Annotated in this window: 135 protein-coding genes, 2 tRNA genes, 1 pseudogene and 1 riboswitch (1 of these 139 only partly in view); of the genes and pseudogenes, 100 read left to right on the top strand and 38 right to left on the bottom strand. The window is 69.9% G+C overall.

Going from position 1 to position 106989, the window contains the following annotated elements:
- Nucleotides 1-203 precede the first annotated feature (203 nt).
- Nucleotides 204-313: riboswitch (TPP riboswitch) on the top strand.
- The 4 genes from J2X60_RS14695 (at nucleotide 310) to J2X60_RS14710 (ending at nucleotide 4019) form a co-directional block, all read left to right on the top strand.
- Entirely contained in the window at nucleotides 310-951 is a 642-nt protein-coding gene (locus J2X60_RS14695; RefSeq protein ID WP_070416623.1) for an ECF transporter S component, read from the top strand. It overlaps the preceding riboswitch by 4 nt.
- On the top strand, nucleotides 948-2633 hold the full coding sequence (locus tag J2X60_RS14700; protein WP_309888466.1) for an ABC transporter ATP-binding protein: 1686 nt from the start codon (nucleotides 948-950) through the stop codon (nucleotides 2631-2633). The genes J2X60_RS14695 and J2X60_RS14700 overlap by 4 nt, the downstream gene beginning before the upstream one ends.
- Nucleotides 2630-3451 carry an energy-coupling factor transporter transmembrane component T gene (locus J2X60_RS14705; protein ID WP_309888468.1) on the top strand — a complete coding sequence of 274 codons (822 nt, stop codon included), beginning with the start codon at nucleotides 2630-2632 and terminating at the stop codon, nucleotides 3449-3451. The genes J2X60_RS14700 and J2X60_RS14705 overlap by 4 nt, the downstream gene beginning before the upstream one ends.
- Entirely contained in the window at nucleotides 3444-4019 is a 576-nt protein-coding gene (locus tag J2X60_RS14710) for an ATP-binding protein (RefSeq protein WP_309888470.1), read from the top strand. Before J2X60_RS14705 ends, J2X60_RS14710 begins: the two co-directional genes overlap by 8 nt.
- Here J2X60_RS14710 and J2X60_RS14715 read toward each other — a convergent pair.
- A complete protein-coding gene (locus tag J2X60_RS14715) occupies nucleotides 3967-5391 on the bottom strand; it encodes an MFS transporter (protein WP_309888472.1) in 1425 nt (474 codons plus the stop codon). The genes J2X60_RS14710 and J2X60_RS14715 overlap by 53 nt on opposite strands.
- Before the next feature lie 101 nt (nucleotides 5392-5492).
- Here J2X60_RS14715 and J2X60_RS14720 point away from each other — a divergent pair, with 101 nt between their 5' ends.
- A complete protein-coding gene (locus J2X60_RS14720; RefSeq protein ID WP_309888474.1) occupies nucleotides 5493-6920 on the top strand; it encodes an LLM class flavin-dependent oxidoreductase in 1428 nt (475 codons plus the stop codon).
- Nucleotides 6917-8197: an acyl-CoA dehydrogenase family protein gene (locus J2X60_RS14725; protein WP_309888479.1), complete on the top strand. Its 1281-nt coding sequence runs from the start codon at nucleotides 6917-6919 to the stop codon at nucleotides 8195-8197. Before J2X60_RS14720 ends, J2X60_RS14725 begins: the two co-directional genes overlap by 4 nt.
- A gap of 114 nt (nucleotides 8198-8311) precedes the next feature.
- Here the strand turns inward: J2X60_RS14725 and J2X60_RS14730 are convergent, their stop codons facing one another.
- From J2X60_RS14730 to J2X60_RS14745, 4 genes are all read right to left on the bottom strand, one after another.
- Nucleotides 8312-8656, bottom strand: coding sequence for a metallopeptidase family protein (locus tag J2X60_RS14730; protein WP_071295921.1), 345 nt, complete (start codon nucleotides 8654-8656; stop codon nucleotides 8312-8314).
- Between the two features lie 392 nt (nucleotides 8657-9048).
- Nucleotides 9049-10410: a hypothetical protein gene (locus tag J2X60_RS14735; RefSeq protein ID WP_309888482.1), complete on the bottom strand. Its 1362-nt coding sequence runs from the start codon at nucleotides 10408-10410 to the stop codon at nucleotides 9049-9051.
- Between the two features lie 79 nt (nucleotides 10411-10489).
- Entirely contained in the window at nucleotides 10490-10927 is a 438-nt protein-coding gene (locus J2X60_RS14740) for an ImmA/IrrE family metallo-endopeptidase (protein ID WP_309888484.1), read from the bottom strand.
- A gap of 10 nt (nucleotides 10928-10937) precedes the next feature.
- On the bottom strand, nucleotides 10938-11384 hold the full coding sequence (locus J2X60_RS14745) for a hypothetical protein (protein WP_309888486.1): 447 nt from the start codon (nucleotides 11382-11384) through the stop codon (nucleotides 10938-10940).
- Between the two features lie 169 nt (nucleotides 11385-11553).
- Here J2X60_RS14745 and J2X60_RS14750 point away from each other — a divergent pair, with 169 nt between their 5' ends.
- The 9 genes from J2X60_RS14750 (at nucleotide 11554) to J2X60_RS14790 (ending at nucleotide 14439) form a co-directional block, all read left to right on the top strand.
- Nucleotides 11554-11793, top strand: a complete 240-nt coding sequence (locus J2X60_RS14750) for a hypothetical protein (protein ID WP_309888493.1) — start codon at nucleotides 11554-11556, stop codon at nucleotides 11791-11793.
- The gene (locus J2X60_RS14755) at nucleotides 11790-12029 is read left to right on the top strand and encodes a helix-turn-helix domain-containing protein (protein ID WP_309888495.1); all 240 of its coding nucleotides are present in this window, start codon (nucleotides 11790-11792) and stop codon (nucleotides 12027-12029) included. Before J2X60_RS14750 ends, J2X60_RS14755 begins: the two co-directional genes overlap by 4 nt.
- A 470-nt stretch (nucleotides 12030-12499) precedes the next feature.
- Entirely contained in the window at nucleotides 12500-12814 is a 315-nt protein-coding gene (locus tag J2X60_RS14760) for a hypothetical protein (protein ID WP_309888497.1), read from the top strand.
- Nucleotides 12811-12996: a hypothetical protein gene (locus J2X60_RS14765; RefSeq protein WP_309888499.1), complete on the top strand. Its 186-nt coding sequence runs from the start codon at nucleotides 12811-12813 to the stop codon at nucleotides 12994-12996. The genes J2X60_RS14760 and J2X60_RS14765 overlap by 4 nt, the downstream gene beginning before the upstream one ends.
- Entirely contained in the window at nucleotides 12993-13385 is a 393-nt protein-coding gene (locus J2X60_RS14770) for a hypothetical protein (protein ID WP_309888501.1), read from the top strand. Before J2X60_RS14765 ends, J2X60_RS14770 begins: the two co-directional genes overlap by 4 nt.
- 16 nt (nucleotides 13386-13401) lie before the next feature.
- The gene (locus J2X60_RS14775) at nucleotides 13402-13656 is read left to right on the top strand and encodes a hypothetical protein (protein ID WP_309888503.1); all 255 of its coding nucleotides are present in this window, start codon (nucleotides 13402-13404) and stop codon (nucleotides 13654-13656) included.
- Complete coding sequence (locus J2X60_RS14780; protein WP_309888505.1) at nucleotides 13653-13829, top strand: hypothetical protein; 177 nt, start codon at nucleotides 13653-13655, stop codon at nucleotides 13827-13829. The genes J2X60_RS14775 and J2X60_RS14780 overlap by 4 nt, the downstream gene beginning before the upstream one ends.
- On the top strand, nucleotides 13826-14260 hold the full coding sequence (locus J2X60_RS14785; protein WP_309888507.1) for a hypothetical protein: 435 nt from the start codon (nucleotides 13826-13828) through the stop codon (nucleotides 14258-14260). The genes J2X60_RS14780 and J2X60_RS14785 overlap by 4 nt, the downstream gene beginning before the upstream one ends.
- Complete coding sequence (locus J2X60_RS14790) at nucleotides 14257-14439, top strand: hypothetical protein (protein ID WP_309888509.1); 183 nt, start codon at nucleotides 14257-14259, stop codon at nucleotides 14437-14439. The genes J2X60_RS14785 and J2X60_RS14790 overlap by 4 nt, the downstream gene beginning before the upstream one ends.
- Before the next feature lie 10 nt (nucleotides 14440-14449).
- Here the strand turns inward: J2X60_RS14790 and J2X60_RS14795 are convergent, their stop codons facing one another.
- Nucleotides 14450-14980: a hypothetical protein gene (locus J2X60_RS14795; RefSeq protein ID WP_309888510.1), complete on the bottom strand. Its 531-nt coding sequence runs from the start codon at nucleotides 14978-14980 to the stop codon at nucleotides 14450-14452.
- A gap of 82 nt (nucleotides 14981-15062) precedes the next feature.
- On the opposite strand from J2X60_RS14795, the gene J2X60_RS14800 reads away from it, so the two are divergent.
- From J2X60_RS14800 to J2X60_RS14840, 9 genes and pseudogenes are all read left to right on the top strand, one after another.
- Nucleotides 15063-15377, top strand: coding sequence for a hypothetical protein (locus J2X60_RS14800; protein ID WP_309888511.1), 315 nt, complete (start codon nucleotides 15063-15065; stop codon nucleotides 15375-15377).
- Entirely contained in the window at nucleotides 15374-15877 is a 504-nt protein-coding gene (locus J2X60_RS14805; RefSeq protein ID WP_309888513.1) for a DNA N-6-adenine-methyltransferase, read from the top strand. Before J2X60_RS14800 ends, J2X60_RS14805 begins: the two co-directional genes overlap by 4 nt.
- Nucleotides 15878-15939: 62 nt before the next feature.
- A pseudogene (locus J2X60_RS14810) lies at nucleotides 15940-16380 on the top strand (DNA cytosine methyltransferase); the annotation flags it as partial.
- 660 nt (nucleotides 16381-17040) lie between these two features.
- Nucleotides 17041-17178, top strand: coding sequence for a hypothetical protein (locus J2X60_RS14815; RefSeq protein ID WP_309888718.1), 138 nt, complete (start codon nucleotides 17041-17043; stop codon nucleotides 17176-17178).
- The gene (locus tag J2X60_RS14820) at nucleotides 17175-17561 is read left to right on the top strand and encodes a hypothetical protein (protein WP_309888520.1); all 387 of its coding nucleotides are present in this window, start codon (nucleotides 17175-17177) and stop codon (nucleotides 17559-17561) included. Before J2X60_RS14815 ends, J2X60_RS14820 begins: the two co-directional genes overlap by 4 nt.
- Nucleotides 17562-17578: 17 nt before the next feature.
- Nucleotides 17579-18280: a hypothetical protein gene (locus J2X60_RS14825; RefSeq protein WP_309888522.1), complete on the top strand. Its 702-nt coding sequence runs from the start codon at nucleotides 17579-17581 to the stop codon at nucleotides 18278-18280.
- Between the two features lie 3 nt (nucleotides 18281-18283).
- Nucleotides 18284-18598 (top strand): hypothetical protein, encoded by a 315-nt coding sequence (locus tag J2X60_RS14830; protein WP_309888524.1) that lies wholly within the window; start codon nucleotides 18284-18286, stop codon nucleotides 18596-18598.
- The gene (locus J2X60_RS14835) at nucleotides 18598-19389 is read left to right on the top strand and encodes a hypothetical protein (protein WP_309888526.1); all 792 of its coding nucleotides are present in this window, start codon (nucleotides 18598-18600) and stop codon (nucleotides 19387-19389) included. Before J2X60_RS14830 ends, J2X60_RS14835 begins: the two co-directional genes overlap by 1 nt.
- A gap of 35 nt (nucleotides 19390-19424) precedes the next feature.
- Nucleotides 19425-20345, top strand: coding sequence for a hypothetical protein (locus J2X60_RS14840; protein ID WP_309888527.1), 921 nt, complete (start codon nucleotides 19425-19427; stop codon nucleotides 20343-20345).
- 6 nt (nucleotides 20346-20351) lie between these two features.
- Here the strand turns inward: J2X60_RS14840 and J2X60_RS14845 are convergent, their stop codons facing one another.
- A complete protein-coding gene (locus J2X60_RS14845; RefSeq protein WP_309888529.1) occupies nucleotides 20352-21050 on the bottom strand; it encodes a hypothetical protein in 699 nt (232 codons plus the stop codon).
- A 111-nt stretch (nucleotides 21051-21161) separates the two neighbouring features.
- Between J2X60_RS14845 and J2X60_RS14850 the strand changes: the two genes are divergently transcribed.
- From J2X60_RS14850 to J2X60_RS14865, 4 genes are read left to right on the top strand one after another with little or no spacing between them, the layout of a single operon-like run.
- On the top strand, nucleotides 21162-21662 hold the full coding sequence (locus J2X60_RS14850; RefSeq protein WP_309888531.1) for a hypothetical protein: 501 nt from the start codon (nucleotides 21162-21164) through the stop codon (nucleotides 21660-21662).
- Entirely contained in the window at nucleotides 21659-21982 is a 324-nt protein-coding gene (locus J2X60_RS14855) for a hypothetical protein (RefSeq protein ID WP_309888533.1), read from the top strand. The genes J2X60_RS14850 and J2X60_RS14855 overlap by 4 nt, the downstream gene beginning before the upstream one ends.
- The gene (locus tag J2X60_RS14860) at nucleotides 21946-22482 is read left to right on the top strand and encodes a DUF6378 domain-containing protein (protein WP_309888535.1); all 537 of its coding nucleotides are present in this window, start codon (nucleotides 21946-21948) and stop codon (nucleotides 22480-22482) included. The genes J2X60_RS14855 and J2X60_RS14860 overlap by 37 nt, the downstream gene beginning before the upstream one ends.
- Complete coding sequence (locus J2X60_RS14865) at nucleotides 22479-23051, top strand: hypothetical protein (RefSeq protein ID WP_309888536.1); 573 nt, start codon at nucleotides 22479-22481, stop codon at nucleotides 23049-23051. Before J2X60_RS14860 ends, J2X60_RS14865 begins: the two co-directional genes overlap by 4 nt.
- A 123-nt stretch (nucleotides 23052-23174) precedes the next feature.
- On the opposite strand, the gene J2X60_RS14870 is transcribed toward J2X60_RS14865, so the two are convergent.
- On the bottom strand, nucleotides 23175-23792 hold the full coding sequence (locus J2X60_RS14870) for a hypothetical protein (RefSeq protein ID WP_309888538.1): 618 nt from the start codon (nucleotides 23790-23792) through the stop codon (nucleotides 23175-23177).
- A 47-nt stretch (nucleotides 23793-23839) separates the two neighbouring features.
- Between J2X60_RS14870 and J2X60_RS14875 the strand changes: the two genes are divergently transcribed.
- The 4 genes from J2X60_RS14875 (at nucleotide 23840) to J2X60_RS14890 (ending at nucleotide 26545) form a co-directional block, all read left to right on the top strand.
- The gene (locus J2X60_RS14875; RefSeq protein WP_309888540.1) at nucleotides 23840-24199 is read left to right on the top strand and encodes a hypothetical protein; all 360 of its coding nucleotides are present in this window, start codon (nucleotides 23840-23842) and stop codon (nucleotides 24197-24199) included.
- A complete protein-coding gene (locus tag J2X60_RS14880) occupies nucleotides 24196-25920 on the top strand; it encodes a DEAD/DEAH box helicase (protein WP_309888541.1) in 1725 nt (574 codons plus the stop codon). The genes J2X60_RS14875 and J2X60_RS14880 overlap by 4 nt, the downstream gene beginning before the upstream one ends.
- Nucleotides 25917-26234, top strand: coding sequence for a hypothetical protein (locus tag J2X60_RS14885; RefSeq protein WP_309888543.1), 318 nt, complete (start codon nucleotides 25917-25919; stop codon nucleotides 26232-26234). The genes J2X60_RS14880 and J2X60_RS14885 overlap by 4 nt, the downstream gene beginning before the upstream one ends.
- A 113-nt stretch (nucleotides 26235-26347) precedes the next feature.
- Nucleotides 26348-26545, top strand: a complete 198-nt coding sequence (locus J2X60_RS14890; RefSeq protein ID WP_309888544.1) for a hypothetical protein — start codon at nucleotides 26348-26350, stop codon at nucleotides 26543-26545.
- Nucleotides 26546-26566: 21 nt separating this feature from the next.
- On the opposite strand, the gene J2X60_RS14895 is transcribed toward J2X60_RS14890, so the two are convergent.
- Nucleotides 26567-27130 carry a hypothetical protein gene (locus J2X60_RS14895; RefSeq protein WP_309888545.1) on the bottom strand — a complete coding sequence of 188 codons (564 nt, stop codon included), beginning with the start codon at nucleotides 27128-27130 and terminating at the stop codon, nucleotides 26567-26569.
- 89 nt (nucleotides 27131-27219) lie between these two features.
- Between J2X60_RS14895 and J2X60_RS14900 the strand changes: the two genes are divergently transcribed.
- The 6 genes from J2X60_RS14900 (at nucleotide 27220) to J2X60_RS14925 (ending at nucleotide 30023) form a co-directional block, all read left to right on the top strand.
- The gene (locus J2X60_RS14900; protein WP_309888546.1) at nucleotides 27220-27582 is read left to right on the top strand and encodes a hypothetical protein; all 363 of its coding nucleotides are present in this window, start codon (nucleotides 27220-27222) and stop codon (nucleotides 27580-27582) included.
- Nucleotides 27579-27956 carry a hypothetical protein gene (locus J2X60_RS14905; protein WP_309888547.1) on the top strand — a complete coding sequence of 126 codons (378 nt, stop codon included), beginning with the start codon at nucleotides 27579-27581 and terminating at the stop codon, nucleotides 27954-27956. The genes J2X60_RS14900 and J2X60_RS14905 overlap by 4 nt, the downstream gene beginning before the upstream one ends.
- Nucleotides 27953-28309, top strand: a complete 357-nt coding sequence (locus J2X60_RS14910) for a hypothetical protein (protein WP_309888548.1) — start codon at nucleotides 27953-27955, stop codon at nucleotides 28307-28309. Before J2X60_RS14905 ends, J2X60_RS14910 begins: the two co-directional genes overlap by 4 nt.
- Entirely contained in the window at nucleotides 28306-28551 is a 246-nt protein-coding gene (locus J2X60_RS14915) for a hypothetical protein (RefSeq protein WP_309888549.1), read from the top strand. The genes J2X60_RS14910 and J2X60_RS14915 overlap by 4 nt, the downstream gene beginning before the upstream one ends.
- A 151-nt stretch (nucleotides 28552-28702) precedes the next feature.
- A complete protein-coding gene (locus J2X60_RS14920) occupies nucleotides 28703-29029 on the top strand; it encodes a hypothetical protein (RefSeq protein ID WP_309888550.1) in 327 nt (108 codons plus the stop codon).
- A gap of 49 nt (nucleotides 29030-29078) precedes the next feature.
- Entirely contained in the window at nucleotides 29079-30023 is a 945-nt protein-coding gene (locus J2X60_RS14925) for a hypothetical protein (protein ID WP_309888552.1), read from the top strand.
- On the opposite strand, the gene J2X60_RS14930 is transcribed toward J2X60_RS14925, so the two are convergent.
- Complete coding sequence (locus J2X60_RS14930; protein WP_309888554.1) at nucleotides 30020-30253, bottom strand: DUF3263 domain-containing protein; 234 nt, start codon at nucleotides 30251-30253, stop codon at nucleotides 30020-30022. The genes J2X60_RS14925 and J2X60_RS14930 overlap by 4 nt on opposite strands.
- A gap of 452 nt (nucleotides 30254-30705) precedes the next feature.
- Here J2X60_RS14930 and J2X60_RS14935 point away from each other — a divergent pair, with 452 nt between their 5' ends.
- The 31 genes from J2X60_RS14935 (at nucleotide 30706) to J2X60_RS15085 (ending at nucleotide 52992) form a co-directional block, all read left to right on the top strand.
- Nucleotides 30706-30828, top strand: a complete 123-nt coding sequence (locus J2X60_RS14935; protein ID WP_309888556.1) for a hypothetical protein — start codon at nucleotides 30706-30708, stop codon at nucleotides 30826-30828.
- A 2-nt stretch (nucleotides 30829-30830) separates the two neighbouring features.
- On the top strand, nucleotides 30831-30983 hold the full coding sequence (locus J2X60_RS14940; RefSeq protein WP_309888558.1) for a hypothetical protein: 153 nt from the start codon (nucleotides 30831-30833) through the stop codon (nucleotides 30981-30983).
- A complete protein-coding gene (locus tag J2X60_RS14945; RefSeq protein ID WP_309888559.1) occupies nucleotides 30980-31231 on the top strand; it encodes a hypothetical protein in 252 nt (83 codons plus the stop codon). Before J2X60_RS14940 ends, J2X60_RS14945 begins: the two co-directional genes overlap by 4 nt.
- A 1-nt stretch (nucleotide 31232) precedes the next feature.
- Complete coding sequence (locus J2X60_RS14950; protein ID WP_309888561.1) at nucleotides 31233-31448, top strand: hypothetical protein; 216 nt, start codon at nucleotides 31233-31235, stop codon at nucleotides 31446-31448.
- A gap of 422 nt (nucleotides 31449-31870) precedes the next feature.
- Nucleotides 31871-32323 (top strand): hypothetical protein, encoded by a 453-nt coding sequence (locus J2X60_RS14955; protein WP_309888563.1) that lies wholly within the window; start codon nucleotides 31871-31873, stop codon nucleotides 32321-32323.
- Nucleotides 32323-33939, top strand: a complete 1617-nt coding sequence (locus tag J2X60_RS14960; protein ID WP_309888565.1) for a terminase large subunit domain-containing protein — start codon at nucleotides 32323-32325, stop codon at nucleotides 33937-33939. The genes J2X60_RS14955 and J2X60_RS14960 overlap by 1 nt, the downstream gene beginning before the upstream one ends.
- A gap of 16 nt (nucleotides 33940-33955) precedes the next feature.
- The gene (locus J2X60_RS14965) at nucleotides 33956-35368 is read left to right on the top strand and encodes a phage portal protein (RefSeq protein ID WP_309888567.1); all 1413 of its coding nucleotides are present in this window, start codon (nucleotides 33956-33958) and stop codon (nucleotides 35366-35368) included.
- A complete protein-coding gene (locus tag J2X60_RS14970) occupies nucleotides 35352-36395 on the top strand; it encodes a hypothetical protein (protein ID WP_309888569.1) in 1044 nt (347 codons plus the stop codon). Before J2X60_RS14965 ends, J2X60_RS14970 begins: the two co-directional genes overlap by 17 nt.
- An 87-nt stretch (nucleotides 36396-36482) precedes the next feature.
- Complete coding sequence (locus tag J2X60_RS14975) at nucleotides 36483-37091, top strand: hypothetical protein (protein WP_309888571.1); 609 nt, start codon at nucleotides 36483-36485, stop codon at nucleotides 37089-37091.
- Nucleotides 37092-37104: 13 nt separating this feature from the next.
- Nucleotides 37105-37503, top strand: a complete 399-nt coding sequence (locus J2X60_RS14980; protein WP_309888573.1) for a head decoration protein — start codon at nucleotides 37105-37107, stop codon at nucleotides 37501-37503.
- 12 nt (nucleotides 37504-37515) lie between these two features.
- On the top strand, nucleotides 37516-38547 hold the full coding sequence (locus J2X60_RS14985) for a major capsid protein (RefSeq protein WP_309888574.1): 1032 nt from the start codon (nucleotides 37516-37518) through the stop codon (nucleotides 38545-38547).
- Nucleotides 38547-38867 (top strand): hypothetical protein, encoded by a 321-nt coding sequence (locus J2X60_RS14990; RefSeq protein ID WP_309888576.1) that lies wholly within the window; start codon nucleotides 38547-38549, stop codon nucleotides 38865-38867. The genes J2X60_RS14985 and J2X60_RS14990 overlap by 1 nt, the downstream gene beginning before the upstream one ends.
- Before the next feature lie 73 nt (nucleotides 38868-38940).
- Complete coding sequence (locus J2X60_RS14995) at nucleotides 38941-39312, top strand: Gp19/Gp15/Gp42 family protein (RefSeq protein ID WP_309888579.1); 372 nt, start codon at nucleotides 38941-38943, stop codon at nucleotides 39310-39312.
- Nucleotides 39312-39704 carry a DUF6093 family protein gene (locus J2X60_RS15000; protein WP_309888581.1) on the top strand — a complete coding sequence of 131 codons (393 nt, stop codon included), beginning with the start codon at nucleotides 39312-39314 and terminating at the stop codon, nucleotides 39702-39704. Before J2X60_RS14995 ends, J2X60_RS15000 begins: the two co-directional genes overlap by 1 nt.
- Nucleotides 39705-39713: 9 nt before the next feature.
- Complete coding sequence (locus J2X60_RS15005; protein WP_309888583.1) at nucleotides 39714-40097, top strand: hypothetical protein; 384 nt, start codon at nucleotides 39714-39716, stop codon at nucleotides 40095-40097.
- Entirely contained in the window at nucleotides 40094-40510 is a 417-nt protein-coding gene (locus J2X60_RS15010; protein ID WP_309888585.1) for a hypothetical protein, read from the top strand. Before J2X60_RS15005 ends, J2X60_RS15010 begins: the two co-directional genes overlap by 4 nt.
- Before the next feature lie 30 nt (nucleotides 40511-40540).
- Nucleotides 40541-40816, top strand: a complete 276-nt coding sequence (locus J2X60_RS15015) for a hypothetical protein (RefSeq protein ID WP_309888587.1) — start codon at nucleotides 40541-40543, stop codon at nucleotides 40814-40816.
- 1 nt (nucleotide 40817) lies between these two features.
- Complete coding sequence (locus J2X60_RS15020) at nucleotides 40818-41348, top strand: hypothetical protein (RefSeq protein WP_309888589.1); 531 nt, start codon at nucleotides 40818-40820, stop codon at nucleotides 41346-41348.
- 88 nt (nucleotides 41349-41436) lie between these two features.
- On the top strand, nucleotides 41437-42030 hold the full coding sequence (locus J2X60_RS15025; RefSeq protein WP_309888591.1) for a hypothetical protein: 594 nt from the start codon (nucleotides 41437-41439) through the stop codon (nucleotides 42028-42030).
- A 152-nt stretch (nucleotides 42031-42182) separates the two neighbouring features.
- The gene (locus J2X60_RS15030) at nucleotides 42183-42467 is read left to right on the top strand and encodes a hypothetical protein (protein ID WP_309888594.1); all 285 of its coding nucleotides are present in this window, start codon (nucleotides 42183-42185) and stop codon (nucleotides 42465-42467) included.
- A gap of 43 nt (nucleotides 42468-42510) precedes the next feature.
- Nucleotides 42511-46446, top strand: coding sequence for a phage tail tape measure protein (locus J2X60_RS15035; RefSeq protein WP_309888595.1), 3936 nt, complete (start codon nucleotides 42511-42513; stop codon nucleotides 46444-46446).
- Nucleotides 46446-47297, top strand: coding sequence for a phage distal tail protein (locus J2X60_RS15040; RefSeq protein WP_309888597.1), 852 nt, complete (start codon nucleotides 46446-46448; stop codon nucleotides 47295-47297). Before J2X60_RS15035 ends, J2X60_RS15040 begins: the two co-directional genes overlap by 1 nt.
- A 16-nt stretch (nucleotides 47298-47313) precedes the next feature.
- A complete protein-coding gene (locus J2X60_RS15045) occupies nucleotides 47314-48342 on the top strand; it encodes a hypothetical protein (RefSeq protein ID WP_309888599.1) in 1029 nt (342 codons plus the stop codon).
- Between the two features lie 9 nt (nucleotides 48343-48351).
- Nucleotides 48352-49476, top strand: coding sequence for a hypothetical protein (locus tag J2X60_RS15050; RefSeq protein ID WP_309888600.1), 1125 nt, complete (start codon nucleotides 48352-48354; stop codon nucleotides 49474-49476).
- A complete protein-coding gene (locus J2X60_RS15055; protein ID WP_309888602.1) occupies nucleotides 49476-50552 on the top strand; it encodes a tail fiber domain-containing protein in 1077 nt (358 codons plus the stop codon). Before J2X60_RS15050 ends, J2X60_RS15055 begins: the two co-directional genes overlap by 1 nt.
- Nucleotides 50552-50791: a hypothetical protein gene (locus tag J2X60_RS15060; RefSeq protein WP_309888616.1), complete on the top strand. Its 240-nt coding sequence runs from the start codon at nucleotides 50552-50554 to the stop codon at nucleotides 50789-50791. Before J2X60_RS15055 ends, J2X60_RS15060 begins: the two co-directional genes overlap by 1 nt.
- 59 nt (nucleotides 50792-50850) lie before the next feature.
- Nucleotides 50851-51630: a hypothetical protein gene (locus J2X60_RS15065; RefSeq protein WP_309888617.1), complete on the top strand. Its 780-nt coding sequence runs from the start codon at nucleotides 50851-50853 to the stop codon at nucleotides 51628-51630.
- Complete coding sequence (locus tag J2X60_RS15070) at nucleotides 51630-52025, top strand: hypothetical protein (RefSeq protein ID WP_309888618.1); 396 nt, start codon at nucleotides 51630-51632, stop codon at nucleotides 52023-52025. The genes J2X60_RS15065 and J2X60_RS15070 overlap by 1 nt, the downstream gene beginning before the upstream one ends.
- A 21-nt stretch (nucleotides 52026-52046) precedes the next feature.
- Nucleotides 52047-52451: a hypothetical protein gene (locus J2X60_RS15075; protein WP_309888620.1), complete on the top strand. Its 405-nt coding sequence runs from the start codon at nucleotides 52047-52049 to the stop codon at nucleotides 52449-52451.
- Nucleotides 52448-52633, top strand: a complete 186-nt coding sequence (locus tag J2X60_RS15080) for a hypothetical protein (RefSeq protein ID WP_309888622.1) — start codon at nucleotides 52448-52450, stop codon at nucleotides 52631-52633. Before J2X60_RS15075 ends, J2X60_RS15080 begins: the two co-directional genes overlap by 4 nt.
- Nucleotides 52633-52992 (top strand): hypothetical protein, encoded by a 360-nt coding sequence (locus J2X60_RS15085; RefSeq protein WP_309888624.1) that lies wholly within the window; start codon nucleotides 52633-52635, stop codon nucleotides 52990-52992. Before J2X60_RS15080 ends, J2X60_RS15085 begins: the two co-directional genes overlap by 1 nt.
- A 53-nt stretch (nucleotides 52993-53045) precedes the next feature.
- Here the strand turns inward: J2X60_RS15085 and J2X60_RS15090 are convergent, their stop codons facing one another.
- From J2X60_RS15090 to J2X60_RS15135, 10 genes are all read right to left on the bottom strand, one after another.
- Complete coding sequence (locus J2X60_RS15090) at nucleotides 53046-53315, bottom strand: hypothetical protein (protein WP_309888626.1); 270 nt, start codon at nucleotides 53313-53315, stop codon at nucleotides 53046-53048.
- Between the two features lie 311 nt (nucleotides 53316-53626).
- On the bottom strand, nucleotides 53627-54244 hold the full coding sequence (locus J2X60_RS15095) for a hypothetical protein (protein ID WP_309888628.1): 618 nt from the start codon (nucleotides 54242-54244) through the stop codon (nucleotides 53627-53629).
- 383 nt (nucleotides 54245-54627) lie between these two features.
- Nucleotides 54628-54843 carry a hypothetical protein gene (locus J2X60_RS15100; protein WP_309888630.1) on the bottom strand — a complete coding sequence of 72 codons (216 nt, stop codon included), beginning with the start codon at nucleotides 54841-54843 and terminating at the stop codon, nucleotides 54628-54630.
- Nucleotides 54836-55009 (bottom strand): hypothetical protein, encoded by a 174-nt coding sequence (locus J2X60_RS15105; RefSeq protein ID WP_309888633.1) that lies wholly within the window; start codon nucleotides 55007-55009, stop codon nucleotides 54836-54838. Before J2X60_RS15105 ends, J2X60_RS15100 begins: the two co-directional genes overlap by 8 nt.
- 498 nt (nucleotides 55010-55507) lie before the next feature.
- On the bottom strand, nucleotides 55508-55801 hold the full coding sequence (locus tag J2X60_RS15110; RefSeq protein ID WP_309888635.1) for a hypothetical protein: 294 nt from the start codon (nucleotides 55799-55801) through the stop codon (nucleotides 55508-55510).
- Nucleotides 55802-55878: 77 nt separating this feature from the next.
- Nucleotides 55879-57063, bottom strand: a complete 1185-nt coding sequence (locus J2X60_RS15115) for a site-specific integrase (RefSeq protein WP_309888637.1) — start codon at nucleotides 57061-57063, stop codon at nucleotides 55879-55881.
- Between the two features lie 102 nt (nucleotides 57064-57165).
- Nucleotides 57166-57241, bottom strand: a tRNA-His gene (locus J2X60_RS15120).
- Between the two features lie 111 nt (nucleotides 57242-57352).
- Nucleotides 57353-57979: an oligoribonuclease gene (gene orn, locus J2X60_RS15125; RefSeq protein ID WP_092384091.1), complete on the bottom strand. Its 627-nt coding sequence runs from the start codon at nucleotides 57977-57979 to the stop codon at nucleotides 57353-57355.
- A gap of 505 nt (nucleotides 57980-58484) precedes the next feature.
- Nucleotides 58485-59726 carry an MFS transporter gene (locus J2X60_RS15130; RefSeq protein ID WP_309778982.1) on the bottom strand — a complete coding sequence of 414 codons (1242 nt, stop codon included), beginning with the start codon at nucleotides 59724-59726 and terminating at the stop codon, nucleotides 58485-58487.
- Nucleotides 59723-60169, bottom strand: a complete 447-nt coding sequence (locus tag J2X60_RS15135; RefSeq protein WP_309778983.1) for a MarR family transcriptional regulator — start codon at nucleotides 60167-60169, stop codon at nucleotides 59723-59725. Before J2X60_RS15135 ends, J2X60_RS15130 begins: the two co-directional genes overlap by 4 nt.
- 61 nt (nucleotides 60170-60230) lie before the next feature.
- Here J2X60_RS15135 and J2X60_RS15140 point away from each other — a divergent pair, with 61 nt between their 5' ends.
- Both J2X60_RS15140 and J2X60_RS15145 read left to right on the top strand, forming a co-directional pair.
- Entirely contained in the window at nucleotides 60231-60521 is a 291-nt protein-coding gene (locus J2X60_RS15140; RefSeq protein ID WP_071295918.1) for a hypothetical protein, read from the top strand.
- Nucleotides 60522-60599: 78 nt separating this feature from the next.
- A complete protein-coding gene (locus tag J2X60_RS15145; RefSeq protein WP_092384087.1) occupies nucleotides 60600-60860 on the top strand; it encodes a thioredoxin family protein in 261 nt (86 codons plus the stop codon).
- Here the strand turns inward: J2X60_RS15145 and J2X60_RS15150 are convergent.
- From J2X60_RS15150 to J2X60_RS15160, 3 genes are read right to left on the bottom strand one after another with little or no spacing between them, the layout of a single operon-like run.
- A complete protein-coding gene (locus tag J2X60_RS15150) occupies nucleotides 60804-62333 on the bottom strand; it encodes a DUF6716 putative glycosyltransferase (RefSeq protein ID WP_309888640.1) in 1530 nt (509 codons plus the stop codon). The two genes, J2X60_RS15145 and J2X60_RS15150, sit on opposite strands and share 57 nt — an antisense overlap.
- On the bottom strand, nucleotides 62330-63202 hold the full coding sequence (locus J2X60_RS15155) for an N-acetylneuraminate synthase family protein (RefSeq protein WP_309888642.1): 873 nt from the start codon (nucleotides 63200-63202) through the stop codon (nucleotides 62330-62332). The genes J2X60_RS15150 and J2X60_RS15155 overlap by 4 nt, the downstream gene beginning before the upstream one ends.
- On the bottom strand, nucleotides 63199-63972 hold the full coding sequence (locus tag J2X60_RS15160; protein ID WP_309888644.1) for an acylneuraminate cytidylyltransferase family protein: 774 nt from the start codon (nucleotides 63970-63972) through the stop codon (nucleotides 63199-63201). Before J2X60_RS15160 ends, J2X60_RS15155 begins: the two co-directional genes overlap by 4 nt.
- A gap of 160 nt (nucleotides 63973-64132) precedes the next feature.
- On the opposite strand from J2X60_RS15160, the gene J2X60_RS15165 reads away from it, so the two are divergent.
- From J2X60_RS15165 to J2X60_RS15175, 3 genes are all read left to right on the top strand, one after another.
- Nucleotides 64133-66214, top strand: coding sequence for a glycosyltransferase family 39 protein (locus J2X60_RS15165; RefSeq protein WP_309888646.1), 2082 nt, complete (start codon nucleotides 64133-64135; stop codon nucleotides 66212-66214).
- 9 nt (nucleotides 66215-66223) lie between these two features.
- Complete coding sequence (locus J2X60_RS15170) at nucleotides 66224-66784, top strand: AAA family ATPase (RefSeq protein ID WP_309888647.1); 561 nt, start codon at nucleotides 66224-66226, stop codon at nucleotides 66782-66784.
- A gap of 14 nt (nucleotides 66785-66798) precedes the next feature.
- Nucleotides 66799-66871 (top strand) — tRNA-Arg (locus tag J2X60_RS15175).
- 58 nt (nucleotides 66872-66929) lie between these two features.
- On the opposite strand, the gene J2X60_RS15180 is transcribed toward J2X60_RS15175, so the two are convergent.
- Nucleotides 66930-68228 carry a hypothetical protein gene (locus tag J2X60_RS15180; RefSeq protein ID WP_309888649.1) on the bottom strand — a complete coding sequence of 433 codons (1299 nt, stop codon included), beginning with the start codon at nucleotides 68226-68228 and terminating at the stop codon, nucleotides 66930-66932.
- Between the two features lie 112 nt (nucleotides 68229-68340).
- Complete coding sequence (locus tag J2X60_RS15185; protein WP_070416608.1) at nucleotides 68341-68607, bottom strand: hypothetical protein; 267 nt, start codon at nucleotides 68605-68607, stop codon at nucleotides 68341-68343.
- Nucleotides 68608-68771: 164 nt separating this feature from the next.
- Between J2X60_RS15185 and msrA the strand changes: the two genes are divergently transcribed.
- The 3 genes from msrA (at nucleotide 68772) to J2X60_RS15200 (ending at nucleotide 70296) form a co-directional block, all read left to right on the top strand.
- Nucleotides 68772-69299, top strand: a complete 528-nt coding sequence (gene msrA / locus J2X60_RS15190; protein ID WP_070416607.1) for a peptide-methionine (S)-S-oxide reductase MsrA — start codon at nucleotides 68772-68774, stop codon at nucleotides 69297-69299.
- Between the two features lie 38 nt (nucleotides 69300-69337).
- Nucleotides 69338-69541, top strand: a complete 204-nt coding sequence (locus J2X60_RS15195; RefSeq protein WP_070416606.1) for a hypothetical protein — start codon at nucleotides 69338-69340, stop codon at nucleotides 69539-69541.
- A gap of 131 nt (nucleotides 69542-69672) precedes the next feature.
- Nucleotides 69673-70296, top strand: a complete 624-nt coding sequence (locus J2X60_RS15200) for a single-stranded DNA-binding protein (RefSeq protein WP_309778989.1) — start codon at nucleotides 69673-69675, stop codon at nucleotides 70294-70296.
- A gap of 28 nt (nucleotides 70297-70324) precedes the next feature.
- Here J2X60_RS15200 and J2X60_RS15205 read toward each other — a convergent pair whose 3' ends face one another.
- Nucleotides 70325-71047, bottom strand: coding sequence for a hypothetical protein (locus tag J2X60_RS15205; protein WP_070416604.1), 723 nt, complete (start codon nucleotides 71045-71047; stop codon nucleotides 70325-70327).
- 157 nt (nucleotides 71048-71204) lie between these two features.
- Here J2X60_RS15205 and ettA point away from each other — a divergent pair, with 157 nt between their 5' ends.
- On the top strand, nucleotides 71205-72890 hold the full coding sequence (gene ettA / locus J2X60_RS15210; protein WP_070416603.1) for an energy-dependent translational throttle protein EttA: 1686 nt from the start codon (nucleotides 71205-71207) through the stop codon (nucleotides 72888-72890).
- 29 nt (nucleotides 72891-72919) lie between these two features.
- Nucleotides 72920-73375: a thioesterase family protein gene (locus J2X60_RS15215; RefSeq protein ID WP_070416602.1), complete on the top strand. Its 456-nt coding sequence runs from the start codon at nucleotides 72920-72922 to the stop codon at nucleotides 73373-73375.
- A gap of 26 nt (nucleotides 73376-73401) precedes the next feature.
- Here the strand turns inward: J2X60_RS15215 and J2X60_RS15220 are convergent, their stop codons facing one another.
- Nucleotides 73402-74259: an acyl-CoA thioesterase II gene (locus J2X60_RS15220; RefSeq protein ID WP_309888652.1), complete on the bottom strand. Its 858-nt coding sequence runs from the start codon at nucleotides 74257-74259 to the stop codon at nucleotides 73402-73404.
- Between the two features lie 58 nt (nucleotides 74260-74317).
- Between J2X60_RS15220 and J2X60_RS15225 the strand changes: the two genes are divergently transcribed.
- Nucleotides 74318-75019: a hypothetical protein gene (locus tag J2X60_RS15225; RefSeq protein WP_071295907.1), complete on the top strand. Its 702-nt coding sequence runs from the start codon at nucleotides 74318-74320 to the stop codon at nucleotides 75017-75019.
- Between the two features lie 38 nt (nucleotides 75020-75057).
- On the top strand, nucleotides 75058-75900 hold the full coding sequence (locus tag J2X60_RS15230; RefSeq protein WP_309888654.1) for an NAD(P)H-binding protein: 843 nt from the start codon (nucleotides 75058-75060) through the stop codon (nucleotides 75898-75900).
- 134 nt (nucleotides 75901-76034) lie between these two features.
- Here the strand turns inward: J2X60_RS15230 and J2X60_RS15235 are convergent, their stop codons facing one another.
- The 3 genes from J2X60_RS15235 to pepN form a co-directional block, all read right to left on the bottom strand.
- Nucleotides 76035-76475: a globin gene (locus J2X60_RS15235; RefSeq protein ID WP_309888656.1), complete on the bottom strand. Its 441-nt coding sequence runs from the start codon at nucleotides 76473-76475 to the stop codon at nucleotides 76035-76037.
- Nucleotides 76472-77548: a mechanosensitive ion channel domain-containing protein gene (locus J2X60_RS15240; RefSeq protein WP_309778994.1), complete on the bottom strand. Its 1077-nt coding sequence runs from the start codon at nucleotides 77546-77548 to the stop codon at nucleotides 76472-76474. Before J2X60_RS15240 ends, J2X60_RS15235 begins: the two co-directional genes overlap by 4 nt.
- 77 nt (nucleotides 77549-77625) lie before the next feature.
- Nucleotides 77626-80205 (bottom strand): aminopeptidase N, encoded by a 2580-nt coding sequence (gene pepN / locus J2X60_RS15245; protein WP_309888658.1) that lies wholly within the window; start codon nucleotides 80203-80205, stop codon nucleotides 77626-77628.
- Nucleotides 80206-80413: 208 nt separating this feature from the next.
- On the opposite strand from pepN, the gene J2X60_RS15250 reads away from it, so the two are divergent.
- A complete protein-coding gene (locus tag J2X60_RS15250) occupies nucleotides 80414-80974 on the top strand; it encodes a disulfide bond formation protein DsbA (RefSeq protein WP_217637385.1) in 561 nt (186 codons plus the stop codon).
- Between the two features lie 280 nt (nucleotides 80975-81254).
- Here J2X60_RS15250 and J2X60_RS15255 read toward each other — a convergent pair whose 3' ends face one another.
- Nucleotides 81255-81782 carry an N-acetyltransferase family protein gene (locus J2X60_RS15255; RefSeq protein ID WP_309888660.1) on the bottom strand — a complete coding sequence of 176 codons (528 nt, stop codon included), beginning with the start codon at nucleotides 81780-81782 and terminating at the stop codon, nucleotides 81255-81257.
- On the opposite strand from J2X60_RS15255, the gene J2X60_RS15260 reads away from it, so the two are divergent.
- The 3 genes from J2X60_RS15260 to J2X60_RS15270 are packed head-to-tail and all read left to right on the top strand — an operon-like array spanning nucleotide 81781 to nucleotide 83867.
- Nucleotides 81781-82410, top strand: coding sequence for an XRE family transcriptional regulator (locus J2X60_RS15260; RefSeq protein ID WP_309888661.1), 630 nt, complete (start codon nucleotides 81781-81783; stop codon nucleotides 82408-82410). The genes J2X60_RS15255 and J2X60_RS15260 overlap by 2 nt on opposite strands.
- 22 nt (nucleotides 82411-82432) lie before the next feature.
- Nucleotides 82433-82921 carry a ribose-5-phosphate isomerase gene (locus J2X60_RS15265; RefSeq protein WP_070416594.1) on the top strand — a complete coding sequence of 163 codons (489 nt, stop codon included), beginning with the start codon at nucleotides 82433-82435 and terminating at the stop codon, nucleotides 82919-82921.
- A gap of 19 nt (nucleotides 82922-82940) precedes the next feature.
- Complete coding sequence (locus J2X60_RS15270; protein WP_309888664.1) at nucleotides 82941-83867, top strand: DNA-formamidopyrimidine glycosylase family protein; 927 nt, start codon at nucleotides 82941-82943, stop codon at nucleotides 83865-83867.
- Nucleotides 83868-83873: 6 nt separating this feature from the next.
- Here J2X60_RS15270 and J2X60_RS15275 read toward each other — a convergent pair whose 3' ends face one another.
- Together J2X60_RS15275 and J2X60_RS15280 are read right to left on the bottom strand one after the other, a co-directional pair.
- Nucleotides 83874-85349, bottom strand: a complete 1476-nt coding sequence (locus tag J2X60_RS15275) for an amidohydrolase family protein (protein ID WP_309888671.1) — start codon at nucleotides 85347-85349, stop codon at nucleotides 83874-83876.
- Nucleotides 85346-85990 carry an FMN-binding negative transcriptional regulator gene (locus tag J2X60_RS15280; RefSeq protein ID WP_309888673.1) on the bottom strand — a complete coding sequence of 215 codons (645 nt, stop codon included), beginning with the start codon at nucleotides 85988-85990 and terminating at the stop codon, nucleotides 85346-85348. The genes J2X60_RS15275 and J2X60_RS15280 overlap by 4 nt, the downstream gene beginning before the upstream one ends.
- A gap of 180 nt (nucleotides 85991-86170) precedes the next feature.
- On the opposite strand from J2X60_RS15280, the gene J2X60_RS15285 reads away from it, so the two are divergent.
- From J2X60_RS15285 to J2X60_RS15315, 7 genes are read left to right on the top strand one after another with little or no spacing between them, the layout of a single operon-like run.
- On the top strand, nucleotides 86171-87763 hold the full coding sequence (locus J2X60_RS15285) for an ABC transporter substrate-binding protein (RefSeq protein WP_309888675.1): 1593 nt from the start codon (nucleotides 86171-86173) through the stop codon (nucleotides 87761-87763).
- 16 nt (nucleotides 87764-87779) lie between these two features.
- On the top strand, nucleotides 87780-89180 hold the full coding sequence (locus J2X60_RS15290) for a M14 family zinc carboxypeptidase (protein ID WP_309888677.1): 1401 nt from the start codon (nucleotides 87780-87782) through the stop codon (nucleotides 89178-89180).
- Nucleotides 89180-90121 (top strand): ABC transporter permease, encoded by a 942-nt coding sequence (locus tag J2X60_RS15295; protein WP_092384060.1) that lies wholly within the window; start codon nucleotides 89180-89182, stop codon nucleotides 90119-90121. Before J2X60_RS15290 ends, J2X60_RS15295 begins: the two co-directional genes overlap by 1 nt.
- Nucleotides 90118-91008, top strand: coding sequence for an ABC transporter permease (locus tag J2X60_RS15300; protein WP_309888680.1), 891 nt, complete (start codon nucleotides 90118-90120; stop codon nucleotides 91006-91008). The genes J2X60_RS15295 and J2X60_RS15300 overlap by 4 nt, the downstream gene beginning before the upstream one ends.
- Nucleotides 91009-91047: 39 nt before the next feature.
- A complete protein-coding gene (locus J2X60_RS15305) occupies nucleotides 91048-92457 on the top strand; it encodes a serine hydrolase (protein WP_309888682.1) in 1410 nt (469 codons plus the stop codon).
- Entirely contained in the window at nucleotides 92454-93038 is a 585-nt protein-coding gene (locus tag J2X60_RS15310) for a MarR family transcriptional regulator (protein WP_309888685.1), read from the top strand. The genes J2X60_RS15305 and J2X60_RS15310 overlap by 4 nt, the downstream gene beginning before the upstream one ends.
- Nucleotides 93035-94687, top strand: coding sequence for an ABC transporter ATP-binding protein (locus tag J2X60_RS15315; RefSeq protein ID WP_309888687.1), 1653 nt, complete (start codon nucleotides 93035-93037; stop codon nucleotides 94685-94687). Before J2X60_RS15310 ends, J2X60_RS15315 begins: the two co-directional genes overlap by 4 nt.
- A 77-nt stretch (nucleotides 94688-94764) precedes the next feature.
- On the opposite strand, the gene J2X60_RS15320 is transcribed toward J2X60_RS15315, so the two are convergent.
- Nucleotides 94765-95592, bottom strand: coding sequence for a helix-turn-helix domain-containing protein (locus tag J2X60_RS15320; protein WP_309888688.1), 828 nt, complete (start codon nucleotides 95590-95592; stop codon nucleotides 94765-94767).
- A gap of 66 nt (nucleotides 95593-95658) precedes the next feature.
- Complete coding sequence (locus tag J2X60_RS15325) at nucleotides 95659-96237, bottom strand: hypothetical protein (RefSeq protein ID WP_309888690.1); 579 nt, start codon at nucleotides 96235-96237, stop codon at nucleotides 95659-95661.
- Nucleotides 96238-96333: 96 nt separating this feature from the next.
- Here J2X60_RS15325 and J2X60_RS15330 point away from each other — a divergent pair, with 96 nt between their 5' ends.
- The 3 genes from J2X60_RS15330 to J2X60_RS15340 are packed head-to-tail and all read left to right on the top strand — an operon-like array spanning nucleotide 96334 to nucleotide 99391.
- Nucleotides 96334-97803 carry a sensor histidine kinase gene (locus tag J2X60_RS15330; RefSeq protein ID WP_309888692.1) on the top strand — a complete coding sequence of 490 codons (1470 nt, stop codon included), beginning with the start codon at nucleotides 96334-96336 and terminating at the stop codon, nucleotides 97801-97803.
- Between the two features lie 39 nt (nucleotides 97804-97842).
- Nucleotides 97843-98505, top strand: coding sequence for a response regulator transcription factor (locus tag J2X60_RS15335; RefSeq protein ID WP_070416588.1), 663 nt, complete (start codon nucleotides 97843-97845; stop codon nucleotides 98503-98505).
- Between the two features lie 10 nt (nucleotides 98506-98515).
- Entirely contained in the window at nucleotides 98516-99391 is an 876-nt protein-coding gene (locus J2X60_RS15340) for an EamA family transporter (protein WP_309779010.1), read from the top strand.
- A gap of 35 nt (nucleotides 99392-99426) precedes the next feature.
- Here J2X60_RS15340 and J2X60_RS15345 read toward each other — a convergent pair whose 3' ends face one another.
- From J2X60_RS15345 to J2X60_RS15355, 3 genes are all read right to left on the bottom strand, one after another.
- Nucleotides 99427-99579, bottom strand: a complete 153-nt coding sequence (locus J2X60_RS15345) for a hypothetical protein (RefSeq protein ID WP_156794738.1) — start codon at nucleotides 99577-99579, stop codon at nucleotides 99427-99429.
- Between the two features lie 101 nt (nucleotides 99580-99680).
- Complete coding sequence (locus J2X60_RS15350) at nucleotides 99681-100007, bottom strand: hypothetical protein (protein WP_309888695.1); 327 nt, start codon at nucleotides 100005-100007, stop codon at nucleotides 99681-99683.
- A gap of 183 nt (nucleotides 100008-100190) precedes the next feature.
- Complete coding sequence (locus J2X60_RS15355; RefSeq protein ID WP_309888697.1) at nucleotides 100191-101222, bottom strand: LacI family DNA-binding transcriptional regulator; 1032 nt, start codon at nucleotides 101220-101222, stop codon at nucleotides 100191-100193.
- Between the two features lie 111 nt (nucleotides 101223-101333).
- On the opposite strand from J2X60_RS15355, the gene J2X60_RS15360 reads away from it, so the two are divergent.
- The 5 genes in view from J2X60_RS15360 to J2X60_RS15380 are tightly spaced (at most 59 nt apart) and all read left to right on the top strand, a layout consistent with a single transcriptional unit that may run on beyond the window.
- Entirely contained in the window at nucleotides 101334-102629 is a 1296-nt protein-coding gene (locus J2X60_RS15360) for a sugar ABC transporter substrate-binding protein (protein WP_309888699.1), read from the top strand.
- Complete coding sequence (locus J2X60_RS15365) at nucleotides 102629-103507, top strand: carbohydrate ABC transporter permease (RefSeq protein ID WP_070416584.1); 879 nt, start codon at nucleotides 102629-102631, stop codon at nucleotides 103505-103507. The genes J2X60_RS15360 and J2X60_RS15365 overlap by 1 nt, the downstream gene beginning before the upstream one ends.
- Nucleotides 103504-104508: a carbohydrate ABC transporter permease gene (locus tag J2X60_RS15370; RefSeq protein WP_309888702.1), complete on the top strand. Its 1005-nt coding sequence runs from the start codon at nucleotides 103504-103506 to the stop codon at nucleotides 104506-104508. Before J2X60_RS15365 ends, J2X60_RS15370 begins: the two co-directional genes overlap by 4 nt.
- Complete coding sequence (locus J2X60_RS15375) at nucleotides 104508-105896, top strand: cellulase family glycosylhydrolase (RefSeq protein WP_309888704.1); 1389 nt, start codon at nucleotides 104508-104510, stop codon at nucleotides 105894-105896. Before J2X60_RS15370 ends, J2X60_RS15375 begins: the two co-directional genes overlap by 1 nt.
- A gap of 59 nt (nucleotides 105897-105955) precedes the next feature.
- Nucleotides 105956-106989, top strand: the 5' portion of a protein-coding gene (locus tag J2X60_RS15380) for a glycoside hydrolase family 38 C-terminal domain-containing protein (RefSeq protein ID WP_309888706.1). 1966 nt of this gene lie beyond the right edge of the window; the window shows 1034 of its 3000 coding nt (coding positions 1-1034); it begins with the start codon at nucleotides 105956-105958; its stop codon lies beyond the right edge, outside the window.

A 106989-nucleotide genomic window follows, 5' to 3' on the forward strand; every position in this document is an offset into this window, starting at 1 on the left:
GGTGGTTGGCCCGGGCGCCCCACGCGGCCGGGGCGGGCGGCGGGGTCCTCGCGCCCCGCCCGGCGGGGGGGAGGGGGGCCGCGCGCCCCGCGGCCCCCCCCCCCCCCGGCGGGGGGGGGGGGGGGGGGGGGGCCCCCCCCCGCGCCTCCAGGACGTGCCGTGGTCGCGATCCGTCACCGGGTCGCGACCACGTCTACAATGGCGGGACACACACGGGAGTCCGGGATCGCCGGGCTGAGAGGGAGCGAGTGGCGCTCCGACCGTCGAACCTGATCCGGATCATGCCGGCGCAGGGAGGAGTCCAGGGCCATGTCCACGAGCACGCACACTGCTGTTCCGTCCACCCCCGTCAGGCGCTCACTGCGCTGGCGGGTCGTCGACATCGTCGTCGCGAGCGTGCTCGCCGTCGCGATCGGTGTCGTCTTCAAGCTCTGGGAGTTCGGCTACGAGCCGATCAGCGCCGTCGCCGCGCTCGTGCTCCCCGGCACGCAGGCGCTCTTCGGCGGGGTGTGGCTGCTCGCCGGGCCCGTCGTCGCGATCATCGTCCGGAAGCCCGGAGCGGCCCTCTACGCCGAGATGGTGGCCGCCTCGGTCGAGGCGCTCCTCGGCACGCAGTGGGGCTGGCTGACGCTCGAGGCCGGCCTCGTGCAGGGCCTCGGAGCCGAGCTGGTGCTCGCGCTCTTCCTGTACCGCGTGTACCGCCTGCCGGTGGTCGTGCTCGCCGGTGCCGCGGCCGGGCTGGCGCTCGGGCTGAACGACACGGTGCTGTGGTACCCCGGACTCGACCTGGCGTTCAAGGTCGTCTACGTCGTCTCGGCGATCGTCTCCGGTGCGCTGATCGCGGGCGTCGGCTCGTGGTTCCTCGTCCGAGCGCTCGCTGCGACCGGCGTCCTGTCGTCGTTCGCGGCGGGCCGTGAGCACTCCAGACGCGGTCCTCGCACCGTCGCGTGACCGTGCCAGCCGCGCGGATCACCTTCTCCGACTGGGGCTGGCGGTACGCGGAACGTGACGCCTGGGCCGTCCGGGGCGTCGACCTGACCGTCGATCCGGGGGAGCGGGTCGCGATCGTCGGTCCCTCGGGCGCCGGCAAGTCGACGCTGCTGCGGGCGGTCGCGGGCGTGCTCCCGGACGAGCCGGACGCCACCGACGACACCGCGGCCTCCGTCCAGGGTTCGGTCCTCGTCGACGGTGCCGAACCGCGTGCGGTCCGCGGCCGCGTCGGCCTCGTCATGCAGGACCCCGAGGCGCACACGGTGATGTCCCGCGTCGGCGACGACGTGGCGTTCGGCTGCGAGAACGCCGGCGTCCCGCGGGGCGAGATCTGGCAGCGCGTCCGGTCGGCCCTCGACGTCGTCGGGCTCGACCTGCCGCTCGACCGCTCCACCACGATGCTCTCCGGCGGGCAGCGGCAGCGGCTGGCGCTCGCGGGCGTGCTCGCCATGCGACCGGGTGCCCTCGTGCTCGACGAGCCATGCGCGAACCTCGACCCCTCCGGGGTGGTGCAGGTGCACGACGCCGTGCGGGCGCTGCTCGACGAGACCGGGTGTTCACTGCTCGTCGTCGAGCACCGCATCGGCACCTGGCTGGACCTGGTCGACCGACTCGTGCTGCTGGAGCCGGCCGGGGGTGTCGTCGCGGACGGTGCGCCTGCGGACGTGCTCGCCGAACACGGTCCGGCGTTGACCGCCGCCGGCGTCTGGGTGCCCGGGTCCGAGCCCGAACAGGGTTCCGCGCGTCGGGGTACCCGCACGTCTCCGCGAGCGGGCGAAATGCGCGGGGCCGACAACGGGGGACCGGACGGAATCCGCCCGCTCGGCGACGCGGGACCGCGAGTGGGCGGAATGCACGGGGCCGACAACGGGGGACCGGACGGAATCCGCCCGCTCGGCGATCGGGACCCGCTGCTGCTCGCGGCGCGGGGGCTCGGGACCGCCCGGGGCAGGCGGCAGCCGGTCGGGAGCGGGATCGACCTCGACGTCCGAGCCGGACGGGTCCTCGCGGTCACGGGGCCGAACGGCATCGGCAAGTCGACGCTCGGCCTCACGCTCGCCGGGCTCCTGCGCCCCGCCGCGGGGACGCTCCGCGCGGGCACGGCACTCGCCGACGGCATCGGCGACGCCCCCGCCGCGTGGACGAGCAGGCAGCTGGCCGGTCGGATCGGCACAGTATTCCAGGACCCGGAGCACCAGTTCGTCGCCCGCACCGTGCGTGAGGAGCTGGCCGTCGGCCCCCGCGCCCTCGGAGCGGCGGACGTCGACGTCCGGGTCGACGAGCTCCTCGACGCGTTCGGCCTCGCGCACCTCGCCGACGCCAACCCCTTCACGCTGTCCGGCGGTGAGCAGCGGCGGTTGGCGATCGGGACGGTCATCGCCTCCCGGCCGCCCGTCGTCGTGCTCGACGAGCCGACCTCCGGTCAGGACCGGGCGACCTGGCAGGCCGTCGTGGACCGGCTCGGCGAACTCGCCGACTCCGGCACCGCGATCGTCGCCGTGACGCACGACCGTGACCTCGTCCGCGCGCTCGACGCGGACGAGATCGTGCTCGGCGCGAAAGGCGCGACAGGAACTACGGGGGCGACGACCGTCGGGCCGGCCGCCGACCTGCGCGACCCGGCCACGGAGGTGCAACCGTGACCGCGCACCACGCCGCGGCCGGTCTGCCCGGACGAGCCGCGCCTCCTGGACCACCCGACGGCACCACGCGTGCACGCGGCGTCCGCGGCGTCCAGCCGGTGGCCTCGCTGCTGGGCGTCCTCGCGCTCGGCGTGTGCCTCGTGCTCAGCCTCGACGTCGTGTCCGCGGCGGTCGCGCTCGGTCTCGAACTCCTGCTCCTGCCGCTCCTGCGGATCCCGCCCCGCACGCTGCTGCTGCGGACCTCGCCGGTCCTGGTCGCGGTGCCGCTGACCGCGCTGAGCATCGCGTTGTACGGGCGGCCGTCCGGGCGGTCCTGGTTCGACCTCGGGTTCGCGCACGTCACCGACGGGTCGCTGACACTCGCGCTCGCGACGGCGCTCCGTGTCCTGGCGATCGGGCTGCCGGCGGTGGCGTTGTTCGTGCGGGTGGACCCGACCGACCTCGCGGACGGGCTCGCGCAGCTCCTGCGGCTGCCGGCACGGTTCGTGCTCGGGGCGCTCGCGGCGATCCGGATGATGACGCTCCTCGGGGACGACTGGCGACAGCTCGGCATGGCTCGTCGGGCCCGCGGCGTCGCGGACACCGGACGGTTGCGGCGAGGCGCGTCGATGGCGTTCGCGCTGCTCGTGCTGGCGCTGCGGCGGGCGACGACGCTGGCGGTGGCGATGGAGTCGCGGGGGTTCGGCGCTCCCGGGCGGCGGACGTGGGCGCGGAGTGTGCGGTTCGCGGGGCCGGAGTGGGCGATGGTCGGCGTGCTCGTCGGGATCGGTGTCGTGTCCATCGCGGTGGCCGTGGGTGCGGGGACGTGGCGTGCCTGAGGGGGAACCCGACGCGGGTGGCGCGCGCGGCGCGGCCGGTCTCGACGACTCGCTCGTCGAGGGCCTCGCCGCCGCGGCCGCCGGGGTCGCGACCGCATCCGGCACCCGCCTCGTCGTGCTCGTCGACGGCAGGTCGGGCACGGGCAAGACGACGCTCGGCGACTCCCTGGCGGACCGGCTCGGCGCGCAGGTCGTCCACCTCGACGACGTCTACCCGGGATGGGACGGGTTGCAGGCCGCCGCGGAGGCCGTGGTGACCGACGTCCTCGGGGGACGCTCCGGCTACCGACGGTGGGACTGGGCGACCTCGCGCCCGGCGGGGTGGGCCGCCGTCGACCCCGGGCAGCCGATCGTGGTCGAGGGGTGCGGTGCGCTGTCCCGGGGCTCGGCGCCGCTCGCGTCGTTGCGGGTGTGGCTCGAGGCCGACGACGACACCCGGTGGGAGCGGGCGATCGGGCGTGACGGCGAGTCCTTCGCGCGGGAGTGGGACCGGTGGGCGGCGCAGGAGGCGGCGTTCATCGCTGCCGAGCGGCCGGCGGAGCTGGCGGACGTGGTGCTGCGGACGTAGGGCGCTCCGCGGCCGGCGCCCGACCCGCCGCGCCCCGCGCACCCCGCCGGGCGGCCGCCACCGGGTCCACCGCGAACACCGCGGCCACGATCGAGAGCACCGCGTACACCCCGAGGTACCCGCACAGGATCCACGGAGAGCCCCCACCGAGCTCGACGAACACGGCCGCGAGCAACGGCGTGAGCCCCACCGAGAAGATCGACCCGATCTGGTACCCGAGCGACATCCCCGAGTAGCGCCGACCGGTCGGGAACTGCTCCGCGAACCACGCTGCCTGGGGCCCGTAGATGCTGTCGTGGAACACGCACATCCCGATCAGCGCCACGAGCGGCAGCAGCACGAGCGGCCCCGCGTCGAGGAACGCGAAGAACGGCCAGATGAGCACCGCGATCCCCGCCGCCGACCAGATCGTCAGCACCCGTCGGCCGACCCGGTCGGACAGCCAGCCCCAGAACGGCGTCGACACGAGCGACACCGCGGAGATGACGAGCACGGCCTGGAGCCCGGCCGAAGCGCCGGACGGGCCCCGCACCGACCCGAGGTACGTCAGTGAGTAGGTCGTGAGGATCGAGTACAGCGCCGGCTGCACGAGCCGCAGCCCCGCGGTGACGAGGATCGCCCGCGGGTGCCGCCGGATCGCCTGCCACACCGGGAACCGCTCGATGCCCCCGGAGGCGCGCAGCTCCTGGAAGACCGGCGCGTCCTGCACGCCGAGCCGGATGACGAGCCCGACGGCCACGATCACCGCCGAGAACAGGAACGGCAGCCGCCAGCCCCACGCCAGGAACGCCTCGGTGCCGAGCAGCCCCCGGACGAGCGTGAAGACACCGGTCGCGAGGAGCATGCCGCCCGCGGACCCCATCTGCGTGAACGCCCCGAACAGTCCGCGGTGCCGCTCGGGTGCGTGCTCGACGGACAGCAGCGCCGAGCCGCCCCACTCGGCCCCGGCCGCGACACCCTGCAGCAGCCGCAGGACCACGAGCGCGACGACGGCACCGACGCCGATGGTCGCGGCCGAGGGGATCACCCCGATCAGCGTCGACGCGATCCCCATCAGCACGAGCGACGCGACGAGCAGCTTCTTCCGGCCGATCCGGTCTCCGAGGTGGCCGGCGATGATCCCGCCGAGCGGGCGGGCGACGAACCCGACACCGTAGGTCGCGAACGACGCGATGACGCCGACCGCGGGGGTCACGGAGGGGAAGAACGTGGGCGCGAACACGAGCGCGGACGCGGTCGCGTACAGGTAGAAGTCGTAGTACTCCACGGTCGTCCCGACGAAGGACGCCAGGGCGACGCGACGGCGGGTCGCGGTGGTCGACGGTGCGGTGGAACGGACTGGAGGCGCGGCTGCGGTGGTCGAGTTCGGCACCCTCAGGAGCATGGTCGCGTCGCGCACCTCGGGGAACACCCCGCGTAACGCGAGGTCACGTCACGCCCTCCCGCGACACCACGACGGGGAACATGGACCGCATGAGCGATGCACCGAACCGCCCGCTGCGCTTCGCGGCCTTCGTCATGAACACGACGTCGCACATCCAGCACGGCCTCTGGCGGCACCCGGACGCCCGCCAGGCCGATTTCGACGACGTCACGCTGTGGACCGACCTCGCGAAGACCCTCGAGCGCGGGAAGTTCGACGCGATGTTCTTCGCGGACGTCGTCGGGACGTACGGCCCCGGACGCGGCGACTACTCGACGAACCTGCGCGAGGGGCTGCAGATCCCCTCGAACGACCCGTCCGTCCTGCTCTCGGCGCTCGCCGTGTCGACGGAGCACCTCGGGCTCGCGTTCACGTCGAGCGTCATCCAGTCGCACCCGTTCGACTTCGCCCGCAAGGTCTCCACCCTCGACCACATCACCCGGGGCCGGATCGGCTGGAACGTCGTCACGAGCGCCCTCGACAGCGCCGCGCGGAACTTCGGCGCCGACCGGCTCGAGGAGCACGACGAGCGCTACGTGTGGGCCGAGGAGTACCTCGAGGTCTGCGCGAAGCTCTGGGAGGGGTCGTGGGAGGACGGCGCCGTGCTCAAGGACCCGGTGCGCGGCTACGCCGACCCCGACAAGGTGCACCGCATCGACCACCACGGGAAGCGCTACGACGTGCAGGGCCCGCACCTGTCGGCACCGTCGCCGCAGCGGACGCCCGTGCTCTTCCAGGCGGGGTCCTCGCCGGCCGGCCGTGCCTTCGCCGCGCGGAACGCCGAGGCCCAGTTCATCCTGACGTCGAACCGCGACGCCACCGAGCAGCTCATCCGCGAGACCCGTGACCTCGCTTCGGCAGCGGGGCGGCAGCGGGACGACATCGCCTTCTTCCTCGGGCTGACGTTCGTCACCGGGGCCACCGAGGCCGAGGCGAAGGCGAAGGAAGCGGAGATCGACGAGTACCTCGCGGCCGACGGCTTCCTCGTGCACTCGAACCTCGGGTTCGATCCCGACACCGGCGAGGCGCTCGACCCCGAGACGCCGCTGTCGGAGGTCCGCACGCACGCCGGCCAGTCCCACCTGCAGTGGCTCCGGGAGGCCGCCGGCGACCGCGAGCCGACGATCGCCGACCTCGCCCGACTCTCCGCGAAGCTCCGGGCCCGGGTGGTCGGGACGCCCGAGCAGATCGCCGACGAACTCGCCGACTGGCAGCGCGCCGGGGTCGACGGGGTGAACGTCATCAACTGGACGCTGCCCGGCTCCTACGAGGAGTTCGTGGACCACATCGCCCCGACCCTGCAGGAGCGCGGACTGATGCAGTCCGAGTACCGCGACGGGACGTTGCGCGAGAAGCTCTTCGGCCACCCGCAGCTGCCCGACAGCCACCCCGCACGGCGGTGGCGTGGAGCGTTCACGGGCGGAGCCGCCGGAACCGGCGCGGACGCCGCGCGCGACGCCGTGGAGGTGACCGCATGACCGACGCGACGACGACCGCCGGGGGCGAGCCGTCCCTCCAGGGCGGCACCGCGACCAGCCGTCTGACGGAGCTGCGCGCTCGGTTCCGGCCGCTGTTCGACCGCATCCGCGAGGGGGCCGTCGACCGCGAGCTGGCGTCCGGGACGCCGGGGGACCGGCCGCTGCCGCACGACGAGGTTCGTGCGCTCGCCGACGCGGGGTTCGGACGGCTCCGCGTGCCGGAGGACCGTGGCGGGTTCGGCGTGACGCTCGTCGAACTCGTGCACCTCGTCGCCGACCTCGCCGCTGCCGACTCGAACATCGCGCACCTGTGGCGCGGGCACTTCGGGTACACCGAACTCGTGCTCCTCCGGCCGTCGTCGACCGGGCGGGACGAGTGGCTGCAGCGGATCGTCGACGGGGCGATCATCGGGAACGCGACGTCGGAGCGGACCGGGACGACGCTCGCCGACATCTCCACCACGGTGCGCGTCGCCGAGGACGGTTCCGTCCGTCTCGACGGCCGGAAGTTCTACTCGACCGGGACGCTCTACTCGGACTGGATCTACCTCGCGGCGGACCGGGACGGCGACCGGGTCACGTTCGCGGTCCCGACCGATGCGGTCGGCGTGACCTCGGTCGACGACTGGGACGGGTTCGGGCAGCGGTTGACCGCGTCCGGCACCACGGTGTTCGACGGGGTGTCGGTCGACCCCTCGGTGGTGTCGGCGTACCGGGACGCCCCGCTGTCCCACATCCAGGCCTTCTACCAGCTGTACCTGCTGGCGGTCCTCGCCGGGATCGGGCAGGCGGTGTCCGACGACGCCGTCGCGTTCGTGCGACCGCGTACCCGGACGTACATCCACGCGAACGCCGCGCGGCCCGGGGACGACCCGCAGGTGCTGGCCGTGCTCGGCCGGTTGTCGGCCGGGGCGTTCACGGCCCGGTCGCTCGTCGTCGCCGCGGCGGGGCTGCTCGACGGGGTGGTGGGCACGAACGAGCCCGGGGCCGGCGTCGACCGTGCCCTGCTGGACGCCGCCGAGAACGCGGTCTACCAGGCGCAGATCGAGGTCGGACCGCGGGTGCTCCGGGCGGCGTCGGAGCTGTTCGAGGTCGGCGGGGCGTCGGCGGCCGATCGCACGCGGGCGTTGGACCGGCACTGGCGGAACGCCCGGGTCGTGGCGTCGCACAACCCGGCGGTCTACAAGGAGCGGCTCGTGGGGGAGTACGCGTTGCACGGGCGGGGGCCGGTGGACGCGTGGGAGAAGTACCACGAGGTGGGGCCGACGCGGTTCTGAGGTGCTGGGGCGGGCGGGCGGGCGGGTGGCGAGACTCGGCCCGGCGGACAGTTTCGCGCCCGCACCGCCACGAAAGTGTCCGCCCAGCCGAGACTCGGGCGGCGTGGGCGGCGGCTACGCCCAGCCGAGCTCGTGGAGGCGCTCGTCGTCGATCCCGTAGAAGTGCCCGATCTCGTGCACGAGCGTGGTGTGGACCTCGTCCTTGAGCTCCTCGAGCGTGTCGCACTCGGCGAGGTGCTGCTTCCGGAACAGCACGATGCGGTCCGGGAGCTCGCCGAAGCCGTACTGCCCGCGCTCGGTCGCCGCGATGCCGTCGTACACGCCGAAGAGCTCTTCGCCGTTCTCCGGTTCGTCCTCGACGACGAACACCACGTTGTCGAGGCCGTCGACCATCTCGTCCGGCAGCAGGTCGAGTTCGTCGGTCACGAGCTGTTCGAACGCGTCGGCGGACATCTCCATCACGTCGCCGATCGTTGCAGGACAACCTGATCGAACGACGAAGGCCCCGGTCCGAGGGACCGGGGCCTTCCGCTGATCTGCATCAGCACTGGGGTGAATAACGGGTCTCGAATCAGTTGCACGCTGGCACCGATTGGAGCGGTCCTTCCCCGTCATCTTACGGATGCACGGTTGCTGAGACCGGGCGGCTCAACACGCTCACGATAGCCCGAAATCGCTGGTGTTTGCAGCCCGGGCTACGCCTGGTCGTCCCACTCCGACTGGCTCTAGAAAGAGAAAGGAGGCCCCGGCTCATGCGAGCCGGGGCCTCCTCGGAAGCTTCTGTCACAGATCAGGCGTGGACATCGCTATTCCTCTCCGTGTCGTGGTAACCCATGGGGTTGAGTGTCACTCTAGTCGCCCTCGGATGCTTGTGCATCCTCGGACGCCTTGAGTGTCAGTGCCTCGTGGTAGGCGCGTACGTCCGCCAAGAGTGGCCAGGCTAGCCAATGCTCAGCAGGCAGCTCCTCAGACTCCAGCATCTCCCTGGCAAGCGTGTGTGCTGCTTCTACCTGGTCAAGGAGAGCCATCTTCGCGAGGCGAAGGTTGTTGCTCTTCGATCGAGTGTCGAAACGCTCAACAGCCTTCCGGCATTCCGCGAACCGACCCAGCTGCTTGAGAGCGATCCAGCCGTTGACCTGGATGATGTGCTTCGCGAGTTCGTCACGCATCCGGTTCAACGCCAGGTGCTGGACGATGGAGATAACGGCTTCGTACCGCTCTTCCTGCAGAAGGTAGTACGTGGTGTTGGAGATTCGCCGTTCCATGCGTTCCTGCGCTTCGACATCGCGTGCCGACTTGAAGGTCGTACCGGCAACGAGGCTCAGAGCGACGACGAACAGAGCGTCCGTTGCGTCGGCCAGGTATTTGTAGTCAACGACCAACTGATCGTGCAGATCCGCTTCGACCTTGAAGTCCTTGAGGTTCTCAAGGTACTGCCGAGACACGACCCCAGCGCTGTGGACCATGAGGTGTCGTCGCTGGATGACCTCCAGGGTCTTGAACTCGGTGCTTCGCGCCGGCCGCGGCACCCCGAAGCGCCGCTCCAGGAGGTCGAACCAGTCGGAGAACGAGCCGTACAGCATCTTCTCGACCGCGTGATCGGCCACGTGCTCGCGCATCTCGGCAACCGTCTCGAAGCGTTCGATCTCGCCCCATGTGTACGACTTACCGAGCTCGCTGAGCTTGCCGGGTTGGTGCGCGTACAGCGCACGTGCGACCGCGCCCACCAGCGTTTCGAGCTCCCCCACGAGCGAGACCAGCAGCGATCCAAGCAACATCGGCGTCGGAGGAGGGCTGAGTGTTACTCGCGCGATGCTCTCGAGGTAGCTGCTCAGCGCCCCTGCTGGCAGGTCTTCGGAGAGTGCCCTGAACGTGCTGGCTACGACTTCGACCCGCTCGTCGTCCGAGAGGCCCTGCTCTTGGACCACTTCATCGAGAGTGCTCGTGAAGGAGTTCATCAGGTCGTCGAGGGTTTTCTCGTCAACCTCACTCAGTTGTTCTTCGATCAGCTCCTTGGCGCGTGTCTTCGCGTTGTCGATGTCGTCAGCTCGCTCCTGCACGTAGCGGGCCAGGCGGCGGATCTCGCGCTGCCGTTCGCGGAAGGTGTTGAAGCCGGCCGTGAGAGCGAACTCGAGAAGCTCGTCCGCTGTCAGCTCTTCCTCCGAGCTGCTATCGGCTTCGTCTACCGCCGGATTTTCGTCGTTTTCGGTCATTGCCTCCCCGTTCGTACAGCTTCTGAGAATAAGTCACGCCGGTCGGCAACGAAGTTGAACCGCGACCCGACTTCGGGGGTCATGAAAGCGCCCGCGCAAGGTCGTTCGTGAGATGGCCACGCGGTGATCGGCTGTAGGTGCGCTCGCCGAGTCGCTGCAGGCACATGGCGCGGTAGTCGTCGACGATCCCAAGGGTGACGCCCAGTTCCTCGGCGATGTAGAACGCATCGGAGCTGACGCGCTCCGCGTCGGCGTAGTCCTCAGGATGCACGAGCAGATACGCCGCGTAGGCGCGGGCCTGTCGCTCCTCGGGGCTGTTCGGACCGGCGTCGCAGGCGTGGCCGTAGTGGACGTGGCCGAGCTCGTGCGCGAAGACCGACCGAACCTCGTCGGGGGTGAGGCTGATGTCGATGAAGATCCTGCCCTCGTTCTCGTCGTAATAGCCATTCGCGTCAGCGATGTGGCACATCTCGACACGCACCCCGTACCGTGCTGCCAGGTTCAGCAGGTCCCGCATACCCCTCCGATCACTCCGCGAATGGCTGTTCTGCCTTCCGCGGCCCCTTCTGCGCAGCACGCCCGTAGCTGCTGCGAACCTCGTTGGTGACGTCGAGGTTGTCGTCTGCATCTTCATCGAGGGCACTGACATCGATCGGACCGGTGATGGCGCTCGACGCCTTGCCTGCCTGCACGCGCTTGAGCGTCTCGGCCATGAGTTCGGCGTCCGAAGCGTTCGCGAGGGCCTGCTCGAGCATGCCGGATGCGGCCTCTTCGGCGGTGATGTACCCGACCTTCACGAACATCGGCACGACAGGGATCCCGTAGGCGCGGCAGATCGCCACGAGCGTGCGCACGGGTAGGTCTCGCAGCTGGCGGTTCAGCGTGCTCGGCTCCATGCCGATGCGCGTCGCGATCGCGCGCATGCTGCGTGCTCCGGTTGCCGCCTTCAAGATCAGGTCCATGTCGTTGTCCACGGTCCCCACTTTGTAGCAACTTTGCATCACTGTCAATGCCCCCTGACGCGGTACGGCAACGATCGGCGCGACACTGTTGCGACATGGCTCCATTTCTGATGCGCATCCGCTTCAAACTGTGGCACACTTGCATCATACCGAAGCGAAGACGCAACAGAGAGAGGGGACCATGGCAGCCACTATCCGCGTGAAGCCCGGACTCCTCGAGCGGCTCCGCAAGATCAACGGCATCACCAGTGAAGAGCACCAGGCTCGGCTCATGGGTGTGCACCGCATCACACTCCGACGAGTGGACGATGGCGCGACCCCCTCGGGCGCGTTCATGGCCGCTCTCTGCGAGACGTACGGGCTTGGTCTTGGGGAAGCGTTCGAGGTGGTGCAGGTCAACGCGATCGAGCAAGCCGCATGACCGCGAGCGCCGGTGTTCCGGCGGCGCTCGCCGAACCAGACGTCACACGTAAGGAACTGGCGCTGGCGCTCGGAGTCTCCCTGGACACTGTGCACCGGCTCACCCACAGCGGAGACATCCCCTACATCCGTCGGGGTCGCATCTACCGCTACAACCTCGCCGAGGTCCGCGCGGCTCTCCGCCCGCAGACCGTCGACAGCTGGGCTCGTCCCAGCCGCAAGAAGCTCCGCGCCTAGCGCGGCACACATCTTCCGATCAGCGCGCCTTATGGAGGGCGCTGTTCGGCGCGCCCGGAAACGGGCGCTGCACGACTCGCGTCGCCTGCTCCTACTCGAACGGGTTCCAGGCCCAGGCACCAGCAGCCAACCGGCTGCGGCGGCGACATCAGCGGGACAACTCCACAGAGGCACCACTAGCAGGCGGGTGAACCACACCCGGTGTGCACGGTCGTCGTGGTGGACGGCCGAGCATTCCCGCCGAGTTGCCGCAGGCAGCCGCCCCTCGTGTCCGGGCGGTGACCAATCAAGTTGACCAGCGACCGGCAGCGATCACACACGACACACGCCTGTCCCCAGGCGCTGCCACTCGCGCAGCGGGGCCAGTCCGGGAGCGCGCACTCGGAGCAGGCACGACAGCGACGGAGTTGACCCGAACCTCCGCCGTCGCTGCCCCCTCTCACCCGACATTGAGCGGAAGGAGCGCGGCCATGCCCGCAGCCCGCAGACACGACATCAACACCAGCCACGCCGCAGCCCGCAGCGCCCACAAGCCCAGCGAAGTGCAGCAGCGGATCCTCAGCATCCTGCGGAAGTCGGCATGGTCCGGCGACCGCACCGGACTCACCGACGAGCAGATCATCGCCCAGTACAAGGAGCAGTTCGCCGCCGACGTCGTTCCCACGGAACAGTCGATCCGGTCCCGCCGCGCCGAGCTCGTCGCCGCCGGCAAGGTGCGCCGCAGCCTCACCCCCGGCAAGTCGGGCACCGGCCGGCCGTCAGCGAAGTGGACGACCACCTCATGAGCGGCACCGTCCCCGCCGGCGACATGTACGGCAAGTTCTTCCCCGGCGAGCCCTACGCCATCGACTTCACCCCCACCGCACAGCAGGCCGCAGCGGTCACCGCGCTCGCCGAGCAACGCGACGCCGCCGACCTGCTCCCGATGCTCCTCGGCGACGGCGTCCTCGAGGAAGCCCTGCGATGAACGCCGATTCACCGGTCCTGCTCGTCCTCGACCGCGGCGTAATCAGCGACGACGAGCTCCCCGAGATCCTCGACGACGTCCGCTACGTCCAGTGGGGGCACCGCCCGTACAGCACCCCCATGTTCTACCCCGCCGGCCCCGACTGCCCCCACCAGACAGCCGACCCCGACCACCCGGAACACCTCAACGGCTCCTGGCCCGACGGCGACTCGCTCTGCATGCTCCGCCCCGCAGGCCACGGCTGCTCCGAGTGCGAAAGCGACGGATGCGCGATCAACGCCCGACGCTCCTGGCTCGCCGACGACATCACCGCCCTCTGGTGGCTCGTCTCCGACGCCGACGACACACCCCGCAACGAAGGCGCGGCGCTCGCCGCAGCCACCAACTGATCGAAGGACCAAACCCATGAGCACGACCGCCCGCAAGGCCCGCAAGCGCCTCCGCCACGACGACCTCGCGCTCCGCGCAGCGCTCGCCGCGAGGGGCCTGCCCACCGACAGCGTCCACGTGCACCCGCCGTTCCAGCACCCGGTGAAGGTCGGGACGCCGCTCGAGCAGCGCACCAAGAACGTCCAGCGCCGCGACGCCCGACTGCAGCGCGAGATCGACATCGCCAACCGCCGCGGCTGGCTGTCCCGACTGCTCTTCCGCACCCGATGAGGATCGCGGGGGCGCTCATCTACGCATCGCTCGTCTTCGCCGTGTTCGCGTCGTGCGCCGACCGGTCGACACCCCTGTGGGCCGTGCTCTCCTGGGCCGTCGTCGTCCTGTTCGTCGCCTCGCTGATCCGCGTGCACTCCGTCCTCAACGCACCCAGGAAGGACCAACGATGAAGACCCAGACCTTCACCGACACCCTCGTCGTCGTCACGTGCGGCGCAACCGGGTGCGGTCAGACCTTCGGCATGACGGAGGCGTTCTACCGCCAGGTCCGCGACTCTCACGAGACGTGGTACTGCCCGAGCGGCCACCCCCGCGCGTACCTCGGGGAGTCCGCGATCGAGAAGGAGCGCCGCCTGCGCCAGGCCGCTGAGCGGCAGGCCGGCTACGCCCGGGCGTCCCGCGACGCAGCTCGTGACCAGGCGGAGGCCGCGGAACGCTCCGCCCGCGCGTACAAGGGGCATGCCACCCGGCTCCGGAACCACATCGCGAACGGGGTGTGCCCGGTGCCTTCCTGCCGGCGCTCGTTCGAGAACGTGCGCCGCCACATCGCGGGTCAGCACCCGGACTGGGCGCACGAGCACCCCGACGCGTTGACGCCATGAGTGACGACGAGAACCAGAAGGCGGCCGAGCTCGTCCCGAGGTCGTGGCGGAACCACCACCGGTCCCGCCGAGCCCACGAACTCCGCCGCGACATGGCCGCCGTCGACGAGAGCCTCGTCGTCAGCGAGTGGTGGGAGGAGTCAAGCGCAGACCCAGATCAAGCTTCAACCGGCGACTGAGGAGACACTTTCAGGAGTGCTCGTCGGCGCTTTCCGTGGCAGGGAGCTCCACGCCCTGTGCGACGGCCCCCAAAGCGGCAAGCGTGGAGCTCTGGGTGCTCTGTCCAGTCCACCACTCTTTCACGGCGGCGTTCAACAAAGTCATAGCGTCGGCCTTGTCGTTAGGGTCCAGCCGATCTAGACGACGGATCGCGAGTCGTATTGCGTCGACGACCGGTCGTTCATTCTTGTTCGCCTCGAGCTCGACGAGAAGGACGGCTGCCGCAGCCTTGACCTTCGCCTCTCGGCGCTGGTCATTCCATAGGTCCATCCAGCTGGGCCCGTCGGCATCCATCGCCATGCGGGCACGTCGCTTGTTCGGACGTTCGATTGCGTTCCACTCGGTGAACGCCTCGATCAACGCGGCAAGTCGATTCGTCATCAGTTCCTTGTGACGAGAGCCACCCGCCTGCTTGGCGAGGAGCCACGAGGTTCCGCCGGCAAAGGCGGCACCGACAACGGTTGCCAGCAACGTCGCGGGGAAAGTCGACCAGTCATTCACGCCGCCGAGCGTAACCGAATCGAGGAGTCTCCATGATTTCTACCCGCCCCGAACTCTGCGCCGTCGCTGGCCAGGAGAAGGCATGAGCCGAAACCGGGGCCGAGAGCGTCGCCGCATCCTCAAGCATCTCGCTCAGACCCCACCGGCCTTCGTCGAGGAGATCAGCCCCGCCCGCCTGCTGCAGACCACCGACGTCGACCACGTCGTCGCGTTCCGCACCGTCGGCCACCGCCTCTCGCGGGAACCGCAGAACCGCACCATCGGGACGCTCATCGGCGTCCGCCCACCCGACACCAGCTCGCCAAACCGCATGCAGCTCGTCGTCCAGCAGGGCGTCGACCAGCGGACGTTCTCCGTGAACATCGGCGAGCCGGTCACCATCAGGAGACCAGCATGACCAGAGCGATGGGGTCGCACCAGTCGGCTCGCGCCAAGACCACCACCTGGCTCACCCCGCCGGACATCGTCCAGGCCCTCGGCCCGTTCGACCTCGACCCCTGCGCCGCGCCATCACCGCGCCCCTGGCCGACCGCCGGTCGCCACATCGAGCTCCCCGCGGACGGCCTCGCCGCCGACTGGTCCGGATTCGTCTGGCTGAACCCGCCCTACTCACACGAGGCATGGCGATGGCTTGCCAAGCTCGCCGACCACGGAGACGGCATCGCCCTCGTCTTTGCCCGCACCGAGACCGCCGGGTTCGTCGCCGAGGTCTGGGGCAAAGCAACTGCGTTGCTCTTCCTCCACGGCCGCCTCCACTTCCACCACGCCGACGGCACCCGTGCAGCCGCCAACAGCGGCGCACCCTCCGTCCTCGTCGCCTACGGCGAACCTGCCGCCGCGCGCCTCGAGCAGACGGCGCTCGTCGGTTCGTTCGTTCGGCTGAGGGGTGAGGGGTAATCGTGCCTCGTATCGGATCTCTGTTCAGCGGGTACGGCGGCCTCGACCTCGGCGTGCAGCAAGTGCTCGGCGGCTCGGTCGCGTGGCACGTCGAGTTCGACGAAGCACCGTCCGCGATTCTCGAGCACCACTGGCCGGGCGTCCCGAACTACGGCGACGTCACCGCGGTCGACTGGACCGCAGTCAAGCCAGTCGACGTCCTGACGGGCGGATTCCCCTGCCAGGACGTGTCCCTCGCCGGTCTGCGCCGGGGACTCAAGGACGGCACGCGATCCGGACTGTGGTCCGAGTACGCGCGAGCCATCGACGTACTCCGTCCTGGACTCGTCGTGATCGAGAACGTGAGAGGACTGCTCAGTGCCGAAGCTGATCGGAACCTGGAATCAAGCCCGTGGGGTGTGGGAGACCGACACTCTGGACCTGCTCTCCGCGCACTCGGAGCCGTACTCGGCGACCTGGCCGACCTCGGGTATGACGCGGAGTGGTGCGGCCTACGAGCTGCAGACGCCGGCGCTCCACATGGCCGGTTCCGCGTCTTCATCGTTGCCTACCCCGCGGGCAAGCCGTGGTGCATCGGGGACCGCGACGATGTACGCGCTCGGAGCCGAACGTTCCGACGCGGAACGGACGCAGGGCGAGGTCGTCTTGCCGACCCCGCTCGCGTCGGACGGGGAGAAGACGAGCCGGACCTACGCGCGGGGGAACCCCACTCTCCGTGGGACCTTGGAAACGCTGCGCCCCACCCCGATGACGCTGCTCAAGACGCCGTTGTCGAACCTCGGACAGAACGGCGGGTCTCAGCACCCGGACAAGCGGAAGGCGGGTGGGCACGGCCCGACCCTGGCGGACGAAGTGGAACACCTGCTGCCTCCGCAGACGGTGTTCCCCAACGGCGAGATGCTCGACGGTCATCAGCTACTGCCGACCCCAGCAGCACACGACTCGGGCAACACCCCGGAGAACCACCTGCGGAAGAAGCCCGGCCGCGCAGTGGTGACATCCCTGCAGGTGCTGGTCGACCACGACCTGATCGCGACTGGGGGCCGTATCGTCCCGCCATCGAGCGCTGGGAGCGCGTCACCGGACGACTAGCCCCAGCACCCACGAACCCCGACGGCCGTGACGGTGGGCAGCGCCTCGCACCCGAGTTCGTCGAATGGATGATGGGCCTTCCCGAAGGTCACGTCACCGGCACACCACTCACGCGAGCGCAGCAGCTCAAGGCACTCGGCAACGGAGTGGTCCCGCAGCAGGCTGCGCTCGCCGTGTCGGTGCTGCTCAACCGATCGGCGGCTGCATGAGTGCCGCGGAAGTCTGGTCGATCGTTCTCCCGTACGAGACGCCGCCGCTGACGGAGAACCAGCGGATGCACTGGTCGGCCCGGAGGAAGCTCGTCGCCCGGGTCCGTGAGCGTGCGTCGTGGGAAGCCCGGTCGCGGCGCATCCCACCGCTCGGCCGGTGCCGCGTCGACCTCGAGTGGCACGTCGCCACGAACCACCGCCGCGACGCCGACAACGTCGTCCCCACCCTCAAGGCGCTGTGCGACGGCCTCGTCGACGCAGGCGTCGTCCCCGATGACACCCCAGACCTGATGGAGAAGACGATGCCGGCCATCGTCCGCCTCCCGACCGGTCGCAAGAAGGCGGACCAGTTCCTGCTGCTCCGCATCACCGACATCTCCTGACCCGAACGGAGCATCCGATGCCCACCTTCACCGCACCGCTGAACGTCCTGCAGCGAGGTCTGCACGCCGTGACGCCGCACCTCGACTTCGACACCTGGACGCCCGCTCTCGAGTGTGTGAACGTCGTGAACGACGGCACTGACATTCTGCTCCTGAGCACCGACCGGTTCAGCGCTGCTGAGTACCGGATCCCGCATGTCGAGATCATCGCCCCGGACGTTTTGCGCGGTGGCGAGGTCTTCCTGCTCACGGAGGAGGCCGTCGAGCACGTGCGGGAGTTCACCAATGTGCCGAGGTCGGACTGGGACGACGCCCCGCCGCAGTACGCGCCAGATGGCTGGACCGTCATCGTCGACCTCGTCGACGCGGACCCTGATGACCTCTCCACCGGCGCTCTCCTGATAAGCATCATCGACGACGCCGGGGTCACTCGGTCCATGCGGCGTCTCGAGTCACGACGGACGAGCTACCCCGCAGTCCACGGGCTCTTCCCCGACCGGCTGACCCCAGCCTCGACGATCGGGGCGAGCGCGGACATCCTCGGACGGGTGGCGAAGACCGCGAACTTCGTCGGCGACGTGTTCGGGCCCACCGAGATCACCATCAGTACCGGGCACGTCGAGAGTCGCCGCCCCGTGTTCGTGATCGAGTACGGCGACGCCCCAGTCCGGGTGCTCTTCTCGCAGCGAGAGCTGACCGCGTCCGCCGGAGGGGAGTAGCGCGTGGACGTCGGCTACACCTACGCGGCGAAGGGCGCGCTCGATCAGCTCTCGCTGCACGCCCCGCCCGAGTTCGAACCGCCCACGTCGGTCACCGTCACCCGGGACGGCGCGCCTGTCGTGTTCGTCCGCCTCTCCGACGTCGTGCTCACCTGCGGGAAAGTGTCCGGCGTCCAAGGCAGCTGTACCAGCGCCGAGTGCCACCGCCGCGTGATCGGCGAGTGCCAGTGCGGTCGACACCGGGGGCTCCTCGACCGCGACCCCGACGACATGCGACCTCGCATCGAGGTCCGTGTCCACGATGAAGGATCTACCTGATGCCAAAGGACAAGCGCCTCTGGATGAAGTTCCCCAACGACTTCTGGCAGCACCCGAAGATCGCGCCCCTGTCGGACGCCGCGTTCCGTGCGTTCGTCGAGCTCAACGGCTACTCGCGGATGCAGGACCTCGACGGACGGATCGCGACCGCAGTTGTCGCCCGGATGTGGCCGAAGGACGCGATCGACGAGCTGCTCAGGAACCACCCGGAACGTCCCTCGCTGAGCGTCGACGGACCCGAGTACGTCATCTGGAACTACGACGAGCACCAAGAGACGAAGGCCGAGCGGATCGCCCGGCAGGAGACGAACACCGCCAACGGGAAGCGCGGCGGCAGGCCCCGCAAAACCGACTCGGCAACCGAACAGAAACCGACTGGGTTTCCGGTCGCTAACCCAATCGGAACCGACCCGGCACCCGGGACAGAACCGAACGAAAACCAGAGTCAGAGTCAGAGTCAGAGTCAGAGTCAGAGGAATGACACTACTTACCTTTCAGAGACATCTCACTCTGGTAACCGTGCGCGCGAATCCGACGAGGAGAAGGAGTTCCTGCGTGAAGAGGCAGGGCACCTCGGGATCGACGATGTCGACGGGCTGGTCAGAACGCTGACCGAAGTCCTCGGCGAGATCCCGACCGGGCTGGCGATCGATGTCGCCCGGGTCATCCTCGGACGCGCCTCGACGATGCCACGCAAGCCGTTGGCCTACGTCACGGCTGCGTGCCGAGAGCCGGACAACGTCCGCGCCATCCAAGCCCAGCTGCAGCACCCCGCGGGGGAGGCCGCCTAGGCACACACCACTGACATCCGAGGAACACCATGTCCATGCCAACCAGGAAGTCGTGCCCGCCGGACCACAAGCACGGCGCGACCCGCAACTGCTACAACTCGCACGGCTGCCGCTGCGAGGACTGCACGACCAGCATCACGAACGCGCAACGCGACTACCGGAAGGCGAAGGCCTACGGACGGTGGACGTCGCCACTCGTCGACGCCGAGCCCGCACGTGAACACGTGCAGCGGCTCCGCGAGTACGGCATCGGCGTCAACCGCATCGGCCGCATCGCGAACTTCCCCATGATCGGGCGGCTCATCTACGGTCCGCCGACAGCGCCAGGACAGCCGCGCGTCCCGCTGCGGCGCATCGACGCGGAGAAGGCACGCCGCATCCTCGCGGTTCGCCCCACCATCGACCTCATCGCAGACGGTGCCCGCATCCCCGCCCGGGGCACGCACCGCCGGCTGCAGGCCCTCGTCGCGCACGGCTGGTCGCAGATGCGCCTCAGCTACGAGCTAGGCCTTGGCCCGAACGAGGTGAACCGGCTGCTCCGCACCAGCCAGGTGTCCGGACGGACGCACCGATCCGTCGCGCAACTCTTCGACCGGCTCTGGCAGGTGCCGCCACCTGAGGGCACCACTGCCCAGCGGACCACCTACAGGCGGGCGCTGACCCTCGCGAGAGCGAACGGGTGGGTGCCCGCACTCGCGTGGGACGACATCGACCTCGACGACGCACCGCCCGCCGTCGACGACCTCGTCGACGAGGCCGCCGTCATGCGCGCCATCGAGGGGGAGCAGACGGATCTCACCCCGAAGCAGCGCCGTGAAGCCGTCGAGATCCTTCACGCCCGCGGGCTGAACGACAAGGAGATCGCCGCGCGGATCCACTGCTCTGACCGCACCGTTCTCCGCATCCGACACGACGAGCTCGGACTTACCGCCAACGTGCACCCCCGCGCGGCGTGATGCCTGTCACTCCGTATTGCGGTTCTTGCTGTTCTCGCGTGCTTGCGCTTCGAGGCGAGGCGCAGCCTGGGTCTTCACCTGAGCGACCGCATCGTATGAATTCCACCGCTTCGGTCTCTGTTCGAATGGGTGGGGCTCCGACATCGGCTTGCCGCGTGAATAGGCACGAACGTCAAGATCAGCGGTGCGCCAGTTCATCCAGGCGTCCCTGCGTCGGTCGTTCGTCGGCAGGTCGTCTCCGACTGGGTCTTCCTCCGGTGGGAAGCGGACCGGGCTGAAGAGATCCGTCATTCGCCGAATCAGGTACTCCGCGCTCAAGGGGTCGTTGAGCGTCGCGGCGACCGACTTCAGGTAGTCCTCGTACATGTCGAGGTCCATCTCCTCAACCGGCAGCGGTTCATTCACCTTGCTCTTGCGGAGCATCAGGTTGAAGCGTCTCGCGAGCGCCGCAAAGTCAAGGCGCTGACGCTCGCCCTCGCGACGGTTCTCCTCGTTCAACCGCTCGGTCTCAGCACGTTGCACCTTCTCGGCGAGCAGGTGGCTGCGTCGTGCAATCAGCAGCGCCGCCACTCCGACCACTGACGAGACCAAGAGGCTCAGGAGCCCGAGTGCCAAGGAGGCCCACAAGCCTGCCAAGGGGATTGCTAAGTCCCGCCACCACTCATACGAAAACCAGGACGGCCATTCCTCGGGCAGCGGACTCATCTGCCGACCGTACTGCCCTCCCGTCGAAACGACCACACCAGCGCCGACCCACCACAGGGTCGGCGCTTCACACATAAACCGCGGCGCTCGCCGCCAGTCAGGACTCGCATCATGAGCAGCATCACGTTCCGCAAGCGCCCGGTTCCGGTCGAGGCGATGCAGACGGCCCCGACGGATCCGATGGTGGCCGAGAAGGACCGGGAGGAGCAGAACCGGCTCGTCGCGCAGTGGATCTCGAACGCGGGCGGCGACGTCGTCAGCTTCGGCGTGACGGGGATCGACATCGGGACGCTCGAGGGCACGATGACTGCGAGCCCGGGTGACTGGATCATCCGGGGTGTGCAGGGGGAGTTCTACCCGTGCAAGCCGGACATCTTCGCGAAGACGTACGACACGGTCGACGTCGAGGCGGAAGCGCGGGCGGCGGAGCGGTTCTTCACTGCCAGCGAGCACGACGACGTCGTGGCCCTCCGCGACCGCATCGTGGCCCTCGGCGCTGAGACCGACCGCCGGGTCCCCGCCGGCCGGAACAAGTCCCTCGCCCTCACCGCCCTCGAGGACGTGCAGATGCGCGGCAACCGCGGCCTCTTCGCGCCGGAGCACCTGCGATGAGCCGTCCCCGCACCCCGGAGCACTTCCCCCGCATGAAGGTCCGCGGCGGCCGCCGCCGCCTGAATGCGCAGATCGGGCAGGCCTGGTCTGGCATGGCCGAAACGGCGTTCAAGGCGGGCCGGGCGTTCGTTCACATCTCCGCGCAGGTGGGGCCATTCGTCGAAGCGATGGAACGTGTCCGCCGGCAGCTGCGCATCGGCACCCTCGTCGGTTACTGGCTCGCCCGCCGCCGGGCCCGTGACCAGTGGCTGTCCCGCCACATGCTCCCCGCCACCCCGTCGCCGTGGGCGGCACCGACCCAGAAGGGATCCACACGATGACCAGCCGCTCCGAGGTTCTGTCCACCGCTGACCACCTCGTCTCGAAGGACCGCGCCGACGTGTACGGGCCGCCCCGCCAGTCGTTCGGTCGCATCGGTGCCCTGTGGGGTGCGATGCTCGGCACGGACGCCATCCCGCCGGCGACGGTCGCCCTGATGCTCGTCCAGCTCAAGGTGTCGCGCATCGTCTCATCTCCCGGGCACGAAGACTCCTGGGCCGACCTCGCCGGCTACGCGGCCCTCGGCGGTGAGCTCGCCACAGAGGACGGCCGCGAGCGTGCCGCCCTCGCGAGGTCGGTACGTGTCGGCGATCTCGATCGATCGCACGTCGGACGGCCCATCGAGTTCCTCTCTCGGAACGGCTGGCGCTGCACAGGCACGCTTGCCGAGGCCAGGCCCGAGTCGCAGTCGGTCGCCATCCGCCTTTCGGAATCCGAGAAGATGCAGACCTACGTCGATCGGACCACGCTCGTGCTCTTCACTGACAGAGGTGAGCAGTGACCGTCGACACCGGCAACCTTCGCAGATGGGCCGACGCCGTCACCGGCTGGCACGAGTCCGGGATGACGCTCACCACCATGACCGTCGCCACCGACCTCGCGACCCTCTCCCGAGCGGCAGCGGACGAGCTCGAGCAGCTGCGAGCGGCACTGGCAGCGGTGCCGCACTCGACGCTCTGCGCGTTCATGACCACCGCGTACGACGAGCCCTGCTGCTGCCCGAAGAGCCTGAACAACGACCCCACCGAGGTTGAGGTCGAAGGCTCCCTATTCCCCGTCGCAGACCTCCCCGACATCCTGCGCCGACACATGCAGGCACTCGACGCCGCAGCGCGACGAGAGAAGCAGCACTGGATCGACCACCACGAGCAGACTTCGCCAACACTCGCCGAACGCCTGGCGCGGGCAGCCACCGTCGCCTACAGGGGCCCCGACGACACCGACGCAGGCATGCTCCGCCGGTACGCCGACAACATCGAGCACGGGTACCAGGGCGGCGGCAGCAACCTCACCGCAGCCGTCGCACGAGTCCTCACAACGGTCGCCGACACGATCGACCTCACACCGTGAACCCGGCGCTCGCCGTAGTCATCGACGCCGTCTGTTGCCTCATCGCTGCAGGCGGCGTCTTCGTCGCTCGGGTCGTGACGGACGACGCATGGCGGAACCGCTGGCACTGACGCGTTGCGCCTGCTATTGGGCACTCATTCGAGCACGGGAGCGTTCTCTCGCAGCCTTCTCCTCCTGCTCGATGAAGGCGCGGACGTTGGCCTCGATCGTCTCCACGCTGTCTTGTCGCGCCAGCACGTTGGCGAGAGCCCCAGCGAGCAAGCCAGCGACACTTCTGCGCACGTCCCAGCGCGCGCTGTGTCCACTGCTGTGGAACTCCTCGTAGACGGCTTGAGTCGCTGGCTTGTCGTGTTCGTTCGCCGTGGCGTGAACGAGCATCAGACGTGCCTGGCTGGCGGCGTGAAGTTGTCTCTGCTCATCTGTCCAGCCGAGTCCCTCGGTGACTGCATTGCCGTAGGCCACAAGCGCGGTCATCGCTGAATCGATGACTCGACCTAGCTGGTCCTTGTACCGGTCCGCGCGGTCGTCTTCTGCTCGTCTCTCCGCGTCTCGCCGATCGCGGTCGGCTCGCTCTGCTGCGTCCTCTGCGACCTTCTTGGCGAGATTGTGCGACCTGATCGCCACCCAGATTGTGGCGGCCGCCGTCAATACCGCAGCAATCACCCCAAGTGAGCCAGTCCCAACGTCTCTCCACCACTCATAGCTGTCGACGGGGTGCCAATCGATGTCCAAAAGCATCACGCGCAGACCGTATCGCGGCTACGCATATGCATGAAAGGCGCCTCTCCATGGCCGTCATCGCCATCACCAAGGTGATCGAGCGGGCCGTCCTCGTCCACGTGCACGAGGACGAGCTGCAGGCCGGCATCGCCGTCGCCCTCGACGCGGCTGGGATCGCCGCCCGCCGCGAGGTCGTCCTGTCCGACGGACGCTCTCGCATCGACCTGCTCACCGACGACCGCATCGGTATCGAGGTGAAGGTCGCCGGCACCTGGGCGAACGTCGTCCGGCAGCTGACCCGGTACGCGAAGTGCGACGACGTCGACGAGCTAGTCCTCGTCACCACCCGCGTCGCCCACCACCACATCCCGGCCGACCTCGAGGGGAAGCCGGTCCACCTCATCTCCCTGATCGGAGCAGCCCTATGACCCGCACCTACGGCACGTACGCGTACATCGCGACGGGCCACGACTGGACCCGCGGCAAGCCGGCCTGGCAGCTGAAGGTCGAGCCCGCCGTCGCCGTCCGCGCGAAACGCATTTTCGCCCGGGCCCGCGCCACCACCCGCGGCACCGTGAACATGCTCGCCACCGACGAGACCGCGCACGACCTCAGCTGGATGCTGCTGCGGTGGCCGCTTGAACCGGCTGACGAGCGGAGCGCGCAGGCGCTCAGCGAAGCCGCCGGGCGGTACGAACGCCGTGAGGCGCGCATCGGGGAGGTGCTCGCGGGCACCGCGACGCGGGACGCGTTCACGTTCGAGCCAGCCAAGACGCCGCGGGACTACCAGCGCACCGCCGTAGACCTCCTGCGCACCTCCACCCGTCTCCTGCTCACCGACGAGGTCGGCCTCGGCAAGACGTTCACGGGACTGCTCGCCCTCGCACACGAGGACGCGCTGCCGGCGGTCGTCATCCCGCCAACGCACCTGCCGTCCCGGTGGGTGACGGAACTGCAGGAAGCGTTCCCGGCACTGACGTTCGAGGTGGCGAAGTCGACGAAGCCGAGCGCCGCGTTCGAGCGCGGTGACCGGCCCGACGTGCTGATCGTCCCGTACTCGAGGCTCGCCGGGTGGGCGCAGCACCTGCGGGGCTGGGCGCAGACGGTCATCTTCGACGAGATCCAAGACCTCCGGCGCGGCACCGAGACCGTGAAGGGCACCGCGGCCGCGTCGATCGCCCGCGAGGCCCGGTACGCGCTCGGCCTCACCGCGACGCCGGTCTACAACTACGGCGGCGAGGTGTGGAACCTGCTCGACATCCTTTCCGAGGGCGTCCTCGGCTCCCGCGACGAGTTCCTCCGAGAGTGGGGGAGCACGTCGTGGAGCAGCCACATCAAGGTCGGCGACCCGGCCGCGCTCGGCTCGTACCTCCGCGAGCAGGGCCTCATGCTCGGCCGGACTCGGAAGGACGTCGGCCGGGAGCTGCCGCAGACGATCAAGGTGCCGCAGTTCATCGACGCGGACCCGAAGGCACTCGACGCGGTCGCCGGCGACGCCGCGGCCATGGCGCGACTGATCCTGTCCGACACCGCGACCCGGCAGGAGAAGTTCCGGGCTGCCGGGGACCTCGACTGGAAGCTGCGCGAAGCGACGGGGATCGCGAAGGCACCGTTCGTCGCTGAGTTCGTCCGGCTGCTGCTCGAGTCGGAGGAGAAGGTCGTCCTCTTCGGCTGGCACCGCGCCGTGTACGACGTCTGGAACGAGATGCTCGCCGAGTACAAGCCGATCATGTACACCGGCACCGAGTCGTCCCGCCAGAAGGACGCCGCTTACGACGCGTTCGTGCACGGCGACTCCCGGATCCTGATCATGTCCCTCCGGTCCGGTGCAGGCGTCGACGGCCTGCAGCTCGTGTCCCGCACCGCGGTGTTCGGCGAGCTCGACTGGTCACCGCAGGTACACGAGCAGGCGATCGGCCGCCTCCGACGCGACGGCATGGGCGACGAGCCGCCCGTCGCGTACTTCCTCAACAGCACCGAGGGGTCCGACCCGGCCCTGATGGAAGCGCTGCAGATCAAGCGCAACCAGGCGGAGCCGCTCGTCAACCCCGACGGGAAGCTCTTCGCCAACGCCGTCCAGGACACCACCCGCGCTCGGGCCCTCGCCGAGCAGATTCTCGCCCGAACCGACAAGGAGCAAGCAGCATGACCACGTTCACGCCCGCCAACCACGGCGTCCACCCAGCCATCGAGGAAGAGCGCAGCAGGCAGATCTTCGACGAGGGGTACGGCTCTTCCCACGACCGAGGTCACGCACGTGAACTCCTTGCTGCCGCCACCGCCTACGAAGCCGCAGCGGGCTACCTCGAATCGCACCAGCAACTGGTGTCGATGGGGCCGCCGCGGATCTGGCCGTGGGCCGCCGAGCACTGGAAGCCGTCCACCCCGGATCGCATGCGGGAGAAGGCTGGCGCGCTCGCCTTGGCTGCGATCGACGAACTCGGACGGGAGCTCGACCATTGAGCGGCCGCACGATCCTGCAGCAGGAGCTCTACGAGCAGTTCCTGGACCAAGGCGTGGACGAGGACACCGCGGACATCATGTGCCGCGAGTACGCCGACGACGAGGAGGACTAGATGCCCACCGATCCGATCCATACCACCGGCGGCCTCCCCGTCTCCGTCGACCACCGCTCCGGAGTCGTCCTCCTCGAGGTCGGCCGCGGCTCGAAGGTCGCGTTCGCAGCGAAGGACGCCGCAGCGCTCGGGCAGCAGCTGATCGACGCCGCGAAGGACTCCATCCATGCGGATCGTCTTGAGCGACGAAGGCCCTGAGCTGCCCAACCAGGTCGCTCGTCAGTAGTCGTCAGCGTCGTCGTACTTGTCGGCCTCTTCGGCCGCGGCGATCGCCTCGGGCATCAGCTTCTCGGCATCGGCGACGAGCCTGGCGACGTCGTGATCGTCGGTGAGAAGTGACGGCAGCACAACAGAGAGTCCGCCTGCGACTGCAGCACCGATGCGCCAGTCCGTGTGATCGCTTGCCTTGCGGTAGCAACGGACGACGGCGTCGATCACGGGGCGGTCGTGCTCGCTGACAACGGCCAGCACCAGCCTGAGTCTTGCGATCGCGTTGGACAGCAGGTTGCGCTCGTCGGCGGTACCCACCCTTCGAGAAGAAAGCATCTCGGCACGATGGTCGAGCATCGCCGTCACCGTGGGCTCCACGGTCCGGAACAGCTGGTCCCGGTACCGCTCTCGGGCAGCACCCCTGTCGCGCTTGCTTTCGTCCAAGCGCACCTGAACCGCGAGCTTGTGGGACTGCCGTGCGACGACGATCGCGACAGCACCGACAACCACGGACCCGACACCAGTCAGCGTCGGCAACCCGATGTCCTTCAACCAGTCGTACCAGTCATGCACGCCTGGACCCTATCCATCACCGACCCCACACGGCGAGCACCCCGACCAGGGGTGCTCGCCGTCCTTCGTTCCCCGAGGAGGAACACGACATGGCCGAACTGACCACCGACCAGCGGGTAGCGCTGGCACTCATCCCCACCATGCAAGCCACAGCAGTCGCCGAGCAGACCTTCGGCGCTGTCGCCGGCGACGACACCGATCTCGGCCGCGCCGCACAACAGACCGCCGACGTGCAGGCCGCCATCGGTGAACGCGTCCTCGAACTGTCCGAAGCGCTTGCGGCCGGCCGTGTCCGCATCGTCGACGAGAGCGAGCTCGTGCGCGAGATCTCTCGGGTGTTCCGGACGAAGCTCATCTTCGGGCACGGCGGACTCGGGGGAGAGCCGGTCTCGCAGGTGCGCGAGGCGCAGCTCTTCCTGGAGGAGCTCAAGGACCGCGGGGTGATCCGATGACCGTCACCAGCATCGACGCCCACATCAGCCGCCTCGTCCTCGACGAGCGGATCCGACAGGACGTGAAGTGGGGCGACCCCAGGGATCTGCCGAACGGCACCGGCCCGGACAGTCTCCCGCTCGCGTTCCTGCAACCGATCCTCGAGGGCGACATCTACTCGACGGCCGTGGAGATGCAGTCCTGGGCGAAGGAGCACACCGACAACGCCATGCACCTCGGCCGCGTCACTTACGCGGACATCCTCAACGAGGAGTACCTCGAGGCGCACGCGGAGGACGACCCAGAGAAGCTCTTCGACGAGCTGATCCAGGTGGCCGCGGTCGCGCAGAAGTGGTGCCGCGCCCTGATCGAGCACCAGGGGGTGCAGCGATGACCGCGCGGCAGACCTTGCGCCGGTGGTGGCGCGACCTGTGCGCGTCGTTCGCTGCTCTCGCGGATAGCACGGCCCGGGATGTCCGGCTGCGGCTGTACGGGGACCCGAAGACGGTCGAGGACCTCGGCATCGCGGCAGCGAAGGCCGGCCTCACCGTCGAAGAGGTCGAGGCGGCGGTCCGCGTGTATCGCCGTGCGGAGTGGCTTGAGATGGCGGGTCGCTCGCTGGTCGGTGTGTACCGCGACATCGAGACGCTGCAGAAGGTCCGCGCCGCCCACATCGACTACCGACGCAGCGGCGACGCGCGCGAGTTCGAGCGGGTACTGGGCGCGCTGCTCGGAGTGAAGTCGTGAGGCTGCCCGAAGAGATCATCGCCACCGTCCGCACCGCCCAGGCGCAGCTCGTCACAGACGGACACGGGGACCTGGCGCAGGAACTGGCCGACGCCGTCGCCGCGATCCACGCGCGGGAGCTCGACAACCACCACGCCGCCGACATGTGCCCGTACTGCACACCCGATCCGGCGCAGCGCCGACACGACAGCGTCGACATCGACGGCGCGATGCGCCAGCTCTTCCCGGAGCGCTACCCCTGATGCTCGAACCCCTCCACCAGCCCGGGGAGCGCTGCGTAACGCAGTGCAAGGAGCTCCCCGAGCTGTGCCCCAACAACCAGCCATCACCATCACGGCGAGCGCTCCGGCAGCGGAGCGTTCGCCGTCGTCGTTCCCGGACCAGGAGAGACCCATGACCGAACATGCCCGTCCTCAGCCGACACCGAAGCAGCGCGCCGCCCTCGTCGAGATGGTCAACCGCGCACGCGACCAGCACGGCGTCGAAGCCATTCCAGGCTGGACCGAATCTCACCCGTGGTGGCTCACCAGGTACCGGGACGAAGCGCGCCCCGGGCGTGGACACGACATGGACACCGTGCTTTGCACCGGAGACCACTTCGTGCAGATCGCCCTCGACCCGTACGGCTCAGGGGTCCTCTCCGTCGCCTCTGTCGACTGGATCCACTCCGACGCGGACGACGACTGCCACTGCGACGAGTGTTCCCGCCTCAACGCATGACCACCACCGAACAGCCACAGCGCTCGCCGCAGACCTCGAAGGAGCACCCTTGAGCACTGACGTCTCCCACGACACCGACACCACCGACGACGCCGCGATCGGCCTGGCGGTCTCCGCGTCCTACGCCCGGGCGAAGCTCGTCAACGCCGCGGACCTCGTCGCCCACGTCCGCGGGCAGGTCGCGCCGGGCAGCGCCCAGCCGTCCGACGGTCAGCCCCGAGCATCAAGCGCCGAGGCACCGCTGCCGATCCGGGTGGACCCGCTCGAGGCGTCCGACCGGGTGTACGCGCACCTGCTGAACTGGGTCCACTACTGGGCACCGGTCCTGCAGATCCAGCCTCCCGTCGCCGCCACGTACGCGTGGGCGACCGACGATGGCCCCCAAGGCTTCCGGTCCACGGTCACGCCGCTCGGCGCGTGGGGCCTCACGCAGACGCTCACGACGTGGCTGCTGCTGCACCACGACGCGATCCGCCGGCAGCCGGACGCTGGCGTCTACTTCGCTGCGGTCGACGACTTCCTCGGTCAGCTGCGGGCACGGTTCCCGATGCGCGCCCCGAGAGCACGGCCGACGCTGCCCCGGCCGTGCCCCGTCTGCGCGACGGAGACCATGACGATCGAGCGCCGCGGTGACCAGGTGTCCGACATCGCCCTGGTGTGCAGCTACTGCGCCTTCGAGGGCGACGCGAAGGCACTGCTCAAGGACCGAGGCGTCCGGTCGCTCGTCACCGACATCCGGATCGAGGAGGCACCCGAGCCTGCCGAGTGGTGGACGAAGAAGCAGGCGCTTGACCAGATGCGCCTCACGTCTCAGACCTTGAACCGGTACATCCGCGAGGACGGGCTGGCAACGCAGACGACGGACGGGACGGTGTACGTCCGCGCCGGCGACCTGCGGGACATCTGGCGAGGGAAGCAGGTGCAGCGCCTGGCGACGAACATGCGGCGGCCGGTCGGCGCGGAGCCAGCGCCCGCGGGGGAGGTGACGGCCTAGAGCTGGCGGGCGGCGCGGCGGGTGACTCCCGCTGTCGTCGCCCGCTCCACGCGGTGCGCGACCTGCGCGTACTCGGCGACGACATCCTCACGGCGCACGAGGCCGAGGAGACGCTGCTGGTACCGCACCCACGACATCGACAGCTCGGTCCGGATCGCGCCCTCCTTGCGGCGATCGTTCCGCGGGTGTGCTTCCTCGAAGGCGAGGATCTGCCGCTCGTCGTTCGTCATGCGGCCATCATCACCCCAGCCACCGACACGCCGGACCCGCGTAGTTGTGCGCCTGTTCATTCGTCGGTTAGTGTGTCCGTGACATCGCATGCCCGCCCGGGAAACCGGCGGGCATTTGTCGTATCCGGAGATCACGCCAAGAGCGACCCGGAGGCCGAGCGAGGCAGCAAGCGCCGCCCGCGACAATCAGGCCAGCCCGGATGGGCGACAGGACGCGTCACTGCGTCCGGCCGGACAGTGACCGGGTCGTCTCCGTCAGCGGACGTCACACTTCCCCGTGCCCGCCGACACGCACCTTGCCCGCACCTGCCGCCGTCCCCGCCCTGTCACGGCGGGGCAGCACCGGCCGCACAGCGAACCACCGCACGCGGCGCGAGCACGAGGAACACACTCCCGCGTCGCACTCGTTCGGGTCGAGGGCGACGCGGGGCTCACCCACCAGGAGCGTCAGCGTGGACGACCCAGACCTCAGCGCACACAGCACGCGATCGAACGTGCCCCGCCCGACACCGCCACCCGAGACTGTCGCCGAGATCAACGAGGTGATGGCCGACGTCATCGAAGACAGGAGCTGACCGTGAGCGCACGCTTCCCCGTTGGCTCCACCGCCCTGCACCGCGAGCAGGCGTGGCAGGTCGTCGGTCTTCGGGGCGGCACCCGCAAGCTGCGCAGCCTCGACGGACGGACCACCGTCTACGAGGCCGCTGATCGTCTGCGTTCAGCGCCGTGAAGATCCGCCACGCGCTCAGCCTCAGCATCACACGCAACCGCCATCATGACGACGGCGAGGAGCAGTTCGAGCACCGCGACAACGACACGGCGATCGAGGCAACGTACGGCGGCGACGAACGGCTGCACCGCATGGGCTTCTACACGCCACCTTCCGATCCGGATGGACGCGTCGGCATGCAGTCCGCACGCGTGCAGTATCACCCGCCGATCCGTTCTGGCTTCCGCCCCAACCACGAAGAGGACTGACGTGCGACAGGAAGAACATCTCAAGCGCGTGGCCGAGGTCGGTGAACGGTACGAGGCACGCATCCGCAACCAGATCGGCACCATCAACCGCATCCTCGCCGGTGGCACGTACGACGCCGAGATGGAAGCGCTGCACGTCCAGCTCGCCGAGGTCACCGCTGAGCGTGACCGGCTCCTCCTCGCGGGCAACGCGAGGACGCATGGCTCGAGTCTGTAGCGAGCCTGGTTGCCCAGCGATCATCCCCACCACCGGCCGATGCCCGACACACGCCAGGCAGAGGGACCAGGCACGCGGCACACGGCAGCAGCGAGGCTACGACGCCGCGCATGACCGGCTGAGGCGCGAGTGGGCACCGAAGGTCGACTCCGGCACCGTCAAGTGCTGGCGATGCGGTGAGCCGATCAAGGCCGGACAGCCCTGGGACCTCGGCCATGACGACCAAGACCGACGCCGCTACCGCGGCCCTGAACACGTCCGCTGCAACCGTGGAACGCACGGTAGAAGCGCCTCCAACTGACTTTCGGCCCCAACATATCGATATATGGGGTGGGGAGGGAGCCCCCGGTGCCCCGTCTTCGGGACCGCCGGGGAGGTGTCTCGCAGTTCACAGACCTGAAATGTTGCCCAGAGGGGGGCTGATGAGCATGCCCGATGCTCCCAAGCGACAGTCCGCACCGGCCGGCCTCGGCACCGGTGGGCGCAAGCTGTGGACCTCCGTGACGAGCGAGCACACGCTCGACGTCACGCAGCAGGTCACCCTCACCGAGGCGTGCCGTGCGAAGGACCGCCTCGACAAGCTCGACCAGCTGCTCCGCGGCGAGGTCGACACCTGGGCGAAGCTCACCCACAACACGCGGACCGAGGACTACGAGCTCCGGATCGACCAGGCGCTGTCGGCTGCGAACGCGACGGCGAACCTGATGAAGCAGCTCATCGCTTCCCTCCGGCTGCCGGACAGCGAGAGCGGCAAGCGCCCGCAGGCCCGCGGCGGAGCGCGAGGCGCGTACCAGTCGAGTGGCGCGAGCACGCCCACCGGGCCCGCTCGAGTGTCCAGCCTCGAACGTCATCGGGCGCGGTCGGCAGGTAGCTGATGTTTGCGCCGCTGTTCGAGGGTCAGGTCTGCTCCCTCGGCTACGCGGCGATCGACTTCATCGAGCAGTACATGGTGCACGGCCCCGGCGACATCGAGGGCACCCCCGTCGAAGTCGACGACGAGATGGCCGACTTCCTCATCGAGATGTACCGCCTCGACCCGGAGACGGGTCGCCGCGCGTACGACGAGGGCGTCCTCTCTCGCCCCAAGGGCCGCGCGAAGTCAGAGATCGCCGGCTTCGTTGTCGTGTGGGAGGCCTACGGCGAGTGCCGCTTCGACCACTGGGACGAGGCCGGGCAGCCGGTCGGTCGGCGCGTGACGTCGCCGATCATCAAGTGCATGGCGACCGAGGAGTCGCAGGCCGGCAACACGTTCGAGAACGCCGCGTACATCGTGAACTGGGGCATGGAAAACATGCCCGAGGTGTACGCCGGCTCGGGCGGGATCCGGCAGGTGCATGCCGCGACCACGATCTACCTGCCGGACGGCGGGTACATCGCTGCGGTCACGTCGGGTGCTGCGTCGAAGGACGGTGGCAAGGAGACGTTCGCTGTTGCTGACGAGACGCACCTCTACGTGCTCAAGGAGCTCAAGCGGATGTTCGAGACGATGTCTCGGAACCTCTCCAAGCGCAAGCAGGCCGAGCCGTGGCTGCTGCAGACGTCGACGGCGTACCGGCCGGGTGAGATGAGTGTCTTCGAGGACACGCTGACGGCCTGGCGGAAGAAGGAGCTCTCGAACCGGGTCCACGTGGACCACCGGGAGGCCAAGGGCAAGATCGACATCGCCAACTACGAGCACACGATCAAGCAGTTGAACTACGTGTACGGCGCGTCGGTGCCGTGGCAGGACATGGACCGCAAGTGGCGGGACATGAACGACCCGCGCAAGTGCCCGGACGAGGAGACCGCAGCCCGGTACTACCTCAACCGGCCGCTGTCGTCGTCGGATGCGTGGATCCCCGCTGCGATCGTCGAGAAGCAGGACGCCACGCAGCCAGGCGAGGGCAAGGACACCCGGGAACGGCCTGACACGGAGCTCGCGCCCAAGGAGTCGATCGCGCTCGGCTTCGACGGCAGCCTCAACGACGACTCCACGGTCCTCATCGGCTGCCGGATGTCCGACGGCTTCCTCTTCCCGATCGGCATCTGGGCGAAGCCCGCTGGGCCCGCCGGCATGTGGTGGGAAGTGCCTCGGTCCGAGGTGCTCGAGACGATCCGGCAGACGTTCAAGGCCTACACGGTCTCTCGCCTGTACGCGGACCCGCACGAGTGGCGGACCGACATCGACGACCTCGAGCAGGAGTTCGGGGAGACCGTCATCCCATGGGCGACGAGCCGCTACGTGCCGATGGCCGCGGCGCTCGACCGACTCCACGTCGACCTCAAGACGGGGCAGGCGTGGCACTCGGGCGACCCCGTGTTCATGGAGCACTTCCGGAACGCCTACGTGAAGAAGCGCGGCCCGCACCGTCTGGTCGGCAAGGAGAACCCGAACAGCGAACGCAAGATCGACTCCGTCGTCGGAGCCGCCCTCGCGTACGAAGCACGCGCCGACGCCATCACCGCCGGCTGGAAACCCCCCACGAAGTCCAAAGTCCGCGTCTGGCGGTAGCAGAAGGAGGCGACGCGTGATCGAGAACGCCGAAGCAGTCCGCGATCGCCTCCTTCGCCGGCTGAGCCAGGAGCGCCGCTTCCTGACCCGGTACGACGACTACTTCGAGGGCGAGCAGGGTCTCAAGTACCTCGCGCCGGAGGTCCGAGAGCAGATCGGCACACGACTGGTCGACCTCGTCATCAACCTGCCGCGGTACACGACCGACGTCTACGAGAACCGTCTCGACATCATGGGGTTCCGGTTCCCCGGCAAGGACGACGGCGACAAGGACCTCTGGGACGTCTGGCAGCACAACGACGGCGACATGCTCTCGCAGCAGGCGCACCGAGACAGCCTCGCCATCAGCCGCTCATACGTCCTCGTCGGCGAAGGCGACGACGACGTGCCGCTGATCACCGCACAGTCCGCATTCGATGCGATCCACGAGGACGACCCCCGCACACACAACGTGCGATACGGCGTCAACCAGTGGACCGACGAAGACGGAGCCCGCTGGGTGAACCTCTTCTACCCGACCGGGCGCACCACCTGGGTGAAGAAGCCGAAGGCGACCGGCTGGACCGTCGACGGCAAGACCGAGGAGAACACCTTCGACCTGCCCCGACTCGTCCCGCTGATCAACGACCCGCGCATCCTCGGCCGGCGCGTGCCGGGACGGTCCGACCAGCGGCTCGGCCGTTCGGTGTTCCACGACCTCATCGGCCCCACCGAGGCGCTCAACAAGAACCTCACCGACATGCTCGTGTCGGGCGAGTTCCACGCGATGCCGCGCCGCTGGGCGACCGGCCTCACGGAGACCGACTTCGTCGACGAGGCCGGCAAGCCGCTCGATACGTTCTCGCTCATCGCCGGTCGACTCTGGGGTGTCGAGAACAAGGACGCGAAGTTCGGGCAGTTCGCCGAGGCGAGCCTGGACAACTTCCACGCGACCGCGAAGCTGCTGGTGCAGTTCGCGTTCATGCAGCTCGGCTTGCCGGCGCACTACCTGCCGTTCGTCGGCGACAACCCGGCGTCCGCCGATGCGATCCGGTCCTCGGAGTCGCAGCTGGTGAAGCGGGCCGAGCGGAAGCAGTCCGTCCTGTCGACGCGGTGGGAGCGGGTGCAGCGCCTGGTCCTGCTGACGCAGGGCAAGCCGGCGGACGAGAAGGCGCGCCAGATCGAGACGATGTGGAGCGACCCGGCGACGCCGACGTTCGCGCAGAAGGCAGACGGCACGGTGAAGCTCGTCCAAGCCAAGGACTCGTCCGGCCGGTCGATCATCACCGTCGACCAGGCACGCGAAGACCTCGGCTACACGCAGGGACAGCGCGATCGGATGCGCGACGCGGACGCTGCGGCGGACGACTCGACTCTCGCCGCGGGAGTGAGAGCGGCGGCGGATGCCGAGCGTGCGGCGGCAGGAGTGGACAGTGGCGTCGCCGTTTGACCTCGCCCGCCGGCACCAGCGCAGTCGGATTCTCATCGCCGCCGCGGCGGTGGAGCGCGCTGCCGCGTCGTGGCGTACGGCGGACTTGGACTACCTCGAGGCGTCCTGGGGTGTCATCGCCCCGGTCCTCGTCGATCAGGTGTCGGAAGCGCAGCGCGTCGCAGCAGCGCAGTCCGACGCCTTCGTCACCGACGCGGTAGCAGCGCAGGGCGGCGACGCCGGCAGCGCGACCGTCAACCCGGACGCGTTCACCGGAGTCATGATCGACGGCCGCGAGATCGGGCCAGCGATGTACGGGGCCGTGACGACCACGAAGGCTCTGGTCGGGCGCGGGCTCGCCGCGCCACGGGCATTCGAAGCGGGCGCATCGTTCCTCGCCACGATCGTGCAGTCCGCGATCGCTGACGCCGGCCGCCAGTCGGACCGTGTCTCGATGATCGGGAAGCAGATCACTCGGTACGTCCGAGTGATCTCGCCCGGAGCATGCTCGAGATGCGCGATTCTCGCCGGAACCGCCTCCGCTGAGAAGGCGTTCGACCGGCACCCGAACTGCCACTGCACCGCCTGCCCGCTTCCGGAGTGGGACTCACCGGTACCCGGCGGGTTCTTCCGGTCCGCTGACGACTACTTCGAGTCGCTCAGTCTGTCGGAGCAGGACCGCGTCTTCACGAACGCCGGCGCGGAAGCGATCCGGCACGGCGCGGACATCCAGAACGTCGTGAACGCCCGACGGAACGCGGTCGGGCCCGGGGGACTCACCGAGGCCCGCTCCGGCCTCCGCGCGCCGCTCGGGTACGACGCGGACGGCAACCGGATCAAGGTCTACGCGACCAGCGAAGGCACCACGATCCGCGGGGCGTACGGACGCGCGCAGTACCGACGTCAGCAAGAGATGACGAAGGCCGCTGGCGACCGATACCGGCGCACCACCAGCCTTCGCCTCATGCCCGAGACGCTCGTGCAGATGGCCGGCGGCGACGGCGACAAGCTGCGCCGGCTCCTCAAGCAGTACGCGTACATCAACTGACTTCCCACCGTCTCCGGTGGAAGCGCCCACGCGCAGCGCATGCGCGGTCATGCCGACGGGCCTACGGAACGAAAGGGTACAGACCCCATGTCTGGAATCGAACAGATCACGACCTCCCCGTGCTTCGGCCCGCGCAAGCTCAGCCGACTCGAACTCATGGGGATCCGCTTCGCCGACGCGGGCGGCACCGGTGACGAGGGTGCGAACAACACCTACACGCCGCCGGCGACGCAGGAAGAGCTCGACCGCATCATCGGCGACCGACTCGGACGAGAGCGCGACAAGTTCAAGGACTTCGACGTGCTCAAGGACAAGGCCTCGAAGTACGACGCGGCGCAGGCGGCGGGCGGTGCTGGCTCCGGCCAGAACGACGACGTCACGCAGCGGCTCAGCCAGTTCGAGGAGCGGGTGACCGCAGCCGAGAAGACCGCGAACGAGACGCAGACCGAGCTCGAGACCACCCGGGTCGAGCTCGTCCGCAGCCAGGTCGCGCTCGACAAGGGCATCGCGAAGGACGACCTCATCCTGCTCACTGCCACGACGAAGGAAGACCTCGAGAAGCAGGCCGACCGGATCGTCAAGCTCAACGCCGGCTCGGGGAAGATCCCCGGTCAGGGTGCGGGCGGTGGATCGGGCAGCGGCACGGTAGCCGCAGGCCGCGAGCTGTTCGACAACAAGCACAAGAAGACCACCTAGAAGGGAATCCCACATGCCCCGTCTCACCTCTGAGACCTTCGGCGGCGGTGACCAGTCCTGGCTCGGTTCGGCTCACGGCATCGGCAACGCGCGCACGGAGACGATCGACATCTCGGCTTTCACCAAGGCCACGCACTACCCGGACGGGTACATCCCGTCCGGCATGCCCCTCGCGAAGGTTGGGGGCCTCATGGTCCCCTACGACCCGACCGCGGGCACGACCACGGACGCCGGCATCCTCGCCGGTCACCTCTTCACCGACTTCAAGGTCAGCGGCACCGCCGACCTGCCGGCCCCGGTCCTCGACCACGGCCGCGTGAAGACGGCGAAGGTCAAGACCATCCTCGCCGCCCTCGCGAACTTCGCCGCCCCCTCGGCCGCGAAGAACGCGACGACCATCGTCTACATCTAGGAGGGATGACCAGTGGCACTCTGGACTGACGTCATCGACCCGGCCACTCTGACCGGGTACGCCCGCGCCTCCCTCGAGGAGTACGAGAAGCGCAAGGGCTCGCTCGCCCAGTACCTCCCGAACCTCAACGTCGCCGACGTCGTGGTCCGGTTCGTCATGGGGCAGACCGGCCTCGTGCAGGCCGCGAGGTTCCGTGCATTCGACGCGGAGCCCGAGGTCGGCAAGGCACCGAAGGGCAAGCGAGTGACGCTCGAGCTGCCCGCACTCGGGCAGAACATCCCGATCGGCGAGTACCAGCAGCTGCGGCTGCGCAACGCCCCCGAGGACCAGATCCTCAGCTCGGTTCAGAAGACGACCGACGTGGTTGTCCAGGCCGTCGCCGACGCGATCGAGTACCTCCGCGGCGTGGTGCTCAACACGGGCAAGGCGACGATCGACCAGGACAACTTCAAGTCCGAGGACGACTTCGGCCGTCCCGCCGGCAACCGCGTCACCGCGGCGCAGGTCTGGTCGGACAAGACGGTCAGCCGTCTCGCCGACCTCGAAGCATGGTCGGACACCTACCGCGACGCGACCGGCGAGGACCCGGGGTCGATGCTCATGTCGAACCGCGTGTTCCGTCTCCTCGCTTCCGGCGACGAGTTCGCGACGCAGCTGCTCAACGGCGCGTCCCGACCGGCGACGGTGGAAGAGGTCAACGCGCAGATCGAGTCGGCGGGCCTCGCGCCGATCACCCGGTACGACCGCAAGGTCGACATCGGCAGCGGCGCGCAGCGTGTCCTCCCGGACAACAAGCTGCTGCTCCTGCCGGCACCGACCGACCCGAACTCGGACGCACCGAACCCCCTCGGCAACACCTTCTGGGGTCAGACGCTGACCTCGCAGGAACCCGAGTGGGCCATCGAGGCCTCGGAGCAGCCCGGCGTCGTCACCGGCGTGTACCGCAACGAGAAGCCCCCGGTCATCGCCGAGGTCATCTCCGACGCGATCGCACTGCCGGTCCTCGCCAACGCCGCCCTCTCGCTCGACGCGGCGGTGGTCTGATGGTGAGCCTGCTCAGCAACGTCCACGTCCGCGACGAGCACGGCGCGAGCCACGTGTTCGGCCCGGACTCCGAGGTCCCCGAGTGGGCGCAGAAGCGCATCACCAACCCGGCCGCCTGGGACGGTGACGCGCCCTCGTTCGAGGACGACGAAGAGATCGACGAAGCCGACGAGAACGAGCCCGCTCGTTCGGGTCGCGGCTCCGGGCTGCCCGTGTGGCAGGCGTACGCGAAGAGCCTCGACATCGAGGTCCCCGAGGACGCCGACCGAAACGCGATCATCGCGCTCGTCGACAAGCACAAGGCCGACACCCAGGAGTGACGGCAACGCGGCGGCCACCTCAGTCGAGGTGGCCGCCGCCCCACAACTTCGACACACCGACCCGGGAGGTGCCATGCCCTGGCCTAACGTCGTCGAGAACGACATCGTGTCCCGCTTCCGCGCCCTCGACTCGGGGGAGCAGGCCGTCATCGACACGATGATCGACGACGCCGAAGACATCGTCCAGGATGCCGCCGCAGCCGTCGGCATCGACGCACCCACAACGGAACGCGGCCAGCGGGCCTACAAGCGGATCGTCGCCGCGGTCGTCATCCGTGTTCTCCGGAACCCGGAGGGATACCTCACCGAGACGCTCGACGACTACACCTACCGCCGCGACAGTGCGGTCTCCGCCGGAGTGCTCTACGTCTCCGACGCGGAAGTCGAGCAGCTCCGGCCCACCGCCCGACGTCGCCGCGGCGCGTTCACGATCGTCCCAAGCTGATGGGCAGCACTGTCCTCGAGCGCGGCCGCTCCCTCGCAGAGCGCCGCATGACCGACACCTGCAGAGTCACGCGGCGCGTCGACGGCGGCATCGACGAAGCCACTGGGAAGCGGATCACCGTCACCGAGACCGTCTACGAAGGTCCCTGCACCTTCAAGGCCGCCCAGGTACAGGCAACCACCGCCGAGCAATCCGGGCAGCAGCTCGTCATCCAGGACGCAACGCTGAAACTGCCCATCGCCACCTCGACTGACGTGACCAAGGGGCACGACGTCGAGATCCTCTCATCGGCCACCGATCCGGGGCTCGCCGGCACGACGGCACGAATCGTCGGCCCGTTCGCCTCCGCCTACACGACCGCACGCCGGTTCCCCGTCACTGTCACAACGTAGGAGGCCACTGTGAGCGCCGACGACCTCACGAAGCTCGCGCGAGACCTCGGCACGGTCCCCGACAACGCTGGTGAGTTCCTCGACAAGGCCGTCGAGGTGTCCGCCCGCAACATCAAGGACGCGTGGAGGGACAAGCTCGAGGGCGCGAACCACCTTCCGCACGGATCCCGCACCATCACCTACGACACGCAGCGCACGCGTCAGTCCCGGTCCGCCGAGATCGGTGCCGAGCGTGGCAGGTCGCAGGCTCGGTTCGTGAAGGTCGTCGAGAACGGCGCGCCCACGCTCGGCGCGCGCGGCTACGGCTCCGGAGCGCTCCGCGACGAGGAATCCGGCTTCGACCGCGGCGTGGAGAAGGCGATCGATGACGCTCTGAAGAAGGCCGGGCTGTGACGCGCGCGGAGACCGCTGCCGTCGTCGCGCTCCTGCACGCCGACCCCGCGCTCATCGTCCACGTGATGCGCGCACCCGACAAGGCCGCCACCCCGTACGTCCTAGTGCGTCCCGGCGTCACCAGCGACAGCCAGGAACGCCTCACCGGCGACCACGCCGTCCGCTGGCTCGAGTGGTCGGTCATGGCAGTCGGGGCGGACCACGACGAGTGCGCGTGGGCCGTCGAGCACATCGACGCCGCACTCCGCCCCAGCGGACGCGGCGCAATACCGACCGTGGTCGGTCGCCGGTGCGGCCCGATCCGCCGCGACGTCCTCCACGAAATGGACATCGACGACGACACATCGCCGCCGCTGACCTACCAGCCGGCGGAGTACAGCTTCCGATCCGCCCCTCTTCCGAGCCCCGCCTGACCGCGGGGCTTTCGCATGTCAGGAGACGTCATGTCCGACCCCATGGTCACCGTCATCGGTCCCCACAACCGGCACATCGAGGTGCACGCGAGCACGCAGAAGGCGCTGCCGGACGCGTTCCCCCTCGCTCCAACGAAGACCCCCGCTCCGAAGAAGCCGCCCCGGAAGACGGCCGCGAAGCGCACCAGTACCAAGCGAGACGAGCCGCCGACGACCGGACCGGTCATCGAAGCCCCGTCCACGCCTGACTCGCCGGCAACCGCCGACGAGAACACCACGGTGGAGACCCCGAAGGAGGCCCGCTGAGATGGGCATCAACACCACTTCCGTCAGCACCTCCGTCCTCGCGGACGGCAACCTGACCGTCCTCGGCGCACCCGCGTCAGTCCTGACCGCGGGCAAGAAGCTCACCGACCTCAAGGTGTCGGACCTCGAGGCGAACACGTTCCTCGATCTGACCTACGACTTCACCGCCGGCTCCGGTTGGGCCGACGGCCGCACGCAGGAGTCCGTGAACGACGACCGGCTCACCGCCCCGACCGTCTTCACCAAGCCCGGCAAGATCACCGACACCCTCACTGCGCAGTACGTCTACGGCGGCGAGGACACCGTCGCCGACCCGCTGCTCGTCGAGGGCGCGTTCATCGTCTTCGCAGTCCGTTGGGCAGTCCCGCACGACCAGGACATCTCCGCCGAGGACAAGTGGGACCTCTGGTACGTCCAGTGCGGTGTCAAGGCGAAGGACCAGCCCGCCGCGAACGGCGTCTTCACGAAGACGCAGAGCTTCTTCATCCAGAAGTTCCGTGTCCAGCGCGACGTCACCCTCGCCGCGGCCTGACCTCTCGGTCCCCCCTACTCCCGTGCGGGCGGTTCCACCGTGCCGCCCGCACGGGCCCTTCCTCTCACGGTGGCTAAGAACGAACACGGTGGAGAAGAACATGGACTTCAACGACAAGCTCGCCAAGGCCAAGCAGAGCCGGGAAGAGCAGGGGCCGCCGACGCGGACCGTGACTGTCACCCTCGACCAGGACGTCTCGACGCGCCTGGTCGACCTCGAGGCGCAGCTCGAGGCCGAGAAGCAGAGGCCCCAGGACGGTCGGCTGGCGAAGAAGTCCCCGATCGCGGTCCTGCAGGAGCAGATCGACGCCGTCAAGGCGGAGTACATCGACACGCTCGTCGACCTCAAGTTCACCCGCATGGAGGGCACCGGGTGGAACGACCTCACGATCATCAACCCGCCCCGCGAGGACTCCCTCCCCGACAAGCTGATCTTCGGCTACAACATCCACGCCGTCACCCGTGCAGCGGCCGTCGTCTCTGGCGTGCTCATCGAAGACGACCAAGAGCGCGAGCTCACGCAAGAGCAGTGGGACGACCTGTTCGTCCTGCTGTCCGGCAAGGACAACGAGAAGATCGCGAACGCCATCTACGCCCTCAACGAGGGCGAGAGCGAGCGGGCGGTCGAGCTGGGAAAAGCGCTGCGGGACGAAACCCGCGCCTCCGAGAAGAAGTCCGCCTAGCCGTCCGCCTCGGGGTCTCCCCAGCCCGGCTCCGTGGCAAGGAGCCGGGCGAGACCCACACTCCCATCTACGACGACGACGGACGGCTCGTCTCCGTCCGCGTCGAGCGGGATTCCGAGTGGACACCCGACCAAGTCGCGCTCATCCGCGGCGTGGAGGCGTACGAGCGGTCGCTCGACCCGAACGGAATCCCGATCGACGTCGCGACATCCCCGGACAACGACCCGGACAACCCCAACGGCACCGGCTACTTCCGCGCCGGCGTCCCTGTCACCGACCCCGACGGCGTGACGACGTGGGGACCGATCATCAACCTCGCCGAGAAGGCCCGCCTCGACCGGATGGACGCGTACCGCGAGGCACTCGGGGAGAACGCGAACGTCAACGGCGTGACGTTCCCGGTGGTGCTCGTACCCCGCGAGAAGCGCGAGGCGTAGCGGACCGCACTCACAACCGAACAGCAGGAAGCGAGATCCCCCGATGGCTGACCGCGTCGTATCCGTCTCCATCCGGGCAGAGGTCTCGAACTTCCTGACGAACTCGGCCAAGGTCCGGCAGGCCGCGGAGCAGACCGCGACGGCCGCGCAGAAGCTCGAGAAGCAGCACCAGGCGTTCGAGAAGGTCGGTGCCGGCATCACCACGATCGGCGTCGCCGCGGCGGCCGCCGTCGCGATCGCCGTGAAGTCGTTCGCCGACTTCGACGCGCAGATGTCGCAGGTGCAGTCCCTGTCGCACGCGACCGCGTCCGAGATGGACCGGCTCCGCAACGCCGCCCTCACCATGGGGCAGGGCATCGGCTTCTCCGCGACCGAGGTGGCGGACGCTGAGACTGAGCTCGTCAAGGCCGGCATCTCCGTCAAGGACATCCTCGGCGGCGGACTCAAGGGTGCCCTCTCCCTCGCTGCGGCCGGTCAGATCGAGGTCGGCCGGGCAACGGAGATCGCCGCGTCCGCGATGACCCAGTTCGGGCTCAAGGGCAAGGACGTCCCGCACATCGCCGACCTCCTCGCCGCCGGCGCGGACAAGGCACTCGGCGGCGTCGAGCAGCTCGGGCAGGCGCTGCAGCAGTCCGGTCTCGTTGCGAATCAGTTCGGTCTCAGCATCGACGAGACCGTCGGCACCCTCGCCGAGTTCGCCCAGAACGGCCTCATGGGCTCCGACGCCGGAACCTCGCTCAAGCAGATGTTCCTGCAGCTCGCGACGCCCACCAAGCAAGCCACCGACGCGATGAAGAAGTACCACATCAGCGCGTACGACGCGCAGGGCGACTTCGTCGGCATCACCGCGCTCGCCGGCCAGCTCGAGGCCGGGTTCAAGGGCGTCGACTCCGCATCCCGCGACTCCGCCCTCGGCATCATTTTCGGCTCCGACGCCATCCGCGCCGCGAACATCCTGATGAACGACGGCGCAGCGAAGAACGAAAAGTGGATCCGGTCTGTCAACGCAGCAGGCTTCGCCGCAGCGCAGGCAGCAGGCAAGACCGACAACCTGAACGGCGACGTCAAGAAGCTCGGGGCAGCCCTCGAGTCCGGACTCATCAAGTCGGGTTCCGCATCCAACGAGATGCTCCGCTCGCTGACGCAGAACGCGACCGGGTTCGTGCAGGCAATCGGCAACGCCCCAGAGCCACTCCTGGGCCTGGGGCTCGGCCTCACCGCACTGGTCGCTGCCACAGCGCTCGCTGGGGGCGGCTTCCTCTCCCTGGTCCCGAAAATTGCAGCCGCGAAGGCCGCGATGAAGGACCTTAGGATGACCGGTGGGACCGTCGCCCGAGGGTTCCTCGGCGGCACGACTCTCATCCTGGGCATCGCTGCGGTCACATCAGCAATCGCCAATCTCGGCTCCGAGGCGGAACTCTCCGAGGGGCAGCTCCGCAAGCTCAACGCCGCGATGACGGCATCCAACCCGAAGTCACTGAACCAGCAGTTCGTCGGTGGCAGCTCAGTCGGCTTCGACCCGATCTCCTCGAAGGTCACCACCGCTCGGGGAGCTTTGAAGGCGCTGAACGACGACGCCCTGAACATCAACTTCTCGAAGTTCACGGACGGCCTCAGTTTCGGACTGATGCACACCGCGGACACAGCGAAGCGGTTCGAGGCCCAGTTCAAGCAGATGGGCACGACTCTCGCGACGACCGCGGAGTCCGATTTCGGTTCCGCCACGAATGGCTTCAACACGCTCGTCAAGCAGATGGGTGGCGGGAAGGAGACCGCAAAGCAGCTGCTGGACCGGATGGGCCCCTACAAGGATCAGCTCGAGGCGCTCGCGGCGTCGGCCGGCAAGACGGCCAGCGAGCAGGATCTGTTGAACCTGGCGCAGGGTAAGGGCAAGCTCGCGGCGCAGCTCGCCGCGGACTCCACCGCTGCTCAGAACAAGCAGCTCGCCGAGCTGTCCGGTGTCGCGTCGCAGGCAGACGATGACATCTCGAAGCTCGCGGACCAGATCCGGAACTTCGGGTCGACCCAGTTCGATGCCGAGTCGACTGAGTCGGACTTCCGCGCGGCCATCGACGATGCCACGGCGGCGTTGAAGGAGAACGGGCGCACCCTCGACGACCACACGGAGAAGGGTCGTGCCAACGGGGATGCTCTCCGCAAGATCGCTCAGGACGGCATCGCCGCGGCCGGAGCGCTCTACGAGAACGGTGCCTCGACCGACGAAGTCGCCGCGAAGATGCAGGAAGCTCGCGACGCGACAATCAAGGCGGCCGAGGGATTCGGCATGTCCGGCAGTGCGGCGAAGGAGGCCGCTGACCGGTACAAGCTCATCCCGGGCAACGTGAAGACCGTTCTGGAGTCCAGCGGATTCGAGAAGGGCAAGAGCGACGCCGACAAGGCCAAGAAGGCAGTCGAGGCGGTCCCGCGATCGAAGGTCACGCAGCTCAAGGGCGACATCTCCGACGCGCAGAAGAAGATCAAGGATCTCGAGGCCAAGCTCTCGACGGTCCCGAAGTCGAAGTCCACGACGCTCCGCGCGGAGATCGCGGACGCCCGCGCGAAGCTGACCGAGCTGCAGACGAAGCTGAACAGCATCAACTCGAAGACCATCACGGTCACGACGGTCACGAACAACGTCGTCGCCGATGGGTCTCCGGGCAAGGGTGCCGGCGTCATGCTGCCCAAGAAGAAGGCCGGCGGCGGGTACATCTCGGGCCCCGGCACGTCGACGTCAGACTCGATCCCCGCGATGCTCTCGGACGGCGAGTACGTCATCCGGGCAGCGGCAGTCCAGAAGTACGGCGTGCACACGTTCGACCAGATCAACGCTGCGCGGTACGCATCCGGCGGCTACGTTACAAAGCTCGCCTCGGGTGGGTCGGTGTCGAAGGCGCAGAAGGCCGCTGCGGCCGCGGAGAAGGAGCGGCAGAAGCGACTCAAGGCCGCCCGGGCAGCGCAGTACCGGGCTGCTGCCGCGAGGCGCAAGAGCTGGTCGGACGTGTACGACTTCAACACCGCGATGCGTACCGGTCAGCTGACTGGCTCCAACGCGGTGCAGCGGGCGTTCAGCCTGGCGACGGACACCCGCTTCCCGGAGAAGTTCCGGGACGCGGTCGGTCGTGTTGCTGACCAGTCCGAGAAGAAGATGCTCGCGCTCGAGAAGCGGTCGACGTCGGCTGCTGCGGCGGTCGAGAAGGCATCGTCGAAGCTCACGGACCTGAAGTCGTCCGCGACGTCGATGGCGTCGGCGGTGCAGTCGAAGCTGTCGGACGTGTCGGTCGGGGACTCCCGGTCGGCGTCGTCGCTGCTGCGGAGCTACACGAACCGCGCGGCGAAGCTCAAGGTGTTCCAAGGGCTGCTGACGACGCTGCAGAAGAACGGCATCGCGCCGGCGCTGCTGAACGAGATCGCGTCGCTCGGGGTCGACGAGGGCATGCCGCTGGCGCGGTCGCTCGCGGCGGCGTCGAAGTCGCAGATCGCGGACATCAACAAGCAGTACGCCGCCGTCCAGTCGACGTCCACGGCGATCGGGTCGCAGGTCGCGGACGCGAACTTCGGGAAGCTGATCGACGCCGCCGAACGGCAGCTGCGTGAAGCGAAGACGAACGCGTCCGGCATCACTCGGGCGATCACCGACGAGTCGCGGAAGCTGCAGAAGGTCATCGGCCGGGCGCTCGGCGTCCCGGGCTACGCCTCCGGCGGCTACACGGGCGCGTACGGCGTGAACGACGTCGCGGGCATCGTGCACGGCCGCGAGTTCGTCGTCCGAGCCGGTGCCGCCGATCGGCACCGGGCGCTGCTTGAGCAGATCAACTCCGGCCGGCCCCTGCAGTACATGACGCCGAATGCGGTGTCGTTCGTCCGGCAGGGCCCGGAGCGGGTGATTCACCGCGAGGGCAACCACTACAACCTGTCGGTTCAGGACCCGACCGCTGTCGCTCAGGCGATCCAGCGGCGGGAGGATGCGGAGTACGTCTGATGCTCGACACCGACCAGCTGTCGTTCACCCTCGGCGGGATCCCGTTCGGCGAAATCGACGAGTTCGGCGTCGACTGGTCGATCGAGAAGTTCGACGGGTGGATGGGCGCGACGAAGTCGACGTCCGAGATCACGCAGAAGCCGCGCCAGTCCGGCGGGTGGCGATCGACCGGGTACTCCGGTGCTCGGTCGATCGCCGCGTCCGGGCGGATCTACGCTCCCGACGCTGCGGCGCTGGCGGACGCGTTCGACCGGCTGAACGACGCGATCCCCGCGGGAGTCGACCGGACGCTCGTCGTCACGTACGCCGGCACCACCCGGTGGGTGACGGTGCAGCAGTCCGACGACGTCCTCCCCGGCTGGGAGACCGACGTCATCGGCACCTGGTCGATCCAGGTCGCGTCCACCGACTGGCGGAAGTTCGGCGAAGCCGTCACCGGCTCGACGAAGCTGCCGTCGACGTCGGGCGGACTCACGATCCCGTTCACGATCCCCTTCACCATCGACGCCGTCACCGTGACGGGGCAGGTCGGACTCGTCAACCCGGGCAACGACTCCGGACCTGTCGTCCTCCGCGTCGATGGGCCCTGCGTCGGACCGATCATCACCCACGCCTCCACGGGCAAGGCGCTGGTGTTCTCCAGCTCGCTGGTGCTGCAGGCCGGCGAGTTCCTGCTCATCGACATGGACGCCCGCACTGTCCTCGCGAACGGGCAAGCGAACCGCGCCGGGTACATCACCTCCCGCGGCTGGTCGGCCTTCGACCCGGGCGACAACACCTGGGCGTTCACCGCCGCGCAGTACGACCCCAACTCCCAACTGACCGTCTCAGCGGTCCCGGCCTGGCGCTGACGCGCGGAGGTAACTGATGGCTTACAGGATCTGGCCGATCGCAGCGGTCACCGGCAACCCCGCCTACGACGGCCGCAGCCTGCGGCAGACGACCGCCGGTGTGCCGCTCGCCGGCGCAACCCCGAACCGCCCGCTCGGGTTGCGCTCCGGCGTTCGCCCGGGCACTCCGGCGTCGACGGTGACCGTGGCGGGTACGACGGTCACCGTCGCCCCGTTCGCCGGCGCGATCGACGTGCAGGCCGCAGCAGAAGCCGGCGGGTACCTGTTCTCGTCGGACGCGAACGTGACCAAGGCGCTCACTGCCGCCGACCAGAACAACCCGCGCGTCGACATCATCTACGTGCTGATCAACGACCCCGCCGAGGGCAACGGCGGCACGCCGTCGTTCACCGTCGAGTACCTCGCCGGTGCTGCGGTCGCGAACCCAACCGCCCCGGCGACGCCGACGCGTGGGTTCGTGATCGCGCAGATCAACGTGCCGTCGAAGACGGCGGGCGGCGCGGCCACCGTGACGTGGGTCGCGCAGACGCTCACCGCCGCCGGCGGCATCGTCCCCGTCCGCAGCGTCGCCGAGCTCAACGCGCTCCCGGCGTACGCCGGCATGTACGCCGACCTCACCGCCAACGCGGACAACACCACCTTCGCGCTCGGTCTGTACCGCTACAGCGGCACCGGGTGGGTGCTGGGGTCGGGCTTCACCGACACGGGGTGGACGGCGCTGCCGTCGCTCTCCGGCGGGTACAACAGCACTGCGTCCCAGGCGGCTGAGGACCGCGTGCACGGGGCGACGGTGAAGCGACTGGACCTGCACGGGCAGATCAACCGCAACTCGGGCAACAACGTCTCCGTCGGAGACCGCCTGGCGACCTTCCCAGCGGGCCAGCGACCGAAGCAGCTGGCGTACTTCACCTGCGCTTCCAACGCGGGCGTCTCGGTGATGCTCTCGATCGACCCGACGACCGGCAACCTCACCGTGTACCGCATCACCGGCGGCACCGCGACGTACATCATGCTCGACGGCATCTACTGGCTCGCCGAGCAGTAAGGGGCACGCGTGTACTCCTGGCTCTCCGTCGCAACGCTCACCGGACGCGTGCTCGCCGAGCTCCCGGACTTCGACTGCGCGCAGGTGTCCAAGCAGATCGGAGCCGGTACCACCGCCTCCGGGAACCTGCCGCTGACCGATGACACACCACCCGAGTGGCCGCGCGCGATCCTCGAGGGTGGGGCCGCGCTCGTACTCGTCGACGAGGACAGCGGCATCCCCGTCTGGGGCGGCATGATCGTCCACACCAACCCGGACCACACCGACAAGGTGCCCATCTCGCTTGCCACGTATGAGACCGGCTATCTCTCTCGCCGGTTCGTCGGCGACGTCGACTACGACCAGACCGGCGCGGTCGACATCGCGATCGACCTGCTGCAGCGGTTCGTCCTCACCGGATCCAACGGCGGCATCCCGATGCGCATCGTCGTCGAGGGAGCGTCCCGTGGCGTAGTGACCGACCAGTCGTACCAGGACACCTCCGACAAGACGGTCCTGTCGGCGCTGCAGGCACTGTCCGCCCTCGACGGCGGACCCGAGTGGACGATCAACTGGGAGACGCTCGACTCCGGGCAGACGTACACGCCGGTGTTCCGGATCTCCGGCACCAGCCTCGGCACTCGCGTGGCCGCCGGGCACAGTGCGTCCGCGACGTTCGAGATCCCGGGCCCGGTGTCGTCGGTGTCGCTCGACCGCGACTACACGGACGGCAACGGCGCGAACGACATCATGGCGACCTCCACCGCGTCCGGCGCGTCCCGCCCGCAGTCGGACCACGTCGTTGTCCCGGATCCGAACCGGCCCACGTTCGAGGACCGGTTCACGCCCGACACCGGCATCGACGATCTCGACGACAAGCTCGACTCCTACGCCCGCGCCCGGGCCGCGCAGATCGCTGGCGGCACCCTCACCCTCGCGCTGACCGCGGCCGTCGAGAACGCACCGAAGCTCGGCGTCGACTGGTCCGAAGGCGACGACATCGGCTACGTCGTCGGCGGCCTCGACCGGTTCGACCGTGACCTCGTCCGCGCGTTCCCGGGCGGCATCAGCGGCGTCGTCCGCACCGCCGGGTGGGTGCTCGACCTGTCCGGCCTCGAGCAGGTCACCCCCGTACTGGAAGGACCCGACGCCTGATGGTGAACATGCCAGGCAAGTCGAAGACGCCGCAGCGCGTCCAGAACGTCGAGCAGCAGATCCGCGAAGGACTCGCGTCCGTCGCGCAGTCGTTCGCGAAGTCGATCAACGACCTCTACACGCGCATCCTCGCCCAGATCCAGGGGCAGTTCTACGACAAGGCGACTGCGGACGGCCGGTTCGCGGCGAAGGCACACAACCACGCCGCGTCCGACATCACCAGCGGCGGCACCACCGGAGCTGGCTTCACCGTCGGCGGCAACCTCGGCGTGAACGGCGGCGTCTCCGCCACGGGCGGCATCACCGCAACCGGCGGCGGCGTCAGCGCTTCCGGACCGCTCAGCGGATCCTCCGTCTCCGCGTCCGGCGGCGTCAGCGGAACCACCGTCACCGCGACCGGAGCCGTCAGCGGCGGCTCCGTCGCATCCTCGGCTGACCTCCGCGGCGTGAACCTCTACGCCACCGGCGCACCCGGGTACGTCATGTCCGGCACCCGGGTCGCCGGCTGGTGGGAGTCCGCCACCGGCCGCGCCGGCACCGCGTCCTCGTCCCGCCGCTTCAAGCAGGACATCGAGCCCGCGAACATGGACGTCAACGCCATCCTCGCCATCGAGGTCGTCCACTACCACTACATCGCCGAGATCCGGAAGCGCGACGACCCCACCTTCGAGGACTACGTCGGCCCCAGCTACAAGGTCGCCACCGAGGTCGGCGTCATCGCCGAGCAGCTCCACGCCCTCGGCCTCTGGCAGTTCGTCGTCTACCAACGCGAGAACTACACCGAGCCCCGCACCCGGCCCGCCACCCTCACCAAGCCCGTCCTCGACGAGGACGGCAACCCGACCCTCGACGACGCCGGCAACCCCGTCACCGAGCAGTACGAGGGCGAGGAGGAGTACCTCCTCTACCTCGACCGCCTCAAGCTCGACGACGCCGGCAAGCCCATACCCGACGGCGTGCACTACGAGCTGCTCGCGCTCGCCACCATCCCGGTCCTGCAGGACCACGAACGCCGGATCGCGGCGCTCGAGCGCGCCGCCACGACCGCGACCCCCGACACGAACCAGGAGAAGTGATGGCCACCTTCGAGCAGCGTCCTCCGCGCATCGAGGCCGAGTTCTACGACGGCACGAACGCTGCCGACATCGCCGACAAGGTCGGCGGCACCGTCGGCCCCGACGGGAAGCTCTGGGCCGCGATCTACGGGCCCGGCTCGTCCGCGGAGGTCTGGTACCCGTCCTACGTCTGGCAGCTCTACGGCGAAACGCTCGCCCAGGACAAGGACGTCTTCGAGGCCGCCTGGAAGGCCGTCTGACCCCGCACCACCCGCTGAGCCGTCCCGTTCGGGGCGGCTTTCTTCATGAGGAGGCCCGCATGGGCAAGTTCAGCGTCGGGCCGTCGTCGTACGGCGACCTCCGCGGCGTCGAGCAGTTCGTCGCCACCGCCCGCATCGCCCTGCAGGTGCTGTCCGTCATCGCGGACTTCAACGCCTGGCAGAAGGACCGCGGCGCGACCGGGGCACTGTCCGTCAACGAGGGCATGCGTTCCCGCGCCCGGCAGACGTACCTCTGGCTCCACCGAGTCGCGCTGGCGATCGTCGTCGCGCTTCCGTTCACGTCTCGCCACGACGAGGTGCTGCACGGCAACGCGATCGACTTCGGCATCACCATGCCAGACGGCACGAACCGTGCGCTCACCACGACCGAGTTCGCGAAGCTTCACGCCCTCGTCGAGGCCCGCGGCGGCACGTGGACTGGCGTGAACTTCGGCGAGCCCTGGCACCACGAGATGGCGACCCGCGCCGAGCAGCTCGCCCCGTACCCGGACGCCGCCGAGCGCGTCGCAGGCACCGCACCCACCAGCACCACCAACACCCTGATCACGATCGCGGAGACAGAGGACATGATCCGACTGCTGCAGGACCCGACCACGAAGAACTACTACCTCGAGAACATGCTCACCGGCGTCGCCGAGCCCGTCACCGAGAAGGACGACGTCACCGACCTCACCATCGTCCTCAAGGGCAAGGGGCGCATCGCCAAGCGTCGCCTCGACCAGCTCAACGAGCGCTTCTTCCGGAAGGTCGGCCCGTCCGGCCTGTTCAACCTCGGCGTCCGCGCCGGCATCTTCACCGCACCGAAGGAGAACAGCTGATGGCTGACCACGAGCTCACCAAGCCAAAGAAGTTCGACGTGCAGGATATCTGGCACAAGGGCCAGCGCGTCCTCCGCACCGCGTTCACGACCATCCTCACCGCGCTGCCAATCGTCCCGCAGATCGTGCAGATCGTGCAGGGGCAGTGGCCGGCTGCGACCGGCCTGACCGCGGTCGCGGTGCAGGCCGTCGCGATCAACTCCGCGCTGACCGCCATCATCGCGATCCCGCAGGTCAACGCCTGGCTGACCGTCATCGGCCTGGGCTCCGTGCCGCGGAAGGTCGCCAAGGAGACCGCGGCCGCCAAGAAGTCGGAGCTGCAGCCGGCACAGTTCGCCCCGTCGACGACGGACTACCGGACCGAGCAGGGCGACGACACCACCACGGCGCAGTAGGCCGTGCTCTACAACCCGGGGGTGGGCATCGTGCAGTGGATCCTCGCAGCATCGGTGCCCACCGCCGACACCGCGCCGGACGGCGTCTGGAGCTGGCTCAGCGGCACCCTCTCCGTCTCGGACATCATCCAGGGCAGCGGCCTGCTGCTGATCGTCGGGCTCTTCGCCACCCGGCGCATCCTCACAATCGCCGACCACCGATCGCGCGTCGAGGACCTCGAGAAGTTCCACTCGAAGGTGCTCAAGGAGAAGGACGAACGCTACGCCGCGATGACGGAGTCCCGCGACGAGTGGAAGCAGACCGCGGCCGATGAGCGAGAAGCACGCGAGAAGGCCGAGGAGGGCTTCCGCGAGTTCGCCGTCGAGATGGGCGGCCTCACCACACACCTGCTGGGCTCCATCGACGCAGCTGCGGAGAAGCCATGAACGAGCAGACCGCCGGGCGGGAAGAAGCCCGCCGTGCACGAGAGGAAGCACGCTCCGCGTCCAAGCGGATCGACGCCCTCCTCGACATCGTCCGGACAGGACCACTCGCCGCGATCCGAAGCAGCCGCGAGCAGAACCACTACACCGACAAGGTGCGTCGCATCGTACGAGGGGAACACTGATGGACGAGGTCCTCAACACATGGGCCAACGTGCCCGCCTACGCCGCGGCGGCGCTCGCGCTCGTGACGTTCACCGTCTACGGCGTCGGGTCGCCCTGGTATCGGTCGCTGCTCGGGTTATCGTTCTTCCTCAACTTCGGCTCCCTCCCCGCAGTTGTGCTCTTCATCGCCGCCCGGCGACTGATCGCGACGAACGCAACCGGCAGCCCCTCGGCGACGTCGGACGGGCTCGGCTGGCTGGCGCTGCTGCTGTACTCCGTCATCGCGCTCATCCAGGCACTGCAGCTCGTCGTGCTCATCATCGAACGCAGACGCGGCCCCGAGATCACCGTCCGCCTCGGACGCGGCGAGCGCCGCTGAAACGAACGAGGACCCCCACCAGGTGACTGGTGGGGGTCCTTCGTCGTTTCGTCCTAGCCGCGCTTGTGGATTGCGGATGCGATCGCTTCGGCGTCGGCTTCGCGGGAGCGCTGTCGGTCGGAGCGTTCGATGGTGTTGACGCCGTCGACGATCAGGTACCCACAGATGACGACACCGAGCATGCCGATGAACAGTGCGGCCGTGATGCTGGCGGTGCCTCCCCAGATGGCCAGGCCGCCGAATGCGAGGAGCAGGATTACCGCGCCGGCGAGCTGGGCGAACGCGGGCATGCGCCAGCGGGTGGGGGTCATCCAGGTCGTCATGCCGTTGATCGTAGAGCCGACTCAGCGTCGTGACTAGCCCTCATCCGCGGGGCGCGCCGCCGTCTGTCGAACCCACGAGACGAGGGCGGGCGGCTGATGCCGGCGTCTGCTAGTAGTGCAGCTGCCCCGACGCGATCGCCCAGAAGAATCCGACTAGGAGGACCACGGATACTCCTCCGATCCCCGTGACGATCCAGACGTTGGCCGATCGATCCCGCTTCGACACCCTGACCATGGTGGGCAGTCTACGTCGCGGGCGGCGGCACCAACGAAGGCCCCCACCAGGTGACTGGTGGGGGCCTTCGTCGTTGCTATGCCAGGACGAGTTCGCGCTCGACAGACGCCGCCGTCGATCCGATGCGCTCCATCAGGCGTGCGAACAGGTCCGCGACCGTGGACTGGTCGTCCAACCCGACGTCGGACAGGCGGATGGCATGCGTGTCTCGCGGCTTCCCGCGCACGATGCCCGTGTAGCTGATGCTGTCCTCACCGGGGAGCTGCACGGCGATCGTCGCGGGCTGTGAATCGTCCAGCGACGACGTCACGTCCGAGATTCGATCGGTCGGCAGGGCAACCACGATCACTGTGTCGCCGAGGTCGTCTTCTGTGGTGTACGCACGCAGTCCACCGTCCGAGGCGATGTGCTCCATAACGTCGGACGCGATCTCGACCCGCTCGTGCGCGGCGTAGTCGGCCTTCACGCGCACCGCGAAGACGCGATCCTCGACCTCGATCACGTGCTGTTCATACTCGAAGATCGACCCGTGCGGATCCATGCCTGCCGCGACTGCGATGTCGAACAGGTCATCGGACAGTTCCTGCATCGTCGCTGCGCCCGCTACAAGTCCCGGCAGTTGCGGGCTGTTCACGGACCAGCCGAACTGGCCGTATTCCGTCAGAACAGCGTGCACTTCATCGACCTTGGACAAGTGCTCTCGCCTCCTCTTTCTCCAGCAGAACCTGCTTGATCAGTACGTTACGCACCTCGATGTGGGAAAGCTCCCTCTTCGAGTCGTGAAACGCCCAACGCAGACGTGGTCGGCCCTCGCAACTGAGCCACTCGTGGCTGCCTGTGGTTCCGCCGGGTTCAGTTCGATATCCCAGCGCGAACAGCAAGCTCTTCAGCTTGGAGGGCGACATCGACGGAAACTTCCAGCCGTCGCCCACTCGTGACCCCCAGTGCTCCGTCGGTTTCAGGCCGGGAGCAACTGTGACAGACAGTGCGGGCCCGCCATATGGCTCGCTTTGGTGATCATGGCAGGTCGCGAACCCCGAGTCAAAGTCAGTTCGCTTGCAGCGGCATGAAGTCCGGTCACCGACTGATTAACCCTGGTTCGCCCTCACTCTCGCTTGCCGCCAGCCACTGGTCGAGGGTGCGCCGAGTTACGCGGGCATCCTTCGCGACGTAGAACTTCGCGGAGCCGTCCCGCACCGCCTGCACGGCGACGGGGCGGATCTCCTCGGTGACACGCTCGAGCTCGTCGAGCAGCTCGCCTCGCCTGGTGCCGAGCTCGTGCAGGTCAGCCACGGCGGACCTCCTGCCGAACGGACAGCACGGACACGACTGCCCACCCCGCCCACAGGGCAAGCATGATCGGCCAGTACCGTCCGGCCACGACGGACGCGACCGCGATGATGATGCCGACGGCGGCCGCGGTCTGGCCTGCGCGGGTGCGCAGGATCTTCGTGATCATCGGTTCCTCCTGTTCGTGAGGTGGGGTGCGTAGAATCCCGGGAGCGGGTGGCCCGAGGCATTTGCGGTGCTTCGGACCACCCTTTCTCACTTCCGGTGTCGTGCTCGGCGGTTCGGCTTCATCTCTACCAGCCACTTCGTGATTTGGAAGACCAGGCCGAGACCCGCGATCACGACTGCTGCGATTCCAATCGCATCCCCTCCTCCCTGTGTTGTTGTGTTTCAAGTATACACAACAACCGCTAGGGTGCAACAGGCTTGACAGCATCTCGCCACACCCAGGCGCAGTCGGCTGCCTGCCCGAAGCCCCACTCGACCAGCACCGCGCGCTCGGTGTACGCGATCACCCGCGCCTCGACCTCGAGTATCCGATCCGGGTACTGCAGCCACGCGAGCACAGGGTCCGGCGTCGGCAGATCAACCTCGGGGCCGCCGCGCGCGAGCTCTGGGAGTGAGAACGGTGGACCAAGGGACCAGCGGTCGCGTCGCCGGCGCGCCATCAGTCCCGCCGCGGTGCGAGCTTGCGCGTGGTCACCGTGTCGCGGGGGACCCACGCTCGCTGCAGGCGGCCCTGCCACGCGATCTCGACGTACACGGCGACGTCGGAGCGGGCGACGGCGAACGCCTTCACCTCGGGGAGCACTCCGATCGCGTCGAAGCGGAGGTCACGGACGGTCACGGGCTGCGGCGGGTCGACAGGCTCCGGGCTCCCGATGCTGTCGAGCGGCATCGACTCGGCTGCGTAGATCGGGACGTCCTGGTGCTCGGGAGGTGCCCACTTGTGCTCGGCCATGCCGACGATGATGCGCCGCACCGCCGACAAGCGCAGCACTTCACTTCAACGGAGTGAAGCGCTGCGCTTCACCGCGTCTACTGCTCGAGCGAAGGGAGGACGTGCGCCATGGTCTGCTGCATGATCGCGGCGAGCTGCGCGTGCGCCTCCGGGACCAGGTGTCCGTACGTGTCCACCGTCGTCGTGATCTTCTCGTGGCCCAGCTGCGCCTGGACGTAGGGGAGAGGCGTGCCGCGGGCGATCAGCCATGACGCGTGCGTGTGTCGCAGATCGTGCGGTGTCGGGCGCTTGCCCAGCGGCGTCAGCCCGGCGGCCTTGCACCGGGCGGGATCGTTCGCAGCTTCGACAGCCCGGTCCCAGATGCGGTTCTTGAACGGCGCGTACCAGAGCCGGCCGCCGTTCTGCACGCCCTGGAAGAGCAGGCTCGACCCCTCGCCGTCGAGGGGAAGGAACGCGACGATCTCCGCGAACAGTGCGACGGTCCTGCGGCCCTTCTCCGACTTTGGCGGCCCCATGAGGCCGCCCTTCTTCCACGCCTTCGTCACGCGCGCCGTGGGCGGGGCGACGTCGAGGTTGACGTCACGCTTCTCGAGGGCGGTCGCCTCGGACCAGCGAGTGCCGGAGCCGACGAGGAACGCCACGAGGGGCTTGTAGTAGGGCGGGATGAAGTGCAGCAGGACCGCGAACTCGTTCGGCGTCAGGAACACCGCCTCGTGCTTCTGCCCACGCGACAGACGCGCTCCCCGTGCAGGGTTGTCGGGGCGGTACTTTGCCTCGACCGCCGCCGTGAGGATCGCGGACAGCAGCGAGTGGTAGTTCCGGACCGTCTTCGCAGACACGAGGCCGTTGGCCTTCCGCGAGCGCACGGACGGCTGTGCCTCCTGCCAGGAGATCCACCGGCCGATGTCCTGACGCGTGACGGCGTCGACGGGAATGTCGCCGAGGATCGTGTTCAGAGAGCGCTTGGCGATGGCACGGTAGCCCGCTCGAGTGCCGGGCTCGATGCCGGTGAGGATGCCCGAGGCTTCATCGAGGTACCGCTCCGTCCACTCTCGGAACGTGGGGACGCCGGCGGTGCGCTCCTGGCGTGTCTCCCAAACGGCGAGCGCCGCGATCGCCCCGACTCGGTCGATGAGGTCCGAGAACTGCTGTGCGCCCTTTGGGTCGGCGAAGGACTTCGAGCGCATCTGCTTGTCGACGCGGAACTGGACTCGGTACGAGATCGTGTCGTCGGTGCGGCGACGGGCCTGGATGCTCGCCATGGTGATGCCTTTCAGATCAGGCATCCGCGGTGAAACAAGGAAGCGGATGTAGCCCCATATGTAGCCGGAACCTCCGACATGGGCCTACATCCGCTTGCCTATTGGGGTGAATAACGGGTCTCGAACCCGCGACCTCCTAGACCACAACCAGGCGCTCTACCAACTGAGCTATATCCACCATGTGCACACCGGGCGACCGGCGCGACCACTCAATAGTAGTACATGCCGGAGGCGGGTCGGAACACGAGGGGCGAGCCGCGCCTCCTGGACGCGCCGCAGGCGGTGTGTCCTACTGCGCGAGCCGCGGCTCCCACTTGGCGACGACCTCGCTCGCGACGGCCTTGACGTCGTCCGAGGTGGGGCCGGGCTCGGCCACGAAGCCCGCACGGCGGTAGTACTCGAGCTCGCGGATGGACTCGAGGATGTCCGCGAGGGCACGGTGACCACCGTGCTTCTCCGGCGCGTTGAAGTACACGCGCGGGAACCAGCGGCGGCAGAGCTCCTTGATGCTCGACACATCGACGCTGCGGTAGTGCAGGTGTCCGTCGACGCGGGGCATGTACTTCGACAGGAACGACCGGTCGGTGCCGATGGTGTTGCCCGCGAGGGGAGCAGAGCCCTCGGCGGGGACGTGCTCGAGGATGTACTCGAGCACCTGGTACTCGGCGTCCGCGAGGCTCACACCGTTCGGGATCTCCTCGAGCAGCCCCGAGGTGGTGTGCATGTTCGTGACGAACTCGTTCATGTTGTCGAGCGCCGACTGATCGGGCTTGATCACGATGTCGAAGCCGGGGTGCACGGGGACGAGGTCGAAGTCGGTGACGACCACGGCCACCTCGACGAGTTCGTCGACCTCGAGGTCGAGGCCCGTCATCTCGCAGTCGATCCAGACGAGGCGGTCGTTCGCAGTTGCCATGGTGTCGATCCTATTCCGCGGCGGGGCGGGGTCGCTTTCCGCCCGCGCGACCGCGCCCGTTCGTGGTGCGGGCCCAGCGCGGCCCGCGAGTGGGCGGTATGTGCGCGCTGAGGCGCGCGGCTGGGACGTTTTCCGCCCGCTCGTGGCGCGGGGTGCGCGAGCGGGCGGTATGTGCGCGCTGCGGGGTGCGGTCCGGGCGTTCTTCGCCCGCTCGTGGCGCGGGGTGAGCGCGAGTGCCTGGAGGCGCGGCGCCGGTCTCGGGGGTCGACCCGCGCCTCCAGGCGGTCACCCAGGAATCCGCGAGCGGGCGGAATGCGCGGGGTGCGGAGTGCAACCGGGACGGAGAACGCCCGCTCGCGCGGGTGAGCGCGCGAGCGGGCGGAAGGTGCTGGGTGCGGCGGGTGAGCGGGACGTACTTCGCCCGCTCGCGGAGCGCGGAGCGCGGAGCGCGGAGCGCGGCCAGCCGCGCCGCCGGCGCCGCCGGCGCCGCCCGCAGCCGCCGGGGCTACGCCATCTCGCCGGCGGCGATGGCCTCGGCCTCGACGGGCTCGGGCTCGGCGCCGTCGTCGACCCGGCGCAGCACGCGCGTGGTGCACACCACGACGACGAACGCGACGGCGACGGACAGCCCGGCGAACACGTACGCGGCAGACGGGGCGAACTGGTCGGCGAGCAGGGTGGCCACGGGCGGGGCGATCGCACCGCCGATGAAGCGCACCGCGGAGTACGCGCTCGAGGCGACGGAGCGGGGGAGGTCGGTGGCCTCCATGACGCACTCGGTGAGCACGGTGTTGAGGACACCGAGCACGAGGCCGCCGATGATGACGCAGATGATCAGGCCCACCTGCGACTGCACGACCACGGCGGCGGCGAACAGGTCGAGCGCGAGCAGCGGGAGCGCGATCTTCAGCACGGTGGTGCGGCGGAGTCGTGCGGTGAGCATCGGGGCGACCCAGACCGAGGTGATCGCGAGGCCGACGCCCCAGCCGAAGAAGGTGAAGCCGATGCCGAGTGCGCCGAAGCCGAGCGGGAAGGGCGTGTAGGCGAGCAGGACGAAGAAACCGATGTTGTAGAAGAGCGCGGTGACGGCGAGGGCGGCGAGTGCCGGGCGACCGAGCGCACGGAACGGTGCGGAGAGCTTGGTCGGCGAGGGCTTCTCGAGGTTCTTCGTCTTGAGGAGCGTGACGATGGCGATGAACGCGATGGCCATGAGCGTCGTGACGCCGAAGAACGGGCCGCGCCAGCTGACGGAGCCGAGCAGGCCGCCGACGAGCGGGCCGACGGCGATGCCGAGGCCGAGCGCCGCCTCGTACAGGATGATCGCGGACGCGGTGCCACCGGAGGCTGCCCCGACGATCGTCGCGAGTGCGGTGGAGATGAAGAGTGCGTTGCCGAGACCCCAGCCCGCGCGGAAGTCGATGATCGTCCACACGCTGTTCGACGTCGCCGCGAGCACCGAGAACAGCACGATGAGGGCGAGGCCGATGAGCAGGGTGTTCTTCGCGCCGATGCGGCTGGACACCCAGCTGGTGAAGAACATCGCGACACCGGTGACGGCGAGGTAGCTCGTGAAGAGGAGCTCGGTCTGCGCCGCAGTGGCCTTGAGGGACGAGGCGATGGCGGGGAGGATCGGGTCGACGAGGCCGATGCCCATGAAGGCGACGACGCAGGCGAAGGCGATCGCCCAGACCGCTGATGACTGCTTGAGGATGCTGCCGGACTGTGCGGCGGGTGCGTGGGCGTTCACGCGTGGGTCTCCGTTCTGGTGGCGGTGGAGGTTCGGGCGGCGATGACCTCGACGGCGTCGTGCAGGGTGTCCCACTCGTCGTCGGACAGGTCGGCGAAGAGCGGGCCGACCGTCCGGGTGAGGGTGACCCGCCAGGACGTCAGGCGTTCACGGCCGGCGTCGGTGAGCTCGATGAGCTGCCCGCGGGAGTCGTCTGGATCGACGCTGCGGGACACGAGCCCGTCGGCGAGCATGCCCGCGACGAGTCGGGTCATCGTGGGCTGCGCGACGCGGGAGGCGGCAGCGAGCTCGCCGAGGCGGAGCGGCTGGTCGGTCTCGAGGATGCCGAGCGTGCGCCAGACGGCGGAGGACGTGGTGTTCCCCGTCGCCTGCGCTGCGGTGCGGATCAGGCGGTTGACGGAGACGAGGAGCGTCTCGATCGTCTGTTCACGCGGTGATTCCATAGCAAAACTATATAGCGAGGCTATGAATGTGTCAACAGGCGGTGCCTGGTAGAAGGGATGCATGAGCGACATCACCATCCACGAAGGCGACGAGTACACCGCGATCTTCCACGGCGGACCCTTCGACGGCACGACCGACACCCGCACGGCCACGAGCGACGCGCTGGACGACGAGGTCACGGTGTTCGCCGACGTCGAGGGACTCCAGACCGCGTTCACCTACCGAATGACGAAGTCCCGCCAGGTGCTCGACCAGACCTCGGCCGAGTTCGAGTACGTGCCGGGGGAGTCCGACCCGGTGGACGACCTCGCGGACCGCGGGGACCGCAGCGGCGAGTTCGACCGCGAGTAAGCAACCGCGCCGCGCCGCGCCAGGCCGCGCCGCGCCGCGCCGGGAGTAGATCCGGCCGCGCCCGCGTTGCAGGACCACATGCAGCTCGATCTCTGGACGTCCTCGTTCTGCGCCCCGTGCGCTGCCGCCCGCCGGGTGTCGGCCGAGGCGTCCGAGCTCGTCCCCGGGCTGCACGTGACCGAGCGCGACGTCGCGAACCACCCCGACCAGGCGGAGGACCTCGGCATCCGGTCGACCCCCACGATCATCGTGCGGCGGGACGACGGTGCCGAGGTCTTCCGGTCACCCGGCGTCCCGACCCGGGACCAGCTGCTCCTCGCGATCGCCAAGGCGGTCTGACGGGCCACCACCGGACGCAGCCCCTCCGGACGCAGCCCCTCCGGACGCGGCCCCTCCGGACGCGGCCCTGCCCGACCCGGACCCACTGACACGCTGACTCGTCGGCGCGAGCAACACCGGCACCTCCGCCGGTCGCACCACCCGTCGCACCCGCCGGACGACCCGCTTCAGCGCCCGCACCGGCGCCCCGATCACCAGCGCGACGGCACCGAGGACACTCCGGTCGTCCGGCCCGAGGGCGTTCTTCCGCTCCCAGGCCCGACGGAGCACGCCACCGCGACTCCGGCGTGCCGCTGGTCGGTCGCGCAGGACCCCGGCATCGCGGGACTCCATGAGCCGTTCGGTCCGGTCGGCCCAGTCGTTCTCCGAATACGGGTGGAAGTGGTTGTCGTGCATCCACTCCTCCCGGACCGTCCCGAACCGGCCGTCCACCAGGTCGACGGCGTCGCCCTCGAGCCCGCTGCCCACGAACACCTCGTTGATGAGGTGCCGCCCGATGCCGAAATCGGTCAGGGTGAGCGCGGGGATGCCCCGGGCCGCCGCTTCGAGCACGGCCGTCGAACTGATCGTGACGAGGGCGACCGCGCGGTCGAGATGCGCGGACATCGGCCCGCTCTCGACCACGAGGTTCGCCGGCGCGTCCGTCGGCACGAGGTCCGGGTACGGGTCCTGTTCGCGGTGCGTCTGGTGCTCTCCGGCGGCAGCACGGACCTTGATCACCACGCGCCACTCCGGGTGCCGACGGGCGGTCTCGGCGAGCCACCCGACGACGCGCTCCCGCTCGGCACGTTCCGCGGGGACGCTCGGCTGTGCGGCGAAGACGACGGAGTCGCGGACGATCGCAGCGCCGTCGCGGCTCGCAGCGGCTCCGGACGGCCGCGCGAACGGCAGGGTCGCGAGCGCGAAGTGCGGCTCGACGCCGCCCTCGGTCGCGAGCTCCTCGTAGGCGCGGACCTCGCGGTGGCTGTGCAGCACGAACAGGTCGGCGCGCGCCCGGAAGAACACGCCCTTCCACTTCGCCGGGTAGGAGATCCCGGGCAGCCCCGTCACGAGGACGGGCCGCCGTGGCACACGACGGTGGACCTCCTCGATGACGAGCTCCGCCACCGGTCCGATCAGGGACACCAGCACGGCGTCCGGCGGGTCCTGCCGGAGCCGCTCGACGATGGCGTCGACCTCGAGCGCCTCCGGCGGCGCCGCGGCCAGGTGCGCCAGCCGGTCGTCGAGCCCCCGGAACGACGACCGCAGCTGCGCGCGGCTCGCGGATCGCGGCGTCGCCACCGTGAGCAGTTCGAGGTCCCAGTGCGCGGGTGCCGTGGCGAGCAGGTGGGCGCCCCACTTCGCGAACGAGTCGGTGTCGACCAGACCGACCACGCGTCGGACGCGTGGCAGGGCGTCGGACGGGAGGCGCGCCTCCCGTCCTTCACTCGGCTCGCCCCCGTCGCCGGTCGCGTCCAGGTCGCCGCCCGTCACGCCCCGACGCGGCGCAGCTTCGCGAGCGGTGCCCGCTCGCCGGGCATGACCCGCTTCACGCCGTCGCCGAGCGCGGTCTCGATGATCCGGACGTCGCGCGCGAGCGTCTGCAGCCCGTGCGGTTCGAGCGACGCAGCGTGGTCGGAGCCCCACATCGTGCGGTCGAGCGTGATGTGACGCTCGACGGCCGTCGCGCCGAGCGCCACGGCGGCGATGGAGATCTGCAGCCCGGGCTCGTGGCCGGAGTACCCGACCGGGACGCCCGCGTAGCGGTTCGCGAGGGTGTCGATCATCCGCAGGTTCGCCTCCTCGGCGGGGAGCGGGTACGTCGACGTGGCGTGCATGAGCACGAGTCGCTCGGTGCCGAGGGCCTCCACGGCACGGTCGATCTGCTCGAGCGTCGACATCCCCGTCGAGAGGATCACGGGCTTGCCGGTCGCGGCGACCTCGGCCAGGAGCCCGAGGTCCGTCACCGACGCCGAGGCGATCTTGTACGCCACCACGTTGAGGTCCTCGAGGAAGGCGACCGACGGCTCGTCCCACGGCGAGGCGAACCAGTCGAGCCCGAGGAGCGTCGCGTGGTCGCCGATCTCGATGTACTGGTCGCGGTCGAACTCGACGCGGTACCGGTACTCGAGGTAGGTCATCTCGCCCCACGGCGTGCTGCGCGGCGTCTGCTTCATGTGCTCCGGCGTGGAGATCTCCGGCGTCCGCTTCTGGAACTTCACGGCCTGCAGCCCGGCGTCGGCCGCGACGTCGATGAGTCGCTTGGCGATGTCGACGTCGCCGTTGTGGTTCAGGCCGATCTCGCCGATGAGGTACGCGGGGTGGCCCGCGCCGATCGTGGACGTGCCGATGGTGACGGTCATGGTGCTCCGTTCGGTGCGGGGACGTGCGGCTCGGTGGCCGGGCGGTGGTCTGGTGCGTGCTCGTCGGACCGGTGTGCGGGAGGGTCGAGCCGTGGTGCGAGGGCGGACGCGAGCGCGAGGTCGGCCGGGTCGTCGACGTCGATCGCTCCGGCACCGTCGACGACGACGAGTTCGACGCGGCCGTGGAACCGGTGGCGGTGCTCGCGGAAGGCGGCGGCCCGGAAGGCGTAGAACGCGCCCGTCTCGCGGAACTCCGGCTCGCGGTCCTGCCGCCGGGGGCGGACGGCCTGGTCGTGGTTCACGGCGCTGGCGGAGCCGTCGTCGCCGATCCGCCAGAGGAACGCGTGCGAGGGCGCCGCGGCGAACACCGAGTCGGCGTGGCCGTCGCGGACCCGGGTGACGGCGGCGTCGAGGTCGGCCGGGTCGATGAACGGCGAGGTCGCCTGCAGGAACACGACGACGTCGGGCTCCTCGCCGGCGGCCGCGAGCGTGTCGAGGACGTGCAGCAGCGCGGACTCCGACGAGGCCTCGTCCCCGGCGAGCGCTGCCGGACGCCGGACGACCCGGGCGCCGGCGGACACGGCCTCGGTCGCGATGGCGTCGCCGTCCGTCGAGACCACGACGGTGTCGATCGTCGTCGCTGCTCGGGCGGACTCGACCGCGCGACGGACCAGGGAGCGCCCGGCGACGGGGCGGAGGTTCTTGCCCGGGATGCCCTTCGACCCCGCACGGGCCGGGACGACCGCGACGACGGAACCGGTGAGGCGCATGCTCGGGACGCTACGAAGCCGCGGTGTCGCGGAGGCGAACTCCAGGCAGACGCGTGCCGAACCGTTCCGGAACCCGACCCGGCGGACGCACGCCGCGCCTCCCGGCGCTTCCACAGCGCTGCCAACGGATGCCGAAAGCCGACCCGGTGACGCTGGGACCATGCGCACCAGCTCCCGCACACCCGCCGTCCAGCGAACACGGTGGGAACGTCCTGCCTTCTTCGGCCTGCTGGTCGCGACGGCCGTCCTGTACCTGGTGAACCTCGGGGTGAACGGGTACGCGAACGCGTTCTACTCGGCAGCGGTGCAGGCGGGGAGCCAGAGCTGGGAGGCGTTCTTCTACGGCTCCTCGGACGCGGGCAACTCGATCACGGTCGACAAGCCGCCGGCGTTCCTCTGGGTGATGGAGCTGTCCGTACGCCTGTTCGGCCTCGACTCGTGGGCGATCCTCGTGCCGGAGGCCCTCATGGGCGTCGGGACCGTGGCACTGCTGTACGTCATCGTCCGGCGGCGGTTCTCCGCCGGGGCCGCGCTCGTCGCGGGCGCCGCACTCGCGACGACCCCGGTCGCGACCCTCATGTTCCGCTTCAACAACCCGGACGCACTGCTCACGCTGCTCATGGTGCTGTCGCTCTGGCTCGTCCTGCGCGGTGTCGAGAGCGGACGTGTGCGATGGGTCGTCCTGGCCGGCGTGGCCGTCGGGATCGCGTTCCTGACGAAGCAGCTGCAGGGGTTCCTCATCCTGCCCGTGCTCGTCGGCGTGTACCTGTCCTGCTCGTCGCTGCCGTTCGTGAAGCGCGTCGTGCACCTGCTGTGGGCGGCCCTCGCCGTGGTCGTCGCCGGCGGGTGGTGGGTCGCCGTGGTGGAACTCGTGCCGTCGTCGTCCCGCCCGTACGTCGGGGGGTCGCAGACGAACTCGTTCCTCGAGCTCACCTTCGGGTACAACGGCCTCGGACGGGTCACCGGCGACGAGACCGGCAGCGTGACCGGGGGCGGCGGAACTGCCGGAGCCGGCTCCTGGGGCGCCACCGGGCTGCTGCGGCTGTTCGGGTCGGAGTTCGCCGGGCAGATCACCTGGCTGCTGCCCACCGCACTGGTCCTCCTCGTGGCGGCGCTCGTCGCGATCGGGTTCCGGCAGCGGACGTCGCTTGCTCGCTCCCGCCTCGCCACGGTCATCGCGCTGGGTGGGTCGCTGCTCGTGACCGGGCTGGTGTTCAGCTTCATGGGCGGGATCTTCCACCCCTACTACACGGTCGCGCTCGCGCCGTACATCGCCGGGCTCGTGGGCATCGGCGCCGGGGTGCTGTGGGAGCGGCGCGCGTCGTGGTGGTGGCGTGGGACGGCGGCGTTCGCGGTGGTCGTCACGGTGGTGTGGCAGTGGCACCTGCTCACGGCGGCGTCGGGGTGGCAGCCGTGGATCCGGTGGGTGGTGCTCGTGGTCGGGGTGGTGACGGCGGCGGCGGTGCTGGTGCCGGTGCACGGCGGCCGGCTCGCGAGGTGGTCCCGTCCGGTCGGCAGCGTCGCGGTCGTCGGCGCGGTCGTCACCGGCTTGCTCGGACCGACGGCGTACTCGATCGACACGGTGACGACCGCCCACACCGGGGCGCTGCCCTCGGCTGGACCGACCGTCGCGGGCGGCGGGTTCGGTGGCGGCGGGTTTGGTGGCGGGGCCCGCGGTGGCGGCGGGTTCGGTGGTGCTGGCGGCGGCCCTGGAGGCGCGGGTGGCGTCGGCGGGACCGGCGGACCGGGTGGGACGGGCGCGGCCGGCGGGACCGGTGGACCGGGTGGGGCGGGCACTGCCGGCGGGACCGGCGGCGGGACCGGGACCGGTGGCGGGACCGGGACGGGGCGTGCTGGTGGCGGCGGGTTCGTCGGGGCCGGTGGGCTGCTCGGCGGGTCCACCGAGGTCTCCTCGACGCTGCGGAAGGCGCTCCTGGAGGACGCCGACGACTACACCTGGGTCGCCGCCACCATCGGTTCGAACAGTGCCGCGACCTACCAGCTCGCCACGGGCGCCTCGGTCATGCCCATCGGCGGCTTCAACGGCTCGGACCCGTCACCCACCCTCGGGGAATTCCAGGCAGACGTCGCTGCCGGGAAGATCCACTACTTCATCGCCGGCAGCGTCGGACGGTCGAACGGCGGCAGCGACGCGGCGTCGGAGATCTCGGCGTGGGTGGAGTCGACCTTCACCGCGTCGACCATCGGCGGGGTCACGGTCTACGACCTCACCGCGGGCTAGGGTCGACGCGTGCTCGGAGCCGACGACCCCCTGGACCCGGTGCCCCGTCGCGTCCTCGTCGCCGGCACCACGGGTGTCGGGAAGACCACCACGGCAGGGCGGATCGGCCGGGTCCTCGGGATCCCGCACACCGAGATCGACTCGCTGTACCACGGGCCCGGCTGGGTCCCGCGGGACACCTTCGTCACCGACGTCGAGCGGTACACGAGCGAACCCGCGTGGGTGACGGAGTGGCAGTACACCTCCGTCAGGGCGATGCTCGCGGAGCGGGCGGACACCCTCGTGTGGATCGACCTGCCGACGGCCCAGGCGCTCTGGCGACTGCTGCGTCGGACGCTCCACCGTCGGCTCGGGCGCATCGAGATGTGGAACGGCAACGTCGAACCGCCGTTGTGGACGTTCTTCACCGATCGCGGCCACATCCTCCGTTGGGGCATCAGTACCCGCAACGTGACGCGTCGACGGGTGCCCGAGCTCGTCGAGACCGCGCCGCACCTGCGCATCGTCCACCTCCGGTCGCAGCGGGAGGTCGACCGGTTCGTGCAGCACCTCGGCGAGGGTCGCGGATAGAATCGGGGCCGTCCGCCTCCGTAGCTCAGTGGATAGAGCAGGTGGTTTCTACCCACCGTGCCGCGGGTTCGATTCCTGCCGGGGGCACACACGACGAAGGCCGCCGTCCATCGGGACGGCGGCCTTCGTGTCGTTCGGCGACTGCCTACTCGTCGTCGTCGGCAGCGCGGCGACGGAGTTCGCTCGCGCTGATCGGCTGCGTGTAGGGCGCTTCCGAGGTCTCGTTCGCATCGGCCGGCTCGGCGGGGCCGTCCGCGATGCGGGTCGGGATCGACCGGGTGTGTGCGGTCGTCGAGGCGTCGACACCGCGGGCGTCGGACTCCGCGGAGCGGTTGACGTGCGCGTCCGCCGAGGTCGGCTTGGCGACCGGCGGTGCTGCGCTCGCGTCGGGACCGGTCGTGTCCGCCCCACGGGGCCCACTGCTCCGGGGGTCCGTGGTGGGACGGTCGGTGCCGCGAGGGCTGCTCGGCCGGACGTCGTCGACGGCGTCGGCGTTGTCGGTGTCCGTGCCGGACGTGGTCGACTCGGTCGCCGAGCCGCGGGTGCTGGCGGGCGGTGCCGGTGAGCCCAGGGGCGCCCGGGTCGGGGTGGCGGCGCCGTCGCCGTACGCGCGCGTGGCGTTCGTGTCGGAGATCGCGGTCGTCCGGTTCGTGCTGGAGGTGTCCGAGATCGGCGTCGTCGCGTTCGGGTCGACCGGTGCGGAGCCGCCGCGGGTGACCGAGAAGCCTGCGCCCGCGGACGGGGCAGCACTGGTGCTTGCCGCGGCGGTGCCGGTGCCGGGGGCTGCGGCGGGCGCGTTCGCCGGGGCGGGCCGGAGGGAGGTCGTCGTCGGCGTCGGGCGCTCGGCAGGGACGGCGGTGGTCGTACCGGCGTCCGTCGGTCGCGCGGCGGCGGCCTGGTCGGCGTTCCAGTCCTGCTGCCGCGTGATGAGCTCGGCGTCGGGGTCGGGCGAATCGAACTTCCAGCGCTCGAGGTCGCTCTTGAAGAGCTTGCGCGCCCGGTTCGGTCGTGCCTGCCACTCGAGGATGCGGTCACGGAACTCGGCGAGCGACTGCTCCGCCTGGAAGCTGAAGGTCGAGGAGTTCTTCTTGATGTCCGCGATCTCGTGCTGCGTCCAGTTCGCCGCGAGGGGCGCACCGGCAACGGGGAGCAGACGGAGTCGGATGTCGGCGTCCTCGGCGAGGTGGTCGGCGTACGCGCGCTCGTCGTGCCCGAGGGAACCCCAGGTCGCGGCCTTGCGTGCAGCCGAGACGATGCCCGCGACGGCGGCGTTCCGCGCTTCGCGTTCCTGCATCGCCACGACCCGCTTCGTCGCCCCGCGGCCGATGAGCGCCGCGATGATGCCCGCCACGACGATCGCGACGAACGGGATGAGCGCGCCGGAGATCACGCGCCAGCCGTTGTCGGACGAGATCCAGTCGGTCAGGTCGTTCCACCAGTCCATGCGCGCACCCTACTCACGAAACGGTCAGGCATCGGGGAGGTCGGGCGGCGTTCCGCGCATCCGACCAGACATGATTCCAATGTGGAACATCATGTCGTCCGGTGAGGCCGGGTCAGCCCCAGCGCAGGCAGTCCACGGCGTCGTCGGCCGACCAGACGTTCGGGAGCTCGACGAAGCGTCGCTCGGTCGACACGTACCGACGGGCGCGGTAGGCGGTGCCCCCGGCTACGTCGACGCGGTCCACGTACCCGACGATCTCGCCGTTCGCCCGGGTCACGCGGCTGAGGTCGTCGCGGACGTCGAGGATTCGGAGGTCGCCGCGCGAGCGGGCCACGGGCGCGGTACGGATCCGGAAGACCGGTTCGTTCGTCGTCTGCATCGTGGTGCCTCCTGCTCGTCGGTGTGTCTCCGACGGTACGGCCGACCACCGACACGCCGAGTGCGCTCGGACGATCCGGGGAGCGCTGCCGGGGGAGTGCGCGTTGTGGAGGAGGCGTGCCCCGGTCGCGGCTCGTTCCGAGCGGGGAACGGTAGGTTGCGGCCATGACGACGTTCGTGCTCGCAGGTGGATGTTTCTGGTGTCTCGACGCCGTGTACCGCACGCTCCAGGGCGTGCAGGACGTGGTGTCCGGCTACGTCGGCGGCGAGGTCGAGAACCCCTCGTACGAGTCGGTGTGCACGGGGACGACCGGTCACGCCGAGGCGGTGGCGGTCACCTTCGACGAGACGGTCATCCCGGCCGACGTCATCCTCGACGTGTTCTTCACGCTGCACGACCCGCGGCAGCTGAACCGGCAGGGCGCCGACGTCGGCACGCAGTACCGCTCGGCGATGTTCCCGGCCGACGACGACCAGAAGGCCCTGTTCGAGCGGGCGATCGCGCGCGCCTCGGACATCTGGGACGGCGGCATCGTGACGACGATCGAACCGCTCGGTACCTTCTACCGTGCAGAGGAGTACCACCAGGACTTCTTCGCGAAGAACCCCGGTCAGGGCTACTGCCTCGCGGTGGCGCTGCCCAAGGTGAACAAGGTCCGCAAGGCCTACAGTCAGTACATCCTGGCGTCCTGAGACTCCGGACGTCGGGGCCACGAGGAGGTGGTCGAACGATGACGAACAACACCGGGACCTGGGTCGCGGTCGGACCAGCGGGAGCGGTCGGCAGCATCCACCGAGCAGACGGCGGGTTCCGCGTCGAGCTCTACGGTCGGAGCGCGGGCGGCGGGACGTACCCGTCGCTCGAGTCGGCGAAGGGCGCCGTGCACGCAGCGCTCGGCCCGTTGGCGGACCGACCCGAGTTCCGCGCGCACTGAACGCGCGGTGCCCACGTCTCGACCAGGAGGCGCGGGGGACTCGTCCTCCACAACGTACCTGATCGGGTCATCCAGTCACAGATCGAGCCCCGGGCCGCTTCCGCGACCCGGGGCTCGATGACGATCGACGCATGAACGACACCATCACCGTCTGCGGGATCATCGCCACCGAGCCACGTCACCTCGTGACCGACACCGGCATCGCCATCACGAGCATGCGCCTCGCCTCACCGTCCCGACGCTGGGACCGGGCGACCTCGACCTGGACCAACGGCGCCACGAACTGGTACACCGTCACGGCCTTCCGATCGCTCGCGGCCAACGTGCACCGTTCCCTGAAGAAGGGCGACCGCATCGTCGTCACCGGGCGCATCCGCATCCGGACGTGGGAGAGGGACGGTCGCGGCGGCACCTCCGTCGAGATCGACGCGGAGGCACTCGGGCACGACCTCGCCTGGGGGATCAGCAACTGGGTGCGCGTCCCGCGGCACACGGGTGAGGCGACCGCGCCTCCGGGGAGCACGCCGGGCGTCCTGCCGCACGTCGACCCGGTCACCGGCGAGGTCGGCGCGGCGGGCACGGACCGCACCCCCGTGCCGGGTGTCGACCCCGACCCGACGGAGCCGGACGTCCGCGAGGAACTGCCCGACGGTGCCGAGGCCGCTCGCCACGCCGCGGCGGCGATCGGTCACGAGTTCGACGTCGTCGTGGGCGTCGACCCGGTGGTGGACGGGGACGAGCGTGCCGCGGCCTGAGCCGGTCCCCGTCCCCGCTCCCGGGCGCCTACCGCCAGTTCTGGGCGATCATCGCGATGCCCGCGACCTCGGTGGTGTCCCAGTTGCCGCCCCGGGGGAGCCCCGAGACCCGTCCGTCGATCGAGAAGCTCGCACCCTGGACCTTCGGGCTGTTCGTCTGCTTCGCCTTGAGCCCGTGGAACGAGAAGCTCGTGTTCCACGTGCCGGCGAGCCCGGTCCGACCGGACGAGTCGCCGACCTTGATCGAGATGTCGTTCACCTGCGAGTGCACGACGTCACCGTTGAGTCGGGCGTTCGCCTCGGCGTTGAAGAAGAGCCGCCCGTCGAGGTTCAGGGCGATCGTGCCGACCGTGCGGTTGTTGAGGATGACCGACGCGACGTCGTTCTTGTACCAGCGCAGCCCGACCGACGTCTTGCTGTGCGAGGCGCCGCCCATGTAGCCGTACGTGAACTTGCCGTTCTGCACCCGCTCCCAGATGAACCGGGGCTGCCCCTTGCTCACGGACGAGGCGGTGTCGGACTGGATCCCCACGGCGAACGCGTTGTTGTGGGCGTCGTGGACGTTGATGTACGACGAGTACCCGGTGCCCGAGCCGCTCTCGATGAGGTGCGCGGTGTACTGGACGTAGGGGTTGCCGCGCGGGACGGGCGACGCTGCCGAGGCAGCCGTCGCCGGGGCGAGCAGCGCGACGGTGAGCGCGGTGGCTCCCGCGAGGGGGAGCGCGAGACGGCGCAGACGCTTGGTGAACATGTCCTGATCCTCTCCGGTGGTCGATCGACCGTGCTCCCGGTGCGGAGCGGGGAAACGGTACGTCGAAGTCGGCGAGCGCAACAGCCCCCGTGCGTGATCCGGCGAACCGGCGACCGGGCAGACGGACGCCCCGCACTGTCAGTACACTTGGCGCGATATGGCTGAGTACATCTACCAGATGGTTCGCGCCCGCAAGGCGGTCGGCGACAAGCTGATCCTCGACGACGTCACGATGTCGTTCCTCCCCGGCGCCAAGATCGGCGTCGTCGGGCCGAACGGTGCGGGCAAGTCGACGATCCTGAAGATCATGGCGGGTCTCGACCAGCCGTCCAATGGCGAGGCGAAGCTCACCCCGGGCTTCACCGTCGGCATCCTCATGCAGGAGCCCGAGCTCGACGAGTCGAAGACGGTGCTCGAGAACGTGCAGGAAGGCGTCGGCGAGATCCACGCGAAGATCACGCGCTTCAACGAGATCTCCGCGCAGATGGCCGAGCCGGACGCTGACTTCGACGCGCTCCTCGCCGAGATGGGCACCCTGCAGGAGGACATCGACGCGGCGGACGCGTGGGACCTCGACTCGCAGCTCGAGCAGGCCATGGCCGCGCTCCAGTGCCCCCCGGGGGACGAGCTCGTCACGCACCTTTCGGGTGGTGAGAAGCGTCGTGTGGCGCTCTGCAAGCTGCTGCTCCAGAAGCCGGACCTGCTCCTCCTCGACGAGCCCACCAACCACCTCGACGCCGAGTCCGTCCTCTGGCTCGAGCAGCACCTGCAGCAGTACCACGGTGCCGTCCTGGCCGTGACCCACGACCGGTACTTCCTCGACCACGTCGCGCAGTGGATCGCCGAGGTCGACCGCGGTCGTCTCTACCCGTACGAGGGCAACTACTCGACCTACCTCGAGAAGAAGCGCGCCCGGCTCGAGGTCCAGGGCAAGAAGGACGCCAAGCTCGCGAAGCGCCTCTCCTCGGAGCTCGACTGGGTCCGCAGCAACACGAAGGGCCGCCAGGCAAAGTCCAAGGCCCGTCTCGCCCGCTACGAGGAGATGGTCACCGAGGCCGAGCGCACGCGCAAGCTCGACTTCGAGGAGATCGTCATCCCCGTCGGCCCGCGCCTGGGCTCGCAGGTCATCGACGCCGAGAAGCTGCACAAGCAGTTCGGCGAGCGCATCATCATCGACGACCTGTCCTTCACGCTGCCCCGCAACGGCATCGTCGGCGTGATCGGCCCGAACGGCGTCGGCAAGACCACGCTGTTCAAGACGATCGTCGGCCTCGAACCGCTCGACGGCGGCACACTGAAGATCGGCGAGACGGTCGACATCTCGTACGTCGACCAGAGCCGCGGAGGCATCGACCCGAACAAGAACCTGTGGGAGGTCGTGTCCGACGGACTTGACTACATCCAGGTCGGCAAGACCGAGATCCCGTCGCGTGCGTACGTGTCGCAGTTCGGGTTCAAGGGTCCGGACCAGCAGAAGAAGGCCGGGGTGCTCTCCGGTGGTGAGCGCAACCGTCTGAACCTGGCGCTGACGCTCAAGCAGGGCGGCAACCTGCTGCTCCTCGACGAGCCGACGAACGACCTCGACGTCGAGACCCTCGGCAGCCTCGAGAACGCGCTGCTCGAGTACCCGGGTTGTGCCGTGGTCATCACGCACGACCGGTGGTTCCTCGACCGCATCGCGACGCACATCCTCGCGTGGGAAGGCCTGAACGAGGACGGCACGCCGAACTGGTACTGGTTCGAGGGCAACTTCGAGGCGTACGAGGAGAACAAGATCGAGCGGCTCGGCGCCGACGCGGCCAAGCCGGGTCGGGCGACCTACCGCAAGCTCACCCGCGACTGACCGTGGCGCGGTTGCACGCTCCGGTCCGCATGCGGTGGAGCGACATCGACGCCTACGGTCACGTCAACAACTCCGCGATGCTGCGCCTCCTGGAAGAGGCGCGCATCGTGGGGTTCTGGGGACCCGACCCCGAGGAGCGCGCTCCGGACGGGTCGGTCCCGGAGCCGATCATCGACGGGCGGCCGGGTTCCGGCACCATGACCGTGATCGCGGCGCAGCGCCTCGAGTACCTCGCGTCGATCCCGTACCTGCGGCAGCCGCTCGACATCCAGATGTGGATCGGTCGGCTCGGCGGCGCGAGCATCGACGTCTCGTACGAGGTCTGGTCGCCGGTCGGGCACGAGCCCGCGGTGCTGTACACCAGGGCGACGACCGCGCTCGTGATGGTCGACGCCGTCAGCAACCGTCCGCGTCGGCTGACCGAGGCCGAGCGGGACGCGTGCGCCGCCTACGTCGAAGCCCCGGTGGAGTTCTCCCGCCCGTAGGACGGACCGCAGCACAGTCGGCCGGGTCAGCGCGGGACGCGCATCATCCCCTCCTGCGCGACCGATGCCAGCAGCCGGCCGTCCGGCGAGAACATCCGCCCGAACGCGAGTCCTCGACCGCCCTGCGCGCTCGGGGACTCCTGCGTGTAGAGCACCCACTCGTCGGCCCGGCCGTCACGGTGCCACCACATCGCGTGGTCGAGGCTGGCGCTCTTCACACCGGGGGTGCCCCAGGCCACCCCGTGACGCCGCATGATCGGCTCGAGGATGGACAGGTCGCTCGCGTACGCGAGGACGGCGCGGTGCAGCGCCGGGTCGGCGGGGAGCTCGCCGTCGACCCGGAACCACACCGCCTGGTGGGCGATGTGCTCGCCCTGCACGTCGACGAACACCGGGCCCTCGACGTGCCGCAGGTCGATGGAGCGTTCGGCCCACGCCCGAGCGACGGGGTGGTCGATGGCCGACAGGATCGACGCGGCCGACGGTAGGGACTCCGGTTCGGGCACGTCGACGGGGAACGGGTCCTGGTGCTCGACGCCGACGTCCGGGCGCTGGAACGAGGCGATCATCGAGAAGATCGGCACACCGCGCTGGTAGGCCTGCACCCGCCGCGCGGCGAACGACCGCCCGTCGTGGATGCGTTCGACACCGAAGGTGATCGGGACGTCGATGTCGCCGGGGCGGAGGAAGTAGCCGTGCATCGAGTGGATGTCGCGGTCCTCGATGGTGGCCTGCGCGGCGACGATGCACTGCGCGAGCACCTGCCCGCCGAACACCCGGCCGCCGGGGGACCAGTGGCTCGCGCCGGTGAGGATGGTCTCGCCGGTGCTCGCGCCGGTGTCCTCGAGTCTGAGGGTCCGCAGGAAGTCCGGTTCGCCGTTCACACCGAGCAGTCTACGAACGCCCCGGCGCCGAGCCGTGCCCGGTAGGCTGCTGGGTGACATGGGCACCTCGTTCACGCTTCCCGACGCAGCCTCCCTCGGTGACCTGCGCACCTACCTCGGACGGGCCGCCCGCATCGAGGACGGCTCCGTCCGACTCATCGCGGACTCCGGCGTCCTCGCGGTCTACACCGCGATCCTCTACCCGCTCGGGCTGCTCGACGAACTGCCGACGGTCCTCGGGCTGCGGACGTTCTCGCTCGCGCAGCCGGCGACCGTCGACGCGGTCGTCCCGCTGGCCTCGCTGCAGGAACGTCTGCGGCTGCTCGCCGACGCGCACGACGCCGAGCACGCCGACGGCGCCGACCCCACCCGGGCGACCCCGATCGAGGTGGAGCTCCCGCTCGAGGTCCACACCGTCACCTGGGCAGCGATCTCCCCGCCCCGCGGTGGCTGGGTCCCGCTGCCCGACGTCTCGCCGGAGCTCCTCCGCCGTGCCGCACGCGACGGCATCGCCGAGGTCGCCGACGCCGTCCCGACGAACGCCGGCGAGGCCATCGTCCGCAAGGTCCGGTCAGAGGTCTGGGGCCGTCCGGTCGCGGGCATCGAGCACGTCCCCGCCGGCGCGGGCTTCGCCGGGGAGAGCCTCGGCTTCCTCGGCCACGACCCGGTGCGACTCTTCGAGACCGGCCCGTGGAGCCGCCTGACCACCTCGCGCGGGCACGTGCTCGTCAAGCGTCGCGCCTGGACCCTCAACTCGTAGGCAGCCGGTTCCCCGACCGGTCGTGGTTGGCTGGCTCCATGCACGTCTTCCTCACCGGCGCGTCCGGGTACATCGGTTCCTCGGTCCTCCGCGCACTCGTCGCCCACGAGCACGAGGTCACCGCCCTCGTCCGCACGGACGAGAAGGCACAGGCGGTCCGCGACGCGGGTGGCCGCGCCCTCGTCGGTGACGTCACCGACACCGACGTCGTCCGCCGGCTCGCACACGAGGCGGACGCCGTCGTGCACACGGCCTCGGCCCAGGGCATCGACGCGGACTTCATCGCGACCGTGCTCACGGCGCTCGAGGGCACCCCGAAGCCGTTCGTGCACACCGGCGGGATCTTCACCTTCGGCGACTCGACCGACATCTCCGAGCAGTCGCCGCTGTCGCCGCCGGCACTGACCGCCTGGCGCGTGCCGAACGAGGCGACGGTGCGGGCGAGCAGCGTCCGGACGACGATCATCGCGCCCGGCATCGTCTACGGCCGCGGCGCCGGCATCCCCGCGATGTTCGTCGGTGACGGCGAGCACGAGGTCCGACTCGTCGGTGACGGTTCTCAGCGCTGGACGACGGTGCACACCGACGACCTCGGCGAGCTCTACGTCCTCGCCCTGCACCGCGGTGAGCAGGACGGCTACGTCGTCGCGGCCACCGGGGACAACCCGACGGTCCGCGAGATCGCGGAGGCGGGAGCGCACGGCTCGCCGATCGTGGCCGAGAGCGTCGACGCCAGCCGCGAGCGCCTCGGCACCGAGTACGCCGACGCGCTGCTGCTCCACCAGGAGGCCTCTGGTGCCCACGCGCGCAGCGCGTTCGGGTGGAACCCGACCCGGCCCCCGCTCGTCGAGGACCTCGCCGACGGCTCCTACGTCCGCTGACGCGACCGGGTGACGGACTGGAGGTGGGCCCCGCCGGCCGGTACCGGCGCACCGCGCCAGCGGGGTGACGGCCGTGCCAGGAGGGACGGTGCCAGCAGGCACCGCGCCTCCAGTCCGTCAGCCGCGCACGTCCGTCAGTCGAACGTGTTCGTCATGGCGTGCGCCGCCCGGTCGAGGTAGGCCCAGAGCTCTGCCTCGTCGAGGGGCGCGAGCTGGAGGGACTCGACCGCGTCGCGCATGTGGTGGAGCCAGCGTTCGCGGGCCTCGGACGTGATCCGGAACGGCATGTGCCGCATCCGCAGGCGGGGGTGTCCGCGTTCCTCGCTGTAGGTCCCCGGGCCGCCCCAGTACTGCTGCAGGAAGGCCGAGAGACGCCAGATCGCTCCCTCGAGGTCGTCCGCCGGGTACATCGGCCAGATGACGTCGTCCTGCTGCACGCCCTCGTAGAAGCGCCGGACGAGCCGGTCGAAGGTGGGCGCGCCGCCGATGCGCTCGAAGAGGGAGCCGGTGGCCGAGGCGCCGTGCTCGCCGACCCGCAGCGTGATCGGCTGTGCGGGCGGGGTGGGGTCGGTCATCGCGGGTCCTTCCCGGCGTCGGGGTCGTCGGTCCGGATCGGCTGACCGAGGACGTTCTTGCGGCCGCGCCGGGGCTTGGTCGGCGCCGGCGTCGGCTGGGTCCGCACGGTGCGCAGACCGTTGATCGATGTCGCGTTCTCCCACCCGGCGGGCATGATCATCGCCATCGCGGGCAGGGTCACGCCGAGTTCGTCGACGGCGTGCTTCAGCCGGACGCGGAGCTCGCGGCCGACGACGTCGAGCTCGGACGCCCGGGTCTTCACGACGAGCCGGAACACCATGCCGGCGTCCGTGATCGACTGCAGCCCCCAGATCTCCGGCTTCTCGACGATGCGCTGGCGCCACCGGGGTTCCTGCGACATCGTGACCGCGGCCTTGAGGAGGGCGTCCTGCACGGCGTCGATGTCGGTGTCGTACGGGACCGTGATGTCGACGAGGACGCGCGACCAGCCCTGCGAGAGGTTGCCGACACGCAGGATCTGCCCGTTCGGCACGAACCAGAGGATGCCGTTCACGTCGCGGATCTGCATGACCCGCAGCCCGACGTTCTCGACGACGCCGGTCGCCTGGCCGGTGTCGACGACGTCGCCGACGCCGGCCTGGTCCTCGAGGATCATGAACACGCCGGAGAGCAGGTCGCGCACGATGCTCTGTGCGCCGACCGCGAGCCCGGCGGCGACGAGCGACGCGCCACCGACGATCCCGACGGCCGCGTTCGGGATGACGAGCGGGATGATGACGACGAGTGCGAGCACGACGACGATCACCGTCGCGAGGTTCTCGAGCACGCTGCCGAGCGTGCGGGTGCGCTGCACGACGCGGGCGGTCTGGATCGGCGAGGCGATGAGTGCCTGCGTGTCGGTCGCGCCCTGACGCTTCTTCACGCCGTTCACGACGCGGTCGACGACGCCCTTGATCGAGTGCCGAAGGATGATCCGCAGGACCAGCGCGGCGAGGATCGTGATGACGATCGTGATCGGGACGTGCCAGGTGGCGACGAACTCGCCGAACGTCTGCGAGACGGCCTCTGCCGGGCCTGACGGGGTCGGGGAGGGAACTGCAACCAAGGTCATGATCCGGTCGATGCTAGAGGGCGGGGCCCTGGCGTCCCCTGGGGAACGCCAGGACCCCGCCGATCCTCATCCGAGACTCAGGCGTCCGCCGCCTGGACCCGCAGGGCACGCTCGGTCCCCGCCAGGCTCTCGGACACGATGCGACGCAGCGCCGGGGTCTCCGGGTGCGCCTCGAGCCACGCGGCCGCGGCGTCCCGCAGCTCGGCCGACGCGAGCGGCGCCGGGTAGAGCCCCGAGACGATGGTGTCGGCCATGTGGTAGCTGCGCTCGGCCCAGATGCGCGTGAGCACGTCGAAGTACTTGGGGACGAGACCCTCGAGCACGACCGGGCTGTTCACGTGCTGGTACCCGACCGTCGTCTGGCGCACGATCGCGTTGGGCAGCTCGGACGAGTCCACGAGCGACGAGAACGCAGCGAGCTTGCCCTCGGCCGTCGGGATCGTCGCACGGGCACGCGCGGCGGCCTGCTCACCCGACGCGGTCTTGTCCGCAGCGAGCTCGGCGTCGACCTCGGCACCGGAGGCGGCACCCGCGAGCACGAGGCCCTCGAGCAGCTCCCAGCGCAGGTCGGTGTCGATCTCGAGCCCGTTCAGCGTCACCGAACCGTCGCGCAGGCCGCTCAGGGTGGCCACGTGCTCGGGCGTGGAGGCGATCTGCGCGAAGAACTTCACGAACTGGAACTGCGCGTCGGAACCGGCCTCGGCGCTCGACGCGAGGTTCCAGAGCGTGTCGCCGACGGTGCGCACGGTCTGGTCGACCTTCGCCGGCACGACGTAGTTGCGCGCGGTCAGGAGCAGCTGCGAGAGCGTCGTGCGGATCGTGGTCGACTCGGTCTCGGTGGCGATGTTGCCGAGCACCAGGCGGACGTAGTCGCTGGCGGGCGACTCGGCGTCGCGCGTGGCGTCCCACATCGCGCCCCACACGATCGAGCGGGCGAGCGGGTTCGCGATCGAGGCGAGGTGCTCGATGGCGGTCCGGCGCGAGTGCTCGTCGAGACGGATCTTGGCGTAGGCGAGGTCGTCGTCGTTGAGGAGCACGAGGTCGCCGCGCTGCACGCCGACGAGCTCCGGGACCTCGGTGCGGGCACCGTCGACGTCGATCTCGACGCGGTGCACGCGCTCGAGTTTGCCGCCGGAGGACGCGGTGTCGGCGCCGAACGGTGCATCCGAGTCCTGCGTGACGGCGTAGACGCCGATCGCCAGACGGTGCGGACGGAGCGTCGGGTAGTCGGCCGGCGCTTCCTGCAGCACGGCGAACGACGTGATCGCGCCGGACTCGTCGACCTCGATCTCGGGGCGGAGCGTGTTCACCCCGGCGGTCTCGAGCCAGGCCTTCGACCACTCGGAGAGGTCACGGCCGCTGGTGGCCTCGAGCTCGACGAGCAGGTCGCGCAGCTCGGTGTTCGAGTGGTGGTGCTTCTTGAAGTACGCCGAGACGCCCGCGAAGAACGCGTCGATGCCGACCCACGCCACGAGCTGCTTCAGGACGGAGCCGCCCTTGGCGTACGTGATGCCGTCGAAGTTGACCTGGACGTCCTCGAGGTCGTTGATCGTCGCGACGATCGGGTGCGTCGAGGGGAGCTGGTCCTGGCGGTAGGCCCAGGACTTCTCCATCGCCTGGAACGTGGTCCACGCCTCGGTCCACTCGGTGGCCTCGGCCGTGGCGATCGTCGAGGCCCACTCGGCGAAGGACTCGTTGAGCCACAGGTCGTTCCACCACTTCATGGTGACGAGGTCGCCGAACCACATGTGGGCGAGCTCGTGCAGGATCGTGACGACCCGGCGCTCCTTGATGGCGTCGGTGACCTTCGACCGGAAGACGTAGGTCTCGGTGAAGGTGACGGCCCCGGCGTTCTCCATCGCGCCGGCGTTGAACTCCGGCACGAACAGCTGGTCGTACTTCTCGAACGGGTACGGGACGTCGAACTTCTCCTCGTAGTAGGCGAAGCCCTTCTTCGTGGTCTCGAAGACGTACTCGGGGTCGAGGTACTCGGCGAGCGACTTCCGCGCGAAGACGCCGAGCGGGATCGTCCGGCCGTCGCGGCTCGTCAGCTCGTCTCGCACGACCTCGTACGGGCCGGCGACGAGCGCGGTGATGTAGCTCGAGATCTTCGCCGTCGGGGGGAATGCCCACGTGGCGATGTCGCCGTCGACGTGCGGCTCGGGCGTGGGGGAGTTCGAGACGACCTGCCACCGGGACGGCGCCGTCACGGTGAAGGTGAACTCGGCCTTGAGGTCGGGCTGCTCGAACACGGCGAACATGCGACGTGAGTCGGGCACCTCGAACTGGGAGTACAGGTACACCTCGTCGTCGACCGGGTCGACGAAGCGGTGCAGGCCCTCGCCCGTGTTCGTGTAGAGCGCGTCGCTGACGACCACGAGCTCGTTCTGCTCCTGCAGGCCGTCGAGCTGGATGCGGACCCCGTCGTTCACGGCGGCGACGTCGAGCGCCGTGCCGTTCAGCGTGATCGAGTGCACCGACTTCGTGATGGCGTCGATGAACGTGGACGCACCGTCGGTGGCGGTGAAGCGCACCCGCGTGGTGCTGCCGAACGTCTCGGCGCCGCGGGTCAGGTCGAGCTCGACGTCGTACGTCTGCACGTCGACGATCGCGGCACGTTCCTGGGCTTCGATTCGGGTGAGGTTCTCTCCGGGCACGGACGCTCCATCTTCGCGGTTGCACACGGACGGTCCTTGTCCGCGTGAGGGGGGTCCCGGCACGGCGTCGTGCACCGGCGGGACGGTCGCCTCCAGCCTAGCGAGCACGCGTACGCTCGCATCCGTGACCGACACGACTGTGGACAAGACGACCGCCGACCGCACCGCTGTGGAGTTCTGGTTCGACCCGAACTGCCCCTGGGCCTGGATGACGAGCCGCTGGGTCGGCGAGGTCGCCCGGCACCGCGACCTCGACGTCACCTGGAACGTGATGAGCCTGTTCGTCCTCAACGAGGACCAGGACGTCCCGGACACCTACCGCGAGCGGCTCGTGGCCGGGCAGGTCTACCCGCGCATCGTGACCGCGGCACGGCTCCGCCTCGGGCAGGAGATCGTCAAGCCGCTCTACGACGCGCTCGGTGAGCACATCCACCACCGCCAGGAGCAGGACCCGGAGCAGGTCGTGCCGGCGGTGCTCGCGGAGCTCGGCCTCGACGCCGACCTGCTCGAGTACGCCTGGACGGACGAGGTCGACCAGGCCGTCCGCGCCAGCCACCAGGACGGCATCGACCGGGTCGGCCAGGACGTCGGGACGCCGGTCATCGCCGTCGAGGGCACCGCCTTCTTCGGCCCGGTCATCTCGCCGGCGCCGAAGGGCCAGGAGGCGCTCGACCTCTGGGACGGCGTCGTCGCGGTCGCCAAGTACCCGGGCTTCTTCGAGCTCAAGCGCTCGCGGACCGTCGGCCCGATCTTCGACACCACCGACTGACGTCGGCCCGACGGCGCAGCCACGCGGCGCGGATGGCCGCCGCACGACCGGAGTGCACCCGAACCACGACAACGTCCGGTTCGGGTGCGCTTTCGTTGTGCGCCGTCACGCGCCGCGACCACGGGGACCGTCCGGTCGCGCCCGCAGCGCTCGGCACGCGGCGCGGATGGTCGCCGCACGACCGGAGTGCACCCGAACCACGACAACGTCCGGTTCGGATGCGCTTTCGTTGTGCGCGGGGGCCAGGAGGCGCGGCTCGCGTCCGCCCCGCCGGCCCGGCTCAGGCGAGCGGGAGCCGCATGAGCGTCAGGTCGAGCCAGCGGTCGAACTTGCGTCCGACCTCGGGCACGACGGCGACCGTGTCGAACCCGAGCTTGGTGTGCAGCGCGATCGACCCGGCGTTCTCGCTGCAGATCCCCGCCATCAGGACGTGCCGCCCCTCCGCCCGTGCCCGTGCGACGAGGGCGTCCATGAGGACGGTCGCGATGCCCCGCCCGCGGAACGCCTCGACGACGTACACGCTGTGCTCCACCGTCAGCCGGTACCCCTGGTGCGGCCGCCACTGCGAGTACGTCGCGTAACCGGCGACCTGCCCATCGACCTCGGCGACGAGGACCGGCCAGCCGTCGGCGCGACGCTCGGCGAGCCAGCCGTCGAAGTACGAGCGCGGGTGCGGCTCCTCCTGCCAGATGGCGGTGGAGTGCAGGACGGCGTCGACGTGCAGTGCGTGGACGACGTCGAGGTCGCGTGGCTCGCACTCCCGGACGGTGACCGGACCCGACCCGTTCGTCGCATATGCTGTCGTCATGTCTCACATCGTAGACGCACCGGAGTCGGAACCGGAAACGGCGGACGACGCCGACCAACGACGGCTCGGCGAGCGCCTGCAGCGCCTCCGCACGGAGCGGAAGTGGAGTCTCACCGAGCTCGCCGAGGAGTCCGGGGTCTCCCGCGCCATGATCAACCGCGTCGAACGCGGGGTGTCGAGCCCGACGGCGACCATCCTCGGGCGGCTGTCGGGAGCGTTCGGACTCACGGTCTCACAGCTCCTCGACGAGTCCCTCGACCACGAGGTGCCCCGGGCGACCGATCCCGACGACGCGCGGGGCGTCCAGCGCGGCGCGACCGCCGACTCCTGGACCGATCCCGAGACCGGGTACCGGCGTCGACCGATCTCGAGTGCGGCCTTCCCCGCGGACGTCACCGAGGTGCGCCTCCCGTCCGGCCGCGAAGTGGCCTACCCGGCGTCCGCGTACGCGTTCCTGCGCCACTGCATCTGGGTGGTCGACGGCGTGCTCGAACTCGTCGTCGGCGGCGAGTCGACGCGGCTCGCCGCGGGGGACCGCATCGAGCTCGGGGACCCCGCCGACGTCGTCTACCGGAACCCGGGCGAGGAGCCCACGCGGTACGTCGTGGTCGTGGTCCGGGGGCAGTAGTCGCAGGAATAGGATCGATCCCATGCGCATCCACCTCGGAACGGACCACGCCGGCCTCGAGTTCAACAAGACCCTCGCCACCCACCTGACGGAGGCCGGGCACGAGGTGGTGGACCACGGTCCGACCGAGTACGACGCGCTCGACGACTACCCCTCGTTCTGCATCAACGCCGCGCACGCCGTGGTGCAGGACCAGCGTGCGGGCGTCCAGGCGCTCGGTGTCGTGTTCGGGGGGTCCGGCAACGGCGAGCAGATCGCCGCGAACAAGGTCGAGGGCGTCCGCGCCGCGCTCGTGTGGAACGAGTCCACCGCGCTCCTCGCCCGCCAGCACAACGACGCCAACGTCATCTCGATCGGCGCCCGCCAGCACACCGAGGACGAAGCGATCCGGTTCGTCGACCTGTTCATCGCCGAGCCGTTCTCGGGCGAGGAGCGTCACGCCCGCCGCATCGCGCAGCTCGCCGAGTACGAGACCACCGGCCTGATCGCCGGCAAGCAGATCGACCAGTGAGGCCGAGTAGACAAGAGCAATGCCCGAGGGTCACTCCGTCCACCGCATCGCCAACCAGTTCACCCGGCACTTCGTCGGCAAACGCTGCGAGGTGTCGAGTCCGCAGGGACGGTTCGCCGCCGGTGCCGCCCAGCTCGACGGCACGCGCATGGTCGCTGCCCGGGCCGTCGGCAAGCAGATGTTCCTCGAGTTCGAGGGCGACCGGTTCCTCCGCGTCCACCTCGGCCTCTACGGGGCGTGGGACTTCGCGGGGGACCTCTCCACCGCCGGGGCGCTGTCGGACGACGACGGCGAGGAGTCCCTGACGTCGATCGGCGCTCCCCGTCTCGCCCGCTACCGGATGGCCGAGCAGGAGAAGGTCGAGGACCCGATCGAGGCGTTCCCGCCGGACCCCGTCGGGCAGGTGCGCGTGCGGCTGCTCACCGAGGACACGGTCGCCGACCTGCGCGGCCCGACGGCGTGCGTCGTCGAGGACCCGGCCGGCGTGCAGAAGGCGCTCGACAAGCTCGGCCCGGACCCGATCAACGACGACGGCCCCGAGGCCGAGAAGACCTTCGTCGACAACGTCCGGAAGCGGAACGTCGCGATCGGGCAGCTGCTCATGGACCAGGCCGTCGTGAGCGGCATCGGCAACATCTACCGCGCCGAGCTGCTGTTCCGGCAGCGCATCGACCCCTACAAGCCGGGCAAGAAGCTCACCGTCAAGCAGGCGAAGGCGCTCTGGCACGACTGGTCGAAGCTCCTGCACGAGGGCGTCCGCGACGGCCTCATGCTGACCATGGACGGCCTGTCGAAGAGCGAGCACGCGAAGGCCGTCCGGTCCCGGAAGGACCGGCACTGGGTCTACCACCGCGAGGGCGAACCCTGCCGGGTGTGCGGCACCGAGATCCGGATGGCCGACATGGCCGGCCGCAAGCTCTACTGGTGCCCGAAGGACCAGAAGTAGCGCCGGTCAGACGTCCCGGTACGTGAACCGTCCGGCGATCGCGGTCGCCAGCACCCGTGCTCGCCGGAGCTGCCCGGACCCGGTCGCCGCGAGCGGGTCCGCCTCGAGCAGCACGAGGTCCGCGACGTCGCCGACGGCCACCCCGACCCGACCGCCCTCGGTCGACCCGCGCCAGGCCGTCAGCACGCCGAGGCGTTCGGCCGGGTGCCACGGCTCGCGGCCGTCCCGGTCGCGTCCGACGGCCGCGGCCATCGACACCCACGGGTCGAGCGGCGCGACCGGCGCGTCCGAGCCGAGCAGCAGCCGGGCACCGGCACGGTCGAGGGACGCGAACGGGAACGCCCGCTCGGTCATCCCGGCCCAGTAGCGGTCGGCGATGTCGCGGTCGTCCATCGCGTGCTCGGGCTGCACCGACGCGGCCACCCCGAGCCGTGCGAACCGCTCCAGGTCGGTGTCCGCCAGCAGCTGCGCGTGCTCGATCGTGCCGCGTGCGCCGACGGCCTCGAAGACGTCGAGCGCGAGGGTGTTCGCCCGGTCGCCGATCGCGTGCACCGCGGGGACGAGCCCGGCGTCGACCGCCCGACGGAGCATCGCCACGAGGTCCTCGAACGACCACACGAGCACGCCGTCGCCGGAGGCCGTCGCCGCCGTCCGGGTGCCGAGCGAGCCGTCGGTGATCACCTTGAACGGGCCCGTCCGGACGAGCCCGCGGGTGCCCTCGACGACGTCGCCGGTGCGGAGTCCCCGTCGGATCGCGGCGTCGAGGTCGGCCGGGTAGACCCCCGAGTCGACGCGGAGGCCGTCCGTGCCGGCCTGCACACGGCGGGTCCAGCGGTCGAGTCCGAAGGTCATCTCGAGGTCGGTCACCCGGGTCACGCCGCGGGCGGCGGCCGCCTCGACGGCGTCGGCGACGAAGCCGTCGAGCACCTCGTCCGGCACGCGGGAGAGCGCGCCGGTCACGTCGAACGCGTCCTGCTCGCGGAGTACCCCGTCGTCGCCGGCGACGAGCGGGCGGCCGACGACGCCGGAGAAGTGCTCCAGCGCCGCGGCGTTGCACCAGACGGCGTGCAGGTCACCGCTGATGACGACGATCGGGAGGCGCGGCTCGATCCGGTCGAGCAGCGCACGTCGTGCGGGGCGGGGCCACATCCCGTCGCGGTAGCCGTGTCCGATCAGGACGCGGTCCGCCACACCGGTGCGCGCCACCTCCGCCAGCAGGTCGGCGGTCGCCTCCGCCGAGTCGCAGGCCGACACGTCGACGCGACGGCGGACGAGGGCCCACTGGTCGAAGTGCACGTGGTGGTCGACGAGCCCGGGACCGAGCCAGGCGCCGGCCGTCTCGACGACGTCGGTGTCGACGTCCGTGGGGTCGAGCGTGCCGGCCGGCGCGATCGCGGTGACCAGCCCGTCGACGATCCGGACGTCGGACGGGGCGCCGGACGTGCCCACCCGCCGGACGGTGCGGAGCAGGATCTCCTTCACCGCGCCTCCAGGCCGTGTGCACGGGCCATCTCGTCGGCGAGTGCCGGCGAGGCGTACGGACCGTCGCCGCGCAGCCCCGCGACGATCCGGTCCACCACCTCCGGTGCCTTGTTCTGCGAGAGCTTCGCGCGGGCGTCGAACCGGGTGACCCGGATGCGGATCCCGACGGTGCCCTTCGCCATCCGGCGTGCCGTCTCCTCGTCGACCTCGAGGGAGACCGGCTCGGGCATCACGCGCTCGAAGTGGTCGACGAGTTCACCGAGGACGCGGAAGTTCTCCTCGTCGGACAGGATCTCCGGCGTGCCCCAGCAGTGCGCCGTCACGTGGTTCCAGGTCGGCACGAACTGCTCCGGCGGGTACCAGGCGGGCGAGACGTAGCCGTGCGGGCCCTGGAACACGACGAGCACCTCGTGTCGACCGAGTTCGTGGGCCACCTCGTCCGGGCGGCCGACGTGCGACACCAGGACGAGCTCGTCGGGGTCCGCAGCGTCGCCCGCTGTGGGCGTCTCGAGCAGGAACGGGTAGTGCGACGCGACCAGCCCGGCCTCGGTGTGCGAGACGATCGTCGCCCACGGGTTGCCCCCGATGAGGCGTCGCACCTCGTCGACGTCGGTCATCAGGAAGTGCGGTGTGTGTCGCATGTCCGCCAGCGTGGCACACGCGGTGACCACGGCGCGAGGGCCGCCGTTTCCGGTGTGTTTCAGAACGGTAAAGCTTTCAGAGATCACTGAAAGAAGTCTTGTGTTCGGGTTTCCGCCGGGCCTAGCTTCTCGGTCAACGACGACCGGGCCGGACCCGGGAGCGGGACTCGAGGAGCACACATGCGACGCAGGACGATCGCCGCGCTGGCTGCAGCAGCCACGCTGGCGCTGGTGGCCACGGGCTGTTCGGCCACCGGGAACGCGGACGACCAGGCCGGCTCCGGCGGGAGCCTCGTCTACGCCACCGGCGAGCCCGACCACCTCACGCCGGGTCGCCAGACGGTGGCCTTCACCCAGGTGCTCAGCCTGTTCGCGCCGCTCACCGAGACCGACTCGAAGGGGAAGCTCCACGACGTCGCCGCGAAGAGCGTGGAGTCGACCGACAACACCACGTGGACGATCACCCTCCGCGACGGGTGGACGTTCCAGAACGGCGAGGAGGTCACGCCGGAGAGCTACGTCAAGGCGTGGAACCACACCGCCTACGGCCCGAACGCGTGGGAGAACAGCGGGGAGCTCGCCGCGATCGTCGGCTACGAGGACCTCAACCCGGCGTCCGGTACGCCGAAGACGAAGGAGATGTCAGGGCTCAAGGTGACCGGGAAGGACACCTTCACCGTGACGCTCGACCACGCGGACAGCCAGTTCCCGCTCCAGCTCAGCCAGGCGCAGACCGCGTTCTACCCGATGCCCGAGGCCGCCTACGAGGACCTGAAGGCCTACGACGCCAAGCCGATCGGCAACGGCCCCTACGAGATGACCGAGGCGTGGAAGGCGAACCAGCCGTTCACCGTCACCGCGTGGAAGGGCTACGAGGGCACGAAGGCGAAGACGAAGGACGTCACCTTCAAGAGCTACTCGGACATGAACACCGCGTACACCGACGTGCTCGCGGGCAACGCCGACGTCCTCTTCCTGCCGGCGGACAAGATGACCAGCGCCGGAGCGGACTTCGGGGACCGCCTGCACTCGTTCGACGCACCCGGCATCGACTACCTCGGCTTCCCGCTCTGGGACGAGCGCTACTCGGACCCCGACGTGCGCCGGGCGATCTCGATGTCGATCAACCGCAAGCAGGTCAACACGGCGATCTACGGCGGGCTGTACGAACCCGCCACCGCGCTGACCCCGCCGAACATGTCCGGGACCGAGGAGGGCATCTGCGGCGAGGCGTGCGAGTTCTCCCCGTCGAAGGCCAAGGCGCTGCTCGCGAAGGCCGGTGGCTTCGACGGCACGATCACCCTCGTCTACCCGGGCGGCAACGGCCTCGACTCGCTCTACCAGGCGTACGCGAACCAGATCCGGCAGAACCTCGGCGTCGACACCGTCGCGAAGGCCACCACCGACTGGGCCTCGTACTACTCCGAGCTCACCGACAAGAAGATCGAGGGGCCGCACTTCGGGCACTGGGGCGCGCTCTACGCCAGCCAGCAGAACACCCTCCGCGCACTGTTCACCTCGGCCGGTGGATGCGCCCCCTGCACCGGCTACTACCAGTCGGACGAGGTCGATCAACTCCTCGCGAAGGCGGACTCCGCCGGCTCGCAGGACGAGGCGAACGACTACTACGCCCAGACGCAGAAGGCCGTGCTCGAGGACTTCCCGATCGTCCCGACGTTCTTCGACAAGTACTCGTACGTGGTGAGCGACAAGATCGCCTCGCTGCCCGCGGTCGACGGCAGCCCGGTCGTCCCCGCGATCACCGTCAAGTAGGGACCGGCACCACCGCATGGACCAGCGCACCATCCTCCGCCTCGTCGCCGAGGTCCCCGACCGCGACGGCTTCCCGCTCGTCGACGACCTGCACGCCCGGTTCGACGCGCTCGCCGCGGCCCATCCGGAGCAGGTCACGGTCACCCGGATCGGCACCAGTCGGCTCGGCGAGCCGCTCCACAGCTACCGCATCGGTTCCGGGTCGCACGCCGCCGTCGTCGTCGGCGGCGTGCACCCGAACGAACCGATCGGCTCGTGGACGGCCCTGCACCTCGCCGAGACGATGGTCGGCGACGAGGCGATGGCCCGGGCACTGGACACGACGTGGCACATCGTCCCGACGATCGACCCGGACGGCATGCGGTTGAACGAGGCGTGGTTCCGCGACCCGTTCGACCGGGCCTGGTACGCGCGGCACTTCTACCGTCCGGCGCCGGACAGCCAGGTGGAGTGGACGTTCCCGAACAGCTACCGGTCGGTGTACTTCGACCAGGTGTTGCCGGAGACCCTGGCGTTCATGCGGCTCATCGACGACACCCGGCCGGACCTGCTCGTGTCGCTGCACAACGGCGAGATGGGCGGGGTCTACTACTACCTGTCCGAGGACCTGCCGGACGTGATCGACACCCTGCACGCGGTGCCTGCTTCGCTGGGGCTCCCGCTGGACACGGGCGAGCCGGAGTCGCCGTACCTGCGCCAGCTCGCCCCGGCGGTGTTCGCGATGGACGGCATCGAGACGGCGTACGACTACCTCGAGGGCCTCGGCGTCGACCCCGGCGAGCACATCCACGGGGCGTCCAGCGCCGCGTGGGCGATGCGCCACGGAGCGCTGTGCATGGTCGCCGAGCTGCCGTACTGGAGCCACCCGGACGCCGACGACCAGACCCAGACGTCGGAGTCCTACGCGGATCTGCTCCGCCGCTGCGCAGACGACCTCGGTGCCTCGGGCGCGGAACTGCAGGAGATCCTCGACGACGCGTCGCCGATGCTCACGATCGAGTCACCGTTCCTCGAGGGGTCCCGCGCGTTCATCCCGATGATCGCCGGGATGACCGACACCGACCGGGCCCGCGCCGACCGTGAGCCCGCGGACCGGACGGCCACCGTCGCCGAGCGGTTCGGCTGCGAGGACCTGGTGCGCTGCTTCCGCCTGCGGTACGGCGGGATGCTGCTCCGGGCACTCGAGGCCGAGACGACCGCGGGGACCGCGCCCGCGCCGCTGCGGCGGCTCCGCGACCGCCTCGCCCAGCGGTACGCGACCTGGCAGGCCGACGAGGCGACCGGCGCGGAGCCGATCCCGATCAGCAAGCTGGTGGGGGTGCAGTTCGGCGCGATCCTCGCCTGCGCGAGTCACGTGGCGGGGTCGACCCGCGCCTCCCGTCCGTCCCTCGCGACGTCCGTGCCAGGAGGCGCGTGATGCGCCCGGCGCTCGCCGTCGGTCGCCGGGTCGGCGGCCTGGTCGTCGTCTTCCTCGGGGTGACCTTCCTCATCTACGCGATGACGTTCGCGCTGCCGGGAGACCCCATCAAGGCGCTCGGCGGCGACCGGCCGCTCAGCGACGCCGTCGTCCGGGCGCTGCGCGCCGAGTACCACCTCGACCAGCCGCTGTGGCTGCAGTACGTGCAGTACCTCGCGGGGCTGTTCCGGGGCGACTTCGGCACGGACTTCAGCGGCCAGTCCGTCGGCGAGCAGATGGCGTCGCGCTGGCCGGTCACCATCACGCTCGCGCTGACGGCCTGGGCGATCGAGATCCTGCTCGGCATCGGGCTCGGCGTGGTCTCGGCCCTCCGCCGCGGGACCGTCCTCGACAAGACGGTCCTGGTCGGGACGATCGTCGTCGGTGCAGTCCCCGTCTTCGTGCTCGGCGTCGCGCTGCAGCTCGTGTTCTCGGTCCGGCTCCACTGGTTCCCGGTCGCGGGCGCCACGGCGGGGTGGCCGACGGCCTACGTGCTGCCGGCGTTCGTGATCGCGCTGTTCGGTCTCGCGGCGGTGTCCCGGCTGACACGGACGTCGATGATCGAGACGCTCGACGCGGACTTCGTGCGGACCGCCCGGGCGAAGGGACTCGCGCCGGGACGGATCGTCGGCGTGCACGTGATGCGCAACTCGCTCATCCCGACGGCGACCTACCTCGCCACGGACCTGGGCTACCTGATGGGCGGGACCGTGATCATCGAGGGCATCTTCAACCTCCCCGGTGTCGGGAACCTGCTGTTCCAGGGCATCCGGTCGCACGAGGGGGCCGTCGTCGTCGGCATCTCGACGGCACTCATCCTGGTGTTCCTCGTCACGAGCGTGCTCGTCGACCTGCTGCACGCCGCCCTCGACCCGCGCGTCCGGACAGGAGCCTCCGCATGACCACCTCCGCCATCGGCGCGACCGTCCCGTCCTCCGTCGTCACGAAGCGGCGTCCCCTGCGCGCCGCCGTCCGTCGTCCGGGGTTCTGGCTGCCGGCCGGGGTCCTCGCCGTCGTCGTGCTCGTCGCCGTCTTCCCGGGGTTCTTCGCCGGCTTCTTCGGCCACGGCGACCCGCGGGTGTGCGACCTCGGTCGCAGTGGCGCCGCGCCGATCGGTGGCCATCCGTTCGGCTTCGACCTGCAGGGCTGCGACGTCTACGCCAACGTCGTCTACGGCACGCGGTCGTCGATCGCCGTCGCCGTGCTCACCACGGTCCTCGCCGGGGTCGTCGCCGTCGTCGTCGGCACCGTCGCGGGCATGGTCGGCGGCTGGGTCGACGCGGTGCTCGCGCGGCTCACCGACGTGTTCCTCGGCTTCCCGTTCCTGCTCGGCGCCGTCGTCGTCCTGAACAGCGTGGGGGAGCGCTCGGTGCTGACGGTCTCGCTCGTGCTCGCGCTGTTCGGCTGGCCGACGATGGCCCGGCTCGTGCGGTCGAGCGTGCGGAGCGTCCGGAACGCCGAGTTCGTGCTCGCCGCGCGGACGATGGGGCTCTCCACGTGGCGGATCACGACGCGGTACGTCCTGCCGTCCTCGATCTCGCCCCTGCTCGTGCTCGCGACGATCACCGTCGGCGGCGTCATCGTGTCGGAGTCGTCCCTGACGTACCTCGGCATCGGGCTCGAGAGTCCGGCGATCTCGTGGGGACTGCAGCTCTCCGCCGCGACGAGTCAGTTCCTCCGAGCGCCGCACATGCTCGTCGCACCCGCGGTGTTCCTCGCCGTGACGGTGCTCTGCGTCATCGCGCTCGGGGACACGCTGCGCGCCGCGCTCGACCCGCGACGGCGCTGATCCGTCAGACTCGACCCACCGCCCCTCGAAAGGACCACCGTGACAGACACCCTCGCCGCCTACCGGAAGACCCTGCCCTACATCCACGAGTGGGTGTCGTACAAGGTGTGGCAGCTCCGCGTCCCCGGCGTGCAGGTCGCGATCGGGTACGGCAACGAGGTCCTCTTCGACGAGGCCTGGGGCTACGCGGACGTCGAGGCCGGGCGCCGCCTCACCACCACCGACCTGTTCCGCATCGCCTCGCACTCGAAGACCTTCACCGCCACCGCGCTCCTGCAGCTCGCCGAGCGCGGGTCGCTGCGGCTCGACGACACGGTGGGCACGTACGTCCCGGCGCTCGTCGACGGCGGCTCGCCCCTCGCCGACGCCACGATCCGGGAGCTCATGGAGATGGGGGCCGGCGTGATCCGGGACGGTCACGACGGCGACTACTGGTCGCTGCTCCGGCCCTTCCCGGACGAACAGGAACTCCTCGCGCTCGTCCTCGACCGCGGGCAGAAGGTGCCCACCGGATCGTCGTTCAACTACTCGAACCTCGGGTACTCCCTGCTCGGGCTCGTCATCGCCGCGGTGTCCGGTCGGTCGTACAACGACTTCGTCCGCGAGTCGATCACCGAACCGCTCGGCCTGCGGAACACCGGGCCCGACTGGGACCCCGCGCGCGCCGACGACTTCGTGGTCGGGTACACCGGGTTCCACGTCGCTCGGCAGCGTCGGCGGATCGACCACGTCGACACCCGCGCGATGGCAGCGGCGACGGGCTTCCACGGCACCGCCTCCGACCTCGTCCGGTACTTCTCGCAGCACGTCATCGGGCAGGGCACCCTGCTCGACGACCACTCGAAGCGGCTCGCGCAGCGCAAGGCGTGGAGCGCGACGGACGACCCCGCGGCGCGCGGCTACGGCGCCGGGTTCATCGTCGACCGGATCGGCGGTCGCGAGATCCGCGGCCACTCCGGCGGCTTCCCCGGGCACATCACGCAGTCGATGTTCGACCCGGCCTCCGGTCTCGTCGTCTCGGTGCTCACCAGCGCCGCGGCCGGCCCGGCGACGCTCATCGCCACCGCGATCATCCGGATGCTCGACGCCGCGGCGGACGACGACGCCCCCGGGACGCCGGTGCCCGACGACGTCGACACCGACACGTTCACGGGGCGCTTCGCGAACCCGTGGGGCGTCACCGACATCGCCCGGATCGGGGACCGACTCGTCGAGGTCGACCCGTCGGGCCCCGAGCCGCTCGACACCCCGACCCGGCTCGAGGTCGTCGACGCCGACACGCTCCGGATGACCCACGGCAACCGCTTCGGGTCGATCGACGAGGACATCACCTACGAGCGCGACGCCGACGGCACGGTCCGCTCGATCCGCGGAGGCGGCGGCATGAGCCAGGAGCCCTGGACGATCCCGTCCGAGCGGCCCGAGGTCGCGGCGGGACTCGAGCCGTGAGCGACGACGCCCGCAGCGGCGCGACCGGCGTCCACAGCGACGAGGCCGCCGTCGGCGACGTCGTCCTCGAACCGGAGCGGCAGACCTTCGTCGAGGAGTTCGCCCTCATGCTCAACGACGCCGCGGGCATGCCCCTCACCGACGCCCGGGTGCTCGGGTACCTCATGATGACGCGTGCCCCGCACTCGTCGTCCGCCGACCTGCAGGCCGCCCTCGGCGCCAGCTCGGGCTCGGTGTCGATGGCGACCAGGCGGCTCGTCGACTCCGGCTTCGTGAAGCGGCACACCGTCCCCGGCGAGCGCAGCCACTACTTCCGCGCCGAGGCCGACGTGTGGGGGTCCTGGCTCGCGAGCGAGCGGAAGTACCTCGACCGACAGCGCGACATCATCGGCCACGGTCTCGCCGTCGTCGAGGCGGCGGGCAGGACCGGTTCCGGCGACGTCGACGCCGAGGTCCGCGAGCGCCTGCTCAACGGCCGCGACTACATGCAGTGGCTGCAGGGCTACCACCGCAAGATGCTCGAGGAGTGGGAGGCGTTCAAGGACGCCCGCGACCACCCCGACCGATCGGAGACCCCATGAGCGACGTCCTCACCGTCGAGCACCTCAGCGTCACGTTCGACGTCGACGGCACCGTGGTCCGAGCGGTCGACGACGCCTCGTTCACCGTCGGTCGTGGCGAGGTGGTCGCCGTCGTCGGCGAGTCCGGCTCCGGCAAGAGCATGACCGCGATGACGGCGATGGGCATCGCCCCGGACGGCGCACGTGCCACCGGCAGCATCCGCCTCGGTGACCTCGAGGTCCTCGGCGCCGACGAGCGCACCCTCCGAGCCGCACGCGGCCGCCGGGTCTCGATGATCTTCCAGGATCCGTCCGCCGCACTGAACCCGGTCTTCACGGTCGGGTTCCAGCTCGCCGAGGCCGTCCGTCGCGCCGATGACGGCCTCGACCGTGCCGCGGTGCGGGAACGGTCGCTCGACCTCCTCCGCGCCGTCGAGGTCCCGGAGCCCGAACGCCGACTCGGCCAGTACCCGCACGAACTCTCCGGCGGCCAGTGCCAGCGCGTCATGATCGCGATGGCGCTCGCGGCCGACCCGGACCTCCTCATCGCGGACGAGCCGACGACCGCGCTCGACGTGACCGTGCAGGCCGAGGTCCTCGACGTCCTCCGCCGGCTGCGCGAACGCACCGGGACCGCGATCCTCCTCATTACCCACGACATGGGCGTGGTGGCGGACATCGCCGACCGCGTGGTGGTCATGCGCCGCGGAAGCGTCGTCGAGACCGGCTCGGCGCGCGCGGTCTTCGCCGCACCCGCCGCCGACTACACGCGCGAACTCCTCGCCGCCGTCCCGCGGATGGGCACCGGTGCGGTCCAGGAGGCGCAGGTCGGCCCCGCCGCGGAGGTCGCCACACCCGTCCTGGACGTCCGGCACCTCGTGGTCGAGTACGGCGGCGCACTCCGTGGGCGCTTCCGTGCGGTCGACGACGTGTTGTTCACCGTCGGCCGGGGAGAGATCGTCGGCCTGGTCGGGGAGTCCGGCAGCGGCAAGACCACCATCGGCCGAGCCGCCGTCGGACTCGCACCGATCACCGCGGGCGCCGTCCTCGTCGAGGGGACGGACGTGGCGGGCGCGCACCGTGCCTCCCGGCGTGCCATGCGCCGTCGCGTCGGCGTCGTCTTCCAGAACCCGCTGCGTTCCCTGAACCCGCGGTACACGGTCGGGCAGACGGTCGCCGAACCGCTCCGGCAGATCCTCGGACTGCCCGCGGACGAGGTCCGGGAGCGGGTGGAGCGCCTGCTCGCGGACGTCGGGCTCGACGGCGGCTTCCGCGAGCGCTTCCCGCACGAGCTCTCCGGCGGCCAGCGGCAGCGCGTCGCGATCGCCCGTGCCGTCGCGTTGGACCCCGCGCTGCTCATCGCGGACGAGCCCACCAGCGCGCTCGACGTCTCCGTGCAGGCACGGGTGCTCGACGTCTTCCGGGAGCTCCAGGAACGACTCGGGTTCGCCTGCCTCTTCGTCACGCACGACCTGGCCGTGGTGGACACGCTCTGCGACCGGGTCGTGGTGCTGCACGGCGGACGGGTCGCCGAGCAGGGGAGCCGCGACGCGATCCTGCGCGCGCCGCAGGACCCGTACACGCGGCGGCTCATCCAGGCGGCACCCGTGCCGGACCCGGTCGAGCAGGCCGCGCGGCGCTCCGAACGGTTGGCGTCGCTCGGCGCGTGAGCCCCGGGCGACCGCGAGTTCTGTCCGGCGATTGACCGTTCTGGTTCGCGGATCCCGGGATCCGCGAACCAGAACGGTCAGAGCGCGGGCGGAACACGGACATCGGGCGCTCGCACGCGCCGGAGCGAGCGCCGCATCGAAGTCGTGGTGCTGAACCCGGCGTGGGCAGCGACGGCGGCCGGGTCGGCGTCGTCGGCGGCGAGTGCGGCACGGAGGGCGAGCGACCGGAACCACCGCCGGAGCTCCTCGGGCGAGCAGCCGGTCGTCGCGCGGAACCGGCGCCGCACGGTGCTCGCCGACATGCCGGTGCCGCGCCGCAGCTCGTCGATCGGCACGGGGTCACCGCCGTCGAGGAGTCGATCGATGCACGGGGTCAGGCTCGCATCCGCGAGGAACGACGGTGGGTTGTCGCCGAGCACGGTCATGACGACGACACGCGCGAGGGCGTCCCGGCGCGATGCCCTCCACCGGCCGCCGACGAGCGACGCGATGTGGGCGAGGGCGAGCACGACGTCCTCGTGCGGTGCCTCGGGTGGCTCGGTGTGGACGAGCGCGCCGAGCCCGAGCGCTTCGTCGACGAACGGGCCGAACGACGCGGTCCCGACGTGGACGCCCGTCGGACTGCACCACGCATCGTCGGCCGTCGGTGCTGGTGAGCGCTCCGGGCCGGTGCCCACCGTCACCGGGGCTCCCGGCGCGACGATCGCTGCGGTCCCCGGTGAGACCACCCAGACGTCGTCGCCGCGTCGGAGCCACACCTCGGTGCGGGCGGACGACGCAACCCAGACGTGGTCGGCCGTCGAGCCGAGGTCGAGTGTCCACCGCTCGTCGTCGGTGAGGACCTCGTCCCAGTAGCGAACGTCGAGGCCGACGGCGTCCACCAGTGCTCGGAGTGCATCTTCCACGCCGTGACGCTGCCATGTCGGACACCCGGGCGAGGGCGCTGGTGTCCGATCTGTGGAGCGTGCGGGTCAGCGGACCTCGGCGGAGGACCAGAGCGACGAGACGCCGGTGCCGACCGGGCGGAGCAGGGGCACGGCGACGAGGACCGCCGCCGCGAGGAACGCGATCGCCTGCAGCAGGCTCGGGATCGCGTACACGACGACGAGCACCGCTTGTGTGGTGGACGGCGGTGGGACCGTCTGCGTGAGCAGTGCCGCGATGAACCACAGGGCAGCGGCGATCGTCACGATCCAGCCGAGCGCGCGCTGCGGTCCGCGCAGACCTCGGACGGTCAGCACGCCGAACGCCACGAGCGCAGCACGGGCGACCCAGTACAGTCCCGAAGCGATCGGCCCGGGAACGGCCCAGGCGAGGGCGAACGCGAGCACGGCGACCCCGAACGCGAGGGCGCGGCGGTCCCGGGAACGCAGGGCGGCGACGAGCACGACCGCTCCGCAGACGCCGGCGACGACCGTTCCGGTGAGCCGCAACGCCGGTGGGCCGAAGGCGAGGACCCCCCACGCGTCGCCGAGCCCCTCGGCACCGAAGACGAGCGCTGCGACAATGGCGGCCGCCGACGCGACCCGGACCCCCGTGGTGTTCCCCATGGCCCACACGGTACGCCGGTGCGGGGGATAACCCCACCTCCGGTTCGGGAGGGGGCAGGATGGGGGATCGAGCCGGTGATCGCGAGGCTTGGTGTCATGACCGACACCGCCCGCCTCGACCAAGCCGAGACCGTCCCGCTGCACGACTCCGTCCCGCCAGGAGCCACCGAACCGATGCCCGCACAGCCGAACCAGACGCCCCCGTCGTGGTCGTCGACGCCGCCCGCGAGCGCCGGGTCCGGGTCGGGCACGGGCATGACCGCCGGTGCGTTCTACCGCGAGGCGTGGAAGCGCCTGCCGCGCGACTTCGGCTACATGGCCCTGACGGCGGTGCTGCTCTGCACGCTCTACGCCGCGTTCCCCGCGGCGATCTTCGGTGGCGGCTTCCGCGACCTCTTCAACCCGTTCGTCCTGCTGATGTTCTTCATCGCGCTGTTCGTCGCGCGGTGGCTCGGACAGTTCGAGAAGCTCCGCATCGGGTGGGCCGACAGCCGCCCGATCCGCCCGGTCGACTGGACGCCCCGGTGGCAGCAGAACTGGTGGACGCGCACGGGCTCGGCCGTCGCCAACCCGCACTACTGGCTGTACCTGCTGCACGCGGCGGTCGTGTACCCGATCGCGGCGCTCTGCACGGTGGGTGCCGGCGCACTGCTCCTCGCGGGCTTCCTCTGGCCGATCGGGCTCGCCGGGGTCGCGTTCGTGAACGGCATGAGCGCGCAGTACTTCGGATGGGACATGACGTCCGTCGTGGGCTTCGGGTTCCTCGGGCTCCTGTCGATGGCCGCCTCGGTGGTGCTCTTCCCGCTGTGGGCCCGCGGTTCCGTGATCGCGCACTTCTGGATCGACTTCGGTCTGCTCGGCGGGTTCCGTGCGGAGCAGCTCGAGCGTCGGGTCGCCGGGCTCCAGGCCTCCCGTGCCGGTGCCGTCACCGCCGAGGGGCAGGCCCTGCGGCAGATCGAGCGGGACCTGCACGACGGGCCGCAGCAGCGACTCGTCCGCCTGCGCATGGACCTGTCCGCGGCCGAGCGCGCCTTCGACAAGGACCCGGCGAAGGCGAAGCAGCTCATCGGCGAAGCGTCGACGCACGCTCAGGACGCCCTCGACGAACTGCGGGCCCTGTCCCGCGGGTTCGCACCGCCCATCCTGCTCGACCGGGGACTCGTCGCCGCGCTCGAGGCCCTCGTCGCCCGGACCCCCATCCCCGTCGGGCTCGACGTCCGCCTGCCCGACGGGCTCGAACTCGCGACCGAGATCCAGCGCAACGTGTACTTCACGGTGAGCGAGCTGCTGACGAACACCACGAAGCACGCCGGTGCCTCGACCGCCGGGGTGTACCTGGGGCTCGTGGTCGACGCGTCGGGCGTCTGGTACCTCACGGTGAGTGTCACCGACGACGGCCGCGGCGGTGCCCGGCCGCAGGAGGGGCACGGCATCGAGGGGCTGATGGGTCGGATGCGCGCCCTCGACGGCGAGCTGACGGTCTCGAGCCCCGAGGGCGGTCCGACCGAGGCGACGGCACGGATCCCGCTCGGCGCCCTGAACGGCGTGCCCACGACGCGCTCGTGAGCCCCCGGGAGCGTCCGCGCTCCCACTAGGCTGGTCGGCATGAGCGACGGCCCGGATGCAGCACGCATCCGGGCCGTCGTCGTCGACGACGCCGTGCTCCTGCGCGAAGGACTCTCGCGCGTGCTCGACGAAGCGGGCATCGACGTGATCGGGCAGTACGCCGACGCCGACTCCTTCCTCGCCACGCTCCCCGACGGTGCCCCCGACGTCGTGGTGATGGACGTGCGGATGCCGCCGACCTTCACCGACGAGGGCGTCCGCGCAGCCGTCGAGACCCGGCGCCGGGCTCCGCGCACCGGGGTGCTCCTGCTGTCCCAGTACGTCGAGGCCACCTACGCCGAGGACGTCCTCGCGGCGGGCGCGACCGGCATCGGCTACCTGCTCAAGGACCGCGTCACCCGGCTCGAGGAGATCGACGACGCCGTCCGCCGCATCGCCGCCGGCGGCACCGTGCTCGACCCCGAGGTCGTCACCCAGCTCATGAGCCGCCGCCGTGACCCGCTCGCAGCGCTCACGCCGCGCGAGCGCGACGTCCTCGGGCTGATGGCCGAGGGGCGCACCAACGCCGCGATCGCCCGCGCGCTCGTGATCGGCACCGGCGCGGTCGAGAAGCACGTCTCGAGCATCTTCGGCAAGCTCGCGCTCGAGGACACGGGCGAGGACCACCGCCGGGTCCTCGCCGTGCTCGCCTACCTCGGGTGACGGTGCACCGGTGAACCGCGTCCCGGCGCCGCTCCTCGCCCTCGCGGCGATGGTGTCCGTGCAACTCGGCGCCGCGATCGCGAAGACCCGGTTCGACGACGTCGGCTCGGTCGGCGCCGCCACACTGCGGCTCGTCATCGGGGCCGTCGTCCTCGCGCTCGTGGTCCGGCCGCGCGTCCGGCACTGGACCCGGCAGCAGTGGCTCGGTGCGATCGGCCTCGGGCTGGCGCTCGGCGGCATGAACGTCTTCATCTACGTGGCGTTCGCGAGCATCCCGATCGGGGTCGCGGTGACGATCGAGTTCCTCGGCCCGCTCGCCCTCTCGCTTGTGCACACCCGACGGTGGCGCGACGTGCTCTGGGCGGTGCTGGCGCTCGCCGGGGTCGTCCTGCTCGGGGTCGGTCCGGCGGCGGTGACCGCGGTCGGCGGTGTCGTGTTCGCCGTCCTCGCCGCGGTGTGCTGGGCGGGCTACATCGTCATGAACCGGCACGTGGGCGCCGCGATCCCCGGTGTGGACGGGCTCGCCGTGTCGATGCTCGTCGCGATGCTCGTGTCGCTGCCGTTCGGGCTCCGGTCGGCGGTCGACGGGGTCGTCCGTGAACCGGTGCTCCTCCTCGTGTTCGGCGGCGTCGCCGTGCTCTCGAGCGTCCTGCCCTACGCGCTCGAGATGCTCGCGCTCCGGCGGATGCCGACCCGTGTCTTCGGGGTGCTGCAGAGCCTCGGGCCGGCGATCGCGGCCCTCGCGGGCCTGCTGATCCTGCACGAAGGGCTCGCGCTGCTCGAGGTCGTCGCCCTCGCGTGCGTCACCGCCGCGAGCGTGGGCGTGACGCTGTCCGCACGTCGTGATCGGGGCGGTCGAACGGGAGGCGCGGATCCCGTTCCGTGAGTCCGGAACGTGTACCGCGCCTCCGGGAAGACCGTCTACTCGTCGCGGAGGAAGTCCGCGTACGTGGGTTCCGTGTGTTCACCCGTCAGCAACGCCGGGTCGTTGACCCGTCGTTCGACGTAAGCCGCGATGACCTCGGGTGGGGTGAGCACGTGGGCAACCCAGGACGGCACCTCGCTCTTCTTCATGGTGCCTCCTCCCAGTGTCAGCACTCGGACCGAATGTCTCGATCAGTGAGTTACTTGCTGTACCGGTGTTCCGTAAACGATCCTCGCCATGTCCGGGCAAGTCAATGCGGCGGTGCGTTCTGCGGACTGCGCCGCGTCGCATCCGCGCGCAGGGTGCGGTGCTTCACCGCGGACCGCCACACCCACGCGTTCGCCTGCTGCCCGAACTGCGCCCACTCGACGAGGACGGCGTCGCGGGTCCAGCTCTTCGCGAAGGCCTTCACGCGGACGTGGAACGTGGGGAACTGGACCCACGCCCAGACCGGCACGGGGGTGACGGCGTGGCAGGCGTCCGGACCGCGGGCGTCCTCGGAGAGGGAGTAGGCGCGCGGACGCTCGACCTCCGGGTGTTCCGGGGGCTGCCACCGGTTCTCGCGACGCCGTCCCACGAGAGTATTCGAACGTGTGTTCGAACCGGCGTCAAGTCGGCCGCGCTGCCCGTGCGCACGCGGCGCCCGGGATCGGCGTGTCGACGGGCGTACGAGCAGTGTGCGAGGTTCCGCGCACCGTGCGGCGGTCGCGACGTCGCACGGCGGGCGGAACCTCGCACACTGTCCCGCGGGTCGGAGGGATCACGGGCGCACGCGGCCGGTCGACTCCCGGACGCTCAGCGTCAGCGACGGCCCCGGACGCGACGGCAGCGGCGAGCCGGTGTCGATCTGCTCGCGGAGGAGCGTCGCCGCCCGCTGCCCGAGCTCGACCGTGTCACGCGTGAGCGAGGTGATCGACGGCCGCACGAGCCGGACCATCGCCGAGTCGTCGAACGACACGATCGAGACGTCCCCCGGCACGTTCACCCCCATCTCGCTGGCCACGCCCAGTCCGGCGACCGCGAGCACGTCGTTGTCGTACACGATCGCGGTGGGGCGGACGCCCTGCGAGAGCAGGGTCCTGGTCGCGCTCGCCCCGGCCTCGGCGGAGTAGTCGGTCGGGATCGACACGGCGTCCTCGAGCCCCTCGGCCGCGGTGAACTCGCGGAGGCGGTCGATCCGCATCGCCGTGTGCTCGAACTCCGGTCGTCCGGCGACGTGCGCGATCCGCCGGTGCCCGAGCGCGTGCAGGTACCGCAGCACGGTGTCGGTCGCGTCGGAGTCGTCGATCCAGACCGTCGGTGCCGCGGGCTCGGCCGAGGGGTGCGACCCGACGACGACGGTGGGCATCCCGAGCTCGGTGAGCAGCGTGAGCCGGTCGTCGTCGCGGCGGGGGTCGATCACGATCACGCCGTCGACCCGGTGTCCGCGCCACCAGTCGCGGTAGGTCTGGAGCTCCTCGGCGGCGTCCCGCGCGACGAGGAGGTTCATGCCGACGTGACTGCCGGCGAGCCCGAGCTGGATCCCCGAGATGAGGTCGCCGAAGAACGACTCGGTGCCGAGTGTTCGGGCCGGCCGGTTCAGCACGAAGCCGATCGACCCGGCCTTCGCACCGCCCAGGGCGCGTGCGGCGGTGTGCGGCTGCCAGTCGAGTTCGCGGGCGATGGCCTGCACCCGCGCGCGGGTCTCGTCGGACACGCCGGGCCGGTCGTTGAGCGCGAACGAGACGGCGCTGATGGACACGCCGGCTCGTGCGGCGATGTCGGCGATCGTCGTGCGACGGTTCTGGGCCACAGGGTTGACTATAACGCTTTAGTCGGAAATCATCGCTCCATTCACACGGATCGGTGACGGGGACTGAACCGGTTCAGCACGACGCGCACCACGACGAAGGAGTCACGAGCGATGAAGAACACCACACGCAGGACGACGGGACGCGCCCTCGCGGTCCTCGCCGGAGCGGCCGTCACGGCCCTCGCGCTGACCGCCTGCTCGAGCGGCAGCAGCGCCGGCAGCGGCGGCGGGAGCGGCAAGGTCGACGGATCGATCACCCTGCAGACCTGGGCGCTGACCCCGACCTACACGGACTACCTCAACGGCGTGATCAAGGACTTCGAGGCGAAGTACCCGGACGCGAAGGTGAAGCTCGTCGACCAGCCCGGCGACGGCTACGCCGACAAGGTCCTCAGCCAGGCGTCGTCGAACTCCCTGCCCGACGTGATCAACCTGCCGCCGGACATCGCCCTGCCCCTCGCCAAGCGCGGCTTCCTGCAGGACGTCGCGAAGGACGACTCGAAGCTCTCGAGCACGTACGTCAAGGGTGCGCTCGCTGCCTACAACTACAAGGGCGTCGACGGCACCTTCGGCTACCCGTGGTACCTCAACACCGACGTCGACTACTGGAACAAGACGATGTTCGAGCAGTGCGGCCTCGACCCGGCGAACCCGCCGAAGACCACGGACGAGCTGTTCGCGCAGGCCGAGACCATGCACCAGAAGTGCCCGGACGACTACCTGATGAGCCGCAAGCCCGGCCTGTCGGACTTCTCGCTCGCCGGCGTCAAGATCATCAACGACCAGGGCACGAAGTTCACCTTCGCGAACTCGTCGAAGGCGGCCGACCTCATCGCGAAGTACGCGAAGGCCTACAAAGAGGGCCTGATGCCCTCGTCCGTCCTGAACACCGACTACCTCGGCAACTCCACCCTGTTCACGCAGGGCAAGGTCGCCTGGACCACCGGTGGCGCCACCGCGATCAGCGACTTCGAGAAGAACAACCCGTCGCTCAAGGGCAACATCGTCGTGTCGTCGGCCCTCGACAACCCGCCGCTGTACGTGCAGGGCCTCAGCGTCAGCGCCAAGAGCAAGCACATCGCCACGGCCGAGGCGCTCGCCGCGTTCATGACGAACGCGAAGAACCAGGAGGCCTTCGCCCACCTGGTGAACATCTTCCCGTCGACCACCTCGTCGCAGTCCGACCCGTACTTCTCGAAGGACGACGGCACCGTCGAGGCCAAGGCCCGCGTGCTCGCCAACGACGCCCTGAAGACGGCGAAGAACCTCAACCCGGTCGAGGCGAATTCGGCGATGACGGACTTCCTCGACCAGCAGATCGCTCTGGCGATGAAGGGCGGCACGACGCCGAAGCAGGCGCTGCAGACCGCCCAGACCAAGATGAACAGCCTGCTGGCGAACAGCTGATGCGCGCCAACCGCTGGTTCACGCCCTGGCTGCTCGTCCTGCCGGCGCTCGTCTGGTTGCTCGCGTTCAGTCTCTGGCCGTCGATCAACACCGTCCGGCTGTCGTTCACCAACGCCAGCCCGCTCGGGGGCGTGAGCCAGTGGGTGGGCCTCAAGAACTTCGAGACGCTGCTCGCCGACCCGCAGGTGTGGGAGGCGCTCCTCAACAGCGTCATCTACATGGCGGTGTGCCTGCCGCTGCTGACGGTGCTCCCGCTGCTCATGGCGGTGCTCGTCGAGCGGAAGCTCCCCGGCATCGCGTTCTTCCGGACCGCGTACTACACGCCGGTGATCGCCAGCGCCGTCGTCGTCGGGCTCATCTGGAACTGGATCCTCGACGACCGCGGGGTCATCAACGAGATGGCGCAGTCCCTCGGGATCGTGCAGAGCTCCATCCCGTTCCTCACCGACCGGTGGCTGCTCGTCTTCAGCGCGATCAGCCTGACGGTCTGGAAGGGCCTCGGGTACTACATGATCATCTTCCTGGCGGCCCTCGGGAACGTCGGCAAGGACCTGCACGAAGCCGCGGCCCTCGACGGCGCCGGCTCCGTCCGCCGGTTCTGGTCCGTGACCATGCCCGGTGTCCGGGGGACCATGACCCTCGTCGGCATCCTCGTGTGCGTGAGCGCGCTCCGGGTGTTCAGCGAGCTCTACATCCTCACCAACGGCACCGGCGGACCGGGCGGGCAGGACAACTCGCTCGTCATGCTCATCCAGCAGTACGCCCGCGGTTTCACCGGCAACCTCGGCTACGCGTCCGCCCTGAGCCTCCTGCTCTTCGTCGTGACGCTCATCCCGATGCTCGCCCTCGCCCGGATGAACAGCAAGGCGGACAAGTGACCAACACGACCTCGACCACCGAACCCGTCCTCGGGGGCGCCGCCGGCGCGGCCGCACCCACGCCGGACGTGACCGGCGCGACCGACGGGAGCCGCGCCTCCCGGCCGAACGGACGCAACGGGCGCGACGGACGCAACGGACGCAACGGACGCAAGCGGCGCCGCGCCGCGTGGGGCGTCATGTCCACCCGCGAGAAGGTGCTCCGCTACGTCCTGCTCGTCGTGGTCCTCTTCGTCACGATCGGGCCGTTCCTCTGGCAGCTGTCGACCTCGCTCAAGGGCACGGGGGAGGACATCTACACGGCGAACCCGTCCTTCATCCCGACGCAGCCGACCTTCGGCAACTACCTGCGGGTGGGCGAGGCGATCCCCGTGTTCGGGTACATCGGCAACTCCCTCGTCGTCGCCGCGATCGACGTGCTCGGCAACATCGTGTTCGCGACCCTCGCGGGCTTCGCGCTCGCCCGGCTGCAGTGGCGCTTCCGAAAGGCCGTGCTCGGGCTCTTCCTGGCCACCCTGGTGCTCCCGGGCGAGGCGACGATCATCTCCCAGTTCGTCACCGTGAAGGACCTCGGCCTCGCCGACTCCCTCGTCGGCGTCGCCCTGCCCGGCATGATCGCGGCGCTCAACGTCCTGCTCATGTTCAACGCGTTCCGGCAGATCCCCGAGGAGATCGACCAGGCAGCCGTGATGGACGGCGCGAACGCCCTGCAGCGGCTCCGGTACATCTCGCTGCCCGCCGTGCAGGGGACCATCGCCGTCATCGCGATCTTCTCGTTCATCGGCGCGTGGGACGACTTCCTCTGGCCGCTCATCGTGCTGCAGTCGCCGGACAAGCTGACGCTGACCGTCGGGCTGCAGTACCTGCAGGGCACCTTCGCGACCGACCAGCGCATGATCGCGGCCGGCACGATGATCGCGTTCATCCCGATCGCGGTGATCTTCGCGATCCTGCAGCGGTTCTTCTTCAAGGGCGTCGAAGAGGGCGGGGTGAAGGGCTGATGCGCTTCGGCGTCAACCACACCCCCTCGGTCGGCTGGTTCCACTCGTGGCTCGACTTCTCGCCGTCGGACACGGCGCGGGACATGGAGCAGATCGCGTCGCTTGGCGCGGACCACGTGCGGATCTTCCCGCTCTGGCCGGTCGTGCAGCCGAACCGGACGCTCATCCGGCAGCCGGCGCTCCGGGACGTCGCGACGGTCGTCGACATCGCGGGCTCGTTCGGGCTCGACGTCAACGTCGACGCGCTGCAGGGGCACCTGTCGAGCTTCGACTTCGTGCCCTCGTGGCTCGAGAGCTGGCACCGCCGGAACATGTTCACCGACCCGGACGTGGTCGCGTCGACGGCGGCCTACGTCGAGGCGCTCGCCGCGTCCGTCGCCGACAAGCCGAACCTGCTCGGGATCACCATCGGCAACGAGGTGAACCAGTTCGCGCACGCGCCGCACCCGACACCGCACGACATCACGGCGGAGCAGGGGCACGCGTGGGCGGCCGCGATGGTCGCGGCAGCGCGGGCCGGGCTGTCGAGTCCGGTCGGCCTGGAGGCGCGGCTCGGCTCGGAGCCGTCCGCCCGCCCCGGCACCGGGTCGCGTCCACGGCCCCTGGTCACCGTCGCGCAGTACGACGCGGCCTGGTACGACGACGCCCAGCCGTTCGGCCCCGAACACGCGGCCGACCACGGCGACGCGACCGTCACGCATTCGTGGGTGTTCAACGGCTCGGCGACCCTGCACGGCGCACTCGGGGCCGGCTCGGTCCGCCACGGCGAGTACCTGCTGCAGCTCGCGAGCGCGTGGAACCGCGACCCCGAGCGCCCGAACTGGCTGCAGGAGGTGGGCGCCCCGACGAACGTGGTCGACCCCGCCGACGCCGCCGCGTTCACCGAGCGGACGATCCGGCACGTGCTCGACGCGCAGCACGTGCTCGGCGTCACGTGGTGGTGCTCGCACGACGTCTCGCGGTCGCTCGCGGACTTCCCGGAGCTCGAGTACGACCTCGGCCTCTTCACGAACGACGGTCGGCTGAAGCCGGCGGGGGAGGCCTTCGCCGCCCTCGCCCGCGAGCACGGCACCCGCGGCCGGGCCGACACGACCGGTGCCGTGTCCGCGCCGCCGGCCACCGCCCTCGTGCTGGACGACGTGCTCGCCGACGGCAGCACCGCACGCGGCGGCCTCCGGGCCGACTGCGCGCCGGGAGGCCGGTTCGCCGCCGCCTGGCTCGACCTCGCCGAGGCCACCCCGGACGGACGCGGCCCCCAGGTGGTCCTGCGCTCGCGGGTCGACGACCACGCGCTGCTCGCCGCCCGGGGCATCACCCGGTGCGTCGACGTCCCCGAGGACACCGCCACCGAGCTCCTGTCGGTGGCCCACCCGGCCACGATGGCCTGAGCCGCCCCACCGCCCGACCCGCCGGCACCGACGCCGGCCCTCCCACCAGGAAGGTCCCCATGCACGACGACATCCCCCTCACCACCGGCCGGGCACGACGCGTCCTCGACGAACGCATCCTGCCGGCGGTGCACGCCACCGCGACGCCGCTCGAGACCGCGTGGCACGAGCTGCCGGGGGAGCCGATCCCGCCCGCGGCCGGGCTCGCGCTCGAGTTCACGCCGTACGAGGTGGGCACGACGTGGGGTGCCGCGTGGGGGACGACCTGGTTCCGGCTGCGGGGGACCGTGCCGGACGAGTGGGCCGGCAGGCGCGTGGAGGCCGTCGTCGACCTCGGCTTCGACAAGAACATGCCCGGGTTCCAGTGCGAGGGACTCGTCTACCGCGCGGACGGCACGCCCGTGAAGTCGATCAACCCCCGCAACCAGTGGGTGCTCGTCGCGGAGGAGGCCGTCGGCGGCGAGACCGTCGAGCTCTTCGTCGAGGCGGCGTCGAACCCCGTCCTGCTCGACTACCACCCCTTCCTGCCGACGCAGGAGGGCGACGTCCAGACCTCGTCGTCGACGCGCCTCTACACGAGTCGCCGGATGGACCTCGCCGTCTTCGAGTCCGAGGTGCACGAACTCGCGCTCGACATCGACGTCCTGCTCGAACTGCAGGCCGAGCTCCCAGAGGGGCCGCGGCGGATGCGGATCCTGCAGGCCCTCGACGACGCCCTCGACCGGCTCGACCTGCAGCACATCGCCGCGACCGCCCCCGAGGCCCGAGCGGCCCTCGCGGACGTCCTCGCCGCGCCCGCCGAGGCCTCGGCCCACACGATCTCCGCCGTCGGGCACGCGCACATCGACTCCGCCTGGCTCTGGCCGGTCCGCGAGACGATCCGCAAGGTCGCCCGCACCACCTCGACGATGACCGAGCTCATCGACCAGACCGACGACTTCCTGTACGGCATGTCGAGCGCGCAGCAGTACGCGTGGATCAAGGAGCACCGGCCCGAGGTCTACGCCCGGGTCAAGGCCGCCGTGGCGGCCGGACGCTTCCTGCCGATCGGCGGCATGTGGGTCGAGTCCGACACCGTGATGCCGACGGGCGA

Source organism: Curtobacterium sp. 320, assembly GCF_031455235.1.
Lineage (GTDB): Bacteria > Actinomycetota > Actinomycetes > Actinomycetales > Microbacteriaceae > Curtobacterium.

Excerpts from the sequence above, each read along its gene's own strand:
- J2X60_RS15085 (WP_309888624.1), top strand. The coding sequence starts at position 52,633 with ATGGACGAGGTCCTCAACACATGGGCCAACGTGCCCGCCTACGCCGCG.
- J2X60_RS14740 (WP_309888484.1), bottom strand. The coding sequence starts at position 10,927 with ATGCGGGACCTGCTGAACCTGGCAGCACGGTACGGGGTGCGTGTCGAG.
- J2X60_RS15165 (WP_309888646.1), top strand. The coding sequence starts at position 64,133 with ATGCGCACCAGCTCCCGCACACCCGCCGTCCAGCGAACACGGTGGGAA.
- J2X60_RS14780 (WP_309888505.1), top strand. The coding sequence starts at position 13,653 with ATGAGGATCGCGGGGGCGCTCATCTACGCATCGCTCGTCTTCGCCGTG.
- J2X60_RS14755 (WP_309888495.1), top strand. The coding sequence starts at position 11,790 with ATGACCGCGAGCGCCGGTGTTCCGGCGGCGCTCGCCGAACCAGACGTC.
- J2X60_RS14720 (WP_309888474.1), top strand. The coding sequence starts at position 5,493 with ATGAGCGATGCACCGAACCGCCCGCTGCGCTTCGCGGCCTTCGTCATG.
- J2X60_RS15180 (WP_309888649.1), bottom strand. The coding sequence starts at position 68,228 with ATGGACTGGTGGAACGACCTGACCGACTGGATCTCGTCCGACAACGGC.
- J2X60_RS14875 (WP_309888540.1), top strand. The coding sequence starts at position 23,840 with ATGGCCGTCATCGCCATCACCAAGGTGATCGAGCGGGCCGTCCTCGTC.
- J2X60_RS15265 (WP_070416594.1), top strand. The coding sequence starts at position 82,433 with ATGCGCATCCACCTCGGAACGGACCACGCCGGCCTCGAGTTCAACAAG.
- J2X60_RS15185 (WP_070416608.1), bottom strand. The coding sequence starts at position 68,607 with ATGCAGACGACGAACGAACCGGTCTTCCGGATCCGTACCGCGCCCGTG.
- J2X60_RS15330 (WP_309888692.1), top strand. The coding sequence starts at position 96,334 with ATGACCGACACCGCCCGCCTCGACCAAGCCGAGACCGTCCCGCTGCAC.
- J2X60_RS15015 (WP_309888587.1), top strand. The coding sequence starts at position 40,541 with ATGTCCGACCCCATGGTCACCGTCATCGGTCCCCACAACCGGCACATC.
- J2X60_RS15040 (WP_309888597.1), top strand. The coding sequence starts at position 46,446 with ATGCTCGACACCGACCAGCTGTCGTTCACCCTCGGCGGGATCCCGTTC.
- J2X60_RS14980 (WP_309888573.1), top strand. The coding sequence starts at position 37,105 with ATGCCCCGTCTCACCTCTGAGACCTTCGGCGGCGGTGACCAGTCCTGG.
- J2X60_RS14750 (WP_309888493.1), top strand. The coding sequence starts at position 11,554 with ATGGCAGCCACTATCCGCGTGAAGCCCGGACTCCTCGAGCGGCTCCGC.
- J2X60_RS15375 (WP_309888704.1), top strand. The coding sequence starts at position 104,508 with ATGCGCTTCGGCGTCAACCACACCCCCTCGGTCGGCTGGTTCCACTCG.
- J2X60_RS15300 (WP_309888680.1), top strand. The coding sequence starts at position 90,118 with ATGACCACCTCCGCCATCGGCGCGACCGTCCCGTCCTCCGTCGTCACG.
- J2X60_RS14840 (WP_309888527.1), top strand. The coding sequence starts at position 19,425 with ATGCCAACCAGGAAGTCGTGCCCGCCGGACCACAAGCACGGCGCGACC.
- J2X60_RS15020 (WP_309888589.1), top strand. The coding sequence starts at position 40,818 with ATGGGCATCAACACCACTTCCGTCAGCACCTCCGTCCTCGCGGACGGC.
- J2X60_RS15255 (WP_309888660.1), bottom strand. The coding sequence starts at position 81,782 with ATGACGACAGCATATGCGACGAACGGGTCGGGTCCGGTCACCGTCCGG.
- J2X60_RS14855 (WP_309888533.1), top strand. The coding sequence starts at position 21,659 with ATGAGCCGTCCCCGCACCCCGGAGCACTTCCCCCGCATGAAGGTCCGC.
- J2X60_RS14905 (WP_309888547.1), top strand. The coding sequence starts at position 27,579 with ATGACCGTCACCAGCATCGACGCCCACATCAGCCGCCTCGTCCTCGAC.
- J2X60_RS15360 (WP_309888699.1), top strand. The coding sequence starts at position 101,334 with ATGAAGAACACCACACGCAGGACGACGGGACGCGCCCTCGCGGTCCTC.
- J2X60_RS15260 (WP_309888661.1), top strand. The coding sequence starts at position 81,781 with ATGTCTCACATCGTAGACGCACCGGAGTCGGAACCGGAAACGGCGGAC.
- J2X60_RS14770 (WP_309888501.1), top strand. The coding sequence starts at position 12,993 with ATGAACGCCGATTCACCGGTCCTGCTCGTCCTCGACCGCGGCGTAATC.
- J2X60_RS14920 (WP_309888550.1), top strand. The coding sequence starts at position 28,703 with ATGACCGAACATGCCCGTCCTCAGCCGACACCGAAGCAGCGCGCCGCC.
- J2X60_RS15205 (WP_070416604.1), bottom strand. The coding sequence starts at position 71,047 with ATGTTCACCAAGCGTCTGCGCCGTCTCGCGCTCCCCCTCGCGGGAGCC.
- J2X60_RS15090 (WP_309888626.1), bottom strand. The coding sequence starts at position 53,315 with ATGACGACCTGGATGACCCCCACCCGCTGGCGCATGCCCGCGTTCGCC.
- J2X60_RS15200 (WP_309778989.1), top strand. The coding sequence starts at position 69,673 with ATGAACGACACCATCACCGTCTGCGGGATCATCGCCACCGAGCCACGT.
- J2X60_RS15270 (WP_309888664.1), top strand. The coding sequence starts at position 82,941 with ATGCCCGAGGGTCACTCCGTCCACCGCATCGCCAACCAGTTCACCCGG.
- J2X60_RS15055 (WP_309888602.1), top strand. The coding sequence starts at position 49,476 with ATGGTGAACATGCCAGGCAAGTCGAAGACGCCGCAGCGCGTCCAGAAC.
- J2X60_RS15135 (WP_309778983.1), bottom strand. The coding sequence starts at position 60,169 with ATGGAATCACCGCGTGAACAGACGATCGAGACGCTCCTCGTCTCCGTC.
- J2X60_RS15080 (WP_309888622.1), top strand. The coding sequence starts at position 52,448 with ATGAACGAGCAGACCGCCGGGCGGGAAGAAGCCCGCCGTGCACGAGAG.
- J2X60_RS14990 (WP_309888576.1), top strand. The coding sequence starts at position 38,547 with ATGGTGAGCCTGCTCAGCAACGTCCACGTCCGCGACGAGCACGGCGCG.
- J2X60_RS14850 (WP_309888531.1), top strand. The coding sequence starts at position 21,162 with ATGAGCAGCATCACGTTCCGCAAGCGCCCGGTTCCGGTCGAGGCGATG.
- J2X60_RS15070 (WP_309888618.1), top strand. The coding sequence starts at position 51,630 with ATGGCTGACCACGAGCTCACCAAGCCAAAGAAGTTCGACGTGCAGGAT.
- J2X60_RS15160 (WP_309888644.1), bottom strand. The coding sequence starts at position 63,972 with ATGCGCCTCACCGGTTCCGTCGTCGCGGTCGTCCCGGCCCGTGCGGGG.
- J2X60_RS14995 (WP_309888579.1), top strand. The coding sequence starts at position 38,941 with ATGCCCTGGCCTAACGTCGTCGAGAACGACATCGTGTCCCGCTTCCGC.
- J2X60_RS14955 (WP_309888563.1), top strand. The coding sequence starts at position 31,871 with ATGAGCATGCCCGATGCTCCCAAGCGACAGTCCGCACCGGCCGGCCTC.
- J2X60_RS14960 (WP_309888565.1), top strand. The coding sequence starts at position 32,323 with ATGTTTGCGCCGCTGTTCGAGGGTCAGGTCTGCTCCCTCGGCTACGCG.
- J2X60_RS15045 (WP_309888599.1), top strand. The coding sequence starts at position 47,314 with ATGGCTTACAGGATCTGGCCGATCGCAGCGGTCACCGGCAACCCCGCC.
- J2X60_RS15295 (WP_092384060.1), top strand. The coding sequence starts at position 89,180 with ATGCGCCCGGCGCTCGCCGTCGGTCGCCGGGTCGGCGGCCTGGTCGTC.
- J2X60_RS14880 (WP_309888541.1), top strand. The coding sequence starts at position 24,196 with ATGACCCGCACCTACGGCACGTACGCGTACATCGCGACGGGCCACGAC.
- J2X60_RS14725 (WP_309888479.1), top strand. The coding sequence starts at position 6,917 with ATGACCGACGCGACGACGACCGCCGGGGGCGAGCCGTCCCTCCAGGGC.
- J2X60_RS15280 (WP_309888673.1), bottom strand. The coding sequence starts at position 85,990 with ATGCGACACACACCGCACTTCCTGATGACCGACGTCGACGAGGTGCGA.
- msrA (WP_070416607.1), top strand. The coding sequence starts at position 68,772 with ATGACGACGTTCGTGCTCGCAGGTGGATGTTTCTGGTGTCTCGACGCC.
- J2X60_RS15000 (WP_309888581.1), top strand. The coding sequence starts at position 39,312 with ATGGGCAGCACTGTCCTCGAGCGCGGCCGCTCCCTCGCAGAGCGCCGC.
- J2X60_RS15290 (WP_309888677.1), top strand. The coding sequence starts at position 87,780 with ATGGACCAGCGCACCATCCTCCGCCTCGTCGCCGAGGTCCCCGACCGC.
- J2X60_RS14805 (WP_309888513.1), top strand. The coding sequence starts at position 15,374 with ATGACCAGAGCGATGGGGTCGCACCAGTCGGCTCGCGCCAAGACCACC.
- J2X60_RS15365 (WP_070416584.1), top strand. The coding sequence starts at position 102,629 with ATGCGCGCCAACCGCTGGTTCACGCCCTGGCTGCTCGTCCTGCCGGCG.
- J2X60_RS14975 (WP_309888571.1), top strand. The coding sequence starts at position 36,483 with ATGTCTGGAATCGAACAGATCACGACCTCCCCGTGCTTCGGCCCGCGC.
- J2X60_RS15140 (WP_071295918.1), top strand. The coding sequence starts at position 60,231 with ATGAGCGACATCACCATCCACGAAGGCGACGAGTACACCGCGATCTTC.
- ettA (WP_070416603.1), top strand. The coding sequence starts at position 71,205 with ATGGCTGAGTACATCTACCAGATGGTTCGCGCCCGCAAGGCGGTCGGC.
- J2X60_RS15060 (WP_309888616.1), top strand. The coding sequence starts at position 50,552 with ATGGCCACCTTCGAGCAGCGTCCTCCGCGCATCGAGGCCGAGTTCTAC.
- J2X60_RS15235 (WP_309888656.1), bottom strand. The coding sequence starts at position 76,475 with ATGACCGACCCCACCCCGCCCGCACAGCCGATCACGCTGCGGGTCGGC.
- J2X60_RS14785 (WP_309888507.1), top strand. The coding sequence starts at position 13,826 with ATGAAGACCCAGACCTTCACCGACACCCTCGTCGTCGTCACGTGCGGC.
- orn (WP_092384091.1), bottom strand. The coding sequence starts at position 57,979 with ATGGCAACTGCGAACGACCGCCTCGTCTGGATCGACTGCGAGATGACG.
- J2X60_RS14695 (WP_070416623.1), top strand. The coding sequence starts at position 310 with ATGTCCACGAGCACGCACACTGCTGTTCCGTCCACCCCCGTCAGGCGC.
- J2X60_RS15335 (WP_070416588.1), top strand. The coding sequence starts at position 97,843 with ATGAGCGACGGCCCGGATGCAGCACGCATCCGGGCCGTCGTCGTCGAC.
- J2X60_RS15065 (WP_309888617.1), top strand. The coding sequence starts at position 50,851 with ATGGGCAAGTTCAGCGTCGGGCCGTCGTCGTACGGCGACCTCCGCGGC.
- J2X60_RS15110 (WP_309888635.1), bottom strand. The coding sequence starts at position 55,801 with ATGGCCGAGCACAAGTGGGCACCTCCCGAGCACCAGGACGTCCCGATC.
- J2X60_RS14775 (WP_309888503.1), top strand. The coding sequence starts at position 13,402 with ATGAGCACGACCGCCCGCAAGGCCCGCAAGCGCCTCCGCCACGACGAC.
- J2X60_RS15345 (WP_156794738.1), bottom strand. The coding sequence starts at position 99,579 with ATGAAGAAGAGCGAGGTGCCGTCCTGGGTTGCCCACGTGCTCACCCCA.
- J2X60_RS14820 (WP_309888520.1), top strand. The coding sequence starts at position 17,175 with ATGAGTGCCGCGGAAGTCTGGTCGATCGTTCTCCCGTACGAGACGCCG.
- J2X60_RS15285 (WP_309888675.1), top strand. The coding sequence starts at position 86,171 with ATGCGACGCAGGACGATCGCCGCGCTGGCTGCAGCAGCCACGCTGGCG.
- J2X60_RS15230 (WP_309888654.1), top strand. The coding sequence starts at position 75,058 with ATGCACGTCTTCCTCACCGGCGCGTCCGGGTACATCGGTTCCTCGGTC.
- J2X60_RS14845 (WP_309888529.1), bottom strand. The coding sequence starts at position 21,050 with ATGAGTCCGCTGCCCGAGGAATGGCCGTCCTGGTTTTCGTATGAGTGG.
- J2X60_RS15325 (WP_309888690.1), bottom strand. The coding sequence starts at position 96,237 with ATGGGGAACACCACGGGGGTCCGGGTCGCGTCGGCGGCCGCCATTGTC.
- J2X60_RS15195 (WP_070416606.1), top strand. The coding sequence starts at position 69,338 with ATGACGAACAACACCGGGACCTGGGTCGCGGTCGGACCAGCGGGAGCG.
- J2X60_RS14765 (WP_309888499.1), top strand. The coding sequence starts at position 12,811 with ATGAGCGGCACCGTCCCCGCCGGCGACATGTACGGCAAGTTCTTCCCC.
- J2X60_RS15250 (WP_217637385.1), top strand. The coding sequence starts at position 80,414 with ATGACGAGCCGCTGGGTCGGCGAGGTCGCCCGGCACCGCGACCTCGAC.
- J2X60_RS14735 (WP_309888482.1), bottom strand. The coding sequence starts at position 10,410 with ATGACCGAAAACGACGAAAATCCGGCGGTAGACGAAGCCGATAGCAGC.
- J2X60_RS14835 (WP_309888526.1), top strand. The coding sequence starts at position 18,598 with ATGCCAAAGGACAAGCGCCTCTGGATGAAGTTCCCCAACGACTTCTGG.
- J2X60_RS14900 (WP_309888546.1), top strand. The coding sequence starts at position 27,220 with ATGGCCGAACTGACCACCGACCAGCGGGTAGCGCTGGCACTCATCCCC.
- J2X60_RS15215 (WP_070416602.1), top strand. The coding sequence starts at position 72,920 with ATGCGGTGGAGCGACATCGACGCCTACGGTCACGTCAACAACTCCGCG.
- J2X60_RS14890 (WP_309888544.1), top strand. The coding sequence starts at position 26,348 with ATGCCCACCGATCCGATCCATACCACCGGCGGCCTCCCCGTCTCCGTC.
- J2X60_RS15225 (WP_071295907.1), top strand. The coding sequence starts at position 74,318 with ATGGGCACCTCGTTCACGCTTCCCGACGCAGCCTCCCTCGGTGACCTG.
- J2X60_RS15145 (WP_092384087.1), top strand. The coding sequence starts at position 60,600 with ATGCAGCTCGATCTCTGGACGTCCTCGTTCTGCGCCCCGTGCGCTGCC.
- J2X60_RS14730 (WP_071295921.1), bottom strand. The coding sequence starts at position 8,656 with ATGGAGATGTCCGCCGACGCGTTCGAACAGCTCGTGACCGACGAACTC.
- J2X60_RS14815 (WP_309888718.1), top strand. The coding sequence starts at position 17,041 with ATGGGCCTTCCCGAAGGTCACGTCACCGGCACACCACTCACGCGAGCG.
- J2X60_RS15105 (WP_309888633.1), bottom strand. The coding sequence starts at position 55,009 with ATGATCACGAAGATCCTGCGCACCCGCGCAGGCCAGACCGCGGCCGCC.
- J2X60_RS14930 (WP_309888554.1), bottom strand. The coding sequence starts at position 30,253 with ATGACGAACGACGAGCGGCAGATCCTCGCCTTCGAGGAAGCACACCCG.
- J2X60_RS14790 (WP_309888509.1), top strand. The coding sequence starts at position 14,257 with ATGAGTGACGACGAGAACCAGAAGGCGGCCGAGCTCGTCCCGAGGTCG.
- J2X60_RS15115 (WP_309888637.1), bottom strand. The coding sequence starts at position 57,063 with ATGGCGAGCATCCAGGCCCGTCGCCGCACCGACGACACGATCTCGTAC.
- J2X60_RS14800 (WP_309888511.1), top strand. The coding sequence starts at position 15,063 with ATGAGCCGAAACCGGGGCCGAGAGCGTCGCCGCATCCTCAAGCATCTC.
- J2X60_RS14760 (WP_309888497.1), top strand. The coding sequence starts at position 12,500 with ATGCCCGCAGCCCGCAGACACGACATCAACACCAGCCACGCCGCAGCC.
- J2X60_RS14910 (WP_309888548.1), top strand. The coding sequence starts at position 27,953 with ATGACCGCGCGGCAGACCTTGCGCCGGTGGTGGCGCGACCTGTGCGCG.
- J2X60_RS15155 (WP_309888642.1), bottom strand. The coding sequence starts at position 63,202 with ATGACCGTCACCATCGGCACGTCCACGATCGGCGCGGGCCACCCCGCG.
- J2X60_RS14825 (WP_309888522.1), top strand. The coding sequence starts at position 17,579 with ATGCCCACCTTCACCGCACCGCTGAACGTCCTGCAGCGAGGTCTGCAC.
- J2X60_RS14885 (WP_309888543.1), top strand. The coding sequence starts at position 25,917 with ATGACCACGTTCACGCCCGCCAACCACGGCGTCCACCCAGCCATCGAG.
- J2X60_RS15240 (WP_309778994.1), bottom strand. The coding sequence starts at position 77,548 with ATGACCTTGGTTGCAGTTCCCTCCCCGACCCCGTCAGGCCCGGCAGAG.
- J2X60_RS15035 (WP_309888595.1), top strand. The coding sequence starts at position 42,511 with ATGGCTGACCGCGTCGTATCCGTCTCCATCCGGGCAGAGGTCTCGAAC.
- J2X60_RS15315 (WP_309888687.1), top strand. The coding sequence starts at position 93,035 with ATGAGCGACGTCCTCACCGTCGAGCACCTCAGCGTCACGTTCGACGTC.